We start from the raw sequence: 114,873 nt of genomic DNA, 5'->3' as shown, positions 1-114,873 counted from the left end.
GGACACCTCGGCGTGACCGGCCACGTCCGGCCCAGGTCCCGGCACCCTCGATCGGCCACCCGTGACATGCCGACGGAGGAAATCCGGGTCACACCTGGGATCGCATTCATCCCCGTGGTCCAATGAGGTCACGCAGTGCAACGTCCGGCGCGGCTCGCCCGGACCCGGCCGGTGAACGTCTCACCGAGGCGTGACGAAGGGCTCCACCGGTGGATCTGGGCATCCTGTCCCTCAGCGACCTCCAGGTCGACCCGGTCACCGGGCGACGCCAGGACCCCGGCCGCCGGGTCCAGGACATCGTGTCGTACGGCATCCTCGCCGACCGGCTCGGCCTGGACGTCGTCGCGCTCGGCGAGCACCACACGCTCGACTTCGCGGTGTCCTCGCCGGCTGTCACCCTCGCCGCCATCGCCCAGGGCACCCGCCGGATCCGGCTGAGCAGCGGGGTGTCGGTGATCAGCGCACTGGACCCGGTCCGGTTGCACGAGGACTTCGCCGGGCTCGACCTGCTGAGCGGCGGCCGGGCCGAGATCATCGCCGGGCGCAGCGCTTTCGTGGAGCCCTTCGACCTCTTCGACGTCGACCTGCAGCACTACGACGAGATCTTCGCCGAGAAGCTGGACCTGCTGCTGCAACTCCGTCGCTCGGAGCGCGTGACCTGGTCCGGTGCCTACCGGCCGGCGCTGCGCGACGCCCAGATCGCACCCCGCCCGGCGCAGGACGAGCTGCCGGTGTGGGTCGGTGTCGGCGGGTCCCCGCAGTCCGCCATGCGGGCCGGCCGCCTGGGTCTGCCGATGATGCTCGGGCTGATCGGCGGCGACGTCCGTGGCGCCCGGGCGATCACCGATCTCTACCGGCGCACCGCGGCGAAGGCGGGCGCACCGGCCGCCGGCACCAGGCTCGGCGTGACCAGTCACCTCTACATCGCCGAGACCTCGCAGCAGGCGATCGACACGTTCTTCCCGTACTACCGGCAGTACAGCAGACCGCGGGGTCGGGACCGGAGCTGGGCGATCGACCGCGACGGCTTCGACACCCTGGCCGGGCCGCACGGCGCGATGGCCGTCGGCAGCCCGGCGCAGGTGATCGACAAGCTGCTGCTGGCGCACGACACCCTGGACCTGGACCGGTTCCTCGGCCAGGTGGACCTCGGCGGACTGCCGTCCTCCCTGGTGCGCCGTTCGATCGAACTGTTCGCCACCGAGGTGGCACCGGCGGTCAGGTCGGCACTCGCCACCCGGACCACCTACCGCGCGCGCGAGCGGGAGACCTTCCGGCTGCTCCCATGACAACGTTGCCGGTGAGATCGTTGCCGGGCCGGGCGACCCTCAGACCTTGACGAGTTTGCGGTGGCGCACGGTGTAGCCGGCGGGAAGGGTGCCCTCCGCGAGAGCACGCAGCGGGCAACGGCCGCAGCGGGGCTTGTCGACGCAGCACTCCTTCTTCGGGAGCTTCACCTTCCCGGGATTGTTCTTCCCGGACCCGTTCGCCTTCTTGGACTTCCCGGCCTTGGTGCCCGACTTGCCCACAGCTCGTCCCCGCCTGTCCTGGTCCACCGCACCCGGGCCCGGACGATCAGATCCGGCCCGCCTTCGGGAAGGCTAGCCTACGCACGCAGGGGCCGTCCGACCGGAGTTGTCGGACGGCCCCTGCGCAGTACGTGGATCAGTGGTGGCGGACCGCCCGGCGACGGCCGGCCAACAGCAGACCCGCTCCGGCCAGCGCCATCAGCGCGCCGATCGGCAGCAGGACGCCGGCATCGGTCCCGGTGGAGGCCAGCTGCGGGTCGACGTACCCGCCGCCGGAGTACCCGGCCGGCTGGGAGGCATCAGGCGTGCCGGCCGTGGTTCCCGCGGCGCCGGCCGAGGCCAGGTCGGTGCCGGTGGCCGCCACCGGGACCGCGGTCACCGGGAATCCGCCGGCGGCGGTGGATCCGGTCGGAGCGGCAGGCGCAATGGGCACCGTGGTCACAGTGGTCACAGAGGGCACCGTGGTCACGGTGGTGGTGACCGGTGCGGATGCGGACAGCACCTGCACCACGGTCTGCGAGGTGATCCCCGAGGTCAGGCCGGTCAGGGTGAGGGTGTACTGCCCGGCCGGCATCCCCGCGGGGACGGTGAAGGTGGCGGCCACATCACCGTTCTCGTCGGCGATGAGGGTGCCCAGCGACCCCGGTGTTCCGTCCATCGCCAGCGACACCTCCTCGCCCGGCTCGAAGAAGAAGCCGACCACGTCGTAGGTCAGACCCGGGCGGACCTGCGGGACCGCACCGGCCGCGAAGCCGGGCAGGTACATCTCCGCGGGCCCGCTCTCGAAGGTCAGCTTCACCGGCTCGTACTCGAAGCTCGAGTTGTAGCCGCTGCAGAGCGCGCCGATGGTGAACACCACACCGGCGACCGTCTCGCCCGGCGGGTACGTCACGGCCCAGGTGCCGTCGGGCTGCACGTCGACCACGTCGATGATGGTCTCGTCCGCCGGGGCGGACCCGCGGACCTCGGCCACGGTCGACGGCACCGGATCGGTCGGCTCGGCCCGGCTCGTGGCGATCACCTGGTCCGTCGGGGCCGACGTGCCCTTGGTGGTCCGCACGGGGACCACCGGTTCGCCGTTGACCGCCAGGATGTAGAGCAGCACCTGCGGATCCGGCTCGCCGAGCTCCATCGGCAGGCAGCCGGTGCCGGCGAAGGTGAAACCGCCGCCCGGTGCGACCGTGTCCGGGGTGACGGTGAACTCCCCCAGCGGGGCCGCCACCGCCGAACCGGCCGTCCCGACCAGTACGCCCGCCGTGAGCACCGCTGCCGCCAGCGCTCCGCCTGCCAGTCCCCGCCACCGCGTTGCGGTCATCGTCGTCCTCCCGTAATTCGTCGCCGGTTTGCGGTCCATCACCTGTTCGGACGCAGCCAGATGTTCACACGGACCCGACATGTGACACCAGGGCACACAATGGTATTCACTCGAACTCGCCCATCACGCTTTCAGCACAGTCACGTTGGGTGCTGTTGATCGCCTGGACGAGTGAGGCGCCGAAGGATGCGCAGCCGTCGCACAGACCACCGGTGAGAAGCCTCACCGCTCGATCTCCCGTCGCTCACCGTCATCCGTGCTCCCCTGGAATGACAGGACATGCACCCGGAAGGAGACCACCCGACGATGATCCCCACCCCCGGCACCCAGCTGGCCGCCGAGCCCGACGGCCTGGTCGCGGACGCCGAGAGCCTGTTCCGCGCAACGGGTCTGCCCATCCTGATCACGCTGGCCGCGGCGACCGCAGGCTTCCTGCTGGCCGGCGTCCTCGCCCGTACGGCCCTCCGGCTCACCCGTCGCTGGTCGACCGTGGCCGCCTCCGCCGGCGCCGCCCGACGACCGCTGCGCTGGACCCTGTCGCTGGTCGGCGCGCAGATCGGCGCGCACGCGACGACGGCACCGGCCCGGTGGCGGGAGATCACCGACCGGGTGTTCACCCTGGCGTTGATCGCCGGGATCACCTGGCTGCTCGCGGTCGCCGTCATCGTCGCCACCGAGCTGCTGCTCACCCGGTTCGACATGTCCCGCGAGGGCAACCGGCAGATCCGGCGCATCCGCACCCAGATCACCCTGGTGCGGCGGATCGTGGTGGCGGCACTGGTGGTGCTCGGGCTCGGCGCCGCCCTGCTCACCTTCCCCGGCGCCCGCATCGCCGGGGCCGGCGTGCTGACCTCGGCCGGCCTGATCTCCATCGTCGCCGGCCTGGCCGCGCAGAGCGCCCTGGCCAACGTCTTCGCCGGGATCCAACTGGCCTTCACCGACGCGATCCGGGTGGACGACGTGGTCGTGGTGGAGGGGCGTTTCGGCAACATCGACGAGATCACGCTGACCTACGTGGTGGTCCGGGTGTGGGACGAACGCAGCCTGATCCTGCCGTCCACCTACTTCACCACCACCCCGTTCGAGAACCTGACCCGGCAGCAGGCGGGCATGCTCGGCACCGTCGAGCTCGACCTCGACTGGACGGTGCCGGTCGACGACGTCCGCGCGCGGCTGCGTGAGCACCTGGCCGGCAACAGCCGGTGGGACGAGCGGGTCGGGATCGTCCAGGTCACCGACGCGGTGTCCTCCTACGTCCGGGTGCGGATCCTGGTGTCGGCCGCGGACAGCCCGAACCTGTTCGACCTGCGCTGCGACATCCGGGAGGACCTGGTGCTGTTCCTGCAGCAGCACCACCCGGCCGCGCTGCCGCGGCTGCGTGTCGTCCCCGGTGTGCCGCCGCTGCCCGGCACGGTCCCGGCGCAGCAGGCCTCACCCGTCACGGTGGGCTGATCGCGCTGCCGCGATGACCAGGGTCAACTGGTCCTGCGAACGGTGGTGGGCGGAGAACACGTCGAAGCCGTAGCGGTCCCGCCGCTCCGCCAGCACCTGCACCGCGGCCTCCGGGGATCCGGCCAGCAGCAGGAACGGCGACTCACGGACCTGCGCCGGGCTCATCGCGCCGTCCAGCTGGGCGGCGAACCCCGCCGCCGCCTCGTCCGGGTCGCGGTCGACCGAGACCAGTTGCAGCAGCACCTCGGAGGCGTAGGGCCGGTCGCCGTGCGCCCGCCGGATCCGGCGCACCTCCGCCACCCGTTCGTCGGTCTCGGCCGGCGTCACGAACCCGAACTCGCCGAGCCGGCGCCCACGCAGCTGCCGCAACCCGGCGAACGCGACGACATCGGCCTTGCGGGCCGCGATGTCGAGTCCGGCCGCGGACATGGCACCCACCATGACCGGTATCGGCCGCTGTACCGGCGGCGGGTCGTGGTCCGGTCGGTCCAGGTGCGCCGCGGTGCCGTCGATCAGCTGCTCCAGCAGGGCGATCCGCTCCGGGAACGCGAACCAGGGCAGCCCGGCCAGGTCGTGCTCGGCCTTCATGTGCCCGGCGCCGACGCCGAGCTCCACCCGGCCGCCGCTGAGCACGTCGACCGTGGCCAGCTCCCGGGCGAGCATCGCCGGGTTCCACCAGGTGGCGTCCAGCACCGAGGTCCGCAGCCGGACCGTCCGTGTCGCCATCGCGGCGGCGGCCAGCATGGCGAAGGGTGACGGGGCACCGAGATGGTCGGGCATCGCAAGGATGTCGAACCCGGCGTCCTCGACTCCGCGCACCTGCGCCGCCAACGCGTCCGCCGGCAGCGCGCTGCGCAGGTTGACCCCGAATCTCACGTCGTCCATCCCGGCATGCTGGCACCGACCCGCCGCAACCGCAGGCCTGTCCGCCCACGGCAGACGACTGCCGGACGATCAGCGGACCATCAGGCCAGGCGCAGCACCACCGCGCCGGCGGCGATCAGCACCGCGCCGGCGATCCGGTAGCGGTCCACCTTCTCGTGCAGCAGGACCGCGCCGACGACCGCGGCGACGATGATCGACGTCTCGCGCAGGGCGGCCACCGCCGCCACCGGCGCCAGGGTCATCGCCCACAGCACCAGCCCGTACGCGCCGACGTTCCCGGCGCCGCCGGCCAGCCCCACCCACCACCGGCCGCGCAGCGCCGGCAGCAGCCGGCCGCGGTGTTGCACCGCGCCCATCACCAGCATCGGGACGGCGGTGAGCAGGAAGATCCAGGCCGTGTAGGTCGCCGGGGAACCGGACGCCCGGGACCCGGCACCGTCGATCAGCGTGTAGGTGGCGATCACCCCGGCGTTCACCAGTGCCAGCAGCACGCCGCGCGCCGAACTCCGGCCCGGGCCCCGGTGCAGGATCGCCCCGCCGCCCACCGCCCAGATCCCCAGGCAGATCACGCCGATGCCGATCCACTGTGCGGCGCCGAGGATCTCGCCCAGCAGCGGCGCACTGACCGCCGCGACGAGCAGCGGCGCGGTGCCGCGCATGATCGGGTAGGCGACGGTCATGTCACCGGCCCGGTAGGCCGCGGCGACCAGCGGATAGTAGATCGACTGCGCGACCACCGAGCCTGCCACGTTGGGCCAGGCGGCCGGCGCGATCGGCGGCAGGAAGGGCAACGCCACCGCACAGATCAGCGCACCCCCGGCGGCGATCACCACCGTGGCCAGGAATCCGTCGGACTCCCGCTTGACCAGGGTGTTCCAGAAGACGTGCAGCACGGCCGCGAGCAGCACCACCAGCACCACACCAGTCGACACAGCGGTCAGTATCGCGGCGAACGCGGCACGAACGGACCATTGACACCCCATGACCTCCCGGATTAGATAGGGAAACTTCCCTAACCAATCCCCCCGGCGATCCTCCCGCCGGGAGAAGCGAAGGAGCATCGATGATTTCTGCGCGACCGGCGCGCACCATCGGCACGGCGATCGCCGCGATCGCCCTGCTCGCCACCGCCGCCTGCGGCTCCTCCACCGACAGTGCGAGCACCAGCACCGCGGGCACCACCGCCGCCGCGACGAGCACTGCCGCCTCCAGTGCGGCGGACACCGGATCCGCGGCCCCGACCAGCGACGCCACCGGATCAGTTGAACCCACGTCTGAGCCCACTGTGTCCGAGCCGGCCACCCTGCACGTCTGGATGCAGGGCGACACCCTCAAGGACATCGACATCCAGGCGCTGAACGGCGAGTTCGAGGCCGCGCACCCCGGGGTCACCGTCGACCTGCAGGAGCAGACCTGGACCGACTACACCACCAAGGTCACCACCGGCCTGGCCGACACCTCCGGCAGCGGGCCGGACGTGCTGGAGCTGGGCAACACCCAGGTCGCGCAGTTCGCCGGCGCCGGCGCGCTGATGGAGCTGGACGCCGCCGACTTCGACAACTCCGACACCTGGCTGGAAGGCCTGAAGGAGTCGGCGACCTACGACGGGAAGCTCATCGCGGTGCCCTACTACGCGGGCGTCCGGGTCGGCATCTACCGCACCGACCTGGCCGAGACCGCAGGTGTGAAGCCGCCTTTCAACAGCATCGACGATCTGCAGGCGGCCGCGGTCAAGCTGATGGAGGGCAAGGACGACAGCTACTCCGGGCTCTACTTCCCCAGTCAGTACTGGTACGAGGGTGTCTCCTTCGTCTGGGACGCCGGCGGTGAGATCGCCACCCAGGCCGCCGACGGCACCTGGACCGGCGCGCTCGACTCCGACGCCGCCAAGGCCGGCCTGACCCGGCTGAAGGCGTTCGTGGACGCCACCTCCCGCGGCGGCGAGGGCCAGAACGAGGCCGACGACGCGCTCGTCATGGCCCAGGACCAGGCCGCGATGTTCATCGACGCCTCCTGGAAGCCCGCCGTGGTCAGTGACCCGACCAGCGGCAACCCGGATCTGAAGGACAAGGTCGGCATCTTCGTGGTGCCCGGCACGAAGCCCGGCACCGTGATGCCGCAGTTCCTCGGCGGCTCCGACATCGCCATCAGCGCCAAGTCGCCGAACGCGGACCTGGCCAAGGAGTACACGAAGATGCTGACCGGCCAGAAGTACCAGGCCGTGCTGGCGGGCAAGGGCTACATCGCCAACTCCACCTCCTTCGAGCCGAAGGCCGGCGACGCCAACGCCGAGGTCGTGGTGCAGGCCGCGTCCACCGGGCGCTTCGTGCCGAACTCGAAGAACTGGACGAAGGTCGAGGACGGGCAGATCCTGCAGAACATGTTCGACGAGATCCTGACCGGCTCCTCCTCCATCGACGACGCCACCGCGAAGGCCAGCCAGGAGATCACCGAGATCCTGAACAGCTGATCGCACCGGCCGGGGGCGACCGCACCGCAACCCACAGCGGTCGTCCCCGGCACCGGCACGTCGTTCCCAGGAAGGTTTCACCCATGACCGTCAGCGCCCCACCGGCCCCGCCCGCCGCACAGCGGACACCACCGGCACCGGCCGCACCCCGCCGCCGCCGGCCGATCGCCCCCTACCTGATGGTCGCGCCGCTGGTGCTGGTGCTGGCCGGCGTGCTGCTCGTCCCGCTGGTCCGGCTGATCGTCGTGTCGTTCCAGAAGTACGGGCTGGACCAGCTCGTCGGCGGCCGGCCGAGCGAGTGGGTCGGCCTGGACAACTACGGCGAGGTGCTGGCCGCCGAGGAGTTCTGGAGCTCGCTCTGGCACACCGTGCGGTTCCTGGTGATCGCCGTCGGCCTGACCATCGGCCTCGGTCTGCTGCTGGCCCATCTGCTGGCGAAGGTCTCCCGCTCGGTGCGGGTGATCATGCTGCTGGCCATGGTGATGGTCTGGGCGATGCCGCCGATCATCGCCATGCCGATGTGGCGCTGGCTGATCGACCAACGCTTCGGCGTGCTGAACTACACGCTCTTCCACGCCGGGGTGCTGCCCACCCGCAGCTTCAACTGGTTCTCCTCCCCCGTCACCGGCTGGACGGTCATCTGCGCGATCGTCGTCTGGGGCGCCCTGCCGTTCGTGGTCATCTCGCTGCACGCGGCGCTGACGGCCGTCCCCGGCGAGCTGGTGGAGGCGGCCCGGCTGGACGGCGCCGGCGCCTGGCGGGTGTTCACCGCCGTCACCTTCCCCGCCATCAAGCCGACGGTGCTGATCATCACCGTGCTGTCGATCATCTGGGACTACCGGGTGTTCGCGCAGATCTGGCTGCTCCGCGACATCGGCGCGAACAAGGACACCTACTACACGATCGGCATCTGGTCCTACGTGGAATCCTTCTCCAACAAGAACTTCGGGCTCGGCGCCGCCATCTCCCTGATCAGCGTCGTGCTGCTGGGCGCCTTCTCGATCTTCGCAGTCCGCTCGGTGCTGCGTACCGCCCAGGCCGCCGACGCCGAGGCGGACGCCCGATGACCGCCACCACGACCCTCGCGCCGCAGACAGCTGTGCTGCCCGCCGCCCGGCCGCCGCGCGGCCGCCGGCTGCGCCGGGGCGGCTCCCGCACCCTGTGGAACCTGCTCGGGCTGGCCATCGCGCTGGTGATGGTCTTCCCCGTGTACTGGATGGTCTCGAGCTCGTTCAAGACCGGCATCAACCTGCGCCGGGTGGAGCCGCAGTGGTTCCCCTCACCGTTCACCCTCGACTCCTACCGCCGCGCCTTCGAGCAGCCGCGGTTCGTCGGCAGCCTGGTGAACAGCCTGGTGGTGGTCACTGCCACCGCCCTCGCCGCCCTGGTCATCGGGTTCCTGGCCGCCCTGGCGCTGGCCCGGTTGAAGTTCACCGGCCGGAAGATCCTGATCATCATGGTGATCACCATCCAGATGGTGCCGGTCGAGGGCCTGATCATCCCGATGTACCTGATGCTGAACCAGGCCGGCCTCACCGACTCCGCACTGGGTCTGACCCTGGCCTACCTGTCCTTCGTGCTGCCGTTCACCGTCTGGATGCTGCGCGGCTTCATCGCCTCGGTGCCGAGGGACCTGGAGGAGGCGGCGTGGGTCGACGGGGCGTCCCGCGCACAGGCCTTCCGCCGCATCATCCTGCCGCTGGCGGCGCCGGGACTTGTTGCCACCACGGTGTTCTCGGTCATCCAGGCATGGAACGAGTACCTGTTCGCCTACGTCCTGCTCAAGCAGAACGACAAGCAGACGGTCACCGTCTGGCTCGACACCTTCATCACCACCAAGGGTGTCGACTGGGGCGCGCTGACCGCCGCCTCGACGGTGGTGGCGCTGCCGATCGTGATCCTGTTCGCGATCATCCAGCGCAAGGTGGCCGCCGGGATCACCGCCGGGGCGGTGAAGGGGTGACCCGCAGCACCATCGGCACCCTGCAGTCGCTGGCCCACGCCGTGCTGCTGCCCGGGTTCGACGGCCTCACCGCGCCGGACTGGCTGCGCCGCCGGCTGGACGAATCCCTCGGCGGGGTCTGCCTGTTCGCCCGCAACGTCGCCGACCTCGACCAGCTCCGCACCCTCACCGACGACCTGCGGTCCGGCCGGCCCGATCTCGTCGTCTCCATCGACGAGGAGGCCGGGGACGTCACACGTCTGGACGCCGCCGCCGGTTCCCGCTTCCCGGGCAACTTCGCCCTGGGCCGGGTCGACGACGTCGCCGCCACCGAGGCGATCGCCGCGGACGTCGGCCGGCTGCTGGTCCGGGCCGGCGTGACGCTCAACCTGGCACCGTGCGCGGACGTGGCACTGGACCCGGCCAACCCGGTGATCGGCACCCGGTCGTTCGGCCGCTCCCCCGATCTGGTCGCCCGGCACACCGCGGCCTTCGTCCGCGGGCAGCAGTCCGTCGGCGTCGCCGCCTGCGTCAAGCACTTCCCCGGTCACGGCGACACCGGGACGGACACTCATCTCGGCCTGGCCACCCTCGACGAGTCCTGGGACGAACTGGAACTCACCGCGCTGCCGCCGTTCCGGGCCGCGCTGGACGCCGGCGTGGCCGCGGTGATGGCCGGTCACCTGCTGGTGCCCGCGGTGGACGCCCTGCCGGCCACCGTCTCCCACCGCTGGCTCACCGGGATCCTGCGCGGGGACATGGGTTTCACCGGTGCCGTGGTCACCGACGCGCTGGAGATGGCGGCCATCGCCGCGCAGTACGGCATCGTCGACGGTGCCGTCCGGGCGCTGGCGGCCGGCGCCGACCTGCTCTGCTTCGGCGGCGAGGACGCGGGCGAGGACCTGGTCGACGCCGTGGCCACCGCACTGGTGGAGGCGGTGCGGCAGGGCCGGATCAGCGACGAGCGGTTGTACGAGGCGGCGTCCCGGGCCCGCGCGCTGGGCCGGCCGGCCCCGGACGCCGGGGATCAGGCCGCGCCCGCCCTCGCCGACGAGATCGCCGACCGCGCACTGCTGGTCAACGGGCCGCTACCGGCGCTCCCGGGCGCCGGCGGGACGCTGGTGCTGCGCTGCCAGCCGCAGCGCAACATCGCGGTCGGCCGGGTGCCCTGGGGTCCCGCCCGGCCGGAGGCCGGACTGCCCGGCCCCGTCACCGAACACCTGGTGCTGCCCGGGGCCGCGCTGCCGGCCACGGAGATCGCTGCGGCCCGGTCGGTCCTGCTGATCACCCGGGACCGGCACCGGCACCCGTTCATGGACGAGACAGCCACTGCGTTGCGCCGCCTGCGTCCCGACGCGGTGCTGGTCGAGATGGGTACCGCCGCACCGGATTCCGCACCGGCCATCGCCAGCGCCGGTGCCACCCTGGCCAACAGCCGGGCCGTCGTGCGGGCCCTGCTCCGGGTGCGGGCCGGGACAGGGACAGAATGATCCGCATGTCCGGACCCGACCCCGCCGGTGACCGCCGCGGCGCCGACTCGCCGCGCCTGCTGCGGGAGATCAACGACCAGGTGGTGCTGCACCTGCTGCTGGAGCACGGGCCGTCCACCCGGGGCCGGATCGGCGAGCTCACCGGGCTGTCCAAGCCGACGGTGTCCTCGCTGCTGGCCCGCCTGGAGGGCAAGGGGCTGGTGACCACCACCGGCGTGGTGGCCGGCGGGCCCGGCCCGAACGCCCGCATCTACGCCGTCGACCCGGGCGCCGCCTACGTGATCGGCGTGCACATCGAGCAGGAAGGTGCCGTCGCCGGCCTGGCCACCCTCACCGGCGAACTGATCGCCACCCACCAGGTGCCGGTCGCCGCCCGCCGCGAGTCCAGCCCGGTGGGCGAGATCGAGCTGGCCGTCGGCGGTCTGCTCGACGGCGCCGCCCCGGACCGCTCCCGGGTCCGCCGGCTGGTGGTCGCCACCCCGGGCGTCATCGACCCGGTCACCGGGCACCTGCGGCACGCCCGGCACATCCGCGGCTGGGAGGCGCCGGGTCTCATCGACACCATCACCGACGCGGTCGGCATCCCGGTCGCGCACGGCAACGACGTCAACCTGGCCGCGGTCGCCGAGGGCGCGCACGGTGCGGCCAAGGGCTGCGAGGACTACGCCCTGCTCTGGCTGGACCGAGGTGTGGGCCTGGGTCTGGTGCTGGACGGAGTACTGCGCACCGGCGCCCACGGCGGCGCCGGCGAGATCGGCTACCTCGGCGTGCCGGGGATCGAACCGCCGCGCGCCGACCGCGGCGGCACCGGCGCCTTCCAGTCGCTGGTCGGCGGGCAGGGGCTGCGGGCACTGGCCCGCCGGTTCGGCCTGCGGGCCGGGGAGCCGGCGGCGATCGTCACCGCCGCGCTGACCGCCGGGCCCGCCGGGGACGAACTGCTCACCGAACTGGCCGCCGGCATCGCCGTCGGTGCTGCCGCGGTGACCACCCTGCTGGACCCGTCACTGCTGGTGCTGGGCGGACCGGTGGCCGTGGCCGGCGGCGAGGCGCTGCGCGAGCGGGTGGTCGAGCGGCTGGGCCAGCTCTCCTTCGTGCGCACCCGCGTCGCCACCTCCACGCTGTCCGGCGACGGCGTGCTGCAAGGGGCGGTGGAGACCGCCCTGCGCAGTGTGCGGTCCGAGCTCTTCGGCCCGGTCGGCCTGTCCGGACCGGTCAACGGCCGCGCCGGCTGACCCCTCCTCCCATCGGCAGCGGCTCGGGTCGCGCCCCTCCTCCCATCGGCAGCGGCTCTGGTCGCGCCGGCTTGACATCGTTGTCATACTCCTTCTGACAACGGTGTCAGAGCCGTCATACCCGGAAGGAAGCCCTACCCATGACCCAGTTCGACGGACGCACGATCCTGGTCACCGGTGCCAGCGGTGGCATCGGCGGCGCCACCGTTCGCAAGCTGGTGGCCGCGGGCGCCACCGTGCTCGCCTCCGGCCGCAACGAGGAGAAGCTGGCCGCCATCTGTGGCGAGACCGGCGCCACCGCACTGCCTTTCGACCTCACCTCCGAGGACAGCATCCGGACCGCCATCGAGGGCCTGACCGAGCTGTACGGCGTGGTCAACTGCGGCGGTGACGGCGGCGAGATCGCCACGCCGCAGGACACCGACATCGACGTGTTCGACCGGGTCATCAGCATCAACGCCCGCGGCTCGCTGCTGGTCACCAAGTACGCCGCCCGGCTGATGATCGCCGGCGGCAAGGGCGGTTCCATCGTCAACGTCTCCAGCCAGGCCTCGCTGGTCGCACTGACCGGGCACATCTCCTACGGCTCCTCGAAGGCCGCCCTGGACAACATCACCCGGGTCAGCGCGCTCGAGCTCGGGCAGTACGGGATCCGGGTGAACAGCGTGAACCCGACCGTCGTGATGACGCCGATGTCGGCCTGGTACTGGGGCCGCCCGGACATCGAGGGCCCGTTCCTGGAGGCCATGCCGCTGCACAAGTGGGCCACCGAGGACGACATCGCCGGTCCCATCGTCTTCCTGCTCGGTGACGAGGCCGGGATGATCACCGGTGTCAGCCTGCCGATCGACGGCGGCTACTCCAGCCGCTGACCCTTGCCGGCGGGGGTGGCGCGGGCCCGGATCAGTGGGCCTGCGCCGCCACCAGGTCGGCGTGATGGATCGCGGCGACGTCCGGGTGTGCCCGCAGCCGGCTCTTCAGCGCGTTGGCGCCGTAGGTGTCGAAGATCGGGTTGTCCGGGTCGGCGGTGACCCCGGCCGCCTCCGCGGCCAGCTCCGGCGGCAGCGTCAGCAACGGGATCCGGGCGGCCAGCGCCGGGTTGAAGAAGTACGGCACGGAGATGCGGTCGCTGCCCACCGGCGGCGACTCCACCCGGTGCACGGTGGCCTTGAGGTAGCCCCCGGTCGCGACCTCCAGCAGCTCGCCGATGTTGACCACGAACGCACCGGGCACCGGCGGGGCGTCGATCCAGCCGCCGTCGTGCTCCACCTGCAGACCGCCCTTGCCCGGCTCCACCAGCAGCAGGGTGAGCACCCCGCCGTCCTTGTGTGCGCCGACGCCCTGCTTCGCCTCCGGCTCGGGCCGGGCCGGATAGCGGACGATCTTGATCAGTGTCGAGGGCCTGTCCGCGAACGCGGCGTCGAAGACGTCGGCCGGCTGACCGAGCGAGACCGCCCACGCCGCCAGCAGTGTCCGGCCGAGATCGGCCAGCGTCGCGTCCCAGCGTTCCATCACCTGCTGCAGCTCGGGCAGCGCGGCCGGCCACTGGTTCGGCCCCTCCAGCACCTCGAAGTCCGGCACCCCCGGGCCGGCCGGGACCGCGGGCCGCTCCGGGCCGATGTCGATCTGCTCGCGCCAGTCGGTGCGGCCCTGGGTGCGCTCGCCGCCGACCCGGGTGTAGCCGCGGAAGTGCGGGCTGCGCAGGTTCTCGATGGCCAGCTTGTCGGCCTCGGGCAGCGCGAAGAACCGCCGGGAGACATCCATCAGTTCGGCGATCCGGTCGTCCGGGATGCCGTGGCCGACCAGGTAGAAGAACCCGATCCGGTGGGTGGCGTCGCGCAGACCGTCCAGGAACGCGACGGATCGCTCGCTGTCCGGCACCGCCGGATCCCACTGCGACAGATCGACCACCGGCAGCGATGTGACCGGATCCGCTGACGTCCTGGCGTGCGTTGACATGGCATCCATCATGCTCCCGGGCGGGGCGGGTCAGACCGGCAGGGCCCGCAGCACCTGCTTGACCTCCGGGATCCGGGCCGGCGCGACCGACAGCTCGTGCACCCCACGGGCCACCAGACCCGGTACCTGGTCCACCATCCCGGCGATCTCGCCGCAGACGGCGATCGGCGTGCCGGCGGCGTTCGCCTGCGCGCAGAGCTGGTCCAGCAGCCGCTGCAGGGCGGTGCCGTGCGGGTCCAGCAGGTCGGCGACCTCCGGGTTGGTGCGGTCGGCGGCCATCAGGTAGCCGGTGAGATCGTTGGAGCCCACGGAGACGAAATCGGCCACCGCGCAGATCTCGTCGGCCGCCAGCGCCGCCGCCGGCACCTCGATCATCACCCCGACCTGCTCCGGCGCGGCGAACGCGACGCCCTCGGCATCGAGCGACGCCACCGCCCGGTCCACCGCGGCCCGCAGCGCGTGCACCTCCGCGGCCACCGACACCATCGGCGCCATCACCGACACCCGGTGCCCGACCGACGCACGCAGCACGGCGCGCAGCTGCAACTGCAGCAGATCCGGGTGGGCGAGCAGGTACCGCAGCCCGCGGACACCCAGGAAGCCGTGCTGCACCGGATCGAGAGCCAGTGCGGTGACCGGCTTGTCGCCGCCGGCGTCGAGCAGCCGGACCACCACCGGCCGGTCGCCGAGCACCTCGAGGATCGCCCGCACATCGGCGCAGTGGGTGTCCTCGTCCGGGAAGGTGTCCCGGTCCAGCAGCAGCAGCTCGGTGCGCAGCAGGCCCACCCCGTCGGCGCCGTTCGCCACCGCGGCCCGGGCGTCGGCCAGCGACCCGACGTTGGCCACCACGGCGATCTCCCGGCCGTCCGGCAGCACCACCGGTGCCGCCGCCAGTGCGGTGAGCGCGGCGCGTTCGTCGGCCAGCGCGGTGATCCGGGCCCGGGCCGCATCGGCCACCTCCGCCGACGGATCCACCTGGACGGTGCCGACGGCGCCGTCCAGCACCAGCACCGTGCCGGCCGGTCGACGGGCCAGCAGGTCGCCGGCCCGCAGCACCATCGGCAGGCCCAGCCCGCGGGCGACGATCACCGCGTGCGCGGTGATCGAGCTGCGGGCCAGCACCACACCGGCCGCGCCGCGTTCCACCAGCACCGGCACCTCGCCCGGCCCGAGGTCGTCGGCGACGATGATCGCCCCGTCCAGGCTCGCCGGGATGCGGTCGACGTCCAGGCCGAGCTCGGTGAGCACGGCGGCGCCGGCCTCCCGGACATCGGCGCCGCGGGAGGCGACCAGTTCGTCCGGGTCGGCGGCGAGTTCCTCCGCCCGCGCCGCGATCACCGACCACCAGGCCGCCGCGGCGTCCAGGTGGTCCTCGGTGATCCGGCGGCCGGCCGCGGCGGACAACTCCGGGTCGGCCAGCAATGCGGCGTGCGCGACCTGGAACTGGTTGCCGGCGGCCAGTTTCCGGCCGGCCGCGGCGATCGCAGCGGCCAGCAGCGTGATCGCCTCGGCCGCGGCGTCCGCATCGGTGCCGCGACCGGCGGCACCGGTCACCTGCACCGGCGCCCGGTCCAGCCGGACGAGCCGGCCGACGGCCAGCCCCGGCGAGCCGGGGACCGCGGTGAGCACCCCGTCGTCGATCCGGGCGGCGACCGCGGGCCGGTTGGCCGGCGCCGCACCCAGCCGGGCCGGCGCCGCGCCCATCGACGACGGCACCAGCCGCACCCCGGTGCCGACCTCGCCGAATCCGCCGGTGATCAGCCCGGCCAGCACGTCCAGCACCGGGACCGCGTCCGGACCGGTGGCGGCCAGGTCGACCGTCTCCCCGCCGCGCAGGGCCAGCGCCACCACCCGCAGCACCGCGTGCAGGTCCACCGGGGTGCCGCCGGGCCGCGCCACGGTGACCACCGCGTCCCAGCCGTCCAGCGCCCGCACCAGTGCGGCCACCGGCCGGGCGTGCAGGCCGAGCGGGTTGACCACCAGCACCGACCGTCCGGCCTGCGGGCCGTCGCCCACCGCGACCTGCGCCGGCTCCACGGTCGCCCAGGAACCGCCGGACCGCCCGGCCGCCTCGGCGACCCCGTCCAGCCCGGCCCCCGACTCCGCCGCCACCGCCGCCGCCACGGCCCCCTCCACCAACGGCGCGTCCACGATCCGGATACGCTCCGCGGCCTCGGGATCGCTGAACTCCAGTGCGGTCTCGGCGGTGAGCAGGGCACTGCCCAGGTCGTAGAGCAGCACCGCACCGTCGCCGGAGTCGGCGGTCGCGATGGCCGCCATGATCGCGTCGAAGGACGTGCCGATCGACCCGTCCTCCGTGCCGCCGGCCTCGGCGATGGTCACCGACGGCGCCATCTGCCGGGCCAGTGCGGCCGTGCCCTCCGCCAGCGCCCGGCTGTGCGAGACGACGATCAGGCCGACGGACATCAGCCGGCCGGATCCTGGTCGTGGTCCTGGTCGGTCGCGGCCGCCCGCTCCGCGGCGCGGCGGGCCAGCGACTCCAGCAGGAACGCGGTGCTCCGGGCCCCGGGATCCACGTGGCCGACCGACCGCTCCCCCAGGTACGACGCCCGGCCCTTGCGGGCCTGCAGCGGTGAGGTGGCCGCGGCGCCGGCGGTCGCCGCCTCGGAAGCGGCGGCCAGCACCCCGACCAGGTCGGCACCGCCGTCGGCCGCGGCCCGGGCGGCGGCGGCGGCCGGCGCCAGCGCGTCCACCATCGTCTTGTCGCCCGGTTCGGCCTTGCCGCGGGCGACCACGCCGTCGCGGGCGGCCTCCAGCGCGGTCGCCACCATCGGCCCGTCGATCTCGGTGGCGCCGCCGAGCGAGGAACCGGCCCGCAGGAACGCGGTGCCGAGCAGCGGTCCGGACGCACCACCCACGGTCGAGATCAGCGTGGTCGCCACGAGTTGCAGCACCGCACCGGGCGTGGCCGGCTCGGTGCCGGCCAGCTTCGCCAGCACCGCGTGGAAACCGCGGGCCAGGTTCTCGCCGTGGTCGCCGTCGCCGATCTCCCGGTCCAGCCGGGTCAGCTCGGCCTTGTGCCCGGCGGTGGTCGCCGCCATCGCCTGGACCGCCCTGACCACCGATGCGGTGTCGACCGCCACCCTCACACGCCCTTTCGCAGTGCCGCGGTCCGCACGGGCGCGTCCCACAGCTCGATCATCTCGTCGTCCAACTTCAGCACGGTCAGCGACATCCCCTGCATCTCCAGCGCGGTGATGTAGTTGCCGACCAGGGACCGCTCGACGGTGATCCCCTTGTCCTGCAGGCTGTTCCGCGCCGTGTTGTAGGCCAGGTACAGCTCGGACAATGGGGTGCCGCCCATGCCGTTGACGAACAGCAGCACCCGGTCACCGGAGGAGAACGGCAGGTCGGCCACGATCGGGTCGAGCAGCAGGCCGACCAGCACATCGGCCTTGGCGATCTTCCGCCGCTCGCGGCCCGGCTCGCCGTGGATGCCCACCCCGAGCTCGATCTCGTCGTCGCCCAGGACAAAGGACGGTTCACCGGCGTGCGGCACGGTGCAGGCCGACAGCGCCAGGCCCATCGACCGCACCTGCGCGTTGACCTTCGACGCCAGCGCCGTGACCGCGTCCAGGTCGTCACCGCGCTCGGCGGCCGCGCCGACGATCTTCTCCAGCAGCACCGTGCCACCGACGCCCCGCCGGCCGGCCGTCCAGGTCGAGTCCTGCACCGCGACGTCGTCGTCCACCACCACCGTGGTCACCCGGGTGCCCTCGGCACCGGCCAGCTCGGCGGCCATCTCGAAGTTGAGCACGTCGCCGGTGTAGTTCTTCACGATGTGCAGCACGCCGGCGCCGGAATCGACGGCCCGGGTCGCCGCCACGATGGGGTCCGGGGTCGGCGAGGTGAACATGGCCCCCGGCACCGCCGCGTCCAGCATCCCGGCGCCGACATAGCCCGCGTGCAGCGGCTCGTGCCCGCTGCCGCCGCCGGACACCAGGCCGACCTTCCCGGCGACCGGGGCGTCCACCCGCACCACGTACAGCGGGTCGTCCACCACCCGCACGATGTCGGAGTGCGCGGCGCCGAACCCGGCGAGCGACTCGGTGACCACGTCGGTGGGGTCGTTGATGATCTTCTTCACTGCGTCGTCCTGTCCTGTGTCGCCGGGACCGTGCCGGCCTCCGCGACCCCGGCCGGCGGCACCCGCAGCCGGACGGAGAGGCAGGTCACGCAGCCCTCGAGCTTCTCGAACTCCTGGATGTCCACCGGGACCGGTGTGTAGCCCAGATCGGCCAGCAGCTCCGCCGATCGGGGCGCCGATGCGGCGACGAGCAGGCGCCCGCCGCCGAGATCGACGACGTGGGCACCGGCCTCCTCGGGCACCGGCCGGAAATGCGGGAAGAACGCCGGGTCGTCGACCAGCGGCGGGTAGCCGACGATCGTGCCGTCGGGCAGCGCGGTGACCGCCGACTTCAGGTGCAGCACCTTGCTGATCGGGACGGCGACGACCCGCCGGCCCAGCGGTTCGACCAGTCGGCGGAACTCGGCGACGCCGGCCGCATCGGTGCGGCCGCCGCGGCCGACGTAGACCACGTCGCCGACCTTGAGCACGTCGCCGCCGTCGAGCCGGCCGGAGGCCATCCGCCGCACCGGATGTCCGAGTGCGGCCAGGGTGTCCGCGGTGGCGTCGGGCTCGCCGGCCCGCTCCGGTGCGCCGGGCCTGGTGAGCACCGCGACCTCACCGACCATCACCACGGTGTCCTCGACGAACGCCGAGTCGGCGAACTCCGGGGCCGCGGCCACCTCGACGGTGCTCCAGCCGGCACCGGTGAGCGCGTCCACGTAGCCCTGCCACTGGACCAGGGCGGCGGCCGTGTCCACCGGGGTGCGGGTGATGTGGGTGATCAGCCCGTCCGCGAGGTGCGGCGAGGGCCGCCGGACGAGCGCCGAGGGTGCGCTGGACATGCTTCCTTCCCGCCGTACCGGTGTCGGGAACGACCCTAGCGCCGCCCGGTGTCTACTGCCCGCCGGTGCTCCCCTGACTGCCGGCCCGGGACCCGTCGCGCTGGTAGACATCCGGGATGCCGTCGTGGTCTTCGTCCACCTGCTCCTCGGCGCAGATCCGCCGGTAGTGCCGGTCCCGGATGCGCAGCAGCACGGTGGCCAGCAGGGCGGCGATCAGCGAGCCGACCAGCACCCCGACCTTGACGTGGTCGTCACGGACCGTCCCGGCCCCGAACGCCAGCTCACCGATCAGCAGCGACACGGTGAACCCGATCCCGGCCAGCATCGCCAGGCCGAGCAGGTCCCACCAGCTCATCCCGTCGGCCATCCGGATGCCGAGGACCTTCGAGGCGATCGCGGTGCCGGCCAGCACGCCGATCGTCTTGCCGGCCACCAGGCCGACGACGATGCCCAGCGCGACGGTGTCGCCCAGCGAGTCGGTGAGCCCGGACCAGCCGCCGAAGGCGACTCCGGCGGCGAAGAAGGCGAACACCGGCACGGCGAACCCGGCGGACAGCGGCCGGATCCGGTGCTCGAAGTGCTCGGCCAGACCCGGCCCGGCCTCCGGCCCGCCGGCCGCCTCACTGCGCACCACCGGCACGGTGAAGGCCAGCAGCACCCCGGCCACGGTGGCGTGCACCCCGGAGGCGTGCATGAACGCCCAGGTGAGCACGGCGAGCGGCAGCAGCAGGTACCAGGAGCGCACCCGGCGCTGGACCAGGAAACCGAACAGCGCGAGCGGCACCAGCGCGAGCGCGAGCCAGAGCGGCTGCAGCGAGCTGGTGTAGAAGCAGGCGATGATCACGATCGCCAGCAGGTCGTCGACCACCGCCAGGGTCAGCAGGAAGGTCCGCAGCGAGGTCGGCAGCGAGGTCGAGATGACAGCGAGAACAGCCAGGGCGAAGGCGATGTCGGTGGCCGTCGGGATGGCCCAGCCACCCAGGGCGCCGTCGCCGGAATTGAGGTTGAACAGCACGAACAGCAGTGCCGGGACGGCCATCCCGCCGACCGCGGCCGCCACCGGGACGGCCGCACGGCGCGGGTCGCGCAGGTCGCCTGCGACGAATTCGCGCTTGAGTTCCAGTCCGGCGACGAAGAAGAAGATCGCCAGCAGTCCGTCGGCGGCCCATTGGGCCAGCGTGAGGTCCAGGTGCAGCGCGGCCGGCCCGACCCTCACCTGCCCGAGCCCGGTGTAGGCATCGCCCCACGGCGAGTTCACCCAGACCAGCGCCACGACCGTGCCGATCAGCAGCAGCACACCGCCGACCGTCTCCCTGCGGAGCAATCCGGCGATCCGGCTGGCCTCCGGCCAACTACCCCGGCCGAGCAGGGTGAAAGGGGTGAGCGCACGGCGCACTGGCGGAACCTCCCGGGTTCGAGGGTCGATCGATTGCCCGCCGACCAGACTTCCCGGCACACCTGACAGTCATTTTACCGCACAGCCGCGTGCCGGGCGCCTACGCTCGATCGGGTGGAGGAACTCCCGAGCCGCAGCCGCCGGCTGGACCTCACCGGGATCCCGCCCGGTGCGGTGCGGCGGGCGCTGGTCTGGTCGTCGAGCGCCTCCGGCATCGTGCACCGCGGATTGCCCTCGCCATGGATCACCGTGGTCGTCCCGTTCGGCGAGACCGTGGTCCCGGTCGGCATTCCCGACACCGGCGGGCACCGGGTGCAGGAATTCCGGACCCTCGTGGGCGGGCTGCACGACCGGTCGGTGCTGCTCCCCCAGGACCGTCCGCAGGCCGGACTGCAGCTCGACCTGCACCCGTTGGCCGCGCGCGCCCTGCTCGGCCTACCGGCCGGCGAGATCCACGGCAGGGTCCTCGCTCTCACCGATCTCGACTGGCCGGAGCTGGCCCCGGAGCTGATCGCCGGCCTACCGGCGGACGTGGTCCGCGATCAGATACTGGCCGGTGTCCGCGCCAGACTCGTTGCCGCGCAGGCCCCGTCACCGGAATTGACCGAGGCGTTCCGGTTGGTGGTGGCCGGACACGGCCGGCTCCGCATGCCGCAGGTGGCGGACCTCGTGGGGTGGTCCCGGCGCCGGCTCACCGAACGCATGCGGTTCGAGACCGGGCTCGGTGCGAAGGAGCTGTCCCGGATCGCCCGGTTCACCGCCGCAGTGGCCGATGCGCGGACCGGTCGTGCGCTGGCCGACATCGCCCACCGGCGTGGGTACGCGGACCAGGCTCACCTGTCGCGCGACTGGCGGGACCTGGCCGGCTGCTCGCCGCGGGAGTGGCTCGGCGCGGAGGCGCCGCTGTTTTCTTCAAGACCTGAGCCGGTCGACGGGTCCAGACTGACGGCATGACAGACACGGAGCACCTGACCGGCACGGAACGCATCGGCACCTGGCCCGCCCTCATCTACGCCGACGCGGAGGCGGCCCTGACCTACCTGGTGGAGGTCGTCGGCTTCACCGAGTCCATGGTGGTCCGCGGCGACGGTGACCGGCCGATCATGCATGCAGAGTTGCGCTGGCCGGGCGGGGGTGGGGTGATGTTCGGCTCCACCGAGCGCGGCAACGACTGGACCGGCCGGTCCCGGGTGGGCGACAGCAGCCTGTACCTGGTCATCGACGACCCGGCGGTGGTGGCCGAGCGGGTGCTCGCCGCAGGCTGGCAGGTGGTGCGGCCGCTGCAGGAGACCGACTACGGCAGCAAGGAGTTCGGCTTCCTGGACCCTGAGGGCAACGCCTTCAGCATCGGCACCTACGCCGGGGCCCACGCCACGGGGTGAACCTCAGTGGCGGAGCAGCGTCAGCACCGCCCGCTCCACCGTCGGCGCCCCGGCGACCAACGACAGCACCTCGCCGGCCGATTCCTCGTCGACCACGTCGGGCAACGTGTCGGCGAGGGTGCGGGTGGCCCGGCGGACTGCGGAGCCGACGGTGCGCCGCTCCTCGAACGCCGAGATCACCCGCGGGTCGATGTAGGAGGCCCGGCAGACCGCCGGGGTGTTGCCCAGCCGCTGCGAGACCGCCTTCACCGCCTGCCGGACCGCCCGGTCGACCGCACGGCGGGACCACTGCTTCCCGGCGGGGTTGTCCTCGGTGAGCTGGGCCAGGGCGACCGCACCGAGCACGGTGCCGTGCCAGGTGCGGAAGTCCTTGGCCGAGATGTCCGGCGCCAGCACGTCCTTCAGATAGGCGTTGATGTCGGCACTGCCGATGTGCTTCCACTGCCTGCCGTCCCGGTAGGCGAGCAGTTCGTCGGGGCCGCTGCGCCGCAGCTTCATCGCGCCGATCACGTCCAGCAGGTCGGGGTCGGTGATCCGCTCGATCCGGTGCAGGCCGGACTTGGCGGTGTAGTCGAAGACCAGCGTCTTCCCCTCGCGCCGCACGTGCTCCTGCCGCAGCGTCGACAGCCCGAAACTGCCGTTGGACTCGGCGTATACCTCGCCGCCGATCCGGAAGTGCCCGCGGTCCAGCAGCCGGAAGGCGCAGGCGAGTGCCTTCTCCCGCGGCATGCCGTCCTCGTGCAGGTGGGTGGTCACGGCACGCCGTGCGATCGGCAGCCGGCGGCCGAAACCGACGACCCGCTCGAACTTCTGGTGGTGCCGGCCGGATTCCCAGTCGGCGTGGTAGCGGTACTGGCGGCGCCCCGCGACATCGGTGCCCACCGCCTGCAGGTGACCGTTCGGCCACCGGCAGATCCACACGTCGGTCCAGGCCGGTGGGATCACCAGAGCGGCCAGCCGGTGCCGGATCTCCGGGTCCGTGATGGCGGTGCCGTGCTCGTCGAGGTACTCCCAGCCGCGCCCGCGCCGCCGGCGACCGTAGCCCGGCTGCCCGGGATGACTGCGCCGCAAGCGTGCCACCGTTGCTCCCGTCCTCCCGCGGAGCCCAGCCTGCCCTGTGCTCCTGGTGACCGCTGTTCCCCCGTCGCGCGAGGTCAATCCGGACAGCGGACGCACAGCCTCTGACCTGCGGGTAAGGCAGTACTACCTTGCTGGCGCAGGCTGTTTCGGGGGTCTAGCGTCGAGATCGACGGCCTGCCGCTCCGCCGCGCGGCAGGCCGTCGGGACACGCCGGACCAACCGGTCGGGCACCGACCCCAGGAGGTACCGATGACCGCCGCCGTCGACATGCCGAAGATCTCCGAGTGCACCGTCTCCGGGTGCTCGTACAACGACCACTCGTCCTGCCACGCCTTCGCCGTCACCATCGGCGGGGCGAACGGTGACGCCGAGTGCGCCACCTTCATCCCGCTCGCCGACAAGGGCGGTCTGCCCACGGTGACCGGCCAGGTGGGCGCCTGTCAGCGCGCCGACTGCGTACACAACGAATCGCTCGAGTGCACCGCGGGCACGGTGAAGATCGGTGCCGGTCACGATCTCGCCGACTGTCTGACCTACGAGAAGGGCTGACCCGCAGCTGTTCTCCACAGTGATTCTCCTGATCGATCAGGAGACGGCGGTGCCGAAGAGCCGGCCGATGGCGTAGGTCACGACCAGCGCGACGGCACCGCCGATCACCACCCGGATCACCGCCTTCCGCGGTCGGGCGCCGCCCAGCCGCGCGCTGATCACCCCGGTGAGCGCCAGCGCCAGCAGGACGGCGACGGCCGTCACCGGAACCCGCCAGGACCCGTTCGGCAGCAGGATCGCCACCAGCGGCAGCAGCGCACCCACGGTGAACGACAGCGCCGACGCGCCGGCGGCCTGCCAGGGTTTCGCCAGTTCCTCCGGGTCCAGGTGCAGCTCGGCGTCCAGGTGGGCGGCCAGCGCGTCGTGCGCGGTCAGTTCCTGTGCGACCTGTCGGGCCGTCGCCGGCCGCAATCCCTTGGCCTCGTAGATCCCGACCAACTCGTCGAACTCCGCCTCGGGATCCTCGGCCAGCTCCCGCTTCTCCAACGACAGCAGCGCCTTCTCCGAGTCCCGCTGGCTGCTCACCGACACGTACTCGCCCAGCGCCATCGAGACCGCGCCGGCCACCAGTCCGGCGAAACCCGCGGTGAAGATGACCCCGCGGTCCGCCGTCGCACCGGCCACGCCCACGACAAGTCCGGCGGTGGAAACGATCCCGTCGTTCGCCCCGAGCACACCGGCACGCAGCCAGTTCAGCCGGGAGGTGTCGTGGTGCGGTTCGCCGGGGTGGCCGCCGGGCGGGTCGGTGTCGGTGCTCACCCTGTGAGACAACCATTCTCGCGACGGAAATCCAAACGGACCCACCGGTGTCACGGACGCACGGCAGGCCGGCCGACCGCCGTCACCCCGACCTCCACCTGCGGACTGCCGAACAGCTCGCCGAACACGACCGGCGCGAGCCGGGCGCACTGCACCGTCGCAGCCCCGGCCGACACCGAGACCTGCACCCGGACATCGGCATCGCGGGTCGAGAGGTAACGCAGGGCTGCGGCCGCCGCGGCGGTGGCCGGCCTGGGTCCCGGGCCACCCGTCTCCGACGGGCGCACGGTGTCACCCGCGGCAGCCGCGGCCCCGTCGCAGAGCGCCTGCAGCTGTTGCCGTTGCAGGAACGCCGACCCGGCAGCCGTGACCGCATAGCCGAGCACCAGCAGCACCAGCGCCATGCCGATCACCAACGGCGCCACCGATCCCCGGTCACCGACAGGCCCGCGCCCGCTCACCGGCCCTCCCGCAGCTCGCCGACATGCCAGGTGAGCACTCCGGTCGCGGTGTTGGCGGTCCCGGACAGCATCGAGGGCACGCCGGGCAGGGTCACCGTCGCCCGCACGCAGACGTCGTAGACGGCGCCCGGCCGCAGCGAGGGAACCACCGGCGGCGCAGCGCATCCCGCACCGACCGGCACCACCGACACGACCATCCCGTCGGTCCCGATGCCCTGGTCCTGCAGCGCGACGCCGGCGACCAGCCGGGCCCGCTCCATGCCGATGCCCACCGACGGCGCCGCATCCAGCGCCCGTACCGCCTGTCGTACCGCCTGGTCCACGCCCAGCGATGCGGCCTGCAGCCGGAGCAGTGACAGCAGGATCCAGGTGACCGGCAGCAACACCAGCACAGCCAGTACCAGCACCTCGATGACCGCGCGGCCGCCGTCGGTGTTCTCGGCTGTCAGGGGCGTTCGCGCAGGGCGTGGCCGGTCACGGTGATCTCCGGCAGCGCCCCGTCCAGCGGTGAGATCAGTCCGGGTGCGGTCATCGTGCAGCTGACCCGCACCAGCAGCCCCTCGTCGACCGATTCGCAGCGCAGCGTGCCGGAGGTGGAGGCGAGCAGGCCGTCGCCGAGGGCGGCCCGGACCCGCTCGGTGGCGGCCGCCACCGGCACACCCTCGGCGGCCGCCCATCTCGCCGCATCGGTCACCGCAGAGGTCAGCATCACCCGGACCCACGCCCACAGTCCGACCGACAGCAGCGCCAGGAACAGCGTCAGCAGCAGGACCAGCACCATCGAGAACTCGGCGACGGAGGACCCCCGGTCCCGGCGGCCGGCACCGCCGCGCCGGTCGATCAGTCGCCACCCTGCCGGACCTTGTCGAACGCCTCGGTGACCGCCTCGGTCACCTGGTCCCGGAACACCACCAGCAGCGCGACCACGGTGATGGCGGTCATCACCGTGATCATCACCCACCCCGGCACGTCCCCGCGGTCCCGCTCCCCTGTCCCCGACCCGCGCACGTGACCGGCGACCTGCGTGAACAGCGCCCACCATCCGATCACCAGCGCCGTCACGACCCGGCTGATCCGCCATCGCCCCGCACCTGATTCCCCCACGAACTCTTCCCCTCTGCCGTTGCTGTTGACATAGCAGGGCGGACCGCGGGCACCGCCCCCCGAACGCGACGCGGTGCACCCCCGACCCCGAGCGCGTGGCGGTCCCCCGACCGCCCGCGATCCACCCCTGCCGCGAAGGGTAACCACCCGATCGACGGCACGGCAACACATTCCGACCAGCACGAAGGGGTGAAATCCTCACCGACCGTCACGCACGGGCGTGCCCGCCAGGCATCCGGATGGCGAAGTGTCCGGTCGGTGTTGCCGAGAGTCACCGAACCGCGGACGTCGGTACGGCCAGGCCGTCGATCCGTGGGCGAGAGTAGAGGTCCCGGTGGTCGTCGGCACTGTGGGACGAACGACGAACACTGTGGGACGAATCGGACATGACGGTAGGGTGCCGTGACGATCGAGATGGGGTGATGGGCCTGACCACCGTGGACGCCCTCACCGACGGTGCCGACAGCGCCGGCGGCCCCGTCCCGGACCCGGCGGAGAATCCGCTGCCGGTCCTCACCCCGGACGCCTTCAAGCTGGTGTTCGACGAGTCCCCGGTCGGTATCGGCCTGGCCGACGGACAGGGCCGTTTCCTCGCGGTCAACGCCGCGCTGTGCCGGCTGTTCGGCCGCCCGCAGTCGGAGCTGCTGGGCCGCAACAGCATGCCGTGGACCCACCCCGACGACCGCGCCGCGCACGGCAGCGCCACCGTGCTGGTCGAGAACGCCTCGGACGGGGTGGCGAAGGTCGAGAAGCGCTACGTCCGACCGGACGGCAGCATCCGTTGGGCCTGGCTGTCGTTCAACCATGTCCCCGGCCCGGACGGCGAGACCTGGACGCTGGCGCACATGCAGGACGTCACCGAGCGGAAGGCCGCCGAGCAGGCGCTGCGCGAGTCGGAGTCCAATCTCCGGCTGGTGGCTGCCGTCATGCGGCGGATCGGCGCCGGCGACGACGTCCGGCCGGCGATCGTCCGGGCCGCTCGCGAACTGGTGGGCGCGGACCGCGCCGAACTGGTCGAGAGTTCCACCGGGAGCAGTGATCTGGAGGTTACGGCGGAGGTCTGCGATCCGGCCGGTTCCGACGACGCCACCCCGATCTCGACGCCGAAGGCACTCGAGCACGTCCGACGCACCGCGAACCCGCTGTTCCTGGACGAGCTCAGCGGCCGGGACATGTTCCTGCCGCAGGTGGACCGGCGGTTCCGCGGCGCCCTGCTGGTCCCGGTCTGCGCGGACGGCCAGGTGGTCGCGGTCCTGCAGGTGGGCTGGCGGGAACTTCCCGGGCTGTCCGCGAGCAAGGCCACCGAGGCGCTGGCCGTGCTGGCCGACCAGGCCGGCATCGCGCTGCACCAGGCCAGGATGGTCGCCGAACTGGAGCTGCTGGCCGGGACCGACGAGCTCAGCGGCCTGCCCAACCGGCGTGTCTGGGACCGTCGGCTGCCCGAGCTGATGGCGCAGGCCGTCCGGACGGGATCCCGTCTCACCGTGGCGATGTCGGACTTCGACCACTTCAAGGAGTTCAACGACCGGCACGGTCACCTGTCCGGCGACCACCTGATCCAGGCGTTCGCCGCGAACACCCGGAGCCGGTTCGGCGACGACGCGCTGGTGGTGCGCTGGGGCGGCGAGGAGTTCGCGCTGGCGGTCCTGCACGCCGCCGGGGCCGACGTGCACGCCGTCGTCGAACGGTTCCGCACAGCGGTCCCCGGCCCGGGCACGGCGAGCGCCGGCTACGCCACCTGGGACGGTGCGGAGAACCCGACCGCGCTCATCGGCCGGGTGGACGAGGCGCTCTACCGGGCGAAACGGGCCGGCCGGAACCGGTCCGAGGGACTGTCCGCCTGACCCGCCGGCCCGCGCCGGGCCTATCATGAACCGGTGTCCGGGAACCGGGGTGTGCGCCGTCGTCCTGCGCTGACCTCCCGACGCCACATCGACCTGCTCCGGGTCTGCAGCAGCGCCTGTCGCTGATCTCCCTGCGCTGAATCCCCAGTGCTGAATCCCCTGCGCTGAATCCCCAGTGCTGAATCCGCGCCTGCCCTGTTAGCCCTGATCTTCCCGGAGCCCTGATGTCCGCCCTGTTCAGCTTCCCCAACCCCGTCAACGAGAAGGCCGCCCGCAGCGTGGCCGGCCTGGTCGTCGTGCTGGCGACCGTCACCCTGGTGCTGCGCAGCGAGGTGCTGGTGGTGCTGCTGGCCGCCGGGTTCCTCGCCCGGGTGCTCACCGGCCCGACCCTGTCCCCGTTCGGCCAACTGGCCACCCGGGTGATCGCCCCGCGGCTCGGCCCGCCGAAGCTCGTCCCCGGCCCGCCGAAGCGCTTCGCGCAGGGCATGGGCCTGGTGATGACCGGCACCGCGGCCGTGCTGGCGCTCGTCGGCGTCGGGGTGGTGCCGTGGGTGCTGGTCGGTCTGGTGATCGTGGCCGCTCTGCTGGAGTCGGCCTTCGCGATCTGCCTCGGCTGCATCGTGTTCGGCCGGCTGCAGCGGCTCGGCCTGATCCCGGCGTCGGTCTGCGAGGAGTGCGCGAACGTCGGGCAGCGCTGGTCCGCGACAGCACCCGCGGCGTGAACCTGCAGGAACACTCCGGCGCATGATGGAGCGCACCGTGTGTCATCACGATCCGTCACCACCCGCCCGGTGCCACCTGCGCGGGTGAGACCCGCCGGACAGTGGCACGGCAGGCTCCGCCGACTGTCACCGACAGTGACGAGCGGTCCCTCCGACGAGCCCGGCGCCCATGATCGATTCACTCATACTGGGTGAGTCGTGCTCCACCGGAGGGGATCTGGGCACGACGCCTTCTGGCCGTGATCCTCACCGGGAGTGACCTGACATGCGTGCCGTCCCGCGCCGCACCCGCCGACTGGTCCGGCTGTTGCTGCCCCTGCTGCTGGTCCTCGGCGGCCTGGTCGGGATCTCGTCCGCGTCGTCGGCCGCCGCGGCCGCCCGCACCCTCTACGTCTCTCCCGCCGGCAGCGGCACCGAGTGCACCCCCGCCCGTCCCTGCGCGCTGACCACCGCCGTGTCCGCCGCCACCGCCGGGAGTGTCGTGCAACTGGCCGGCGGTTCCTACGGCAACGTCGACGTCCGCGGCGGCAAGGCCACCACCACCGCCCCGGTCACCGTCCGCCCCGCCACCGGCGCCACCGCCACCTTCGGCCGCCTGGGCACCTACGCCCCCAACCTGGTGTGGAAGAACGTCACCGTCACCATCACCTTCTATATCTACTCCACCGCCACCGGCACCACCGTCGACGGCGCCCTGCTCGACGGCGGCGGCATGTTCCTGCGCTCCAACAACGTCACCGTCCGCAACTCCGAGTTCCGCGACGGCTCCTCACTCGACGGCATCCAGATCTCCCGCGCCACCAACGTGCTCGTCGAGAACAACTACGTCCACGACTACAACCAGACCAAGGGCGGCTCCACCGGCTACCACGCCGACTGCATCCAGATCTACGACGCCAACAAGATCACCCTGCGCGGCAACACCCTGGCCAACTGCTACAACGCCGGCATCATCTTCTCCCCCGGATCCGGCTGGGGCGTCAACGACGTCCTCGTCGAGTCCAACTTCGTCCAGGGCTGCCTGGTCAAGTCCGCCGCCTGCAACGGCGGCACCAGCATCGACCTGCGCTACACCAAAATGACCGGCATCACCGTCCGCAACAACACCTTCCTCGACGGCGCCGCCCGCATCACCACCCCCGGCGCCGTCTTCGACCGCAACATCGTCGACTACCTCTCCGACTGCGGCGCCGTCATGACCAACACCGTCGTCGCCCGCTGGAACCTCGGCCTCTGCCGCGTTCCGTCTGCACTGGGGAACAACGGGAACCGTTACGGTGTCGTCGATGTGGTCAACCGGACCAGGCACGACCTGCGGCCGGTCGATCCGGCGCAGACGGTGATCAGCCCGGTCGGCGCGAGGAAGAGCGCGGCGCTGGACCGGAAGGGGACCGCGCTCGCCGGCACGACGGCCGGTGCGACGGCCGGTGCGGTGGTGGAGGTCTCGGCCACCTCGTCGCGGACGGACGGCGCGGACGGACGGGCACCGGACGTCCGGGTCACCTCCCCCACCCGCGGCTCGAGCGCGTCCGCCACCCGGTCGGCCACCTTCACCGCGTCGGCGACGGACGACAAGTCCGGCGTGCGTTCGGTCCAGATCCTCGTGGACACCGTGCCTTTCGGTGCCGCGACGCTGTCCGGCGGGCAGTGGAAGCTGCCGGTGAACACCCTGGCGCTGACCAAGGGACGGACCTATCACGTCGTCGCCCGGGCCACCGACGCCGCCGGCAACACGGCCGACAGCGTGGCTGTGCCGTTCAGCGTGCGCTGACCTCCGGCACCGGGCGGGGTCCCAGCAGGGCCAGCCCGTCGGCGAGCCGGCGCAGGGCGCGCCGGACGGCCGGCCGCACCGACGGGTCCAGGTGGTCCAGCGACTCCGCGACATCACCGGCCGGACCGCCGTTCTCGTCCGCCCGGACGTCGACCAGTGCCGGGACGTCGGCCAACCGCCGCGCCTCGGTCGCCAAGGTGCGGGCGGCCTCCGCCAGCTCCGGGCGCGCGGTACCCGGCGTGCCGGTCGCCACGGCCAGGGTCCGGGCCGCTGCCGCGCAGCTGCTCAGCACCGACACCCGGTGCCGGGTGGCGACCCGGTCACCGCCGAAGAGCCGACCCCGGGTGAGTCCGCGGCGCAACCGGATCAGCTGCCGGGCCGCAGCATCCAGGCCGACCACCCCGCCGATCAGGTCGTTCTCCGGTGTCCGTCCGTCGAGCGTGTCCGCGACCCCGTCCAGCAGACCGCCGAGCTGGTCCAGGAAGTCCTTTCGCGCCACCCTCAGGGTGGCCCGACTGTGCGTGGGCAGCACCAGCAACGAGACCAGGATGCCGATGACGGCACCGGCGACGGTCTCCTCGAGGCGGAGTTCCAGCAGCTGGCTCGAGAAGGTGCCGAGCAGCGTGTAGAGCTGGCCCAGCAGCACGGTGACGAAGAAGATCATCGCGGTGTACGACACCGGCTGCAGGAAGAACGCCCCGAAGATGCAGACCGCGATCACCACCAGTGCGGGCACCGTGCGGCCGTCCACCAGTTCGGCGACCCAGACCGACGCGACCAGCCCGACCAGGGTGCCGGAGATGCGGGCCACCCCCTTGGACAGCGTCTCGCCGGAGGTCGCGGTACCGGCGAAGGCGATGAATGCGGCGATCACCGCCCAGAAGTAGCGCTGCGGCGAGATCGCCTCCCCCACCACGATGGCCAGCGCGGCGGCGAGCCCGGCCTGCACCGCCTGCCGGGTGGTCAGCCGCAACCGGGAGGGGCCGAACCGCGGGGCGCCGTCGCGGTCCAGGGTGCGCTCGGCGAGGGCCGCGGATCCGGGCAGGTTGCCGCCGACCAGGGTGATGACCGGCTCGAAGTCACCGTCGTCCAGGCGGTCCCCCGGGTCACCGCGCAGTACCTCGCCGGAATCCCACTGCTGCACCGCGTCCAGCAGGAACCCGGCAGCGCCGGACAGCCGCCGCACGGCCGGGGTCTCCTGGAACGGGTCGAGCAGGCGCAGGGCGTCGCGGGCCTGCTCCGGACCGTCCCAGCCGAGTGCGGTCAGCGCCCGGCGGACGGCGTCGAGGAGCTCCGGCCCGAGCACCGCACTGCCGTCGGCGATGTCGACCGCGGCCGAGCAGAGCTCGTCCATACCGATCTCAATGTCGACGGTCCACCGGCGCATGCCGCCGGGCGAGGCGCCCTCGGGCAGCGACCGTTCGTCGGCCAGCTGGCCGTCCAGCAGCAGCGCCACCTCACGCAGCTGGATCAGCTGTTTGCGCAGCGCCAGCACCTTGCGCCGGTCCCCCGGGTCGTCGATGACCTCCAGGGCGGCAGCGACACCCGTCCGCGCCCGGGCCCGTAGCGCTGCGACCACCCGGCGCAGCTTGGCCTCCGGATCCTCGTGCAGGACGGTCAGCAGCAGGGCACCCACCCAGACGCAGGCCAGCAGCACGGCGAGCAGCAGGAACGGCAGCTCCTGCACGGGCGGATCGAGGAACAGCGCGAAGAAGAAGCTCTGCCAGGTCAGGAAGCCGAGGGTGAACCACCGCGGGCCGAACCGGCGGACCCACACGGCCGCGAAGGACACCAGCACGAAGGTGACGAGCCCGAGCAGGTGCACCTCCGCGGTCAGCACACCGAGGGCCACGCCGCCGACTGCGGCCACCGGGCAGCAGAGCACGGTGACCAGCGCCGCTCGGCGGCGGCCCTCCTTGACCCCCGAGGCCATCAGCACCGCGACGACGGAACCGATGAGCATCGGCAGCATCGCCGGTCGGCCGAGCAGCGCGGCGAGGCCGGCCTCCAGGGCGATGGTGCTGGCGAGCGCGACCAGGGCGCGCAGCCCCTGCCGGAGCCGGGCCGCGCCGGGATCGGAGGCGATGAAGCGGTCACGGGTGTCCCGCAGTTCCTGCCGGATGCGGTCGGAGCCGCTGTCGAGCAGGTCGGAGGCCCTGGCCACCGCCGAGGTCATCGGCCCGTCTCCGGCTGCATCACCGGATTCTCTCAGCCGCGCACACGACCGCGGCGCCACCCCTGGGCGGGGCGCCGCCGCGGCGGAGTGAGCTCACCCCTCGGGAGCTCCGGCACGGCCGTCAGGCCGTGGAGACCAGGGTCGCGTAGGCCACGATGTTGCTCTCGTAGGACCCGGCGTCGGAGTCGAAGACCCCGCCGCAGGTGATCAGCCGCAGGCCGGCGTGGTCGAGGTTGCCGTAGACCGACAGGGTCGGGAAGTCGTCCTTGGGGTAGGACACCACCCGGTCGACCTTGAACACGGCGGTGGTCCCGTCCTTGCGGGCGATGTCGATCTGTGCCCCTGGCTGGAGGTTGCCCAGTTCGTAGAAGACACCGGGGCCGTACTTCTTGGAGTCGACGTGGCCCAGCACGATCGACGGACCGAGACTGCCTGGCGCGGGCGACTTGTCGTACCAGCCGGCCTTGGAGTCCGGATCGTCGAGCGAGGGCACCTCGATGGTGCCGTCGGCGTTCTGCCCCAGGTCCAGCAGCGAGGACTGCACCCCGATCGACGGGATGGAGATCGACGTCGGCGCCGATGCCGGCAGGGTCAACGGTGCTGCTGCGGTGGTCTTCGGCGGCGCGGTCGTCTTCGGCGGCGCCGTGGTCTTCGGCGGTGCGGTCGTCTTCGGCGGCGCACTGGTCTTCGAAGGCGCGGTCGTCTTCGGCGGCGCGGTCGTCTTCGGCGGCGCCGTGCTCTTCGGCGCTGTCGTGGCGGTCGCGCTCGGCGCGGACGTGACGCTTCCGGCGGTCGCGCTGCTCACCCCCGCGGCCTGGGCCGCGTTCGGCTGCGGCGGGCCGGACTGCGAGGAACAGGAGGCGACCACGAGCAGCACGACACCGACCACTGCGAGCAGTGCTGCGAGAAAGCCTGCACGCCTGCGCCTTCCGGCGGAGGAGGCGTCCAGATCGTCCGGCATCGGTTCGGAGCTCATGACCGTCCTTCGTGTTGCTGCCCGTGGAGAGAGGACCGGGTCCGGGTCGCCTCGGGAATGGCGACCCGGACCCGGCGTCTCATGTGCGGATCGACCCGATCAGGAGTGGTCGGATCCCGCGGTGCTGTCGGCCCGGCGGCGGCCGGCGTAGACCGCGGCGCCGGCGGCACCGAGCAGCGCCGCCCCACCCAGGACGAACAGTCCGGTCTCGTCCTTCTCCGCGGTCGCACCACCACCGGTGTCCACCGAACCCGTGGGCACGGAGCCCATCTGGTCCATCAGGAACGGCGCGACCGCGGCCAGGACATCGGCCTCGGCCATCGGGGTCTCGAACGCGCCCTGGTAGACGCCGCCCTCGGCGGGCTGTCCCAGCAGGTTCGCCACGACGGCGGCGTGCCGCGCCTCGACACCGAAGATGCCGGCCGCGGCCTGCAGGATGGCCTTGTCCTTGATGTACCCGGCGGCTCCGAGATACGCACCCACGCCGACGTTCTCGAATGTCACGCTGGTGGTCAGGTACGAATCACGCGAGGCGAACGCGTCACCGAAAGACACACCCGGCTTCTCCACCGGGGTGCCGCCCAGCTGCTGGATGGTCTGGGTCAATGCGGTGACATGTGCCTCCTCGTCGGTCTGGATGGTGCCGACGTACTCGGCCTCCGTCCCCGACAGCAGACCAGCGGCGTTGCCCTGCTGGTAGAACGCCGCCTCCAGGTACTCCAGGGTGAGGGCGTAGTTCAGGACGTCGATGTCGTCCTTGAAGTCACCCCGTGAGGCCAGTGCCCACCGGTTGTTGAGCGCGGTGAGCGCCTGCTGCGGGCTGATCTGGGTCAGTTGACCACGGACGAAATCTGCTCTTTGCGACATGTTCTTCTCCCTCTCAGCCGATCAGCGGCTGGACGACGGCGAGAACCTCGTCCATGGTTGCGTGGGCCTCGACCGGTGCCGGGAACGGCTTCCCGCCGGTGAGCGTGGCGATGACGGCCGCGTGGCGGGACTCCACACCGGCGATCGACGCCGCCGCCGCCAACACATCACCGCTGGAGATGAGCGGCACCTGGCCGTGGTAGGCGGTGACACCCAGCTCCTCGAACACCGAGGCGTTCTTCAGGAACGACTCCTTGGAGTCGAAAGTGCCTGCGGGGTAGGTGATCTTCGGCTTCTCGGCCGGCGTCCCACCGAGCGAGGTCACCGCGGCCGTGACCGCCGTGACGTGCTCCTTCTCGTGGTCACCGATCGGGGTGATGAGCTCCAGCTCCCGCCCGGACAGGAAACCCTTCGCGATGCCCTGGGCGTAGAAGTCCGCCTCCAGGTACTCCAGGACCAGCGCGTAGTTGAGGATGTCGACATCCCCACCCGCGGCGCTGGCCTTCTTGATGTCGGCCGCCTCCGCTGCCGACGGCACGGCCAGCATGCCTCCGCCGGCAAGAGTGGCGCCCACTCCCACCAGCCCCGCGAACTTCAGGAAACTCCGGCGATCGGTGTTGCTGCGGAACTGCAGCACCGACCTCCCACCGAAGAGTTGTCGATCGCCCATCATTCGTTCCTTCCCTGGGAAGTACCCGTCCGGGTACTGGGATGCGCACCGGCGCACGCCTGTCACGGGCGCCGTGTACGTACAGCTGTGCTTCGTTGCGGTGCTGCGCGTCGGTCACCGGTCGCACCCGGCAGCCCGACCCCGTGCGAGGGACTCCGGCGCGCTGTTCGGCCGGTTGGGACATCTGTGCTTCGGCCCCGGTCCGTACCCGGATGGGCCGGACGGCGGAGAAATTCCCCAGCAGATCCACAGGAAAACGTTCCTGCTCTATGCGTTTCAGGTTCCGTCGATCGGGAACCGTGTCACACCAATGCCCAGGATCCTCTACACCAGGCCGGAACTTGGTTGCGCTCAGAACCCGACGAAGGTGCCGACGATCAGCGCCACGTTGAGCGCCGATATCGCCAGGCCGATGAGCAGTCCGAGCCGGCGCACTGCGGCGGAGTTGGTATACGCCCCCATCAGCGCCTTGTCCGACGTGAGCCGGATCAGCGGGAAGATCACGAACGGCAGCCCGAAGGACAGCACCACCTGGGAGATCACCAGCACGTCGGTCGGATCCGCGCCGACGGTGAGCAGGACCAGCGCCGGCAGCAGGGTGATCAGGCGGCGCAGCACCAGGCTGATGCGGGTGCGCAGCAGGCCGGCCATGATGACACTGCCTGCGTAGCAGCCGACCGAGGTCGAGGCCAGCCCGGAGACGAGCAGACCCACGCCGAACAGCACACCGATCACCGGGCCGAGGTCGGCCGACACCGCGGCCTGCGCCCCCTCGAGGGTGTCCACGTCGCTGCGACCGGAGAGCGCCGATGCGGCCAGCAGCAGCATGGAGATGTTGACCGCGCCGGCGAACAGCATCGCCGCGACCACGTCGGTCCGGGTGCTGCGCAACAGGGACACCTTGGCCTCGGGCAGCAGGTCCGCACCGAACCGGTCACGTGCCAGTGCGGAGTGCAGGTAGACCACGTGCGGCATGACCGTGGCGCCCAGCATCGCGGTGGCCAGCAGCACCGCACCGGAATCCGTGAACCCGGGGACCAGGCCGGAGAGGATCCCCGAAGGGCTGGGCGGTGCGACGAACAGGCCGGCGACGAAGCCGATCGCGATGATCATCAGCAGCGCGATGATCACCCGCTCGAACGGCCGTTGGCCGCGGCGGTCCTGCACCACCAGCAGCACCATGGAGACCAGGCCGCAGATGAGACCGCCGAGCGGGAGCGGGATGTCGAACAGGATGGCCAGGGCTACCGCGCCGCCGACCACCTCGGCGAGATCGGTCGCCACGGCCACGCTCTCCGCCTGCAGCCAGTAGGCGAGCCGCCCGCGCCGCCCGAGACGTTCGCCCACCAGTTCCGGCAGCGACCGGCCGGTGACCAGGCCGAGCTTGGCGGAGAGGAACTGCACCACGCCGGCGGCCGCGGTGGCGAGCACGAGGATCCAGACCAGCGAGTAGCCGTAGCCGGCGCCGGCGGACACGTTCGCGGCAACGTTGCCGGGATCCACATAGGCCACGGCCGCCACGAAGGCGGGTCCCAGCAGAGCCAGTCGGTTGCTCCGCCGAGGGTTGGTCCGACGGTTGCTGCGCTGTCGGCGTGGTGTCGCTTCGATGGTCATCGCCGCCTCTTCCCGACCCAGGTCGTCCCTGGGTGTCCGTCGGTCCGTCGTCGGATCGGCGACGGGAGTTCGGAGCACCGGAACCTGCGGTTGGGTGGGAACGAAGTCGCCATCGGTGGCGGGTTCGCAGAGGCTGCTGGGGCCGGGCACACCGTCAGGTGGCCCGGTGATCGAACGGATACGGAAAGTAGTCACTGAACACAAGGAGCTACCATCACACCGAAGGCCTACCCACCCGTGGAGTAACGGGATGATGATCTTCGCTCGGGCGAGTGGATGCGTCTGACTTCAGTGCGCTCGGAGCGACGCCGTTCACCGGATGGTGCCGCAGAACCACACTATTCGGCCCATTGTGCTGCAAGCGTTCCACCCGGATGATCGAAGAAACCGGAGACACCGGTTCACCCAGCTGGACCAGCAGGAGCAGACACCATGAGCACCATCGCACTGCAGGTCGTCCATCGGCCTGCCGGCGACGTCGAGAACGTCCGGGTGTTCACCCCTCCCCTCTGGGCCGGTCCGGACCACGCCTACATCAGCGGTCCCGGCGAGCTGAACTCCGTCTGCGGTTCCTGCGGCCGCACCCTGCTCCGGGGTCTGCGGGACATGCATCACATCCCCGGCCTGCTCTTCGTCTGCCCCGAGTGCCGCGCCTGCAACGCCATCCCCGGCCGTCCCCCGACCCGCCGCCACCGCTGACACCCTTTTGGGTGCCCACCGCCGTCCGATCCTCGGACTGGCTGCCGCGGATACCACTGTCCCGCATGGAACGAACGGCCGATCCTTCCGGCGTGGCGATCCTTCGGTGTAAGGACCCTTCCGGCCTCGTGCCCGACGACTCTTCGTTGCCGTCCCCGCGATGACGTCGAAGTCGGAGAAGAGGCTCCCGCCCGGGTCGCGCTCCCTTACACAGAAGATGGGCCGAAGGCTGCTCCGGGAGTTTTCCCCGGAGCTTCGCCGCCCGTGAGCACCGGTCGGAGGGCGGCACCGTCGGTCAGGGCGCGCCGTCGCGGGTCAGCGGGCGACTCGGCAGGTGGCGGTGCCCTGCTGCAGCACAGTCGCCCGGGCGGCACAGTTGCCCGAGCGGCGAACTCGTGACGAGCCGGCCTCGCAGAACTCTCCGGAGGAGCTGCACCGAGCTCGGGGTACTACCGGACCTCGGCGACAGCCGGCCTCCACCAGCCACCTCGGCCGGGACTACTCCACGAGCCCGGATGCAGCCGGGCCGCGAACACCCACCTGCCACAGCAGACCCTGGGACGGCTGTCGAGAGCCCCCTGGGCTGCAGGGAGTGCGGAGCCCGCAGCGAGTATCCCGAGACAGACTCCCGCCCGCCGGCCCGGCCGGCCCCACGGGGCAGGACCCGGGATGGAGCAGCGAGGTTCGACAGTCGACCGGACGATCTGGTCGCGTGCTTCGGCAGCGACAGTCGTAGCAACGTCACCATCGTGCGGTCCCATGCGGCGCGACACCGGAATCACCTCGGCCACGCCGTCACGATGGCGATCTGTCCTCCCAGGTGATCGATCGGCGACCTCTGGCAGCGCGAACGGACCGCCACGACGCCAAAGGCTCACCTCGAATTCGTGGCACCCCATCGCGACGATCGACGGGACGCTCCCGGGTGATTGTCGGTGGCATCGGTCATGCTTGTCGGGAAGTCAGGACTGTGCGACGGCCGGAATCTTCGAACGCTCGGACAGCGGCCATCGCAGGCCTTGTCGGCGCCACGATGGCCGCTGCCCATTGACGGACACCATCCGTTGACATCTGGTTGCAGAGCGAAGTAGTCACGAACAGATGTTCCAAACTGGTTGTCCTGCTGCTACTCTGAGACCAGTGACCTCCGGGGGGAGGTGGACACAGCAGGTCTCGCACGTCAGGGCGATGGAAGCGGAACGGGGTGGGAACCATGACAGCAACGTCGGAGACGGCGCCGGCAGCACGCCGCGCCGAGGACGCCCTGCACGCGCTGTCCACCCTTGATCCTGCCGAGCTGTCCGGCCGGAAGGTGATCGACGGGATCGCCGCGGGGTACCAGGCGATCTCGTACCTGCAGGCCGTGATGCAGGGCTGGATGGCCCGTCTCGCCGAGCCCGGCGTGATCCCCTCCGCCGAGGACCTCCTCAAGCACCCGGCCAAGGGCAGTTCGGCAGGACAGGGCAGTTCCGCAGAACAGGACACCGCCGAGGGTAGCGGCACGGCAGCGGGCAAGGACTCAGCCGCGTACGAGAACGCCTCTGCGCGTGAGAACGCCTGCGCAAGTGAGGGCGTCGCCGCTGGTCAGGACACTGTATCGGATGAGAACACCGCGACAGGCGAGGGCAACGTACCGGGCGAGGACACCGGCGAGGATGACAACACCGATGCGGGTAGCACCTCGACAGGTGAGGATGCTTCCGCGGGCGAGGGCCTCACCGCCGACGAGAACACCACCGCCGGTCAGGACCACACCGGCGGTGACGGCAATGCGTCGGAGCGGATCTACGATCTGCGGGCGTCGAACCCGGATTCGACGGCCGAGTTCTTCGACCTGATGGACACGCTGGAGAAGGCGAAGGCCCGGCGGGACATGGTGGGTGGGGAGCTCGCGGCGGCGCTGGTGCTCTCGCCCAAGTCCGGGTCGATCTATGTGCAGCGGGCCATCGACCTGGTCGAGGAACTGCCCGACACCCTGGCACTGCTCCGCGAAGGCGTGTTGGACCAGACCCGCGCGTCGATGATCCACAAGTACTCCTGCAAGCTGCGCGACCAGACCCTGCTGTGCGAGTACGAGCGCCGCGCCTTGAAAGTCGCACCCGGGCGGGCGCCGGCGAAGCTGGAGCCCCTGCTCGAGCGGATCATCACCGACCTCGAGCCCGAAGACGCCGCCGCGGCGGAGAAGCGGGCCTTCAACGACCGGCGCACCGGCCGGTACGACCTCGAAGGGGCGATGGCCCGGTTCTATGCCGACCTCACCGCGGAGAACGCCCAGCTGGTGCAGCAGCTGGTGGACCAGATCGCCCGCACCATGGGCAACGCGGGCGGACGGACCCTGGAGCAGTGCCGCGCCGATGCGTTCGCCGCGATCTTCGAACAGCTCCACGCCCACGGCACCATCGACCTGCGCGAGATCCTCGCCGCCGCCGCCCACGTCGCCGCCGGCGGCGACATGCCCGACGACGACGATGAAGTCGAGGCCTTCGACGAGGGAACAGACGACGAGGAAACAGACGGCAAGGGAACCGACAGCGATACCCACGATCTCGCCGATGAGGACGACGCCGACGAAGGAGCAGGCGGCGTGCCGGACGACCGTATCTCCGATGCCGGCGGTGACACCGAGGCCCCGGCCGCCGAGCCCGCCGCGGACACCGATCAGAGTGCCGAGCACCACACAGACGACGAACCCTCCGGAACCACCGGTGCCGAAGCCGATTCCACCGGCACAGGTACAGAGACCGATCCCGCCGACCCTTCCGCGACCGATGACTCCGCAACCTGCGACTCCGACGGCGCGGACACCGAAGTTGATGCTGACGAGGCGGTCGACAACGGTCCGGTGGGTGACGGCTGCGACACCACAGGAGCTACCGACCACACCGAACCCTCCGACACCACCGAGCACCTCGCCCGCACGGACACCGAAGCTGATGCTGACGAGGCGGTCGACAACGGTCCGGTGGGTGACGGCTGCGACACCACAGGAGCTACCGACCACACCGAACCCTCCGACACCACCGAGCACCTCGCCCGCACGGACACCGAAGCTGATGCTGAAGAGGCGGTCGACAACGGTCCGGTGGGTGACGGCTGCGACACCACAGGAGCTGCCGATCATCCGGTCGACCTGATTGCCGACAGGCACGGCGACGCCGCCGAGGCCACGAACTCGCGGCTCGCGGGTGTCAATGCCCCAGCAGGCTCGGAGCCCGAGAACCGTTCCGATTCTGAACATCCGCTGGCCCAGGGAGGCAGCGGATGTTCAGAATCCGAGCCGCCCGACACCGATCCGGCCGGCAACCCAGAGCGCGGCACCGGCGACGGTGGCGCAGATTCCGACGACCCGCCGCCGTTCGATCCCTTCCGGCTCGACGACCCCGACGCACCTCGCCCGTCCGCGCCGAAGTGGAGAGCTCCGGTCTGGCAGGACCGCGCGGTCAACCCGGCGCTGCCCTGGAACGGCGTCATCACCATCTCCCTCCAAGCCCTCGCCGGCCTCGCCGACCACCCCGGGGACATGTCCGGGTTCGGCTGCATCTCACCCGACCTCGCCCGACAACTCCTCAAGGCAGCCAACTCCATCACCCTGCTCGTCATCGACCCCGAGACCGGAGCGCCCGTCGGAGTGTCCGACCGCGTGTACGTGCCACCCGGGAGTCTGCGCCGCAAAGTCATGCTCCTCACCCAGACCTGCTCCTGGGTCGGCTGCAACCGCAAAGCCGAACGCTGCGACGTCGACCACGGCGAACCCTTCGACCACAACAACCCCGCCGCCGGCGGCAAGACAACCCTGCGCAACCTCCGACCATTGTGCCGGTTCCACCACCGCCTGAAGACCTTCACGGCGTGGACCACCACCGAACACGCAGACCGCACCGCCACCCTGGTCAGTGCCCTCGGCCGCACCACCCGAAGACCCCCACCCGCCGTCACCGACCCCGGCGAGTGGGAACCCGCCTGGCAGACCGAGGACGTCGACGACGACACCCCGCCGTTCTGACCGGGAGCGCCGGTCAGCTTCGCGTCAGCGCCTCGATCCCCGCTACCTCGACGATCCCCGCGCCGAGATCCCGCAGCACCGGATCATCGGTGATCAGTGCATCGGCCTGCAGCTTGGCCACGGCGAGATACTCAGCCGCGTCGAGGGTCTCCCAGCCGTTGTCCCGCGCGAGCCGCCAAGCGGTCCCGCGCGACACCCGGTCGCCGAGCAGCCTGATCTTCAGCTCGGTCATCCGCTCGTGCAGTCGCAGCGCGGACTTCTCGTCGAGCTCCCCGGCCTGCACCGCCGCGTACAGCAACCCCAATGCCTGCGAACGCAGCACATTCGGCGCGACCAGGGAGTGGCCGTCCGCGATCTCGACCTCCTCGGTCACGATCCTGACGAGCACCGGGGCATCGATCACGAACCGTGTCATGCCGCACGACTGTACTCAGCCCGCCACCGCTCAGCCCGCAACCACCGTGATCGTCACCAGCCCCGGGTACACGGCAAAGAGGATGGTGATCGGCAGGACCAAGAACACCACAGGCAGCATCATCGCGATTTCTTTGCGCCCGCCGGCCTCGAGCAGTTCCCGCTTCCCCAGCTCCCGCACATCGGCCGCCTGCGCCCGGAGCACATCGGCCAGCGGCGTGCCGCGCTCCACCGCCACCGCCATCCCGTCCAGGAACCGGGCGAACGGCGCCAGCCGGGTCCGGTCCCGGAGTGCGGTCAACGCGGTCAGCAACGGGGTTCCGGCGCGTACATCCGCCAGCAACGACGAGAACTGGTCGACAAGATGCCCCGACGCCAACCGGGTGATCCGCTCGATCGCGCCCAATGGGCCCTCCCCCGCCGTCACCGCCAGTGCCAGCATCTCCGCGATCACCGGGAACTCGGCGAGGATCTCGGAATCCCGGCGGTCCGCCGACCTGGTCAGTGCCCAGTCCCGCGCCAGCACTCCGCCGATCGCGCAGGCCAGCACCAGCACCGCAATGCCCACGACGTTCGACCCGCCGAACAGCACGGCCGGCACCCCGATCCCCATGCCGACGGCCGCCGCGCCAGCACCCCAGATCACCTGCTCCGTCCGGAACTCCTCCACCGTCGTCCCGCCGCCGAGCACTTCCAGCCGCCGGCGCACCGACGCCTGCCCACCGACGAGCGAATCCAGCCGACGGACCAGTTCCTGCAGCACCGGCGCCAGGAGCGCCACCGGCGCCGACACCCGCCGGGAATGCCCGGACGCCAACAACTTCGACGGCAGCACGGCATCCGACAGGTACGGGGCGACCCGGTCGGCGAGCGTCCGCCGCCGCAGCGGCGGCGAGGACAGCACCATCAGCAGCAGCCCCGCCGCGACGCCACCACCGACCACCACACCCCACAGCACGGCGGTCATCGCAGCACCCGGCGGTCCTCGGGCAGCCGGCCGATGCGCACCATCAGTCGGTAGGCCGCCACCGACAGCACCGCACCGATCAGCAGGATCATCGTTCCGGTCGGAGAGTCGTAGGCCGCCAGGGTCTCCCGCTGCGTGGCCAGCAGGACGAGCACCAGCCACGGCGCCGCCACCGCCATCCGCGCCGCGTTCACCGACCACGACTGCCGGGCGAGCAGCTCGGCCCGAGTCCTGGCGTCCTCCCGCAGGAAGCCGGAGAGCGTCAGCAGCAGCCGCCCGAGATCGGTCCCGCCGACCTCCCGCGCCACCCTCAGGGACTCGCACACCCGATCGCCCACCGGGTCGGCCAGTGCCGCCTTCAGCCGGTTCAGGCTGTCGTCGAACTTCCCGCTCGTCCGGTAGTCGGAACCGAAGCGGCGGAACGGTTCCCGCAACTGCTCCGGCCCGCGCACACCGACGGCCGACAGTGCTTCCGGCAGGGACAGACCGGCCCGCACCCCGGAGGTCAGGTTGTCCACCACCTCCGGCCACAGCTCGCGGCGGTCCGACATCCGGCGGTTCCGCAACCGGGCGACGATCAGCCGCGGCCCGGCCGCACCGAACACGGCGAAGATCCCCGACACCGACACCGAGCCGGTCACCACCAGGGAGAGCAACAGCACCACCACAGCGGACCCGGCCTGCAGCATCCCCAGCTGCAGCGGCGACACCGACGTCAACCCCGCCTGCAGCAACATCTCCCGCATCCGCTCGGTCCGCACCCGCGGACGCGGTGCCGCGCGCGACCCCCGCGCACCGGACCAGACCAGCAGCAGACCCACGCCGAACAACGCGCCGATGACAGCACCCATCCCCCACACACCCCTACCCCGTGAACCGCGAACTGCTCCCCACGGCCGATGGTGCCACAGAACACGCCGGTGCGGCAGCTGTTACGGTCAGCACGAGCCCTGAACGGGCAGACCCTCCGGAGGTGGCCGCCGCACACAGGCGCATCGGCACGTGCCGTGCCGTGGACCCACCGGGCCCGGGACCCCCGCGCGGACAGCGCATCCCGCGGCCTTCCCACCCGACCGGAAGGACACCCATGACCATCACGTTCAACCACACCATCATCGCCGCGATCGACCGGCACGCCTCCGCGACCTTCTACCGCGAGGTGCTGGAGGCCCGCGACGCCCCCTCCTGGGGGCCGTTCCTCAACGTGCAGCTGGACGAGGGGGTGCTGTTGCAGTTCGCCGAGCCGTCGGTGGAGATCCAGATGCAGCATTACGCGTTCCTCGTCGACGACGACCACTTCGACCGCGCGTTGGCCCGCATCCGCGAGCGCGGCATCACCCACTGGGCGGACCCGCAGATGCAGCGACCAGGCGAGACCAACACCGAGCACGGCGGCCGCGGGGTCTATTTCAAGGACCCGGCCGGGCACGGGCTGGAGCTGATCACCCGTCCCTACCTGTGACGATCGCCGTTCCGCAGCTCCCCCGGGGTGCTGCCGAGGTGCCGCCGGAACGCGTCGATGTAGCTGCCGGGTGAGGCATAGCCGACCCGCGCGGCCACGGCGGTGACCGGCAGGTCGGTCATCAGCAGCGGCATCGAGGCGAACAGCCGGGCCATTGTCCGCCAGGTCCCGAAGGTCATCCCGCACTGGTCGAGAAATGCCCGGGCAACGGTCTTCTCGCTGCCGAACACGGACGCCGCCCAGGCGGCAAGGGTGCGCGGGTCGGCCGGATCGGCCAGCAGGCCGCGGGCGATCGCCAATGCCCGTTCCTCGGTGGGCATGGGCAGGTCGGTCCCGGCGTCGGGCAGTACCTCGAGTTCGGACAGCAACAGGCCGACCATCGCACCCGCGCCGGCGTCCGCGAGGCCCGACCGGCCGAGGGCGAGCAGCAGCTCGCGGGCGAGCGGGGACACGGCGAACAGGGTCGGCACCGCCGGATCGAACTGCGGACGTCCTGCGGCGAACTGCAGGCAGAAGCCGGTGGAGGCCACGTTGGGCACCACCTCGGACGGGACCCCGGCCGGGATCCACAGGGCCCGGCCCGGGGTGAGCGCCCACCGCCGGCTGCCGATGTGGGCGGTCATCATCCCGGAGTCGATCCAGATGAGCTCCCGGGGCCGACCGGGGAGCTCCGCGTACTCGTAGTCGAACCCCCACGGCTCGTCGAAGACCGATCGGTAGACGGCGAACTCGGACCGGCCGGTGCCGTACATCCGGGCGTGCACCAGCCCGCCGGCCTCGCCCACCAACTCCACGGTCACCAGCTCCTCGCACCCGGACGGTTGTCCGGGAACCGTCACGGCCAGTCCGTCAGCCGGAATGATCATCATCGGACCACCGGCTATGTTAGGCCAGCCTATCCATTCAGGGGTGCCGACCTCCGTGAGAACCAGGAGCGTTTCCCCCGCCGTGACCACCCCGATCCGTGAGACGACCAGAACGACCGTGGGGGTCGTGCTGGCCACCGGTGTCGCGTTGCTCTGCGCGGTCGCGGTCCTCGGCGTCGTCGTGGGGTCGACGCCGATCGGTCCGGGCACCGCGATCGGCGCACTGCTCTCCTTCGACCCCGCGGACCACGACCAGCTGATCGCCCGGTACTCGCGGTGGCCCCGGGTGCTCGGTGCCATCGCCGTCGGGGCGAGCACCGGTGCCGCCGGAGCCGTCATGCAGGCGGTGACCCGCAACCCGCTCGCCGATCCGGGGATCCTGGGCGTCAATGCCGGTGCCTCGCTGTTCGTGGTGGCCGGCATCCAGCTCCTCGGCATCGGCGGTATCTCGGGGTATCTCCCGCTGGCCTTCGCCGGTGCGGCGGTGGCCTCGGTCGCGGTCTACCTGATCGGAGCCGCCGGGCGGGACGGCCCCACCCCGGTCACCCTCACCCTGGCCGGCGCCGCCTTCGCCCTGTTGCTCGGTTCGTTGACCTCGGCCCTGCTGCTGATCGACCAGGACACCCGGTACAGCTTCCTGTTCTGGACCGTCGGCAGTGTCGCCCAGCCCACCTTCGACCCGCTGCTCACCGTGCTGCCGTTCCTCGTGGCCGGGCTGCTGCTGGCGCTGGCCCTGGGTGGGCCGCTGAACGTGATGGCACTCGGCGAACAACTGGCCTCGGCGCTCGGGTTGCACACCGGCGTCGTCCGGGCGCTGGCCGCGATCGCCGTTGTCCTGCTCTGCGGCGGTGCGACCGCACTGGCCGGGCCGATCGGGTTCGTCGGGCTCATCGTCCCGTTCGTCGCCCGGTTGTTCACCGGCCCGGACCACCGCTGGATCGTCCCGCTCTCGGCGGTGCTCGGCGGCATCCTGGTGGTGCTGGCAGACCTGCTGGGGCGCACCCTGTTCGCCCCCGCGGAGCTGCGCGTCGGAGTCGTCACCGCGCTCATCGGCGCGCCGGTGTTCATCCTGCTCGCGCGGCGGCGGCGGGTGGCGGCACTGTGACCGCCGTCCTGACCCGGCCCGGAGCGCAGTCCGAGGTGCAGCAGGTCCGCACGGCACAGCGGGCGCTGCACCGGCGGCACCGGATCGCCGTCGGCTGTCTGGGCACCGTCCTGCTCGCGCTGCTGATCGCGGCGATGTTCGTGGGCTCGCTCCCGCTCGGACCGGCGGCGGTCTGGTCCGGGCTCACCGGTACCGCCGACGAGAACACCGTCTACTCGGTCCGGTCGCTCCGGGTGCCCCGTGCACTGACCGCAGTCCTCGTCGGGATCGCGCTCGGTGCCTCGGGTGTCATCTTCCAGAGCCTGGCCCGCAACGTCCTGGCCAGCCCGGACATCCTCGGCATCACCGCGGGTGGATCCCTGGGCGCGGTGCTCGTGCTGGTGTACACGACCGGCTCCACCGTGCTCATCGCCTGCGGCGCGCTCGGCGGCGCGGCCGTCGTCGCGCTGCTGGTGGTCGCCCTCTCCGCGCGGCGGGGGCTCTCGCCCTACCGGTTGGTGCTGGTCGGCATCGGCGTCCAGGTGCTCTGCGACGCCGCACTGACCCTGGTGCTGACCAGCCGCCGGATGGAGGAGGTCGAGAACCTCTCCCGTTGGCTCGTCGGCAGTCTCAACGTGCGGAACTGGACCCACGTGCTCTGGGCGGTGGTCGCCCTGGCCGTGCTGCTGCCGGTACTCGCCGGGACCGCCCGCACCCTGGCCGTGCTGCAGCTGGGCGACGCCATGGCGTCCGGGCTGGGCGCGGCGACCGGACGTGCCCGGCTCGTGCTGGTGATGGTCGGCGCCGCCCTCGCCGCCACCGCGGTCGCCGTCGCCGGCCCGATCTCCATGCTCGCCTTCGTCGCACCGCCGCTGGCCAGATGGCTGACCGGCCGTCCGCTGCCGATCCTGGCGAGCGCGCTCACCGGCGCCGTCCTGCTGCTGGCCGCCGACCTCGCCGGGCGTGTGCTCTTCGGCGAACTGGTGCTGCCGGTCGGGGTGACCACCGGCCTGATCGGCGGGCCCTACCTGATCCTGCTGCTGGTCCGGGCGAACAGGGTGGGCAGCGGTGGCTGATCGACAATCCCCGGGGATCGAGATCACCGGCCTCACCGTGGGTTACGGCGAGCGGCCGGTGATCGACGGCCTCGACCTGACCGTCCCCGCGGGCCGGATCACCACGATCGTCGGGCCGAACGCCTCCGGGAAGTCCACCCTGCTCGGCGCCGTCGCCCGGACCATCCCGATCACCGCCGGCAGCGTCCGGCTGGACGGCCAGGACGTCGCCCGATGGGGCCGGCGGGCACTGGCCCGCCGGATGGGACTGCTCCCCCAGACCCCCATCGCGCCGGAGGGGATCACCGTCGTCGACCTGGTGTCCCGCGCCCGGTACCCCTACCGGAACTTCTTCGGCGGCGGTGACACGGCGGACGCCGATGATGCGGTGGCGGAGGCACTCTCGGTGACCGGCACGCTGCCGCTGGCGTCGCGGTTGCTGGAGGAGCTGTCCGGCGGGCAGCGGCAACGGGTCTGGCTGGCGCTCGCGATCGCCCAGCGCACCCCGCTGATGCTGCTCGACGAGCCCGGCACCTACCTCGATCTCACCGCCCAGATCGAGGTGCTCGACATCCTGGTCGACCTGCGCGACCACGCCGGCCGGACCATCGTGCTGGTGCTGCACGACCTCAACCACGCGGCCCGCTACGCCGACCATGTGGTGGCGCTCGCCGACGGCCGGGTGGCCGCGACCGGCAGCCCCGCCGAGGTGTTCACCGAGGAAAGACTTCTCGAGGTCTTCGGCCTCCGCAGCCGGGTGGTCGACGACCCGGTCACCGGCACCCCGATGATCGTCCCGATCGGCCGGCACAGCCGACCGGAGCACGAGACCACCCGTCCTGCCGTCATTCTCACCCCCGCCCACGATCAGAAGAAGGTCCGATGAGAACCACCCTCCGCCCCTTCGCCGGCGACCTCGCCGGCATGGCCCTGCTGCTGTCGGCCTGCTCCGGCGGGTCGACCGCCGCGTCGACCTCAAGTTCCGCCGTGACGTCGGGTTCTGCGGCGACCTCGAGTTCCGCGGTGGCCTCCAGCTCCGCGACTCCGTCCAGCTCCGCGGCACCGTCGAGTTCAGCGGCTCCGTCGGGTTCCAGCAGTGCGGTGGAGCGGACCGTCACCATCACCGACCAGTACGGGGAGGTCGAGATCGTCGGCACCCCGGAGCGTGTCGCCACCCCGGGCAACTACGAGACCGACATCGCGCTCGAACTCGGTGTGGTGCCGGTGGCGCAGGGCGAGTTCACCAGGTTCGAGAACGGCATCCCCACCTGGCGGCTGCCGCTGCTGGACGGCGCCGATGTGCCCGTCATCTCCTACAACCCGGACGGCTACGACATCGAGGAGACCCTCGGATTCGACCCCGACCTGGTGATCAACCAGTGGCTGGTCGCCGAGGAGTACGACGCGCTGTCGAAGGTGGTGCCGACCATCGCACCCGCCTACGAGACCTCGATGCGTGACCTGATCACGTTGATGGGCACGGCGCTGGACAAGGAGGACGAGGCGACCGCGCTGATCGCCGACTACGACGCCATGATCGCCGCGGCGAAGGCGCAGTACCCGCAGCTGGAGGGTGCCACCGTCGCCGTGGCCTGGGCCCAGGACGCATCGACCCTGATGAACTACACCGACGAAGGCACCCTGTCGTTCCTGTCCGAGTTCGGCGTCGTACCGGCACCGGGCACCGCCGCCGTCGAACCGTTCGACACCGTCGGCTCCGAGCAGTTCTCGGTCTTCGACGCCGACCTGTTGATCGTCGCCTCCTCGTCGCCCGACGTGCTGGCCGAGCTCGAGGCCAACCCGCTCTTCCAGGCCATCCCGGCCGTGGCCCAGGACCGCTGGTTCGCCTCCGCGGGCAGCAACGACTTCGACATGCTGCGGTCCGGGTCGCCGGCCCAGGCCGAGTACGCGATCGAGACCGTGCTGCCGAAGCTCCCGCTCGCCGGATGACGTCCACCCGGGCCGGACGCGACGTCCTCGCCGACTGCTTCCGGTGGGGTCGGCGCGGCCTGCTCGGCGCCGCGGTCTGCGGGGTGATCGCGGAGCTCGCGGTGGTGGCGATGCCGATGGCGGTCGGGCGCGCGGTCGAACAGCTACCGGGCGACGGGTCCGTCGGTGTCCTGCTCTGGCCCACGGCCCTGGTGCTGCTCGGCGTCGCCGCGGCCGTCCTCACCCGCGTCGAGCAGCGCGGCAGCTGGCTGACCGGTGCCCGGGTGGTGGGCCGGCTGCGGTGCGAGATCGGTGTCGCCGTCCTGGATCCCGGACCGGTCCGGGATCCGGGCGAGGTGGCCTCCCGCATCCAGCGCGACGGCGACCACCTGTGGGACTGGATGGGCGGACTGGTCGGCACGACCCGGGCACTGGCCGGGCTCGCCGGCATCCTCGTCGCCGCACTGCTCCTGGACCCGGTGCTCGGGACCATCGCCGTGATCGCGACGGTGGCATCGGTCGGCGGCGGCGTCTGGTTCGCACCGCGCTACCAGGCCCGCAGCCTGCTGCTCGCCGAGGCGCACGGGCGTGCTGCCTCCCGGCTGCAGGAGCTGGTGGCCGGGCTGCCGGCCGCACGCGGTCTGGGCGTCACCCCGGAGCTGCTGCGGCGCAACCGTTCCGGTGGTGCGGACATCGCGGACCGCGCCGTCGCGGCTGCGGTGTACGCGGCGCGGTGGGACCTGGCGACCCGCGCGGTGCCGTTGCTCGGCATCGCGGCCGGGCTCGCCCTGCGGACCGACGGCGGGCCGGGTCCGGGCGGGCTGCTCGCCTGGATCACCTGGATGGTGCTGCTGTCGGCCACCTGCGGCCGGCTGGTCTCCCAGCAGGAGGTCCGCCGGACCGCCGCCGCGTCGGCCGACCGGCTGGCGGAGCTGTTGGCGGCCCCGGGGTCAGCGGCCCCGGCACACCTGCCGGAGCGGCCACAGCTGTTGTCCGGTTCCATCACCGAGAACATCGCCGTGGGAAGGGCTGTCAGCGTGGCGGAGATCCGGCTGGCCGCTGACCGGGCGGCGCTGCAGGAGGACGTCGAGCGGCTCCCGGACGGTTTCGACACAGTGGTCGGCGACGGCGGCCGGCTGCTGTCCGGCGGGCAGCGACAGCGGTTGGCGCTGGCCAGGGAACTGCTCGACGACCCGCCGGAGCTGGTGCTCGCCGGGGCCCTGGATGCCGTGGACGCCGTCACCGTCCGGCGGATCCTGGACCGCGCGGCGGCCGACGGACGCCGGTTGACCACCACGGAGGGCGCGGCGTGAACCCGCTCCGCCGCCTGCTGGGCCTGCTCGCCGACCACCGTCGGCAGGTCCTGCTCGCCCTGCTCTGCGCCGCCGGCTCGGCCGCGGCCCTGGCCCTGGTCGCACCGGCGGCCGGCGGCCTGGTCGGGACGGCCGGCGGCGGCGATGGCTCCCAGGACGGCGGCCTGGTGCAGGGCGCGGTCCTGCTCGCCGTGGCGGTACCTGCGCACCTGGTCCTGGAGTACCTCGCCGCCACCGTCCTCGCACGACTGGGCGCGGTGCTCGGCCGACGGCTGCGCGACGACCTGGCGGACGCGGTCGCCGGCGCGGATCTCGAGCAGGTGGAGAACGACCGCGGCAGCGACCTGGTCTCGCGCGGGACCACCGAGGTCGACCGGATCGCCGGGTTCGCCTCGTCCCAGCTGCCGGCACTGGTGATCGGCGCCGGGTACCTGGTGTTCTCCACCGGCGTGCTGCTGGTGGAATCGACCCTGCTGTGTCTCGTCCTGCTCGCGGTGCACGTCCCGGCCGCCGTGCTGCTGGCCCGCCGGTACTCCGCTGCCGCGGACAGCGCCTTCGCCGCGGAGGCGGTGACCGCCGCCGCGCTGGCAGGCACCGTCGCCGAAGGGGCGGCTGCGGGAGGCGCGTTGTGGCGGCCGGTGTCCCGCCGGTGGTGGGCGGCCCGGGTGCGGCAACGGGACGCCGAGCTGGTCGGCGCGATCCGGCGGACCATTCGGGCACTGAACCTGATCCCGTGGTTCACCGTCGTCGAGTCACTGGCACTCGCCGCCACCATCGGGCTCGGCGGCTGGTGGGTGAGCACCGGCGACCTGGACCTCGGCGTGCTGGCGGTCTTCGTCGTCGCCTCCGGCACGTTCTTCGCCACCTTCGGCGACATCGCCTCCGTGATCGGAGATCTCGGCGCGACCAAGGCACACGCCGTCCGCTACTTCGACGCACTCGACCGGCTGGTCCCCGCGACGCCGGCGGCCCTCTCCCCCGGGCCGCTGGCGGTCGACGGGCTGACCGTGGGATACCGAGTGGGACACCCGGTGCTGCAGGGTTTCTCCGCCGGGTTCCGGGACGGGGGGTGGACGGCGGTGGTCGGTCCGTCCGGTGCGGGCAAGTCCACCCTGGCGAAGACGCTGGCCGGTCTGTACCGGCCGTGGGCCGGTACGGTCACGGCGCCGGCCGCACCCGTGCTGCTCGCCCAGGAACCGATGTACCTGGCCGGGACGGTCCGGGAGAACCTGCTGCTGCCGGACGGCATCGGCGACGCCCGGGTCCTGCGGTGCGCGGCGACACTGGGCCTGCAGCAGCAGCTCTCGGGCCTCGGAGGGCTGGACGCCCGCATGCCCGGACCGCAGGACGCGGTGGCGCACCGGGTGGTCGGCCTGCTGCGCGTCGCCCTGCGCGACCCGCAGGTGCTCGTGCTGGACGAGTCCACCGCCGGGCTGGACGACGACAGCACCGCCCGGGTGCACGCCGGGATCCGTGCGCTCCGGCCGGACCGCACCGTGGTGGTCATCGCCCACCACCGGGCCGCACTGGCCGGAGTCGATCTCGTGATCACCGTCGACAACAGGAAGGTGCAGGCGTGAAGTACTACAGGGCGCAGGTCCTGCGGACGGCGTACGTCACCCCGAAGATGATCCGGGTGACGCTCGGCGGGGACGAGCTCGCCGGGTACGAGGCCGAAGGCCACCCCGACGACTACTGCAAGGTGCTGTTCCCGCACCCCGGCGAATCCGACGTGGTGGTGCCGGTGCTCGTCGACGGCATCGAGACGGCCCCCGACGGGCGTGCCCACGCGGAGCGGCGCAGCTACTCGATCCGCCGGTACGACCCGGTCGCCCGTGAGGTGGACATCGACTTCGCGGTGCACGACCACGGTCTCGCCACGAGGTGGGCGGCGGGTGCCCGCCCCGGCGACCCGCTGGCGCTGAGCGACGCCGGCGGCGGGTACCACCCGCCGGCGGGGACCACGGAGGTGCGGCTGGTCGGCGACAGCACCTCGCTGCCGGCCATCGGCCGCATCCTGGCGGAGGCACCGGCCGGCCTGCGGATCCTGGCAACGGTGGTGGTGCCGGATGCCGGGGAGGAGCAGGTCCTGCCGTCCGCGGCCGACGTGCACCTGGAGTGGGTGCACGTGCCCGACCCGCGGCAGGTCGGGGCCGCCATGGAGGCGGCGCTGCGGGCCCTGCCGGAGCCCGCCGGGGACAGCTACACCTGGGTCGCCGGGGAGAACACCGCCTGCCGGAAGGGCCGCGCCCACCTCCGCCGCGAACTCGGTCTGCCAGGCCGGCAGTACCACACGCTGGGCTACTGGCGGGTGGACGAAGAGACCTGGTCCGCCCGCTACGAGGAAGTGGGCGGTGTCGTCGAGGAGCGTATCGACGTGGCGGCAGAGCAGATCGCCGACGACGAGGAACTGGTCGACGAGATCGAGAGGATCTACGACGAGGCCGGCCTGGGCTGGTGACCGATGAGTTCCCCGCCGGTGCCCGGTCCACCTACCGGCGGGGACCGAACACACGCAGGAGGACGAGCAATGACGACATTCGGGCCGGTGGTGGTGTGCCTGCCGACGGAGGACCGGGGGCGGGCGCACGCGTTCTACGCCGGCGCGCTCGGGCTCGACACGATCGGCCCGATCGCCGAGGACGGCCTGCCGGAACCACTGCAGTTCGTGGTCAACGACGGGCTGCGGCTGATGCTGATCCCGACCGGGGGGTTCGGTTGGACCATCGGCGACCGGACGGTCGCCGGTCCAGGGGTCGCCGAGGTGCAGCTGTCACTGGCGCCGGCCACCTCCGCCGAGGTGGACGAGCTGCTGGCGAAGGCGCAGGCCGGTGGCGGCAGCGTGGTCACACCCCCGCAGCAGCAACCCTGGGGGTACTCCGGCAGCTTCGCCGACCCGGACGGTCACCTCTGGATGCTGGTCGTCGAGCCGTCCTGATCCGAGCCTTCCCGGGCACCGTCGCCGCGCCGGTGGGCGGCCCGCACCACCAGGTGCGCCGACACCGGCGCGGTGACGAACTGCAGCACCACCACCAGCACCAGCAGCCCGACCACCGCCCACGACCCGACCCGCAGTCCCACCCCGAGCATCAGCAGCATGATGCCGAGCACCTGCGGCTTGGTCGCGGCGTGGATCCGGCTCATGGTGTCCGGGAACCGCAGCACGGCGATCCCGGCCAGCGCCGACAGCAGCGCGCCCAGCACCAGCGCGATGCCGGAGACGACGTCGACCCATCCGGCGGTCACTGGCGCTCCCCCGGCAGCAGCTTGGCCAGCCCGGCCGAGCCGATGAAGCCGAGCAATGCGACCACCACCCCGATCACCAGGGTGGTGGCACTCCGCTCGATCGCGGCGATCAGCACGATCACCCCGGTCACCACCGCCAGCAGCACGTCCAGCGCCACCGCCCGGTCCAGCAGCGACGGCCCGCGCACCAGCCGCACCGCCGCGCCGATGGCCCCGACACCGAACAGCGCGGCCGCGATCACGAACACCACCGTCATGCCCGCTCCTCCGTCCCGTCGTCCTTGCGGGGTCCGTCGCCCAGCAGCACCGTGCTGCCGAGGGTGACCGCACCGCTGTGCATCGCCAGCTCGCCGTCGTCCTCGCCGATCATCACGGCGTCGATCTCGTCCTTGCTGCCCAGTGCCTGCAGGATCCGCTCCTCCTGGTCCAGCACCTGCCGGTGGAAGGCCGACAGGCCACCGGGTTTCACGTCGAGCACGTGGATCACCAGGGTCCGGTTCTCCGGGTCCGCCTCGATGATCAGGCTGCCCGGGACCAGCGACACGGCCAGCGAGACCAGCGTCTGCACCAGGTCGGAGGTCGACCGCAGCTGCACCGTGGTGATCGCACCGGCCGGCGGCCGGGGCCGCACCGCGAGCCAGGCCACCTGGGCACTGGCGACCAGGACGTCGTAGAAGAACCGGCCGATCAGCACGACGGTGCGCCACGGGTGCAGACCGAACGAGAACTCCACCACCGGCAGCGGGAACAGCAGCAGCAGGGCCGCCGAGGCGGCGATGCCGGCCAGTGCCAGCCACGGCGACACCGCGCCCCACAGCGCGAACCAGACCAGCAGCAGCCAGCCCATGGTGATGCACCAGGTACGCCAGCCGCCGGTGCGGTGGCGGACGGCGGACCGGACCCGGCTGCCCTTGCCGCGGATCACGGTCCCGCCCCCTCGGTGACCTGCAGCCCGCCGGTGCCGGAGGAGGCGTCCGCACCGAAGACCGCGGTGATGTACCCGTTCCGGTCGCCCAGGTTCTCCGCCGCCCGTTCCGCCACCCCGTAGATCGGGCCGCCGACCACCGTCAGCACCAGCGTCACCGCCACCACGAAGGTGGTGGCGACCAGCATGCCCAGCGGCAGCCGGGCCGCCGCGGTGCGCAGCGCCGTCCGCCGGGCCTGGGTGGCCGCGAACCACTTCTTGTCCTGACCGGGCCGGATCCTCTCCCCCGGCGCGCCGCCCTCCAGCACCTCCGGATCGGGCCGCCAGAACGCCCGGCCCCACACCCGCAGGATCGTGTAGAGCGTGAGCAGCGAGGTGAGCGCGCCCGCGCCGACCACGACATAGGCCACCGCAGAACCGTTCTCGACCCCGGCCTCGAACAGGCCGACCTTGCCGAGGAACCCGGAGAACGGCGGCACCCCGGCCAGGTTCATCGCGGGGACGAAGAACAGCACGGCCAGCAGCGGGGACGCCGCGGCCAGCCCGGACAACCGACTGAGCTGCGTCGTCCCGGCCACCCGTTCGATCAGGCCCGCGGCCAGGAACAGCGCGGTCTGCACCAGGATGTGGTGCATCACGTAGAAGATCGAAGCGGCCAGCCCGATCTCGTTGTGCGCCGCCACCCCGAACAGCATGTAGCCGATGTGCGAGACCAGGGTGAACGACAGCATCCTCTTGATGCCCGCCTGGGCGAGCGCGCCGAGGATGCCGATCACCATGGTGATCGCGGCGATGATCATCAGCAGGTCGTCGAAGTTGCCGCCCGGGAACAGCAGCGTCTGCACCCGGATGATCGCGTACACCCCGACCTTGGTGAGCAGGCCGGCGAACACCGCGGTCACCGGGGCCGGCGCCGTCGGGTACGAGTCCGGCAACCACTGCTGCATCGGCCAGATCGCGGCCTTCACCCCGAACGCGACCAGCAGCATCGCCTGCAGCACCAGCACGATCCCGACCGGCAGGGCGGCCATCTTGCCAGCCAGATCGGCGAGATTGACGGTGCCGGTGGCGGTGTACACCAGCGCGATGCCGGACAGGAAGATGATCGACGACAGCAGCGAGACCACCACGTACGGCGCCCCGTCACGCAGCCGCTCCATCGTGCCGCCACTGGTGATCAGCACATAGCTGGCGGTCAGCAGGATCTCGAACGAGACGAACAGGTTGAACAGGTCGCCGGCCAGGAACGCGTTGGACACACCCGTGGCCAGGATCAGGAACGCCGGGTGGAAGATCGTGACCGGGGTGTCCGTCTCCTCGCCGTCCGCGTGGTCGGCCGAGATCGCGTAGATCAGCACCGCCAGGGTGACCGTGGTGGACACCACCAACATCAGCGTCGCCAGCCGGTCGGCGACCAGGGTGATGCCGAACGGCGCCGACCAGCCGCCGACCTGGACGACCAGCGTGCCGTTCGCGTCGACCGCGAGCAGCATCGAGATCTCCACCACCAGCTGCAGGATCAGCACCGAGACGGACACGATCCGCTGCGCCTTCGGCCGCTTGCCGAGGATCAGGGTGAGCGCGGCACCGGCCATCGGCAGCATGACGGCGGTGGGCAGCAGTGCGGCGGCGGTCATTCGCCACCGCCCACGGTCTCGCCCCGGTGGGCCACTGCGGCATCGTCCGGATCGTCGGCGACCTCGGTCTCCCTGGTCAGTCGGTAGTTCCGGTACGCCATGGCCAGTAGGAAGGTCACCACGGCCAGGGTGATGACGATCGAGGTGAGGATCAGCGCCTGCGGCAGCGGGTCGGCGAGATCACCGTCGCTGCCGGCGATCGGCGCGATCCCACCGCGGCCGCTGGAGAGCAGCAAAAGGTTGGTGCCGTGCCCGACGAGCAGGAAGCCGAGCAGCACCCGGATCAGGTTCTTGCTCATCAGCAGGTAGACGCCGCAGGCGAAGCTGACGCCGATGATCACCGCGATGGTGACGTTGGAGTCAAGCGCGTTCGGGTTCACCGGGCCACCTCCCGGCGACGGGTCGACGGTGCGCGCACCGTGTCGAAGTGGTCGATGCGGTCGATGCCGGCACCGAGCGACCGGAGCACGTCCAGCACCATGCCGATCACCACCAGGTAGACACCGATGTCGAACAGCGACGAGGTGACGAACTTGAACTCGCCGAGCAGCGGCACGTCCGCCTTGAGGATCACGCTCTGCAGCACGTCCCCGCCGAAGAACAGCCCGCCGGCCGCCGTCCCGACCGCCAGCACGATGCCGGCACCCAGGATCGCGCCGACGTCCCACGGCGCGGCCTCGCCGAGTTCGAACGCCCCGCCGGCGATGTACCGCAGGGTGAGCGCGAGCCCGACGATCAACCCGCCGGCGAACCCACCGCCCGGCTGGTCGTGCCCGACGAACAACACGTAGACCGAGAAGATCACCACGGTGTGGAAGATCAGCCGGGTCACCACCTCCAGCAGCAGCGAGCGGCGCGGCACCCACGGCGAACGCAACCACGGCGTCGGGCTGTTCGGCTTCGGCAGGTTCCCGGCCTCCGCGGACGGCCGGCGCGGGGCGGCGCCGGTGCGGTTCTGCAGGAACACCAGCGAGGCGACACCGGTCGCCGCGGCCACCAGCACCAGGATCTCGCCGAAGGTGTCCCAGCCGCGGGTGTCCACCAGGATCACGTTGACCACGTTGCTGCCGCCGCCGTACTCCACCGCGAGGTTGGTGAGCTCGGTCGAGATCGGTGCCGTCACCCGGGATCCCGGCAGGATCAGCGCGACGGCGGTCATCAGCGCACCGACCCCGACGGCCAGCACCGCGCGGACCCGGTTGCCCGGGCGGGCCTCGTAGAGGGCGGTGTCCGGCAGCCGGCGCAGCACCAGCAGCGCCGCCACCAGGGTCACCGTCTCCACCAGGATCTGGGTCAGCGCCAGGTCCGGCGCACCGCGCAGCACGAACAACACGGCGACGGCGTAGCCGATGCCGCCGACCAGCAGCACCGCGGTCAGACCGCGCTTGCTCCGCAGGGTCATCACGGCCAGGACGATCACGATCAGCGCGATGACCGCCTCGGCCGGTTCCTCCCAGGCGATCACGTGGGCCGGCCCGGCACCGGAAGCGATCAGCATGCTGCCCGGGAACACGATGAGCACCAGCAGGATCGCGCCCATCGAGGACGGCAGCGACCCGCGGTGCGTCAGCCCGGTGAACCGGGCGGCGCCCTCCTCGAGCAGCCCGGTCAGCCACCGGTAGACGGTGCCGGGATCGTTGCCCGGGCGGGCCGGCGTACGGCGGCGCTCGGCGGCCCGCTGCCCGAGGTAGACCGCGGCACCGACCAGCCAGGCCAGCGCGGACAGGCCGAGGGCGAGGGTGAACCCGTGCCACAGCGCCAGCGCGTCGGTGTGCGTCTGTCCCGCCGTGCCGGCGTACGACTGCACGATGCCCTCGAGCACACCGGGGACGATGCCGGCGGCCAGCCCGAGCACGACGAGCAGCTGGGTCGGTGCGGTCATCAGCAGCGGTGTGGCGGCGATCCGGGTGGGGGCGACACCGCTCTTGGTGGCGAAGGCACCCCAGAGGAAACGGGCGCTGTAGGCGACGGTCAGCGCCGAGCCGACGACGATCACCACGGTCGCGACCGCGCCGGCGGTACCGGCACCGGTGGTGGCGGCGAGCGCGGCCTCCTTGGTCACGAAGCCGATCATCGGCGGGATGCCGGCCATCGACACCGCCGCCAGGACCGCAGTCACCAGCAGTACCGGGCGTTGCCGGCCGAGGCCGGACAACATGGTGAGATCCCTGGTGCCGGTACCGGTGTCGATGATCCCGACGACGAAGAACAGGGCCGCCTTGAACGAGGCGTGACCGATCAGCAGGGCCAGCCCGGCGAGCAGGGCGTCCGGGGTGCCGACGCCGAGCACCACCGTCATCAGGCCCAGCTGGGACACCGTGCCGTAGGCCAGCAGCAGCTTGAGGTCGCGTTGCCGGAGCGCCTGCACGGCGCCGTAGAGCATGGTGATCGCGCCCAGCCCGATCAGCACCGGCTGCCAGGCACCCAGGCCGGCGAATGCCGGGGCGAACCGGGCGAACAGGTAGATGCCCGCCTTCACCATGGTCGCGGCGTGCAGGTAGGCACTGGCCGGGGTCGGGGCCGCCATGGCGCCCGGCAGCCAGAACTGGAACGGGAAGATCGCCGACTTGCTCAGGCCGCCGACCAGCAGCAGCACCACCCCGGTGTGCACGATCGCACCGGTCGGCGGCGCGGCGAGGATCTCCGAGATCCGGTAGGTGCCGGCCTGGACGCCGATCATCACGGCGCCGATCAGCATCGCCAGTCCGCCGGCGGTGGTCACGATGAACGCCTGCGACGCCGCCTTCCGGGCCGACTGCTTGCCGGTCCGCAATGCGATGAGCAGGTAGGACAGCATGCCGGTCAGCTCCCAGCAGACCAGCAGCAGGAACAGGTTGTCCGCCAGGACCAGTCCGAGCATCGCGCCGGCGAAGGCCAGCAGCGCCCCGGTGTAGCGGCCGGCGCCGTCGTCCCCGGCCGGGAAGTACCGCGCCGAGTACAGCATCACCAGGGTGCCGATGCCGGCCACCACGAGCGTCAGCACCGCGGACAGCGCGTCCCAGCGCAGGTCCAGGGTCAGACCGAGGGTCGGGATCCAGCTGATCCGCAGCGCCCGGTGCCCGCCGTCCAGCGCGGCCGGCACCATGACCGCCGCCCAGACGGTGGTGGCGGCGGGGAGGAGCGCGAGCGCGATGATCGCCGATCGGTCGAACAGCCGGATCAGCCAGGGCGCCAGCACCGCGGCGACGAAGAACAGCAGCAGGACCGCACCGGCCCAGGAGAAGGGTCCGCCCGCCGTCACGGTGTCGGCCGGTCGGCGTGGGTGCGGCGCGGCGGCTGCGGACATTCGTCGGGCGTGCGTCGTTCGCACCACGCCGACGAGATCCTGCCTGCCGTTGCCACGCCCTGACTCCCCCTCGCCGCGACAGCGGCACTCGTCATTGGTCGTGCCCACGTCCTGCGCCGCGTCTGCGGACGGGTTCGGTGGGCACCTGCTCGGATTGCCGATGCGTCACCGGCAGCACCCAGTTTATCGGCCCGGACGGCCGGGAGCAGCATCGGCTCCCGGGACTGGTCGGAGCGCTCAGCTCCAGTAGCGGTGCAGCACGCCGTCGACCGGCACCCCGCCGTTGCTGGTGTAGACCGGTCGGACCTGGACGAACATGCCCACGGTCGGCGCCTCGAGCAGGTACGGCACCCCGTCGATCAGGCCCAGGTAGATCGCGACATGCCCGTCGTAGCCGATGATGTCGCCGGGCAGACCCTGCGACCACGGGATGTCGGTGCCGGCCGTGCGCTGGGCGCCGGAGTAGTCGGGGATACGGAAACCGGCCTGGGACAGCACGTACCCGGTCAGCCCGGAGCAGTCGAACCCGACCACACCCTGGCAGGAGTTGGACGCGCCGCCGGCCCGGGCACAACCCTGGTCCGCGGGACCGCCGTTGGTGCCGCCACCGTAGACGTACGGCAGGCCGATCGCGGCGAACCCGGCGGCGATGCCCTGTGCCACCCGGGCGTTCGGGGCCTTGATCACGGCACCGGCCGCACCGGCCGCCACCGTCGGCGCGTTCGGGATCGTCACGTCGACACCGTTGACCAGCACGTCGCGGGCCGCACCGCCGCCGGTCAGGCCGAACCACTTCTGGAAGAGGAAGAAGAAGTTGCGGTTGCCGTAGGTGCTGCAGGAGTCACCCACACCCGGGTAGCTCGCCAGCGAGGCGGCGTTCGGCTGGTAGGGCGTGTAGTTGTACAGCGACGCGGTGGCGGTGTTCCGGATGGTCACCGGGGAGCTGCCGCAGCCCGACTCGACGACGTTCCACAGGATGTCGACGGTCTCGCCGGCCTGATAGTTGTACTTCTGCGGATCGACCCGGTACCGCGACCACTGCTTCGCCATCCCGGCGGCCTGGTTGAAGAAGCCGGCGTACTCCGGGTCGCAGTTCGCGGTGCCGCCGGGCCCGGTGTCCGGGCAGTGCCAGCCGTAGGCGGCGGCGTAGCTGGAGGCCGAGACGGAGGTCCGGGTCAGCAGCGCCGACTCCTTCTGCAGCGTCACCAGCATCACCTGGGGATTGATCCCGCAGGCCACCGACAGACCCGCCAGGATCGTGGCGACGTCCTGGTCCGGCCCGCCGCGGTAGGCCTCGCAGTACTGGTCCGCCGCGCGCGACGGGGTGTCGACGGTGAGGTTGCGGAGGCAGTAGGCACCCAGGCAGTTCGCACCCTCGCGGTCGATGAAGTCCCGGATCTGCTGCACCGTCATCGATGTCGAGTCGTAGAACACCTCGTCGGAGATGATCATGCCGGGGTCGAAGGTGGTGGAGCCGCCGATGCCCGGGATGCAGTCCAGCGGGTCCGGGGTGCTGCCGTCGTCGTTCGAGCCGTAGCCGTCGGTGCCGTAGTCGCCGCTGGAGTCGGGCACCGGGTCCGACCCGACATCCGGGTCGTCGTCCGTGCCGGTCGGGATCACCGGGATGTCCGTGTCCACCACCGGCGGGGCGTCCTCGGTCCGCACCGGCTCCGGGTCGGAGCTCGCCACTGGCGCCTGGTTCCCGGTGGTGGGCTTCGCGGGCGTGGTCGGCGTGGTGGTGGTCGGCTTCGCTGTGGTGGTCGGCGTGGTGGTGGGCTTCGCGGTGGTGGTCGGCGTGGTGGTGGGCTTCGCTGTCGTGGACGGCTTCGGCGTGGTGGACGGCTTCGGTGTGGTGCTGGGCTTCGGGGTGGTGCTGGGCTTCGGAGTGGTGGTCGGCGTCGCCGTGGTGGTCGTGCTTGTGGTGGTCGTGCTCGTGGTGGTCGTGCTCGTGGTGGTGGCGCTCGTCGCACTGGTGCTCGTGCTGCCGGTCTCCGACGAGCTCGTGCTGGTGCTCGGGTCGGTGGTCTCGGTGGTGCTCGCGGCGGTGTCGCTGACACTCGGCGCGGTGGCGGTGGTCGGCGCGGCAGTGGTCGACGCAGTAGTGGTCGACATGGTGGTGGTCGACGTAGCGGTGGTCGTGGCATCAGTCGCCGCTGTGTCGGTGGTCGCCGCCGTGGTCGTGGTCACCGACGCGCTCGTGGTGTCGGGGGCATCGCCGAGGACCAGCTGGACCAGCGGGACGACCAGCCCGTCGCCGGATTCCTCGGTGGCGGGCGCATCGTCGGTGGTGGCGTCGGCGGGTCCGCGGAGGGCCGGGACCGGGGCGGCGGCACCGCGCGGGGCCGGGCCGGCCAGCGCGGCCAGCTCCGCGGCATCCGCGGTGGCCAGCGTCTCGGCGGCGGAGCCGGCCAGCACCGCCGGGGCGGAGGGATCCATCGCCCGGACCGCACCGGCACCGACCTTCAGGAACGGGTTGTACGCGTCGTTGAGCGCGTTGGCCACGCCGTACCACTGCAGGGCGTCGCGGCCGATCCGGCCGTCGGTCGCCGCCTCGCCGAGCTCCCAGTCCGCGCGGGGGTCGGTGTCGTAGTCCGGGACTGCGCGCTGCAGCGCGCCGAAGAAGGACCGGGACGACTCGTCGGCGGAGCTCGCGGCGGTGAGGCTGTCCGACGGATTGCTCTGGGGATTGCGCAGTCCGAGGACCGGGCCGACCGCGGGTTCCAGGAAGAGGCCGGCGCCCACCGCGTCGGCTGCGGCCGGATCCAGGTCGGAAGCCTGCAGCGCCACGGCGATGGCCACCCGGACGCCCCGGCGGCTGATGCCCATCTGCTGGCCGGCGTCGATGACCGACTTCGCCGCGGCCACCTGGCCGACCGTGAGCCGGACGCCGTCGAAGGACCCGCCGGCAGCGGTGACCTCGGTGCCGGCCTGTGCCGCCGGGTCGACCGATGCCGTCGCCGGGTCGCCGAGGTCGACCGCGGGCGGGGGGTCGGCGACCGCGGGGTCGCCGAGGTCGATCGCCGGGTCGGGTGCGCCGGCGTCGTAGGACACGCCGTCGACGGAGGTGGTCCAGCAGTCGACGGAGGCCCCTGAGCCCGCCGACGACTCCGTCGACGCGCTCGGAGCCGGCTCGTCGGCAGGGAGCGCGAGGGCGCCGGGGACACCGACACCGAGGGTGAGCACGACCGCCAACGGAAGGGCCAGCAGTCCACGGATCGAGTGCCGGGAGAGCGTCCGGACGGGAGAGGACGGCGTCGATCGCGGCGTCGCGGACACCCTGCCGAATACCTTCACGCCTGCCCTACCCCAATGACCACGAACCGGCACGTCACCAGCACCCTGCTACTCCGAATGGGCGCATGGAGAGCGTACGTCGGATCAGCGCTCCTCGCAGTGCTTTCCACCCGATCGTTTCACCGGAGTTTCCGTACCGTCATTCGTGGTGACACGATGTGATCGCCAATCCGGACGAACGCGGCGTGACGGCCGTGCCGGGCACGCCGATGCGCAGGCGCCGCGCTCGGTTCCGCGCTCGGTTCCGGGCGGGCGCTGGACGGGCACTGGACGGGCTCGGACGGGCACTGGACGGGCTCAGCCCCGGTACCGGCGGTACGGTGCGGCCATGGGCATCTTCGGTTCACTGCGCCGGGGGTCCGGCGGCGGGAAGGCCGGTCCGGAGGAACCGCTGCGCGGTGACGAGCCCACGGCCACCTGGTTCCGGCCGCGGATGGACGGCAGCTACGTCGCCCCGTCCGGCGAGCGGCTGCGTTTCGTGTCGTGGAGCCGGGTCGAACTGGTGCCCGCCGACGGATCGGCCCCGGCCACCGGCGAGTACACCGGCGCCGGGCGATTCACCGTCCAGGCCCGGTTCGAGCGGCCGGTCATCTTCGCGGTCGCGGAACCGGATCCGGGGCCGGAGACCGAGGCGGGGACCGGGACACCCGGCGTCGCCGACCTGCCGCCGCCCGACCACTTCGTGGCCCGGCGGACCGACGGCCGGGACCGCAGCACCGCGGACGTCCGGTACGACTTCCGCCCGGCGGGATCCTGACCGGTACCGACGGGAGCACCGGAGCACCCCGACCGGCCGCGTAGGCTGGTCCGTTGTGAATCCCGACGTCGCCGCCCAGCTCAAAGAGCTCGATACCACCATGTCCAGCATCGAGGCCGTGGTCGACATCGACCGCCTGAAGGCGTCCATCGAGGACCTGTCCGAGCAGGCCAGCGCGCCGGACCTGTGGAACGACCAGGAGCAGGCGCAGAAGGTCACCTCGCAGCTGTCGCACGCCCAGGCCGAGCTCAAGCGGGTGCAGGACCTGCGGCAACGACTCGAGGACCTCGAGGTGCTGTTCGAGCTGGCCGAGGAGGACCCGGACACCCTGGTCGAGGCCGAGGCCGAGCTCACCTCCGTCTCCAAGGACATCGAGGCGATCGAGGTCCGGACCCTGCTGTCCGGCGAGTACGACGCCCGCGAGGCGCTGGTCACCATCCGGTCCGAGGCCGGCGGCGTGGACGCCGCGGACTTCGCCGAGATGCTGCTGCGCATGTACGTCCGCTGGGCGGAGCGGCACGGGTACTCCACCGAGGTCTACGACACCTCCTACGCGGAGGAGGCCGGCATCAAGTCGGCCACCTTCCAGGTCAAGGTGCCCTACGCCTACGGCACCCTGTCCGTCGAGCAGGGCACGCACCGGCTGGTGCGCATCTCCCCCTTCGACAACCAGGGGCGCCGGCAGACCTCGTTCGCCGGTGTCGAGGTGGTCCCGGTGGTCGAGACCAGCGACCACGTGGAGATCGACGAGAAGGACCTGCGGGTCGACGTCTACCGGTCCTCCGGCCCCGGCGGGCAGGGCGTCAACACCACCGACTCGGCGGTCCGGATCACCCACCTGCCCACCGGCATCGTGGTCTCCTGCCAGAACGAGCGCTCGCAGATCCAGAACCGCGCCTCGGCGATGACCGTCCTCCAGGCCAAGCTGCTGGTCCGCCGGCGCGAGGAGGAGAAGGCGGCGATGGACGCGCTCAAGGACGCCGGAAACTCCTGGGGCAACCAGATGCGGTCCTACGTGCTGCACCCGTACCAGATGGTCAAGGACCTGCGGACGAACTTCGAGGTCGGCAACCCCACCGCCGTTTTCGACGGCGACATCGACGGCTTCATCGAGGCCGGGATCCGCTGGCGGCGCTCGTCGGAGTCCGAGAACTGAGCCCCGGCCGCCGGATCCCGTGCACCACGTGCTCCGGCGGGTCGATCGGGTTGTCCGGCTCCAGTGGGCCCCATGCGATCTCGCGGAAACCGGCACGCAGCAGGGCCCGCCGGGAGGCGTGGTTGCCGGCCGCGACCGGGACGATGACGTCGTCGCTGCCGGGATGCCCGGCCCAGCCGTCGGACACCCCCGCCCGGATCATCTCCGCGCCGAGACCCATTCCACGGCAGGAACTCTCGCCGATCAGGTAGTCGATGGACAGCGCACCTGCCGGCACCGAGAGCAGCGGCCCCAGCTCCACCCCGTACTCCGGGTAGGAGTCGAACCGGTAGTGCTGCAGCAGCCCGAAGGGCATCCCCTCCAGGGAGTCCACGTGCGCGAGCAGCAGCCGGGTCGGGTCGGTGCCGTCGACGGCCGCCCCGAAGTCCTTCTCCAGCGACTCCTCGTCGTAGGCGTGGTTCCACCACCGGGCCACCTGCGGTTCGGCGAGCCAACGTGCCAGCAGCGGGAAGTCGTCCCGCTGCAGGTCCCGGAAGACAACGGTCCGTCCCATCAGGAGACGGTAGCCCAGGGCCGTGTCCGGTTCGACGGGTTTTCCCGGACCGGTAACGTCGCCGGTACCAACCCACCCCGGAGTACACCCTGGAGCGAGCAGTGACCGTCCGTTTCGCCGCCCGGGTCGACCGGGTCCGCCCCTCGGCCATCCGCGAGTTGTTGCGACTCGGCGAGGATCCCGAGGTCGTCTCCTTCGGCGGCGGCTACCCGGACCCGGCACTGTTCCCGGTCGACGAGCTGCGCGCGATCTTCGACGACCTGTTGACCCCGGCCAACTCCCGGGTCCTGCAGTACGCCGGCTCGACCGGGCTGCTGCGGCTGCGCGAGCAGGTGGCCGACCGGCTGACCGCCGACGGGACCGCCTGCACCGCAGAGGATCTGCTGATCACCAGCGGTGGCCAGCAGGGCCTGGACCTGGTCGCGAAGCTGGTGCTGGACCCGGGCGACACGGTGATCACCGAGGACCCGACCTTCCTCGGCGCACTGATCGCCTTCAACCCGATGGAGCCGACCTACGCCCCGGTCCGGATCGACGGGAACGGCATGGACACCGAGGATCTCGAGCGGGTGCTGGCCGACTCGCCGCGGGCCCGGATGATCTACACCGTCCCGGACTTCCAGAACCCGACCGGCGTCACCATGAGCCTGCCGCGGCGCCGCCGGCTGATCGAGCTGGCGAACGAGCACGACCTGCTGGTGGTCGAGGACACCCCCTACCGGTCGCTGCGGTTCGAGGGTGACCACCTGCCGACGCTGAGGAGCCTGGACACCCAGGGCCGGGTGGTCCACCTGGGCAGCTTCTCCAAGATCCTGGCGCCGGGGTTCCGGCTGGGTTGGCTGCTCGCCGACGGGGAGGTGCTGCAGAAGTTGTCCCTGCTGAAGCTGGCCGGGGACACCCAGTGCAGCACGCTCACCATGGCGGCCGCCTCGGCCTACCTGGACCGGTACGACATCGACGCGCACATCGCGACCATCGTCGCCGCGTACCGGCGCAAACGGGACCTGGCCCTGTCCGTGCTGGACGAGCGGATGCCGGCCGGCGTCCGGCACACCGCACCGGAGGGTGGCCTGTTCACCTGGCTCACCTTCCCGGACGGCGTGGACACCGCCGCCCTCATGCAGGACGTGCTGCTCCCGCAGGGCAAGGTGGCGTACGTCCCCGGTGCCACGTTCTTCCCGGTCGCCGGTCCGGCCTCCCACGCCCGGGTCAACTTCTCCGGGCTGCCCGACGACGTCCTGGTGGCCGGCCTGACCCGCATGTCGGAGCTGGTCGGCGCGCACCTGTCGGGATCCGGCCCGTCGAACAAGTAGACTCGGGCGCTGCACCGCCGGTGTACCCGGCGGTCGGACCACCACCAGCGGGTCCGTCGGTCGGCTCCGGTCGGCCGGTCCTGCCGACCGAACCACGAAGGTGCCAGAGCGATGAAACTCCTCGTGCAGATCCCTTGCCTCAACGAGGAGCAGACCCTCCCGGACGTGATCCGCTCGATCCCGACGTCCATCCCGGGCATCGACGTCATCGAGATCCTGGTCATCGACGACGGCTCGACCGACCGCACCGTCGAGGTCGCCCAGTCGCTCGGCGTCAAGCACATCGTCCGGCACACCCGGAACATGGGCCTGGCCCGGTCGTTCCGGGACGGCATCGACTACGCCATGGCGCAGGGCGCCGACATCGTGGTCAACACCGACGGCGACAACCAGTACCCGCAGGAGCGGATCACCGATCTGGTGCAGCCGATCGTCAACGGGACCGCCGACATCGTGATCGGCGACCGGCAGACGGCCACCATCGCGCACTTCTCCCCGTTCAAGAAGAAGATGCAGTCGTTCGGCAGCGGCGTGGTCAACCGCGCCGCCGGCACCAAGCTGCCGGACGCGGCCAGCGGCTTCCGCGCCTATTCGCGCGCCTCGCTGTTCCGGCTGAACATCATCACGCAGTTCAGCTACTGCATGGAGACCATCATCCAGGCCGGCAACCGCCGGCTGCGGATCGCCAGCGTGCCGATCGAGACGAACGCCAAGACCCGTGAGTCCCGGCTGTTCAAGAACATCTGGCACCACATGTTCAAGTCGGGCGCCGCCATCGTCCGCAGCTACCTGATGTTCCGGCCGTACGCGATCCTGGCCACCCTGGGCTCCGTGCTGCTGGTCCTCGGCCTGATCCCGTTCATCCGGTTCGGCATCCTGTTCTTCCTGGACGACTCCAACGGCCACATCCAGTCGCTGATCCTGGGCAGCTCGCTGCTGGTGGCCTCGTTGTTCTGCTTCGCACTGCTGGTGATCGTGGATCTGCAGCGCACCAACCGGATCCTGCTCGAGGAGTCGCTGGAGCGGATCAAGCACATGCAGTACCCGACGCTCACCCCGCAGCACGGCTTCGACCCGATGGAACTGCACGCCGAGCAGGGCGCCGAGCGCGTGCCCGAGCAGGTCGGCCGGCTGCGCAGCCAGGCGGGCTGACCCGCCTCAGGCCTGCCGCGGCGCGTACATGATGACCGCCACGCCGACCAGGCAGACCACCGCACCGATGACGTCCCAGCGGTCCGGGCGGAACCTGTCGACGACCATCGCCCAGGCCAGCGACCCGGCCACGAAGATCCCGCCGTACGCGGCGAGGATCCGGCCGAAGTTGGCGTCCGGCTGCAGAGTCGCCACGAAACCGTAGAGACCCAGCGCGATCACCCCGCCGCCGATCCACAGCAGACCCTTGTGCTCGCGCACGCCCTGCCAGATCAGCCAGGCGCCGCCGATCTCGGCCACCGCGGCCACCAGGAACAGGACGATCGAGCGCAGGGTGTTCATGCGGACGATCCTAGGAAGCCCCTGCCTCCGGGCGGAGTGCCGGATCGCTCTCCAAACCGGCGATCAGCAGGTCGACGGTGAAGCGCAGGTAGGACGCGACCCGGCCGCGCAGATCCGGGTCGGTCGCGAACCGGACCGAGTAGTCCTGCAGCTCCTGGGTGCCGGCGGGCAGCGGCCCGGCCTTGGCGATCGAGCGCAGCGCCGCCGCGGTGAGGTCGGGTGCCTCGTTCCCCCGGTCCTCGTTGATGGCGCCGACCAGCAGGGTGCTGTTGAACAGCACCGAGAAGATCTCCGGCGACCGGTCGGCGAACCCGCCGCGGCGCAGCACCGTGATCCCGTCGTCGACCAGCCGGATGCCGGACGCGGTGGCCGGGCCGTTGAGCGACAGGAACCGGACCGTGCCCGGATGGTGCGACAGGTGGGTGACCAGGTCCGGCATGGTGGTACGGAACCACTGCTGCCACGGCAGGTCGGTGCCCGCGCGGGGGAAGGTCGACAGCACCCGCTCGACCACCGCCCACATGATGTCGGGGCGGCCCGGGAGGTGGTGGTAGATCACGGACGGGGAGACGCCGAGACGGCGGGCCAGGTCGCGGATCGTCCAGGAGGTCAGGGCGGACTCGGCGGTCAGCTCGACGGCGGCGTCCACCACCGCCTCCGCACCGAGTCCGGCGTGGTACGGCTTGACCGGGCGGGACGGCGCCGGCAACGGGGGTGCAGTCACACCCCTGTCTTCGGAGCCCCCCTGGCTCGCGGACGGCATTCCGGCACTCCGTTCCAGGAAACTGAGTGACCATCATGCATCAGCGTGCCGCGTGGCGGACGTTCGCCGCGGCTGTGCGGTTGCTCAGGCGGCGGGCACCTCGGCGGTCACCTCCGTGGACAGCGTGGAGATGGCCTTCGAGAGGATCCGGCTGACCTGCATCTGGCTGACCCCGATGACCTCGCCGATCGCCGCCTGGCTCATGTCGTCCCAGTAGTGCAGCGCGATCACCTTCCGCTCCCGGACCGTGAGCCGGGCCCACGCGCCGGCCAGGTCACGGCGGAGCTCGACCCGGTCCAGCCCGTCGTCGCGGACCGGGGCGACCCCGTCCGGGTCGGGCACGCCGTCCAGGGACCCGGGATTGCAGATCACCGCGGACCGTTGCCACTCGCGGATCTCGCTCAGCGGCATCCCGGTGATGTCCGCCAGTTCCTGCGCCGACGGTTCGCGGCCGGTCGTGTGCGCCAGCTCCTCGCGGGCGGTGCGGATCACCGGCGCGGCCTCCTGCAGCGACCGCGGCCGTCGGATGGTGGTCAGGCTGTCCCGGAACCACCGCTTGATCGAGCCGTCCATGGTGGGCGCCGCGAACGCCATGAAGCTCGGCGCCCGGCCCGGCTGCCACCGCCGCACCGCCTGCACCAGGCCGAGCCGCGCCTGCTGCTCCAGGTCGTCCATGGAGGCGCCGCGGCCGCTGTAGCGCCGGGCGATCCGTCGCGCCCGGGGCAGGTGATGGGTGATGACGGCGGTCTCGGCCCTGGTGATCAGTCGCTCGTCGCCGGCCGCGCGGGCGGCGACGAGTTCCTGGAGCAGGACGTCGGCCTGCGGATCGCCGCTCCCGTCGGGATCGTCAAGGGCGGTGCCGGTCTGCGATGCGGAGAGGTGCTGCTGGGTCACGCGGTACTCCTGTGGTCCTCGCCGCCGGTCGGCCGTGGTCTCGACCTCCGTCGGCTCCCACCGTCTGCGCCGTTGCCGGGGCAGGTGGGTCGGGTCCGATCCTGACCTGCACCTGCCCCGGACAGAACAGCGATTGGATCATCACGGCGTCACCGAGACCGGATCGAGATCTGATCATTCCGACCACGACCGCCGGTTGTCCGCCGTGATCGTTCCGTGACCTTCGGCCGGGGCGCGCGTCCGGGACGGGACGGGGCGGTGCCCGGCAGAATGCTGCTCGATCACCACACGGCAGGAGCACGGATGGCGCGCTGGACCCCACCTGCGGTGTTCGACAACCGGTCCCGGCACGTCGACCGGTTCGGCACGCTGCTCGCACTCACCGCCACCTCGGTGGTCTGCCTGTCGTTGTTCGGCGTCGACTCGCTGTCCGACGGCCTGCTGCCGCGGCTCGGCGGCCTGGCGGTGACGGTGTCCGTGGGCGCGACCCTGTTGCTATCGCTGCGCGCGGCGGGTGTCGCACTCGTCTGGATCAGGATCGCGGACGTGGTGGTCGGGCTGTCCGTCGCCCTGTCCCTCACCCTGGTGGTGCTGGGGCTGGTGCACACGGCGTCGCCCGCCGATGCGAACCCGACGGCGGCGCCGGTGGTCTGGTTGGTGCTGTCGCTCGCCGCCACCGTCGTCGTGGTGGCCCGGCTGCTGCGGCACCGGGAGGTCACGCTGCGGACGGTGCAGGGTGCGATCAGTGCGTACCTGCTGATCTCGGTCAGCTACTACTACCTGTTCCGCACGGTGCACGACCTGCAGGACGGCTTCTTCCGGACGCCGGCCAACCCGCCGGAGTTCATGTACTTCAGCCTGAGCAACCTGGCAACGCTGGGCATCGGCGACCTGGTCCCCCGCAGCCGGCTGGCACGGTTGCTCACGGTGTCCGAGGCGGTCGTCGGGCAGGTGTTCCTGGTCACGTTCGTGGCCCTGATCGTCGGACTGCTCGCCGAGCGGTGGCGGCGCCGCGGTGACATCGCCCCCTGATTCCCGGGCGGTGCGCCCCGGATCGTCCGCAGATGCGGATCCGTTGGCGGGACACGGTTCTCGCCACTACCGTGGAGGTCTCACACCCGATCCGGAGGAGTTCCCGTGCGCCTGTCCACCCGCAACCAGCTCAGCGGCACCGTCACCGAGGTGACCGTCGGCGCGGTCATGGCCACCGTCAAGGTGCGCCTGGACGGTGGTGAGCAGGTGATCACCGCGTCGATCACCAAGGAGGCCGTCGAGGAGCTCGGACTGGAGCCCGGCAAGCCGGCCACGGTGCTGGTGAAGTCGACCGAGGTGATGATCGGCGTCGAGTAGTTACCGGTCAGGGCGCGGTGGCGGCGGTGACCAGGCCGGCGAGGATGCCGCGCCAGCCGTGGTCGCCGCCGAACACCGCCCGCATCGACTCGCCGGCCGGCCCCATCCGTTCCAGATGCCGGTGCTCGAGGTCGAGGGTGCTGCCGCCGGCACCGTCGGCGGTGATGACCACCTCGACCTCGGTGACCAGATCCTCGCGGTAGTGCCAGGTGTCGTCGATCTGCCAGGCCAGCACGATGCGGTGCGGCGGTTCCCAGACGAGCACGCTCCCCCAGGTGCACTCGCTGCCGTCCTCCCCGACCTCGTACCAACGGCCACCGGGCCCGGGCTCCACGACGAGATCGGCCATCGGCGCGGCACCGATGCTGTAGGCCCGGGGCCAGAAGGCGCCCATCCTGACGGCGAAGAGGTCGAAGGCGCGCTGCGGTGGCAGCGGCACCGTGACGCTGCGCCGCACGGAGATGCCTGGTTCGGTGGCGGTCATGAGGGCTCCTCGGGCACTGGGCCGCCCCGGGCCTCCGAGGCAGCGAGATCGGCGAAGGCGGCAAGGGTGTCGCCCCACAGGCTGTCCGCCCACTCCCTGACCCGCTGCAGTCCGCGGGCGTCGAGCCGGTACTCGTGGCGGGTGCCGACCACCGTCTCCTGCACCAGGTCCGCCTCGCGCAGCACCCGGAGGTGCTGCGAGACAGCAGGTCTGGAGATCGGCAGCCGCTCGGCCAGCACGCCGACAGGTAGCGGCCCACCGCGCAACGACTCGAGGATCAACCGCCGGGACGGATGACCCAGCGCATCGAGGACAGCGGCGGCGTCGGACACATGGTAAGTGTGCACGAACCGTTCGTGAAGAGCAACCCTTGTTCGCTACCTGTCGGCGAGCACCTCGACGCCCGGTCCCGCGAGCAACGGCCGGGCATCCGGGCGGCCGAGCATGCCCCGGGCCACCGCCAGGGCGGTGCCGCTGACCGGTGCCCCCGACCCGTGGGACCAGCCGGCGTCGGTGACCGTCCAGCGCAGCCCGGCCAGCCGGCCCCGCGGGACGAACCCGAGACGGGCCCGCGGCGAGACCAGGAAGTCGAGCCCGGGCAGGATCCGCGCCGGGTCACCGTGATCGACCCGCTCGTCGCCCAGCCCCCATCGGATGTCCGCGCTGTGCACGACGATGTCGATGAGCGGTGCCGTCGGCGGAAGTCCCGGCGGCCGGAACCGCGTCCCTGCGTTGCTCCGCAGCGCGTCGACCAGGTCGTCCCACGGCCGCGCGGCGAGTTCCCGCGCCGCGCCGTCCATGGCGGCCGAGATGCCGCGGTACCGCAGCATCTTGCGCCCCATGGCCGGCGCGCTCACCAGGAACGGCGTGACCAGGTGACCGAGCACCTGCCGTACTGTCCACCGACCGCACAGGCTCGGCATCGACCACTGCTCCGGTGGCAGCCCCGCCAGCCGGTCCGCCAGTGCCAACCGTTCCGCCCGGACGACGTCGTCAGTCATGTCCGGAAAGTACCGGTTCAGCGATACCGCGTGAAGGTCCCGGCGTGCAGGGCAGCGATGTCCTTCGCCCCGAGCGCGACACCGAACAGCCGGAAGTCGTCGACGGCGCCGTGCAGGTAGGGGTGTTTGCGGTTCTGCGACCGACCCAGGTAATTGTGCTGGGTCGCGCCGATCAGCAACGGTGACATCTGTAGAGCCGGGTTGCTGCCGGACAGCACACCGTCGACGTAGAACTTCCCGCCGTCCTTGCCGAGGGTCACCGCCACGTGCGTCCACGCTCCCTGCGGCAGCGCCACCGCCGCGTCGATGAAGTCCTCCGCCTCCATCCCGCTGAGCTTGAGCGCGGCCCGGGCCTTGTTCAGCCCGGTCCGCGGGGTGAGGAAGAAGTAGCTGTTGACGTTGAAGCCGAGATCGAAGACCCGCGCACTGTTGGCGATGGTGTCCACCCGCGCCCACACCGAGACGGTCAGCTCGGACAGACCTTTCGGCAGCCCGGCCGGCAGCTCCACGTGACCGGCGACGCCGTCCATCACCACCGCGCGACCGCCGCTCCGGCCCGCGGTGCGGGTGGCGCCGGGCCGCAGGATCGCGGCACCGGCCCGCCCCTTCGCCTCCTTCGCCGGGCCGTCCGCCTCGTCGAACCCGTAGGCGGCCACCACCTTCGGCGCCGACGATCGCGGCGGGACACACCAGTAGACCTGGTAGTTCTCGTGGTGCACGTCCATGAACGGGGACAGCCGCACGCTGCGTCCCGCCACCGACAGCGTGAAGTCGTTGCCGGATGCCCGGCGCAGGCTGGTGGGTGCGACGACCGGGATCGCCGGGGTCGGGTTGTCACCGAACCGGCCGGCCAGCACCAGCGGTCCGTAGGCGACGGCCTGGACGGCGGCGTTGTCCGGCGCCGGCAGCCACGCGATGTCCATCGGCAGGTCGAGCCCGATGCGGTCGCCGGAGCGCCACTGCCGGTCCACGGTGGCATAGCTGCCGGGCGTGACCCGGATCCCCGTCGACCGGCCGTTGACCGTGAGCCCGACGGATCGCTTGCGCGAGACCCACGCCGGGATGCGCACCTTCACCGCGAACCGGCCGGACCCGGTGACCGTCACGGTGATCCGGCCGTTGGTCGGGAAGGCCGTGTCGACACGCAGCCGCACGCCCTGCTCCGTCCAGTCGAACTCGCTGGGCACGAACAGGTTCAGCCAGGCGATGCCGGGCTGGGTGAACCACACCGAGTCGGCGAACTTGGAGTGCGTCTCCATCGCCGTGCCGTGGTCGCAGGAGAAGTTGTCGTAGTCGCTGCTGTAGGACCCGGGCGCCGCCTCCAGCCCTTCCTTGACCTTGCGCCGCGCGGTGGAGGCCAGACCGGTGTAGTACGTGACGAACCCGTGCGCCGAGTCCGGGTCCTGCTCCCCCAACATCTGGTTGAGCAACGACCACTCGATGTAGTCCACGTACTCGGTGCGCGACGGGTCCATCAGGAACAGCCGCCGGGACAGCTTGATCATGTTGTAGGTGTTGCAGTTCTCGCAGGAGTTCTCGCCCAGGAAGCTGGCCACCTGGTCCGGCTCGCCGAAGAACTCGGCGTTGGAGTTGCCGCCGATCACGTAGCTGTGGTGGCGTACCACCTGGTCCCAGAAGTAGGTGGCGATGGTGCGGTACCGCGCCTCGCCGGTCATCTCCCACTCGGCCGCGGCCCCAACGATCTTCGCCAGGTCGGTGTTGGCGTGCCGGCCGGCCAGGGTGTCGGTGCGGGCGGCCAGCGGGTCGAACAGCACGTCCTCGTCGAACCGCTGCGCCAGTGTCAGATGCAGCGGATCCGCGGTGATCGCGTACAGATCGGCCAGGGACTCGTTCATCCCGCCGAACTCGATCTTGAGCATCGTCTGCAGCTGCGGGCGGGGCAGCACCGAGGTGCGGGCGTCGACCCAGGAGGCGATGCCGCGCGCCACCTCCAGGGCCTGCTCGTTGCCGAGATGCAGGTACTGGTCGATCATCCCGGCCAGGATCTTGTGGATCGTGTAGTACGGCGCCCAGACGTTCCGGCCGTTCTCGATGTCGACGAAGGCCTGCTCGCCGAACGCGGACAGATAGCCGGGTGTGAACCCGGCGGCCGGCGACGCCGCCTGGCACTCGGCGAGCGAGGACACCAGGTACCGGCTCTTCGCGATCAGCGCGGCGTCACCGGTGTTCCCCGCGGACAGTGCCAGCCCGGACAGCAGGTGCCCCATCGAGTGACCGCGCAGCTGGACGTCCGGCGCCTCCCAGCCACCGCACGGTTCCGCGGTGCTGGGCAGACCCACGTTGGTGCGGAAGGTGTGCAGCATCCGGTCCGGGTCGACGAAGGCGAGGTACGCCGCGGTGCGACGCATGTTCTGCCGGTACCGGCTGTCCAGCAGCTGGACGTCCTTCAGTGCCCGCGCCGACAGTTTCGGGGCGGCCCGGCCGGCCGCCGCCGGAGCTCCGGGCGCCGTCGGGGCCGGGACGGGTGTGGTCGGGACGGGTGTGGTCGCGGCGCCGGCGGCGGTGGGCACCAGCGGCAGCACCGCACCACCGGCGGCGAGCGCGGCACCGGCCTGCAGGAAACGGCGACGGGCCACCGTCCCCTCCGGCCGGGGGTGCACGAAGGGATGATTCGGGGATGCGGGCACGGGAGCTCCTTCGTCGTCGAAGTCGTCGTGGCTCCGGGGTGTCGACGGCCGTAGGAACGGGACCGGATCCGGACGCCTCACTCGGAGGTGAGCGTTAACATACGCAGTCGGACACGGATCGGGCAATACCCCGGGTCGCACGAGATCGTTCGAGATCCGTTGACCGGCAATCGGCTTCGCAAGTCCGCGAAATTCGTTCGTGTGCACTCGGAGAAATCGGACAATGTCGGGCGTTGTGTGCTTTCCGATCGCCGGTGAACCACGAACGGACTATTGACGACTCTTTCCGGCGCCGGTCATGCTGGCGATGTTAGCGTTCACATCGTCGGGTGCTCTGCCGGCCCGCCCCAGGGACAAAGGGGTTCCCCATGCTCTCGCGACGCTCCCTCCGACCACTGCGCACCGGCGTGTCCACCGCGCTCGCCGCTCTGCTGATCGCCGGCCTGGCACCCGGGCTCGTCTCCGCCCAGGCACCACCAGGAGCGGCTGCCGCACCGGCCGCACCGACGCCACCCGGCCTGGATGCGCGCAGCCTGCCGTTCGCCATGCCCGGCTTCAAGGAGCAGGAGTTCAACGGCGCCCTGCTCGTCGGCCAGGGCCAGAGCCGGTTCTCGCTGTCCTTCGACCTGCTCACCAAGGACGGCAAGGTGATCGACGAGAACATGGTGCCCAGCATCGAGAAGTTCGGCCCGGTCACTCCGGACGGTTCCTACTACGAGATCCAGGTGACCACCGGCGACCGGGTGATCACCCAGGCGAAACTCGACGCACTGCAGACCACCATCGACCACCCGGAGGACTGGTCGGCCGAGGAGGTCGCCGCGGCGACCGCGCAGCTGCCCGGGTTCCGGGCCACCTACGAGGCCAAGCAGCGGGACAAGCGCACGGTCCGGATCCGCTACTCCGTCACCGGCGCCGGCGAGATCGTCGGCGCAGCCACCGCTCTCACCGACGACACCACGGTCTTCCTGCAGGCGAGCCCGCCCTGGGCGGAGCCGAGCAGCTACCTCCCGGATGGTGACCGGTCGATCGTCGGCACCTCGGCCGGCGTGCGGGATGCCGCGGTCACCGGGCACTTCCGGCTGGACACCACCCAACTGCCGGACGCCACCGCAGGGTATGCGGGAGTGCCGGACATGCTGGCCGGGATGGTCGGCAAGCCCGCCAACGCCGGGACCGGGGCCTTCACCCAGCGCTTCGAACTGACCAAGGGCGAGACCGTCACCTTCCGGGCGCAGGTCGGCGACTCCCCGACACCGGCGCGCCGGCTCGGCCAGGCGGAGATCCTGCGGATCCTCGACAAGGCCCGGGCCGCCGCGGACACCGGCACGCTGCACGGGTCCGGACCCACCGGCCAGGCGGCGACCTACCTGCGGGATGCCATGTCGCTCAACGAGAACTGGGACGAGAAGTACGACAGGTCCTTCATCATGTGGGGTCTGGGCGGCGGCGGCGACGACATCTTCCTCGGCTGGGACTCCGGCTGGGACGCGATCACCGCGACCAACGTCGACCCGGCCACCGCGCTGGACCACATCCGCGACTTCTACGACCAGGGCGGGCCCCGCTACGACCAGTTGAACGCCGGTCCCATGCACGCCTACGCCGCCTGGCGCGCCTACACCCGCACCGGTGACCGCAGCATCCTGGATCTCGTCTACCCGAAGATGGCGGCCTACATCGCCCGGATGCCCGAGTTCGACACCGACAAGGACGGCCTGCTGGAGAGTCCGTGGGTGGAGGACCGGCCCGGCGGCCGCGGCAACCACCTGGGTCTGGACGACAGTCCCCAGTACTACGGTTATGTCGAGATCCCGAAGGTCGGCGGGACGGACACCCGGCAGAACACGAACCTGACCGACGTCGCGCTCAACTCCTACTACGGCCTGTTCGCCGACACCCTGGCCCGGATGGCCACCGAGCTGGGCCGGCCGGCCGAGGCCGCCTCCTACCAGGCGCTGCACGCACAACTGGCCGAGCGGATGAACAGCCGGCTGTGGAATGCCGACCGCGGTCTCTACCTCAACCGGTACCTGGACGGCAGCTGGGAGCCGACGGTCACCCCGACGGTGTTCTACCCGCTGTTCGGCGGGCTGGCGACGCCGGCCCGGGCGGCCACCCTGGTCAAGGATCACCTGCAGAACCCGGCCGAGTTCGGTGGCGAGTACGTGATCCCGAGCGTGGCCCGGAACGATCCGGCCTTCTGCGCCGCCGGCGACGTGCACGAGTCCAGTGACGCCTTCCGGTACTTCCAGAGCTGGAACGAGGAGGACGCCTGCGAGGAGTGGCAGGGTGCCGCCTGGCCGCCCATGAACGCCACCGTCTACGACGGCCTCAAGCGGTACGGGTTCGACGCCGAGGCTGCGACGCTGGCGTCGAAGTCGACCGCGATGTGGCTCACCACCTGGAAGGAACTCGGCTGGTTCCCGGAGTACTTCGACGCCGAGCCCGGCCAGCTCATCAATTCCGCCGCGACCGACACCACGTGGCGCACCTACTCGTGGTCCAACCTGATGCCGCTGATGAGCACCTCGGAGCTGATCGGTGACGAACCTTGGGGCTCCGTCAAGGGTTTCCGGTTCGGCACCCTGGGCCTGCCGGGACGGAACACCGTGGAGAACGTGCCGCTCAAGGGTCACCTGTGGTCGGTGTCCGCGGACGCCCGCAGCACCCTGCTGCGGCAGGACGGTCGGATCGTGGTCTCCGCAATCGGCGGTCGGATCGTCGCCCGGGACGCGGTGATCGGCCGGACCGGCGGCTTCACCGTCAAGGCCACCGCACCGACGGTGATCATCGTGACGCCGCCCGGGGCGCTGCCGCGGACGTTCCTGGTCCGGAAGGGCACGACCACCGTCCGCTGGTAGGGGTGCCGAGAAGACCGTCGGCGCTACTGTCGCTGCATGGCAGTAGCGCCGGCGGCCGTCGAGCTCACCCGCGACGACGCGCGCCGCATCGCCGTGCAGGCCCAGTTGCTCACCCGGGACCGGCCCACCGACCTGCTCGAAATGGTTCACCACCTCACCCATCTCACGCTCGACCGCACCAACGCGGTGGCGCACAGCGCCGACCTGATCGCCTGGAGCCGGATGGGTGCCACCTACTCCCCCGCGGAGCTGGCCGCCGCGCTGGCCGACCACCGGCTGGTCGAGTACCGCGGGCTGGCCCGGCCGGCGGAGGACATGGCGTTGTACCGGGCGGAGATGGAGCACTGGCGGACCGGCGAGGGCCTGGTCGGCTGGGAGATCAACACCCGGCAGTGGGTGCTGGACAACGACCGGTGCCGGCGCAGCATCATGGTCCGGCTGTCCACCGACGGCCCGCTGACCGCGCGGGAGATCCCGGACGAGTGCGACCGGCCGTGGGCCTCCAGCGGCTGGAACAACAACCGCAACGTGCTGCAGTTGCTGGCCTGCATGGTGCGCCGCGGCGAGGTGGCGGTCGCCGGGCACGAAGGACAGGACAAGCTCTGGGATCTCGCCGAGCGGGTGTTCCCGGACACCGAGGTGGTCCCGGAGCCGGAGGCCGCGCTCGAGCGGGACCGTCGGCGACTGCGATCGCTCGGCATCGCCCGCGGCAAAGGGCCGGAGGCCATGGTCGAGCCGGTGGTCGTCGCGGCGGCCGGGATCCCTGCGACCGTCGAGGGCGTGCGCGGCGCCTGGCGGGTGGACCCGGAGGCGCTGGAGGCCGCCCGCGGCAGCTTCCGCGGGCGGACCGCGCTGCTGTCCCCCTTCGACCGGCTGGTCTCCGACCGGGCGCGGATGGAGGCGCTCTTCGGCTTCGACTACCAGCTCGAGATGTACAAGCCGGCGGCGAAGCGGCGTTGGGGCTACTTCGCCCTGCCGGTGCTGCACGACGACTGGCTCGTCGGCAAGGCCGATCTCGCCGCCGAGCGCAAGGACGGCCTGCTCCGGGTGAACGCCGTGCACGAGGACGTCCCGTTCGGTGCCCGCACCCGGGCCGCCGTCGACCGCGAGATCCGCTCCCTGGCGGACATGCTGGGTCTCGAGGTGGTGTACGGGCGGAAGGAGTGAGCGATCGGGGTGGCGTGGGATACTGCACGCCCATGCAGTGAGGCCGGGCCGCCGCTCCGGCCGGGAGGAGTACGGGCCGATGGAGCAGCACGGGACCGACCGGAACGGCACGTCCGGGGACACCGGCGACGCCGCGGTGGACACCTACGTCGGATCCGGCCTGCTGCCGCCCCGGCACCACCACGTCTCCCGCAACCGCGGCACCTCCGGTCTGGACAGCATCGAATTCGCGGTCGCGGAGATCGCCGACGGCCGGCCGGTCGTGGTCGTCGACGACGAGGACCGGGAGAACGAAGGCGACATCATCTTCGCCGCGGAGCTCGCGACCGCCGGCACCATCGCCTTCACCGTCCGCTACTCCTCCGGGTACATCTGCGCCCCGGTCACTGAGGCGGAGGCCGACCGGCTCGCGCTGCCGCCGATGTCCCGGGTCAACCAGGACCCGCGCGGCACGGCGTACACCGTGACCGTCGACGCCGTCGGCGTGGTCACCGGCATCTCGGCCGCCGATCGGGCGCTGACGATCCGCCGGCTGGCCGATCCGGCAGCCGTGCCGGAGGACTTCCACCGTCCCGGCCACGTGGTCCCGTTGCGCGCCCGCGACGGCGGCGTACTGGTCCGCCCCGGGCACACCGAGGCCGCGATCGACCTGGCCACCATGGCCGGCCTCTCCCCCGCCGGTGTGCTCTGCGAGATCGTCAGCGAGAAGGACCCGCTGGAGATGGCCCGCACCGAGGAGCTGCGGGTCTTCTGCGACGACCACGACCTGGCGCTGATCTCGATCGCCCAGATGGTGTCCTACCGGATGGCCCGCGAGGTGCAGATCGAGAAGGTCGCGGTGGCGAACCTGCCCATCGAGGCCGGGCGGTTCACCGTGCACGGCTACCGGTCCAGGATCACCGGACGGGAGTTCGTGGCGCTGGTCCTCGGCGACATCGGGGACGGCGAGAACGTGCTCACCCGAGTGCATTCCGAGTGCGTGACCGGTGACGTGTTCGGATCCCGGCGCTGCGCCTGCGGCCGGCTGCTGAACGCCTCGCTGGCGGCGATCGCCGCCGAGGGACGCGGCGTGCTGCTGTACATCCGCGGCGCCGAGGGCCGGGGTGTGCCGCTGCTGGAGAAGCTGCGCGCCTACGAGCTGCAGGACACCGGCGTCGACCTGCCGTTGCCCGAGCTCGACGAGCCTGCGGACAGCCGGGAGTACGGCACCGGCGCGCAGGTGCTGGCCGACCTCGGTGTCCGCTCGCTGCGCCTGCTCACCAACCACCCGCAGCGCCGGGCCGGGCACGAGGGCTATGGCATCCACATCGTGGAGCACGTCCCGGTCCCGATCGACTGAGACGGTGACATTGCGAGCTGGCGCTCGCGGGTCGCTCGTCCTTGATGGGATCCCGCGTCCTGCGCTTCTCGCTCGTCCCTCGCTGCGATGCTCGACCGCACGATTCCGACGAGCGACCGGACGTGGCGAGCCGGCGCTCGCGGGTCGGACGTGCCGAGCCGGCGCTCCGGACTCCTTGCTCCTGTTGACTTCTGATCCAGTACGCCTAAACTTTGACTGTCGAGTCCGCTTCGAATAGTTATTCATCTCTCGTTCCCGAAAGATGCCAGAAGCGGGCCCGGTCAGTCATCGTCGACCGAGAAGGGCAGCAGTCTGGTGAGCAGCGAGCAGAAGTTCGGCGCCGGGATCTGGCATTTCGCCACCTACGTGGATCGTTACGCCACGGACGGCTACGGAGCCCCGCGGACGGTGGTGGACGCGATCGAGCTCGCCGGCCAGGTGCCGGACCTGTCCGTCGTCGACCTCAACTACCCGTTCTTCGGCGGCGACTTCACCCGGGAGGACATCAAGGCGGCCCTGGACGCCCAGGGCCTGGAGGTCATCGGCATCACCCCCGAGATCTACACCCGCGTCTTCGCGAAGGGGTCGTTCACCAACCCGGACCCGGGCGTCAGGGAGCTCGCCCACGAGCTGATCACCGAGGCCGCCGACGTGGTGCGCTATTTCGGCGCCGACTACGTGAAACTGTGGCCGGGTCAGGACGGGTGGGACTACCCGTTCCAGGTGGACCACGGTGCGCTGTGGAAGAACTCCATCGACGGCGTCGGCCGGCTGGCCGCGGAGAACCCGGATCTCAAGTTCGTCATCGAGTACAAGCCGCGCGAGCCGCGGGTGCACATGTCCTACAGCTCCGTCGCCCGCACCCTGCTGGGCATCGAGAAGATCGGCCTGCCCAACGTCGGCATCCTGCTCGACTTCGGCCATGCCCTGTTCGGCGGTGAGTCCCCCGCCGACTCGGCCCAGCTGGCCATCGATCACGGCCGGCTGTTCGGCATGGACGTCAACGACAACCTGCGCGGCTGGGACGACGACATGGTCGCCGGCACGGTGCATCCCATCGAGCTGTTCGAGTTCTTCTACACCCTGGAGAAGAACAACTGGAAGGGCGTCTGGCAGCTCGACCAGTTCCCGTTCCGCGAGGACTCGGTCGCCGCCGCCACCAGCGCCATCGACTTCCTCAAGGCCGTCCAGCGGGCGCTGGCCAAGCTCGACTTCGCCGCCGTCCAGGAGGCCCAGGACAACCACGACGCGATCACCGCACTGCGTCTCGCCCAGCAGGCGCTGTTCACGTCCTACTGAGCCCGCAACCGGCCGGCTGCCGGTCCGGACGGGCGCGTCCGGACCGGCAGCTCACCCGTCGAGGCGGGCGCGGTGCTCCAGCACCTCGTCCATGTGCTGCTGCGCCCACTCGCGCAGACCGCCGCACAGCACGTGCAGCGAACGCCCCAGGTCGGTCAGACCGTAGGAGACGGTGACCGGGACCGTCGGCACGACGGTCCGGGTCACCAGCCCGTCACGTTCCAGGGAGCGGAGCGTCTGGGTGAGCATCTTCTGGCTGACCCCGGCCACGGTGCGGGCGATCTCGGAGTAGCGCAACGTACCTCCTGAACCATTGTCGGCACCGCCCAGCGCGCACAGCACCAGCACCACCCATTTGTCCGAGATCCGGTCCAGCAGCTGCCGACTCGGGCAGACCGCGAGGAAGGCGTTGTACTGCGCCGCGGCCTGAGCCTTTCGTTGTGTCGCGGTCCTGGTCGCCATTGCTGCTCCTCCGGATTGTTACGCACCTGCAGGTGCCTACTTCCCGTAGGAGAGTAACCCCAGCACGATGGTCCCGTGGGCCGGCGAGCGCCGGTCCGCAGGAGAGGACCGACATCGTGCACACCCCGACCACCCTTCCCGGCGGCACCTACCAGCTGGGCGACGTTCCCGTCAGCCGGTTCGGCTATGGCGCCATGCAACTCGCCGGCCCATGGGTGATGGGCCCGCCCGCCGACCCCGACGGCGCGATCGCCGTGCTGCGCACTGCCGTCGGACTGGGGATCACCCATGTCGACACCAGCGACGCCTACGGCCCGCACCACACCAACGAGGTGATCCGCCGGGCGCTCGCGCCGTACCCGGACGACCTGCTGATCGCCACCAAGGTCGGCGCGACCCGCGACGAGCAGGGCGGCTGGCCGGTCGCCCGCACACCGGCAGACCTCCGCCGGCAGGTGCACGACAACCTGCGCACCCTCGGCATCGACCGACTGGACCTGGTCAACCTGCGGCTCGGCGATGCGACCGGCCCGCTGCCCGGCTCCCTCGCCGATTCCCTCGGCGCCCTGGTGGAGCTGCAGAAGGACGGCCTGATCAGGCATCTCGGGGTCAGCAACGCCACGACCGAACAGGTCGACGAGGCGATCAGCCTGGCACCGATCGTCTGCGTGCAGAACATGTACAACCTGGCGCACCGCGCGGACGATGCGCTGAACGACCGGCTGGACGGACAGGGCATCGCCTACGTGCCCTTCTTCCCACTCGGCGGGTTCAGCCCGCTGCAGTCGGCGGCCCTGTCGGCGGTCGCGGCCCGGCACGGTGCCTCACCCATGTCGGTGGCACTGTCCTGGCTGCTGCAGCGGTCGCCGAACATCCTGCTGATCCCCGGGACCTCGCGGGTCACCCATCTCCGGGACAACGTTGGAGGCGCGGCGCTGCAGCTCACCTCCGAGGATCTCGACGAGTTGGATCGCATCGGCCGGTGAGGGCGTGATCTCAGGCCTTCGGCCCGAGGCACCGGTCGAGCAGTGTCGCGAAGTCCCGGAGGTACTCGACCCGCCACTGGCTCACCGACTTCGCGCCCTGCCACAGGCCCTCGGCGTAGATCGGGTCCTGGTCGTCGGCGAACCAGCGGGGGTGGGTCCGTGACGGCACGGTCCACCGACCCGCGGGCGGCGCGGTCGCGGTGAAAGCGCCCTGCAGACCGTTCAGATCAGGGTGGGTGCTCTCCACCCTGATCGGCATCGTCCGCGGATCACGCGGCGAGTAGCGGAATCTCAGGCGATTTCCGTCGAGCACACCGTCAGGAAAAGGCCCGCCCGTCCGGTTGTCGACCACGAACCTGGTGGAGTCCTTCGAGGAGTAGCCGCGGGGCGCCCGCAGCGTCCACTCGATCACCCCGTAGGCCTCGACGAGGTCGTCCTCGGTGGTCAGCCGGTCGAAGGCCGACTTACGGCCGTCCCAGATCGGCACATAGCGGCCACCCCAGCTCGGGTAGAGCGGATTGCCGTTGCCGTTGAAGAGCCGGACCACCGACGGTGTGTCCCCCATCTTCACGCCGCCGAGCTGGGTGGCGAAGAAGGCACCCAACGCCCCGTGCCCGGCGACGTGGGTGGTGATGAAGGAGTCGTTCGCCCATTCTCCGGTCTGGTCACCTCCGGTGAAGAACCCGCGATACGCGGAATTCGATTCGATCATCCACAGACGTGGGTGCTTCGTTTCCACGTAGTTGTAGGCGTTCACGCTCCACAGCTTGTTCGGACCGCCGATGTAGAAGACCTTGATCCGGTCGACGATGTCCGGTGCGTCGTGCAGGGCCTGGGCCAGGTCCTCGATGCCGCCCCACACCAGGACGTGCAGCGGACGCCGGTCCCGGGACCGAGCACACCGGACGATCCACTTGGAGCCTTCGGTGGGGCGCCCCAGACCGGTAGGCCCCGTGGCCAGATCGAGGGCACCCTGCTTGGTGATCGCACGGAGTGCGGCCGGCGTCGGGTACTCGGGGGAATAGGTGCGGAGGTTCGGGAAATCCTTCTCGTACTCGGCGATCACGGTCAGGATGTCCGAGGCTCGCCCGGCTCCCCATGGTGAGGACACCAGCCCTTCGAGGTCGAGACGGTGGGCCGACAGCAGAAGGTGGACCATCGACTGGAAGTCGTCCGGGTCGGATCCGCCGATGTCGGTCGACACCAGTACGCGAGGCCGAGCACTCGCATGCGCCGGCCCGGAGGCGTCGGCCGGTGCCGCCTCGGGGACCACCGCGGCGGCCGTGCCGCCGACCGCTGCCAGGGCGCCGGCGCCGGTCACGGCGGCCGCTCCGCGCAGGAAATCACGCCGTCGGAATGTCATGTCGGGCTCCGTTTCGCTCTGGTACCGCTCTTCGATGGGCGGCCTCAAAGGAAAGGTATTACCCAAGGGGGACGACAACAATGAAACCGGCCACCTTGAATATCGAACAGCGCATTGTTCATTCGGATTCCGTAGCGACAGAATTTCTATTCCGACAAATGACCCGGACTGACCGCAGTGCATCCGGAACGCGCCGTGGCCCCGGTCCCCTGCACAGGGCAACGGGGCCACGGGCGGTGCGGTGTGGATCAAGCAGTGTGGATCGAGCACTGTGGATCAAGCACTGCGGATCAAGCACTGCGGCTCAAGCAGCGGGTCAGGACGCGACAGCGAAGTCCTTGACGTCGGCGGCGTTGTCGGCGTTGACCAGGACGCAGTCGATGGACTGCTTCTCCGGCTGGCCGGTGGAGCCGGTCCGGATGAACTGGTCGGCCTGCTGGACCGCCATCTCGGAGATGAGGCTGGCCGGCTGCAGGACGGTGGCCTTGATCTCGTCCTTCAGGATGGAGGCGACGACGTCGGGGCTGCCGTCGAACCCGACCACGATCACGTCGGTCTTGCCCGCGGCGGTGAGGGCTGCCTGCGCACCCAGCGCCATGGTGTCGTTGCCGGCGATGATGCCCTTGATGTCCGGGTGGGCCTGCAGGATCGTCTGGGTGATGGTCAGCGCCTCGGCCTGGTCCCAGTTGGCGGCCTGCTGGGCCACCATCTCCATGTCGGTGTACTGGTCGAGAATGCTGTGGTAGCCCTGGGAACGGACGCCCGCGTTGGTGTCGGTCGGCTTGCCGAGCAGCTCGGCGTACTTGCCGGCGCCGCCCATCAGGGTGGCGAACTCCTGGCCGCCGAGCGCGGCACCCTGCGCGTTGTTGGAGACGATCTGGGCGGCCGCGACGCCGGTCTTGTTGATCTCGCGGTCGATCAGGAACGACGGGATCCCGGCGTCCTTGGCGCGCTGCACGGCGGCGACGGTGGCGTCGGCGCCGGCGTTGTCCAGGATGATCGCCTTGGCGTTGCGGGAGATCGCCGTGTCGATCGCCTGGCTCTGCTTGGTCGGGTCGTCGTCGTGGCTGACGACGAGGGTTTCGTAGCCCAGCTTCTCGGCCTCGGCCTTGGCCGCGTCCTGCTCGGCCTTGAAGAAGATGTTGTCCGGCGACGGGGTGATGATGACGATCAGGCCACCGGCCTCACCGCCACCGGTCGCCGAGCTGGTGGACTCCGCGGAGCTGGTCGACGCCTCGGTGGAGCTGGTCGGCGCCTCGCTGGTGGCCGTGCTGCTGGGCGCCGCGCTGGCCGAGGTGCTCGGCGCGGCCGTGGTGGGAGCGGCGGTGCTCGAGGAGCCGCCGCCGGTGTCGCTTCCGCAAGCGGTGGCGATGGTCAGCAGGGTGACCGCACCGGCGGAGAACAGGACCTTCCGCCATGTGGTCGTCGTTGACGTGATCATGTGGGCGTTGACCCTTTCCGGTCGTGGGGTGCTGCGAGGGGCGACCGGCGGTCGCCGGGCGCAGGGACTGCGGTGAACTCGGGGAACAGCGCTGCTCCGGGAAGCGTTGCTGCTCAGGCGGTCCGGGCGGACAGCCGGGTCTGCAGGCGCACCTGCGCCTGCTCGGTGATGACGGCAAGGATGATGACCGCGCCCTTGACGACGGACTGCCAGAAGGTGGACACGCCGACCAGCACCAGGCCGTCGGTGAGGAAGCCGATGACGAACGCACCCATGACGGTGCCGATGATGGTGCCGCGGCCGCCGGCCAGCGAGGTGCCGCCGAGCACCGCCGCCGCGATCGCGTTGAGCTCGTAGGTGGTCGCCGTGTCCGGGTAGGCGGCGCCGAGTTCCGAGGTGAGCAGCAGGCCGGCCAGCGCCGCGCAGGCACCGGAGATCACGTAGACGGCGATCTTGACCCGGTTGGTGCGGATGCCGGACAGCACCGCGGCCCGCTCGTTGCCGCCGACCGCGAAGACGCGGCGACCGAAGGGCGTGCGGGTGGTCACCAGGATCGCCACCGCGGCGACGACCACCATGATCCACACCGACACCGGGATCCCGATCCAGGAGTCCACGCCGATGATGTGGAACCCCTGGTTGCCGCGCTCCGGGGTGCCGGCCAGATCCGGGAAGGTGCCGCCGTCGCTGCGCAGTTGGGCGAAACCTCTGGCCACGTACAGCATGCCGAGGGTGGTGATGAACGGCGCCACCCCGAACTTCGTGATGATGCCGCCGTTGACGGCGCCGACCAGGGCCCCGACGACGATGCCGATCAGGATGACCAGGGCGGCGGAGAAGAAGATCTCGCCGCCGCCGACGGACAGGCCGTTGTAGAGCAACCCGCCGGCGATCATGCTGGAGAACCCGGCGATGGAACCGACCGAGAGGTCGATGCCGCCGGTGAGGATGACGAAGGTGACACCGATGGCCAGGATCGCGTTGACCGACACGTGTTTGGTCATCGTGATCAGGTTCGACTGGCTGAGGTAGTCGGGCGAGATGATCCCGAAGATCACGATCAGCAGGATCAGCACCACCAGTGTGCGGCCGCGCAGCAGCAGCAGCGCCGCCTGCGCACCGGAGAACGACCGCCGCGCCTTCCTCGGTGCCGGTGGCGGGCCGTCCCCGCCGCCGGTGGTGCGGTCGACGTCGGAATCGACGCTCATCGGATCTCCTCCAGCACACGGTCGGACGCCGATGCGGCGACCAACTTCTCCTCGGTGACGTTCTCTGCGGTGAAGCGGGCGGTGATCCGGCCCTTGGCCATCACGAGCACCCGGTCGGCCATCGCGATGACCTCGGCGAGCTCGGACGAGATGAAGAGCACGCCGAACCCGGACCGGGCGAGATCGGCCATGATGCCGGCGATCTGGGACTTGGCGCCGATGTCGATGCCGCGGGTGGGCTCGTCGAGCAGCAGCACGACCGGCTCGGTGAGCAGCGCCCTGGCGAGCACCACCTTCTGCTGGTTGCCGCCGGACAGCGAGGTCACCTGGGCGCCCAGGCCCGGGATCTTGATCGTCAGGTCCTTGACCTTGGCCTCGGCGGTCCGCTGCACCTCGCCCTGGGACAGCACCCCGGCGCGCTTGAGCTTGGACAGCACGGCCAGCACCACGTTGTCCCGCACCGACATCGGCTGCACCAGGCCGTCCCGCTGCCGGTCCTCGGGGACCAGGGCGAGGCCGGCGTCGAGCCGGCTCTGCACGGTGCCGGTGGTCTCCGGCTCCCCCTTGATCAGCACCTCGCCGGCGCTGACCTCGCGGGTGCCCATCAGGCATTCCATGAGCTCGGTGCGCCCGGCGCCCATCAGACCGTAGATGCCGACCACCTCCCCGGCCGCGACCGAGAACGTGACGTCGTCGACCAGCGGACGCACCGGGCCGGGCGAGGTGAGACCGCGCACCTCGAGCAGGGTCTCCCCCGGGGTGACCCCGCTGCGGGAGAACAGGCTGTTCGGGTCCCGGCCGACCATCTGCCGCACGATCCAGCCGGTGTCGGTCCGGGTCATCGACTCGGTGGAGACCAGCGCCCCGTCCCGGAAGACGGTGACGTAGTCGCCGATCCGGCGGAACTCGTCGAGCTTGTGCGAGATGTAGATGATCGTGACGTCCTGCTTGCGCAGCTCCTCCATCACCTCGAACAGCACGTCGACCTCGTGGTTGGACAGCGCCGAGGTGGGCTCGTCCATGATCAGGATCCGGACGTCCTCCAGCAGCACCCGGCCGATCTCCACCAGCTGCTGCTGGCCGATCGGCAGCTCGGAGACCAACCGGCGCGGATCCAGGTGGCTCTGCCCGAGCCGGGCGAGGACCTCGGCGGCACGGCGCTTCTCGTGACCGAAGTCGACGAAACGTCGCCCCTTGCGCGGCTCCCGGCCGGCGAACATGTTCTCCGCGATGGACATGTTCGGGAACAGGCTCAGCTCCTGATGGATGATGCCGATGCCCAGTTCCTGCGCCGCCCGCGGGCTCGGCAGTGTGACCGGCTCGCCGGCCAGCAGGATCTCGCCGCTGGTCGGCTCGGCCGACCCGGACAGGATCTTCATCAGCGTCGACTTGCCGGCTCCGTTCTCACCGACCAGCACGTTCACCTTGCCGCGATAGGCGCGGAAGGTGACGTCCCGCAGCGCCTTCACCCCGCCGTAGGACTTGGAGATGTTGCGCGCCAGGATGATCGGCTCGTCGCCGAACTCCGCGCCGACGTCGCCGGTACCAGCGGGAACCACATCCAGAGGGGGTACCGAGGCCATCAGGACACCGTCAGCTTCGTCGGGACCACCTGGATCGAGGTCGGCGAGAGCAGGGTGAAGGCTCCCTCGAAGGTCAGCGTCTTCCCGGTGAGGTCCTGGTCCTTCACCGCCGGGACCACCTCGGTCTTGACCTTGTTGTTCAGCTGGGTCCCGACGTTCTGGTAGTCGATCTGGTTCACGAAGTCGCTGAAGTTGATGAAGCCGACGGCATCCCGCAGTGCCGTGCCGATGATGACCGGACCGGTGACCACCTGCAGCTCCGTATCGCCGATCTTCACGGTGATCGGGCCGTTCGGGTTCTCGGTGTCGACGCCGGTCACCGGTCCGCTGCCCTTGACCAGGAACGACGGCGAGCCGCCGGTCGCGGCCGACTTCACCCCGTACTGCTCGACCGCCGCGTCCTTGTCGGCGACCAAGGCCGGCAGCAGAACAGCGGCGTCGACGGCCTTCTCGGACACGGTGGGCAACACCTTGTCCGCCCAGATCCCGTCCACATAGGCGGCGGCGTCGAACGCACCGGTACCGCCGGCACCGGTTCCGGAACCCTCCGCCTCGTAGTGCCACAGCCCGGGCACGCTGCATCCGGTCAGCGCGACGAGGGCGAGCAGGAGGATCGCGGCCACCCGCCGCGGGGAGTGAATAGCTAATCGACACTGATTGAACACTCGGCAATCATGCAACGCAGGTGTGACCCAGTCAATAGGTTCCCGGGGACCAGGTTCGCCGCACCCCGGGCCGGCGATCTCCTGATGTCACCCGAGACCCTTTGTTGCATGCAGGATTCCCGCGCGAACGCGGATCGGACGCGCGTTGACAGCACCGGCCGGCGGCATTACTGTCTGACTAGAGAGTCGAGCATGAATCGCTATTCAACAACGGTGACGCCGGATCGGCGGTTCGCGGACGACCTCCTCAGGGCCCACCCGCTGCACCCAGGGCCCGGCCCCGGACCACATGGATCGAGCACGAGCACCCGCGGACGTGGCGACAACCGCCCCGGGCGGAGCGCGTGGACGGAAGGAACCCGATGAGCACGTTGACGGCGGACCCGGTCCCGGCCGGGGCCTACAACTCCGCCCGCAGGGAACGGGCGGCCGCCGACCCCGCATCCCTGGTGCCGGCCCTGCAGGAGCTGGCCCGCAAGGTCCGGACCAGCGACATCCGGATGATCAACCGGGCCCAGCTCGGCCACATCGGCGGCGACTTCTCGGTCACCGACATCCTGGCGACGCTCTACGGCGCCGTGCTGTCCGTCGACCCGCTGGACCCGGCCGCACCCGAGCGGGACCGCTTCATCCTGTCCAAGGGCCACAGTGCGGGCGCGCTGTACTCCACGCTGGCGCATTGCGGCTTCTTCCCGCTCTCCGAGCTGAACACCTTCGCCCAGCCGCTGTCGGCCCTCAACGGCCACCCGAACCGGGTCAAGGTGCCGGGGGTGGAGACCAACACCGGTCCGCTCGGCCACGGCTTCCCGGTCGCCGTCGGACACGCCCTCGCCGCGAAGCTGCAGGGCTCCTCCCGACGTACCTTCGTGGTGATGGGCGACGGTGAGCTGCAGGAGGGCTCGAACTGGGAGGCAGCGATGACCGCGAGCCACTACGCGCTTGAGAACCTGACCGCCGTCGTGGACCGCAACCGCCTGCAGCAGGGCGCCCGCACCGAGGACACCAAGCAGCTGGAGCCGCTCGCCGACAAGTGGGCCGCCTTCGGGTTCGAGGTGCGCACGGTCGACGGGCACGACATCACGCAACTGCTGCAGGCGTTCTCCGGGTCGACCACCGGCAAGCCGGTCGCGGTCATCGCGGACACGATCAAGGGCAAGGGCGTCTCCTTCATCGAGGACCGCGTCGAATGGCACCACAAGGTCCCGACCGCGCAGCAGGTCGAGGACGCGCTGAAGGAGCTGAACCAGTGACCACCGCCGCCGTGAAGGTGCCCACCTTCGACTGCCGCAAGGCGTTCGCCGAGGAACTCATCGCCCTCGCCCGCGAGGATGACCGGATCGTCGCGGTCTGCAACGACTCCGTCGGATCCTCGAACCTGACCGGGTTCCGCGACGAGTTCCCGGACCGGCTGATCAACGTCGGGATCGCCGAGCAGGACCTGGTCGGCGTCGGTGCCGGTCTGGCCAACGGCGGGATGATCCCTTTCGTCTCGGCGGCCTCGCCGTTCCTCACCGGGCGGGCGCTGGAGCAGATCAAGGCCGACGTCGCCTACAGCCGGGCCAAGGTGGTGCTCTGCGGCCAGAGCCCGGGCATGGCCTACGGGGAGCTCGGCCCGACCCACCACTCGATCGAGGACCTGTCCTGGATGCGCGCGGTCGCGGACCTGCCCATCGTGGTGCCCGCCGACCCGGCACAGACCCGCGCCGCCGTCCGCTGGGCCGCGGCCAACGACGGTCCCAGCTTCCTGCGGATCGGCCGACATCCGGTGCCCGCCGTCCACCCGGAAGGAACGGAGTTCGTGCCGGGCAAGGCGATCCGGCTGACCGATGGTGACGACCTCGCCGTCGTCGCCACCGGCACCATGGTCTCCCGGGCGCTGGAGGCCGCCGAGATCCTGCGGGCCGAGGGCATCGGCCTGCGGGTGCTGAACGTCGCCTACGTCGAGCCGCTGGACACCGACGCCGTGCTGCAGGCCGCGAGCGGGACCCGCGGGGTGATCACGGCCGAGGAGGCCACCACCACCGGCGGTCTCGGTGCTGCGGTGGCCACGCTGCTGGCGGAGAATGCGCCCACCCGGATGCGGATCCTGGGCATCCACCGCGAGTTCGCACCGACCGGCAGTACCGACTTCCTGCTCGACCACTTCGGGCTCAGCACCGCAGGCATCGTTGCGGCGGCGAGGGAGCTGGCCTGATCATGCCCACCGCCGACCTTGTGCTCGCCGTCGACCAGGGTTCGAGTTCCACGAAGGCGCTGCTGGTCTCGGCCGGCGGCGCCGTCGTGGCGTCGGCATCCGTGCCGCTGGCCGCCAGGTTCCCCCGGCCCGGCTGGGTCGAGCAGTCACCGGTGGAGATCCTGGACAGCGTCCGGGCCGCGGTGGCGCAGGTGCTGGCGGGCCTGGACCCGTTGCGGGTGGTGGGTGTCGGGCTGAGCACACAACGGGAGTCACTGGCGCTGTGGGACCGGCGCACCGGGGAGCCGGTGGGCCCCCTGGTCACCTGGCAGGACCAGCGCGGCACGGAACTGTGCGACCGGCTGACCGCCGCCGGGTACGCCGACGCCGTCCGCGAACGGTCGGGACTGCCGCTGGACCCGATGTTCTCGGCCACCAAGGCGGCCTGGCTGCTGGACACCTTCGACCCGGACCGCACCCGCAGCCGGGCCGGCGAACTCTGTCTCGGTACCGTCGACGCCTGGCTGCTGCACCGGCTCACCGGCCGCCACCTCACCGAGGTCGGGAACGCCTCCCGCACCCAGCTGATGAACATCGGCACCCGGCAGTGGGACCAGGACCTGCTCGACCTGTTCGGCGTGCCCGCGGGCGCGCTCGGCGAGATCGCGCCCTCCGCCGGGCCTTTCCCGTCGATCCGCGGGTTGCCGCCACTCGCCGGGGGCACTCCCGTCGCCGCGGTCATGGGTGACTCGCACGCCGCGCTGTTCGCACACGCCGGCTGGCGGCCCGGCACCGTGAAGGCCACCTACGGCACCGGCTCGTCGGTGATGGGCCTGTGCCCGGACGGCATCTCGCCCGAGGCGGCCGGTGCCGGGCTCTGCCTGACCGTCGCCTGGGACGACGGCACCGGCGCCAGGTACGCCGCCGAGGGCAACATCCGGTCCTCCGGCTCGACCCTCACCTGGCTGGCCCGCACCCACGGCACCACCCCGGCCGACCTCGCCGATCTGGCCCGGACCACGGCTGCCGACGGCGTGCACATCGTGCCCGCCTTCAACGGTCTCGGCGCCCCGTACTGGGACCGCGAGGCCGTCGGCATCATCAGCGGTCTCACCATGGGCAGCGGGCTGCCGCAGCTGGCCCGCGCCGCCCTGGAGTCGATCGCCTACCAGATCGAGGACGTCGTCGCGGCGTTCGCCGGCACGGTCGCCGACGTGCACACCCTGCACGCCGACGGCGGTGCGTCGTCCAACCCGGACCTCATGCAGCTGCAGGCCGACATCAGCGGACGGTTGGTGCAGCAGGCCGCGGACACCGACCTCTCCCCGCTCGGCGCCGCCCACCTGGCGGGCCTCCGCACCGGACTGTGGACGCAGGCCGACATCGAGGCGATGCCGCGCGACCGCACCACCTTCACCCCCACCTCCGACGCCGGGCAGCGGGAACGCCTGCTGACCGGCTGGCGGGACGCCGTCGCCCGCGCCCGGCTGCTGCCGGCGCCGGCCGTCGTCCGCTGACCCGGCGATGCCCGGTTGGATCGTGCCGAGTTGAATAGATAGTCAGCATCGGGTAGAAAAGGGGCGCGGACCGTGGCACGCGACCGGATCCGGACCGGGCAGGACGCGGCGTGGCGACAGGAGCGGATGAGATCGATGGCGGGGACACCGACGTCGCGTCCGAGGGCGGGCCGGGAACCGGAGCGGGACCAGCTCCGACTGCTGGGCAAGGTGGCCCGGATGTACTACGAGCGCGGGATCCGGCAGCCGCAGATCGCGGCCGAGCTGAGCCTGTCCCAGCCCCGGGTGTCGAGGCTGTTGCGCCAGGCCACCGAGGTCGGCATCGTGCGCACCGTCGTCACCATGCCACCGGGCACCCACACCGACCTCGAGGACCGCATCCAGGAGCGCTACGGCATGCGCGACGTGGTGGTGGTGGACACCGAGGGCGCCGGGGAGGACGTCCTGCTCGCGCTCGGCTCGGCCACCGCCGAGTACCTGGACGTGACCCTCACCGGTGGCCACGTGATCGGCGTGTCCTCGTGGAGCGAGACGCTGATCGCCGCCGTGGACATGATGCGGCCCAAGAACATCACCGTCGCCGAGCAGGTGGTCCAGATCGTCGGCGGGCTCGGGGATCCCGCCGTGCAGATGCAGGCCACCCGGCTCACCGGCCGGCTCGCCGACCTCACCGGGGCCAGCCCGGTGTTCCTGTCCGCGCCGGGCCTGGTCGGCTCCACCACCATCCGCAAGGCCCTGATGAGCGACCCGTCGGTGCGCGAGGTCGCGGCGCTCTGGAGCCAGATCGACGTGGCCCTGGTCGGCATCGGCAGTCTCGAGCCCTCTCCCCTGCTCCGGCGCAGCGGCAACGCGCTGGCCGAGGGCGAGCAGGAGGAGCTCCGTTCGCTCGGCGCCGTCGGCGACGTGTGCTTCCGCTACTTCGATGCCGACGGGCGGCCGGTGGCCTCGAACCTGGACCAGCGGCTCGTCGGCATCACCCCCACCGAGCTCATGCGCATCCCGCGCCGGGTCGGCGTGGCCGGCGGCAGCCGGAAGTTCTCCGCCATCCGCGCCGCCCTGGCCGGCGGCTGGATCAACGTGCTGATCACCGATCTGGAGATGGCCCGGCGCCTCGCCGACGACTGAGATCCGGGTTCCTCGCGGGCTCGGGTGATGCCGGGATCCGTGATCGAGGCACGGATCCCGGCACCACGTCTCGTTCGCCGGTCAGCCGCCGGCGATGATGTCCCGGGCGGTGGTGACGGCACCGTCGATCGGCACGGCGAAGCCGATCCCGATGTTGCCGCCGCCGCGGGACAGGGTGGCGATCGAGGTGTTGACCCCGATCACCCGGCCGTCCAGGTCGACCAACGGGCCGCCGGAGTTCCCGGGGTTGATGGAGGCGTCGGTCTGCACCAACCCGCCGCCGGATCCCCGGTCGGTGGCGCTGATGATCCCGGCGGTGACGGTGCCGGACAGCCCCAGCGGCGATCCGATCGCGAGCACCGACTGGCCGATCCGCAGGCTCACGGACGACCCCAGCTCCACCGGCCGCAGCCCGGCAGGATCGGCGCGCAGCACGGCGATGTCGGTCTCCGGGTCGGACCCGACGATCTCCGCCGCCACCCGGCTGCCGTCCGGCAGCCGCAGGCTCACCGACCCGGCGCCGTCGATCACGTGGTGGTTGGTGACCACGTGCCCGGCGGCGTCCAGGACGAAGCCGGACCCGCTGCCGCTGCCGGTCCGCACCTCCACCACGCTGGGCAGCACCCGGGCCGCGGCGGTCTCGGTGGCCTCCTGGCCGGCGACCACGGAACCACCGGACGGGGCCGGCGCCGACGGTGCACCGGTCGCTGCGGCCACCAGCGGGGCCGGATCGTCCTGCTGCAGGTAGGTGGCCACGCCGGCGCCGCCGAGGCCGCCGGCCAGCACCGCGACCAGCAGGACCGCCGGCAGCCGCGCACCCCGTCGCCGCGGGGGCTCCGGGACACGCTGCGGCACAGGCCCGTCGGATCCCGGCGGCGGCCCGGTCGTGGCGAAGAGTGTGCGGACCGGTGGCGGTGGGGACGGCGCGGGCGTCCGGGGCCATCCGCTCGCGTTCCCACCGGCGGGCGGGGGTGTGTCGGTGAAGCGCGGGCCGGCCGGGCTGCCGAGCCCGTTCCACGATGCGGTCATCCTCGTTCCTCCTGTTCGTTGCCGTGGTGTCTCACGGCATCCGCGCGAACCAGCGCATGGAGAAGGCTGCGGCCAACAGTCCGGTGCCCAGCGCGACGGCGACGGCGTAGCGGGTCAGATCGACCTGTTCGGTGCGGTAGCCGATGGAACTGCCGATGTCCGCGTACACCTGGGACAGTTGGTCGCTGCTCTCCGCGGTGTACGGGATGCCGCCGCTGGACTCGGCGAGCGCGGCCAGGGTCGCCCGGTCCACCGGCGTACCGACACGTGATCCCTGGGTGGTGATCTCGCCCTCGTCGGTGCCGTAGGCAATGGTGGACACCGGAACTCCCGCCTCCGTCGCGGCGATCGCCGCCGCACCGGTGGTCCGGCCGCTGGTGTTGCTGCCGTCCGACAGCAGCACGATGCGGGCGGGTACCGACTCCTGGCCGGCCAGCCGGGCGTGCACCGCCACCTGGTCGAGTGCGGTGAAAACGGCCTCGCCGATCGCGGTGGAGTTCGACAGCCGGACCGAACCCAGTGACAGCGCTGCGCTCTCGTGGTCGGTGGTCGGTGCGGCGATCACCGTCGCGGTGCCGGAGAACGCGATCACCCCGACGTTGAACTCCTCCGGCAGCGACCGGATGAAGGCGGCGGCCGCGGTGGTGGCCGCCTCCAGCCGGTTCGGCTGCACGTCGGTGGCCCCCATGGACGGGGACACGTCGACGGCCACGATCACCGTGGCCTGTTCGCGCGGGACCTGGGCGGAGACCTGCGGACCGGCGGCGGCCAGGCCGAGCACGGTGAAGGCGGCGACCAGGGCCGCGGCCGGCACGTGCCGGCGCCATCCTGGCTGCTTCGGGACCAGCCGTTCAAGCATGGGCAGCGCCGCGAAACGCACCGCGTACCGGCTGCGCCGGCGGAGCCGGACCAGGTACGCGACGACCAGCAGCAGCACCGGCACCAGCAGCAGCAGCCACCAGGGCGAGGTGAAGGTCATGTGGGTCTCCTCGGGGTGGGGACGGTGGGCGCGGACCGACCGCGCCGGGTGACGTGCCGGGCCAGGTCGCGGACCCAGTCGCGGTCGGTGTGCAGGACGACGTGGGCCGAGCCGGACCCGCGCACCGCAGCCGCGATGGCTTTGCGGTGCGCGGCCGCCAGCCGGGCGTAGTCCTCCCGGAGTCGCCGGGATGAGGTCCAGAACTCCTGCCGGGCACCGGATTCCGGGTCCTGCAGCACCAGCGCACCGACGTCGGGCAGGGTCAGCTCACGCGGGTCCAGCACCTCCGCCACCAGCACGTCGTGCCGGGCGGCCAGCCGGCGCAGCGGTGACTCCCAGTCGAACGGGCGCTCGGTGCGGCCGTCCGGCGGCAGGAAGTCCGACACCACCACGCGCAGCCCGGGCGCGCGGCGCCGCCGGTCGAGCAGCCGGATCGCGGCCGCCAGGTCCGCAGCCGGCTCCGCGCGCTGCCGGCCGCGCTCCGGCCGGCCCGACAGCAGCTGCGCCGCAGCGGTTCTGCTGGTGCGCGGCCGCCCCCACCGGAGGTCCGCCCCGGTGAACCGGGCCACCCCGGTCAGATTGCCCGGCTGGTCGGTGAGCAGCCCGACAGCCGCACCGACACCGGTGGCCAACTCGGCCTTGTCGATCTCGACGGTGCCGAAGGACATGCTGGCGGAGGTGTCGAGCAGCACCCAGGTCTCCAGCTCGTGATCGGCCCGGGTGCGCCAGACGTGGGTGTCGCCGCTGCGGGCGGTGACGTTCCAGTCGATGCGGCGGACGTCGTCCTCTCCGGGCCGGTACCGCGCCACCTCCTCCGGGTCCGAACCGGGGCCGAGCGTCGACCCGGTCTGCAGCCCGGTGCCGCGGCCGCGGACCAGCCGGCGGACCCGCAGGTCCAGCCCGGCCAGCGCGCCCGGGCGGGCGCCGGCGGCCGGAGCCGGTGTCGCTGCCGGCGGCGCGTCCGGGCGCCGTGGGGTTCTCACGCCGCTCCCGGGACGCCGTCGGCGGTGTCCTCGTGCGGCGCCACCCGCGGCCGGGGCACCGCGAGCAGCAGCCGGTCCACGACCTCCCGCGGGCCGATGCCGTCGGCGGTGGCGTCGAAGGTCAGCACCAGCCGGTGGCACAGCACGTCCCCGGCCACGTCGGCGACGTCGATCGGCAGCACGTAGTCGCGGCCGCGCAGCAGGGCCAGTCCGCGGGCTGCGGCGACCAGGCCGAGCGTGGCCCGCGGCGAGACGCCGTACTCGACGACCTCGCGCCAGCCGAACAGGTCGAACCGCTCCGGCTCGCGCGTGGCCATCACCAGGTCGACGGCGAACCGGGCCACCGCGTGGTGCACGAACACCCGGTCCGCGGCCTGCTGCAGGGCCACGATCCCGGCGGCATCCAGCACCGCGCCGGCAGCCGGCGGGTCGACGCTCATCCGCTGCAGGATCGTCATCTCCTCCAGGTCGGAGGGGTAGCCGACGTCGACCTTCATCAGGAACCGGTCGCGCTGCGCCTCCGGCAGCACGTGCACGCCCTCGGACTCGACCGGGTTCTGGGTGGCCAGCACCAGGAACGGGTCGGGCAGCCGGTAGGTGCGGCCACCGATGCTGACCTGCCGTTCGGCCATCGCCTCCAGCAGCGCGGACTGCACCTTCGCCGGCGCCCGGTTGATCTCGTCGGCCAACACCAGGTGGGCGAACACCGGCCCGAGCTCGACGTCGAAGGACTCGGTCGACGGCCGCCACACCCGGGTGCCGACGATGTCGCCCGGCATCAGGTCCGGGGTGAACTGCAGCCGGTGGAAGGTGCCGCCGGTGGCGGCGGCGAGGGTGCGCACGGCGAGCGTCTTGGCCACGCCCGGCACGCCCTCGAGCAGCAGGTGGCCGCGGGCGACCAGGGCCACCAGCATCCGCTCGACCATCAGGTCCTGCCCCACCACCACCCGCTTGACCTCGAAGAGCACCCGCTCCAGCACAGCGGACGGTGAGACCTGGAGATGCTGGGAGTCGGCACGGGAGGCGTGCTGGCCGGGAGCGGTGGCCGGAGTGCCGGCGGGGTGGGCGTCGTGCGGTGGGATCGGCAGGCTCATCGGGTGGGTCCTCTCGTCCTGGGGATCGGTCTCGTGATGCGTGCGGTCGCCGTGGGGCGATGCGGCCAGTGGACCGATGGACGGCGAAAACCACCGGAAGCCGGACCGAAAGGCGGGCGAAAGGGGACGCGCCAGGGCCTGCCTCCGGCGCCGTGGTTCCCCTACCGTCGTGTCATGCGGCTACTGGTGGTGGAGGACGAGGAGGGCCTGGCCTCGGCCCTGCAGGTGGGGCTGGCCCGCGAGGGGTACGCGGTGGACGTCGCCGGTACCCACCGCGCCGCCGCCGAGAAGGTGCAGCTGGTCGAGTACGACCTGCTGCTGCTGGACGCCAACCTGCCGGACGGGGACGGCTTCGACCTGGCCGACGCCGTGCGCACCGGCCGGATCACCGCCCGGTCCGGGCCGGGGGTGCGGATCCTGGTGCTGACCGCCCGCTCGGCGCTCCGCGACCGGGTGCTCGGCCTGGACTCCGGTGCCGACGACTACCTGGTCAAGCCGTTCGCCCTCGCCGAGCTGACCGCGCGGATCCGGGCGTTGCTGCGGCGCGAGGTCCGGGCGGCGTCGTCGGTCGTGGCGGTCGGCGACATCACCATGGACACCGCCCGCCAGCTGGTGCACCGCGGCGACCGCGAACTGCAGCTCACGCTCAAGGAGTTCGCGGTGCTGCGCTACCTGCTGACGCTGCCCGGTCACGTGGTGTCCGCGGAGGAGTTGCTGCGGCACGTGTGGGACGAGAACGCCGACCCGTTCACCCAGACCGTCCGGGTCACCGTGGGCACGCTGCGCCGCAAACTCTCCGTCGACGACGAGCCGCAGCTGCTGGAAACGGTGGTCGGCCGCGGCTACCGGCTCCGGGACGGCGCCCCGGTCCGGCCGATCGCCCCGGTCCCGGCGCCGTGAGGCCGGCGCTCCCGGCCTGGACCCGCACGGTCCGGGCCCGGCTGGCGTTCACCTACTCCGGGCTGGTGTTCGGCATCGCTGCAGTGGTGCTGATCGTCGTGTACCTGGGGCTCGCCGCCGGGCTGGAGGCCGAACCGCTGGACTCGGTCGCGCTGCAGAAGTTCAAGGTCTCCGACGACGGCTGGGTGAAGTTCCTCGACGGCGCCTCCGCCGCCAACGGCAGCCTGGTCAGCGCCGCCGACCTGGACATCGTGCAGCGGGCGGTGAACGAGCGCACCCTGCAGTCGCTCCGGGTCTGGACGTCGATCTCGCTCGGCGGGCTGTTCCTGTTCAGCCTGCTGGTCGGCTGGTGGGTGTCCGGCCGGGTGCTCCGCCCGCTCGGCGCGATCACCACCACCACCCGGGAGATCACCGCCACCGACCTGTCCCGACGGATCGGCAGCGGTGGCCCGCCGGACCGGCCGCACCGCCCGGAGGACGAGCTGACCACGCTGGCCCGGACGATCGACGAGATGCTGGACCGGCTCGAGGGGGCGTTCGACGCCCAGCGCGCCCTGCTCGACGACGTGTCGCACGAGCTGCGCAACCCGGTCGCGGTGATCCGCACGAACGTCGACGCGGTGCTCTCCGACGAGGGGGCCTCCCCCGCCGACCGGCGCCGGGCGACCACCGTGGTGTCCCGGGCGGCGGACGAGATGGCCGTGCTGATCGAGGATCTGCTGGCCACCGCCCGACGGAGGTCCGGCGCGTTCGACGAGACCGACCTTGCGCTGCCGTCGCTGGCCGGGACCGTCGCCGACGAGTACGGCCCGATGCTGCAGGACCGCGGCCTGGTGCTGCACCGGCGACTGGCCGACGGCCCGGTGGTCTACGGCGACCGCAGCACGCTGGTCCGGGCGATCCGCAACCTGCTGGCCAATGCCATCCGCTTCACCCCGGACGGCGGGAGCCTGGACATCGTGACCGGTTCCGTCCGCGGCTGGGCGTTCGTCGCGGTGCGGGACAGCGGTCCGGGCATTCCCGAGGACCGGCGCGGCCGGGTCTTCGACCGTTACTTCAGCGCCCCCGCCGAGCAGAACGGGCAGCCTGCGCGGGAGCGGAACGGCAACGGCGGCACCGGGATCGGCCTGGCCATCGCCCGGCAGGTGGTGGAGGCGCACGGCGGCACACTCGCCGTGCACAGCTCGCCGGGCGCGGGCGCGACCTTCGTGATCTGGCTGCCGGACCGTGCCGTACGGCGCAGCACCGACCGCGACACCCTGCCGCCGGACACCGACCCGCTGGCCTGACGGCCCTGGCCGGGAACTCCTACCCCGGCGGCGGGCCGGTGGTCCCGCGGACGACCAGCGCCGGTTCGAGCAGCACGTCCGGGCCCGGCGGTGTGCCGTCCTCCACCCGGCCGACCAGCGATCCGACGGCCCGCCGGGCCAGCTCCGGCGCATCCTGGGCCACCGTGGTCAGATCGACGTGCGCCATCCGGGCCAGCCGGGAGTCGTCGTAGCCGACCACCGAGACCCGCTGCGGAACATCGACTCCCGCCCGGAGCAGGGTGTCGAGAACGCCCGTGGCGCAGCGGTCGTTGCCGCCGAACACCGCGGTGACCGGGTGGGCGTCGCCGTCCCGCAGCTCACCCAGCAGCTGCTGCGCGGCGCGGATCCCGGACTCCTCGGTGTGGTCGCCGGGCACCACGTCCGGTTCCGCCCCGGCCCGGCGCATCGCGGCCAGGTAGCCGCGCCGGCGCGGGACCGCGCCCGGCCGGCGTCCCCCGTCGACGAACCGGATCCGGCGGTGCCCGAGCCCCAGCAGGTGGTCGGTGGCCAGTGCCGCGCCCTTCTCGTCGGCGCCCAGCACCGCCCCGGTCCCGGTCCCACGACCGGACCGGGAGATCAGGGTGACCGGCACCCGCTCCGCCAGCTGCCGCAGGGCGGTCGCGCTGCTCTCGCTGCCGAGCAGGATCAGCCCCTCGCACCGGGACCGCAGCAGACTGTCCACCGCACGCTTCTCGCCGCGTCCGGGCAGCCGGGCGCCGAGCACCACGTCGAAGCCGCGTTCCTCCGCCGCCGGGTGGATCGCCTCCAGCAGGTCGGCGTGGAACGGGTCGCCGGGATCGAGCACGACGCCGAGCAGGCGTGACCGCTGTTCGCGCAGCGCCTTGGCGGCAAGATCGGGCTGGTAGCCCAGCTCGGCGACAGCCAGCAGGACCGCTTCCCGGGAGGCCGCGCTCGCCCCGGGAGCGTTCCGGATCACCAGGGACGCCAGTGACTTGGACACGCCGGCCCGCCGCGCCACGTCGATGATGGTGACCCGGCGCCCCGGTCCCGCGGTGGACGTCACGCTGTGATGGTGACACGAACCGCCGCCGAATGGAACGTTCCAGCGACACCGGTTGACGCGCACCGGGGGTGGTCCCATACTGAGCCCGCCTGGAACGTTCCAGGCTCGTCGGTACGACCGTCGACCTGGTTCTCGCTGCAAGGGAGCGGCTCGTGGTAGCTCTGGGTGTCATCGGCTGCGGTCGTATCGGTCGGGTGCACGCCGACTCGATCACCGTTCATCCGCGGGCCGACCTGGTGAAGGTCTTCGACCCGATCGAGGCGGCGGCGAAGGAGGTCGGTGAGAAGTTCGGCACCGAGTGGGTCACCGACGCCGACCAGATCCTGCTCGACCCGGCGATCGACGGGGTGGTGGTGGGCTCCCCCACCCCGACCCACGTCGACTTCCTGACCCGCGCGGTCCGCGCCGGCAAGGCCGTGCTGTGCGAGAAGCCGATCGACCTCGACCTGGCGAAGGTGGACGAGTGCCGCTCCGTCATCGGTGATCTCGCGGACCGAGTGATGGTCGGCTTCAACCGGCGCTTCGACCCGACCTTCGCCGACATCCACGCGCAGGTCGGCGCCGGCCGGATCGGGGCGCTGGAGCAGCTGATCATCATCAGCCGCGATCCGGCCCCGCCGCCGGCCGCCTACGTCCGCACCTCGGGCGGTCTTCTCCGGGACATGACGATCCACGACTTCGACATGGCCCGGTTCTTCCTGGGCGACGTCGTCGAGGTGACCGCGGCCGGCTCGAACCTGGTGTCGCCGGAGATCGCCGAGGCCGGCGACATCGACGGTGCCGTCGTGGTCCTGCGGAACTCGGCCGGGGTGCTCTGCACCATCACCAACAGCCGGCGCTGCTCCTTCGGGTACGACCAGCGGATCGAGGCGTTCGGTGAGCTGGGCATGCTGACCGCCGCCAACCAACTGCCGACCAGCACCCGCTTCTCCGGCGCCGATGCCACCGAGGTGGCCGCGCCGTACCTGAACTTCTTCCTCGATCGGTACACCCCGGCCTACCGCGCCGAGATGGACCACTTCGTCACCGGTATCGAGAACGGCACGCCGTTCAGCCCCGGGTTCGACGACGGCCGCGCCGCGCTGGCGCTGGCCGATGCCGGGGTGGAGAGCCTGCGCACCGGCGCCACTGTCCGCGTGGCCGGGGCCTGAGATGCAGATCGGACTGCTCACCGACAGCCTGTCCGGGCTGACCCGCACCGCCGCGCTGGATCTCGCCGCGGAACTGGGCGTGGAGACCGTCGAGGTCGGCCTGGGCGGGACGCACGGCGGCTGGTCGCCGGCGCCGCACGCGGACCTGGCCGACCTGCTGGCCGATGCCGGCGCCCGGTCGGGGCTGCGGTCCGACATCGAGTCCAGGGGACTGCGCCTCGAGGCGTTGAACGCCTCCGGGAACCCGCTGCACCCGGTGCACGGGAAGCGGGACGCGGCGGTGTTGCGCGGAGCGCTGCAGCTCGCCGAGGAGTTCGGCATCGATACGGTGGTGACGATGTCGGGCCTGCCCGCGAAGCCCGGCGACACCTTCCCGGCCTGGATCACCACGGTCTGGCCGCCGGAGAACCTGGAGCTGCTGGAACACCAGTGGACAGTGGCGGAGGACTTCTGGGGCGGGATCGCCGCCGAGGCCGCCCGCCGCGGTGTGCGGATCGCGGTGGAGATGCACGCGAACCAGTTGGTGTACAACGTGCCGGCGTTGTTGCGGCTGCGCCGGGCGGTGGGCGACGTCGTCGGCGTGAACTTCGATCCCAGTCACCTGTGGTGGATGGGCGCCGACCCGATCGCCGCCATCGGTGCGTTGGGCGGCGCGATCCACCACGTGCACGCCAAGGACACCCGGATCGAGGCGGCCGCTGCCGTCACCTCGCACCTGGAGACCATCCCGAACGAGCGCACCGGTGAGCGGGCGTGGAACTACGTGGCCGTCGGTACCGGGCACCCCGACGGCGTGGTCTTCTGGTCCGCGTTCGTCGACGCGCTCGCCGCGGCCGGGTACGACGGTCCGCTGTCGATCGAGAACGAGGACTACACCCTGGGCCAGAGCGAGTCGGTGACCCTGGCGGTCCGCACCCTGCAGGAGGCGATGGCCGCCCGGGTCGGCTGAGGCATCGGTCGTCCGGCGGATCAGGTGGTGACCACGATCTTCCCGCCGGTGCCCTGCTCGAGAACGGCGTGCGCTTCCCGGATGTGGGCGATGTCGAAGACGCGACCCATCCCGCCCATCAGAAGCGGGCGGACGGCGCACCGGGTCGTCTGCTCGGCGCGGACACCGGCCCGGACCCGCTGACCCGCGACCTGCAGCTGCTGCACACCGCGATGCGGGCGGCGACCGCGCCGGAACGGTAACGGCGTCGTCGACGAGGACGACATCTCCATCGGCATCGCGGCCGACCCGGTCCGGTGCCGTCGGCCGGTGGACGGTCCGCCGGTGTCGTCCGGGAGGTGACCCGATGCGTCGTGCGCTGCTGTGCATCATCGTCCTGCTGGTTCCGCTGTTGACCGCGTTCCCGGCCGCGGGTGCCGTCGCCGCCGCGACTGCCACCGGGACGGTGTCCGGCCCGTCGCAGTACCTGGGCGACCGGGTGGGCACGCCTCGGTACGTCGACATCCGGAACACCGGAAGCGTTGCCATCACGTCGGTCTCGATCGCTGCACCCACCGGATGGCCGTTGAGGGCGTGTGTGGGCGCCCCGGCCGGCTGGACCCGGTCGGCCGCCGCGCAGACCTGCCGGTTCACCACGTCCTCGACCGGATTGGCGGCCGGCGCGGTCGGCCGGTTCCGGTTGGACTTCGGCAGCCCGACCGGTTCCCGGGACCTGCTGGGCGGCCTGTACACGCTGGTGCGCAACGGGTCCGGGCCGTGGACCGTGGTCACGCCCGCCGGCTCCGGCCTGACGACGAGGGCCTACTCCCTCCAGATCAGCAGCGTCGGAGTGGCCGTCGGTGGATCCCCGGGGAAGTCCTGCCCACCGTCGACACGGTCGGCGCACGCGGGGCGCAGCGCCACCGTATTGGTGTGCGGGATCAACCACGCCACGGTCCCGGTGACCGCGCTGCGCGGCCACTCCACGCTGGGCGGGACCTTCGCCACCAGAGGCGGTTTCGCTCCGTCGACCGTGCCGGCCGGTCCCGGTGTGGTGGTGCTGGGGAAGTTCGCCGACGTGACTGTCGTTCCGCGGGTGGCGGCCGGTCTGACGGCCGTGGTGCGCATCGCGAGTCAGGACTTCCAGAGCTCCCCGACCGTGACCGCCGGCGGGTTCACCGCGACGAACAGTGCGCCGGTGGCCCGGCAGGTGTCGGCGACCGTGGTGCGCGGTGGCACGGTGGACCTCTCGCTGGTCGCCACCGACGCCGATCACGATGCGCTGTCGTTCTGGATCCGGCCCGGTCAGGGCACGATCACAACCAGCCAGGACCCCTACGACCGCAGCGACGGCACCACCTACTGGAAGGACGTCACCTACCGCGCCCCTGCCGATGCCCCGGGCACCGTCGTCTGGTTCTACCGCGCCTACGACGGTCTGCAGTTCTCCGACCTGCAACGGGTCGTCCTCTCGGTCACCGGTCCCTGAGACCCGTTCAGGACCGGCTCAGGATTCGGGGTTCCAGGTCCGCAACTTCTCCGGGTTGAGCACCAACCAGATGTCCGCCACCCGCTCGCCGACGACGTGGAAGCTTCCGACCCCGACCACCATGTCGCCGCGTCGGATGACGAGTTGTGGTTCCGCACCGTCGTTCTCGAGCTCCGCGACGAGGTCGTCCGACTTGCCGAGGGCACCGAGGAGGAACCTGGCGACGCGGTCCGCGCCGGCGACCACCCGCAGTGCCGCCCGCACGTGACCACCACCGTCGCTGGTCGCGGTCGCGTGGGGATCGAGCAGCCCGACCAGGGCCGCCAGGTCGCCGGAGCGGGCAGCAGCCCAGAACGATCCGACGACCCGGCGTTGCTGCTCGGGATCGGCGTCGCCGGACCGGCGGTCGGCGATGTGCCGCCGGGCGGAGGAGGCGAGGGTGCGGCAGGCCTGGGTGGTGCGACCGACGATGCCGGCGATCTCGTCGAACGGCAGCCGGAAGACGTCGTGCAGCACGAACACCACGCGCTCGGCGGGGGTCAGCGACTCCAGGACGACCATCAGCGCCATCGACACCTCGTCGTCGAGGGTGACCCGGTCGGCCGGATCCACGGGACCGGGGGCGCCGGCGACCGTGCCCGGTCCGGCGCCGCGGGCGGCCGTCGGTTCCGGCAGCCACTGACCCACGTACTGCTCGCGCCGGTGGCGGGCGGACCCGAGCATGTTCAGCGACACCCGGCCCAACGCGGTGGTCAACCAGGCCGCCGGTACCCGGACCGCAGCGCGCTCCTCGTCGGTCATCCGGTACCAGCGCGCGTAGGTGTCCTGCACCGCGTCCTCCGCGTCCGCCCGACTGCCGAGGATGCGGAAGGCCATCGCCAGCAACCTGGATCGTTCGTCGAACAGGTCGGACAGCGACTCGTCCTGCAGGTCGTCGGGCATCGCTGCATCCTCCTGCCGGGTCATGCGGTGCGGTCGGCCGGGTCGGGCAGCGAGTGCAGCGCAGCGCTCACCGAGGCGGCCGGCCAGGGTTCTCCGGCGTGGACGAAGCCGTGGCGGGGGTGCTGCACCGCTTCCAGCGACGCCGTGTCCCGACCGAGCAGCAACGCGGTCAGCCAACCGGCCGCGACCCGGATCTTGCGCTCCCAGCCGGGCACCGCGAGCACGTGGTAGCCGCGGTGCATCAGCCAGGCCGGGAAGCCCTTCACCACCAGCGGGCCCCATTGGAAGACGCCACGTCCCAACCCGAGGGTGGCCACTGCTCCCAGACTGCGGTGGCGGTAGTCCTGCAGCGGGTGGCCACGCAACGAACGGATGATGTTTCCCGCCAGCAGTCGGCCCTGACGGACGGCGTGCTGCGCATTCGGCACCGTGAAGGTACCGGCCCCGCGCGCCAGGTCCGGGACCGCGGCGTCGTCCCCGGCGGCCCACGCACCGTCGACCGGCTCGCCTGCCGTTCCCACCCGCAGATCGGGCCGGACCACGACCAGGCCGCGACCGTCGAGCGGGAGATCGGTGTGCCGGGCGATCACCGGGTTGGCCGCCAGCCCTGCGGTCCAGAGCAGCAGTCCGCTGTCGTACTCCTGTCCGTCGGACAGCACGATGTGACCATCGACCGCGGAGGTCACGGTGGTCCGGAGGTGGATCCGCCCGCCGCGACCCTGCAGCTCGCGGACCACCCAGCGGCCGGTGCGCTCCCCCACCTCGGGCAGGACCCGGCCGGATGCCTCCACCAGGTGCAGCTCGATCTCTCCCGGGTCCAGTTCGGGGTACCGGAGTGCCTGGTCGGTCAACAGCGAGAGCGCCTCGCCGAACGCCTCGACCCCGGCGAATCCGCCGCCGACGACCGTCACCGTCAGCAGCCGGCGCCGCTCCGGACCGGGCGGCAGTGCCGCAGCCCGGTCCAGGCTGCCGAGCAGGTGGTCCCGGACGGCGACCGCTTCTTCCACGTACTTGAGTCCGATCGCCTGCTCCGGCACGCCCGGCACCGGGAACGACCGGGTGATCGCGCCGGCGGTCACCACCACGTCGTCGTAGGGAAGCTCGGTGGACGTCCCGTCGGGCAACCGGACGGTGAGCAGCCGCCGGGCGTGGTCGATCCGGGTCACGTAGCCGGCGAGCAACCGGGTGCGCCGCAGATGTCGGCGCAGCGGGACGACGGCGTGTCTGGCCTCGACCGAACCGGCCAGCACCTCGGGCAGGAACGGCTGATAGGTCATGTAGGGCAACGGGTCCACGACGGTGACCCGGGCCTCGCCGCGCCGCAACCGGCGCTCCAGCCCCCATGCCGTGTAGAAGCCGGCATAGCCGCCACCGACGATCACGATCTCCCGCATCGTTCGCACCTCCGGTCCAGCGCCGACCGGGTCGTTCCCGGCCGCCACCCCTCCGACCGGACACCGGTCGCCGGTGTGAGGGCGACGGGCTGTGACCCGCGATACGTCGATGCCGGCCGGGGTCAGAGATCGAGCCAGCGCAGCGGTCCGTCACCGCACACGGCCAGTCGCGCCCCCGGGGCCGCAGCGGCCCGGAGTCGGTCGAGGGCTGCCGTGCCCGCCTGCGGATGCCGTCCGTCGAGCACGCCGACCCGGATCGCGAAGGCCAGCTCGAACGGCCGGTCCGCGGGCTCCGGGACGAACTCCTCCACCGCCGCCATTCGCACCTCGAGCAGGCCGTCCGAGATCACGTCCGCCCCGGTCCGCCGGGCGATCGCCAACGACTTCTCCGACCGGTCGATCATCAGAACACGTCCGCCTGGCGCCACCCGGCGCGCGACCGCGCAGGCCGCAGCGCCGGTGCCGCCGCCGATCTCCAGCACCTTGAGCCCCGGGCGCAACGGGAGTTGGTCGACGATCGCCAGCAGCCGTGGCGACAGTCGGCGCGTGTCCGTCATCTGCCCAGCCTGCCGGTTCCCGGTACGCCGCGCACCACCCTCTTGTGGTCGGACCACAGCTGCTACCCTGTGGTCCGACCACAGCCGGCCGGGTGCGCGCGGGGCCGGTGCGGTCGGCACGGCGCCGCCGTGCCCAGCTGCCGCGCGGCACCGACGACCGGAGACGTCACCCATGTCGAACGTGAAGCGGCAGATGCCCAAGCCGTCGGACTTCGCCGAGCTGCTGTCGTTCAAGAAGCCCGAGCTCAACGGCACGAAGCGCCGGCTGGCAGCGGCGCTCACCATCGAGGACCTGCGGCGGATCGCCAAGCGCCGGACCCCGCGCGCAGCGTTCGACTACACCGACGGCGCCGCCGACGGCGAGCTGTCACTGGCCCGGGCACGCCAGGCGTTCGAGGACGTGGAGTTCCACCCGTCGATCCTGCGCGACGTGTCCAAGGTGGACACCTCCACCACCGTGTTCGGCGGCCCGTCGGCGCTGCCCTTCGGCATCGCGCCGACGGGTTTCACCCGGCTGATGCACACCGAGGGCGAGATCGCCGGCGCGGGCGCAGCGGCCGCCGCCGGCATCCCGTTCACCCTCTCCACCCTGGGCACCACGTCCATCGAGGACGTCAAGGCAGCGAACCCGCTGGGGCGCAACTGGTTCCAGCTGTACGTCATGCGCCAGCGGGAGATCTCGTTCGGTCTGGTCGAGCGGGCCGCGAAGGCAGGTTTCGACACCCTGTTCTTCACCGTCGACACCCCGGTGGCCGGCGCCCGGCTGCGGGACAAGCGGAACGGCTTCTCCATCCCGCCGCAGCTGACCGCGCGCACCATCGTCAACGCGATCCCGCGGCCCTGGTGGTGGTGGGACTTCCTGACCACTCCGAAGCTCGAGTTCGCGTCGCTGTCCTCGACCGGCGGCACCGTCGGCGAGCTGCTCAACTCGGCGATGGACCCGACGATCTCCTTCGACGACCTCGACGTGATCCGATCGATCTGGCCCGGCAAGCTGGTGGTCAAGGGCGTGCAGAACGTCGAGGACTCCCGCCGGCTGGCCGATCTCGGTGTCGACGGCATCGTGCTGTCCAACCACGGCGGACGTCAGCTCGACCGGGCACCGGTCCCCTTCCACCTGCTGCCCTCGGTGGTCCGCGAGGTCGGGGCCGATGTCGAGGTGGTGGTCGACACCGGGATCATGAACGGCGCCGACGTCGTGGCGAGCATCGCGCTGGGCGCGAAGTTCACCCTCATCGGGCGGGCGTACCTGTACGGCCTGATGGCCGGTGGCCGCGCCGGGGTCGACCGGACCATCCAGATACTCACCGACCAGGTCATCCGCACCATGCAGCTGCTGCAGGTGTCGGAGGTCGCGGAGCTGACACCGGCTCACGTCACCCAGCTGCACCGGCTGGGTCGCTTCGAGGCGCCTGCGGAGGACCTCCCCCGCTAGCTCCATGCGCCGGCGCTCCCGAACCCTTCCCCGCTCACGCAGGAAGCAGTCCGATTCCTACGGGCCGGAGGTCCGGGAGACGAATTCCCCACCCGGCCCCACGGATCGGGGACCGAAACCGTCGCCACGCAATGGTTTCGGTCCATTCTGCGTGGCGGCGTACCCAGGTGCGCGACACAGCTCGGCAGGCCGGGTCGGCGGCCGAGTGTGACTCCGACAACTGCACGACAGATCCCGGACCCCTTCCCGCTCACGCGGGAAAGAGTCCGATCTGGCACTGCACCGGCCGTGCGGTACCCACCTCGGCGCACCACACGAACGGATTCGGGAGCGCGGGGCGCTCAGCCCTTGGCCAGCGCCGCCGCGATCTCGCCGCCCAGCCCGACGTTGCCGCGGTAGACGTCGACGTTCACGTCGAGGCTGCGGCCGCCGGTGACCCGCTGGATGTGGTCGAGCAGGTAGGGCGTGGTGGCGTTGCCGGTGATGCCGGCCGCCTCCGCACCGGCGATCGCCTGGGCCAGCACCTCGGCGTGCACCTGCGGGTCGAGCTGCAGCTCCTCGGAGATCGGGTTGGCGACGAGCACCGCCGAGTCCAGCCCGAGCTCGTCACGGGCGGACGCGACCGCAGCCACCTCGGCGGGATCGTCGACCCGGAAACCGATCTCGAAGCCGGAGTCGCGCACGTAGAAGCCGGGGAAGGTGGTGGTGCGGTAGCCGAGCACGGTGATGTTCAGCGTCTCCAGACGCTCCAGGGTCGCGCCGACGTCGAGGATGGACTTCACCCCGGCGCTCACCACGACGATCGGGGTCACCGACAGCGCCACGAGATCCGCGGACTCGTCGAAGGTCTCGGAGGCACCGCGGTGCACACCGCCCAGCCCGCCGGTGGAGAACACCTTCACCCCGGCGCGGTGGGCCAACAGGGCGGTGGCGGCCACCGTGGTGCCGCCGCTGCGGCCGGTCGCCCGGGCCACCGGCAGGTCACGGATGCTGATCTTGAGGTTGTCCGGGGCCGCTGCCAGCCGGACGATCTCGTCGGTGGACAGCCCCACGACCGGGACCCCGTCGACAACGCCGATGGTGGCCGGTTCGACGCCGGCGGACCGGAGCTGGTCCTCCGCCTCCAGCGCCACCTCGAGGTTGCGCGGCTGCGGCAGGCCGTGGGTGAAGATCGTCGACTCGAGCGCGACGACCGGGCGGTTCTCCGCCAGGGCAGCGGCAACCGGATCGGAGATCAACAGGGTGGGGGGCAACGTCGTTCGCCTTCGTTCGGTCCGCCCGGACGGGCGGAAGGTGATCCGTGGAACCGGGCCGGTTCCGGGATGTGGGTCAGCCGGGAGTGCCGACCGTGTGCAGCAGCGGCAGTCCGCGCGCATGCCGGTCGAGCTGGTCGCGGACCAGGTCGGCGTACCGCTCCCGCCAGTCGATCGCGCCGCCGCCGGTGTGCGGGGTGATCAGCACCTGCGGGCAGGTCCACAGCGGATGGCCGGCCGGCAGTGGTTCGGGGTCGGTGACGTCGAGATAGGCCGAGACCCGCCCGGCGCTGACATGTGCGGCGAGCGCATCGGTGTCGACCACGGCCCCGCGCGCGACGTTGGCCACGACGGCGCCGGCCGGCAGCGCGGCCAGCACCCGGGCATCGACCAGCCCCCTGGTGCTGTCGTCCAGCGGGACCGCCAGCACCAGCACATCCGTGGTCCGGGCCAACTCCGGCAGGTCCGTCGACGGGGCCACACCGTCCCGCGCGCTGCGGCCGACGGTGGTGACCGGGCAGCCCAGCGCCTCCAGCACGGTGCGCAGCCGGCGGCCGATGTCGCCGGCACCCACCACCGTGACCCGGCGACCGCCGAGTACGTTGACATCCAACGGGTCCCAGATCTGGCGCTGCTGCTGCGCGACGGCGTCCGGAATGCGGCGCAGCAGCGACAGCACCCCGGCCAGCGCCGCCTCGGCCGTCGACGCGCCGTGCAGGCCGCGACCGGTGCTCAACCCGACCGTGGCCGGCAGGTCCCGCACCCAGCCCTCGTACCCGGAGGAGCACAGTTGGACGTGGGTCAGGCCCGGCATCCGGGCGTAGAGCTCCGGGCCCGGACCGGCGACGCTGAAGTCCGAGACCAGCAGCTCGATGTCGGCGATCCGGTCGGGCGCCGGCGCGGTGCGCCAGTCCCACGGGATGAGTGTCGTACCGGCGGGTGATCCGGCAGCGATCCTCTCGAGCATGGCGATGTCCGGCACCGCGACGAGTGTCGGGCTCAGATCGAACCACCGGCGGCGGCCGGGCCCTTGCCCTTCGCGACGACGCCGGACACCACCAGGATGGTGATCACGTACGGCGCCGTGAGCATCAGGGCCGGCGGAATGTCGACCTTCAGCAGGCCGAACACGCCCGAGATCGACGTGGCGAAACCGAAGAGCAGCGCCGACGCGGCCGCCTGCGGCACCCGCCAGGACCCGAGGATGACCGCGGCCAGTGCGACGAACCCGAGCCCCGAGCTCATGCCCGCCACGAACTGACCGGCCGAGCCGACGGTGAAGGCGGCCCCGCCGACGCCACCGATGGCACCGGAGGCGGCGGTGGCCCAGAACCGGATCCGGCGCGGCTGTACGCCGGAACTCTCGACGGCGGCCGGGTTCTCGCCGACCGCACGGATGCGCAGCCCGGTCCGGGTCCGGTACAGCACGATCTGGGTGACGACGGCGATGAGCACCGCGACGTAGAACAGCGGGCTCTGCCGGAACAGCGCCGGCCCGATCACCGGGATGTCCGACAACAGCGGGATGGTCAGCGTGCCCAGGGTCTCCGGGGAGTTGAAGGTCGCCAGGTCCGGCACCATCACCTGCTCGGTGAGGAACGCGGTGAGCCCGGCGGCGAGACCGACCAGCACGAACCCGGCGACCACCTGCGACACGGCGTACCGGATGGTCAGGACGCCGAGCAGGCATCCCCAGGCGAGACCGCCGAGAATCGCGGTGGCCACGCCGATCCAGGCGCTGCCGGTGATCGAGGACACCAGGGCCGACAGGAAGGCGCCGATCAGCATCTGACCTTCGATGGCGATGTTGAACGTGCCGGCCCGCTCGGCCAGCACGCCGGAGGTCGAGCCCAGGATGATCGGGATCGAGGCGGTGACACTGAGGGCGAGGATGCCGCTGAGCGAGGCCTGTTCGCCGCGGGCGGCCCAGGCCACCACGCCGACGATCGCGGCGAACACGGACAGGGCCAGCAGCCCACCGCGCAGCCGCCCGGCGCGACGGCCTCCGGTGCCGTCCTGGCGGAAGACCACCACGGCCGAGACCAGGCAGACCAGCCCGGCGACCACCCCGAACACCCAGACCGGCGCACCGATCGGCAGCGAGTTGACCGACCCGTTGCCGACGGCGAGCCGGGTGGACAGCCCTCCTGCGGTGAAACCCAGGACCAGCACGCCGATCCCGAGCACCGCACAGAACCAGGCGGTCTTGCGCCGGGACTGCCGGTCCAGCCGGGCGGTCAGCGACCGGGCGGCGACGTCCCGGTCCGCTTCGTCGGAGGTCCCGACGTGTCCGTCGTCGATCGCGGTCATCGAACACCTCCGAGAAAGCTGGTGCGCAGTCGCAGCCGGTAGATCGCGGCGATCAGCGCCGGCGCGGTCACGAACATGACGATGAGTGCCTGCATCACGCCGGTCAGCTGGTAGCTGACGCCGGAGGCGAGCTGGGCGGAGATGCCACCTGCCTGCAGCGCGCCGTAGAGCAGGGCCGCGGCCGCGGCACCCCAGGGTGAGATGTTGCCGACGAACGCGACAAGGATGGCGATGGTGCCGATGTCGGTGCCGAAGCCGATGGCCAGCTGGTGCGAGACGCCCAGCACCTGGACACCGCCGGCCAGGCCGATCACGGCCCCGGAGATCACGAACGCGGACACGAACACCGCCTTGCCCTTGATGCCGGCCACCGTCGCCGCCCGGGTGCCCGCACCGGCGATCTGCATCTCGAAGCCGAGCCGGCTGCGGGACAGCAGCAGACTCGCGAAGATCACCACCAGCAGCGCCACCACCAGCCCGGCGTTCACCGGGAAGGCGGGGAACATCGACGTCAGCGACGCGGACTCGACAGTCGTCTTGCCGATGGGGTTGTCGATGCCGCGACCCTCCACCTTGAAGAAGGTCGAGGACAGCAGGAAGATCAGGAAGTTGGCCAGGACGTAGTTCAGCATGATCGTGACGATCACCTCGCTGGCGCCGGTCCAGGCCTTCAGCAGACCCGGGATCAGGCCGCAGATCGCGCCGCCGATCGCGGCCGCCAGGAAGGCAAGTAGCACGTGCGGCAACCAGGGCATGTCCGGCCAGCTGAACCCGACCCAGCTGGCACCGATGCCACCACCGACGATCTGCGCGTGCGACCCGATGTTGAAGGCGCCGGCCCGGTAGCAGATGGACAGCCCCACACCGGCGATCGCCAGCGGTACGGCAGCGGTGATCGTGTTCGCGAACGGAGTCAGCGCCTTGCGCCAGTTCGCCGTGCTGGGGTCGGAGAAGGCGGCGCCCAGCGCGGTGGGATCGACGATCGACCCCTTGAACAGGCCGGAATAGAAGGAGCCGAGCTGATCTCCGGTCTTCGACAGGGCGTTGCCCGGGTAGCGGAAGAACCCGCCCCAGGCCACCCGCAACGGCTCGGAGGTGAGGATCACCAGCACCGAGGAGATCACCAGACCGGTGATCACCGACAGCAGCACGATGACCGGCAGCTGCCGCGTGCCGAACCAGGCGAACACCGCCCGGCCGGCCCGGCCGACCGGGTTCTCCTTCGGCGCCGGAGCACCGGTGCCGCCCTCGCCCGCGGGCGAAGGCTTCGTCAGCGAGGCCGCGCCCGTGGCGGCATCGGGAGTGGTTCCTGTGCTCACTTCTCGCCTCCCATCAGCATGCCGATGACGTCCCGGTCGAACGGCGCCTGCACGAACCCGGTGAACCGACCGCCGACGACGACGCCGATGCGGTCGGACACGGCCATGGCCTCGTCGATGTCCGAGGTCACCACCACCACCGCGGCGCCGGAGCCGGCGAGCTCCAGCAGCCGGCGGTGCACGAACTCGATCGATCCGACGTCGAGCCCGCGGACCGGGTTGGCGGCGATCATCACCGAGATGTCCCGCTCCATCTCCCGGGCGATGACCACCTTCTGCTGGTTGCCACCGGACAGGCTGGACGCGGGCTGTTCGGCCGACTGCGTGCGGATGTCGTACTTCTCGATCATCGCCCGGGCGTTCTCCCGGATCGCCTTGGTGCGCAGGAAGAATCCGCCGCGGCCGACGAACCTC

107 protein-coding genes (1 of these 107 only partly in view) are annotated in these 114,873 nt (G+C 71.5%); 47 read left to right on the top strand and 60 right to left on the bottom strand.

Annotated elements, in window-relative coordinates; genetic code table 11:
* Positions 1–209 precede the first annotated feature (209 nt).
* Positions 210–1,289 (top strand): LLM class flavin-dependent oxidoreductase, encoded by a 1,080-nt coding sequence (locus tag GIS00_RS05065; protein ID WP_322097524.1) that lies wholly within the window; start codon positions 210–212, stop codon positions 1,287–1,289.
* 39 nt (positions 1,290–1,328) lie between these two features.
* On the opposite strand, the gene GIS00_RS05060 is transcribed toward GIS00_RS05065, so the two are convergent.
* On the bottom strand, positions 1,329–1,529 hold the full coding sequence (locus GIS00_RS05060; protein WP_154767201.1) for a hypothetical protein: 201 nt from the start codon (positions 1,527–1,529) through the stop codon (positions 1,329–1,331).
* 136 nt (positions 1,530–1,665) lie between these two features.
* Positions 1,666–2,844 (bottom strand): LPXTG cell wall anchor domain-containing protein, encoded by a 1,179-nt coding sequence (locus GIS00_RS05055; protein WP_196073122.1) that lies wholly within the window; start codon positions 2,842–2,844, stop codon positions 1,666–1,668.
* Positions 2,845–3,150: 306 nt separating this feature from the next.
* Between GIS00_RS05055 and GIS00_RS05050 the strand changes: the two genes are divergently transcribed.
* Positions 3,151–4,296: a mechanosensitive ion channel family protein gene (locus GIS00_RS05050; RefSeq protein WP_230312787.1), complete on the top strand. Its 1,146-nt coding sequence runs from the start codon at positions 3,151–3,153 to the stop codon at positions 4,294–4,296.
* Here GIS00_RS05050 and GIS00_RS05045 read toward each other — a convergent pair.
* Both GIS00_RS05045 and GIS00_RS27265 read right to left on the bottom strand, forming a co-directional pair.
* Positions 4,276–5,181 (bottom strand): TIGR03621 family F420-dependent LLM class oxidoreductase, encoded by a 906-nt coding sequence (locus tag GIS00_RS05045; RefSeq protein ID WP_154767199.1) that lies wholly within the window; start codon positions 5,179–5,181, stop codon positions 4,276–4,278. The genes GIS00_RS05050 and GIS00_RS05045 overlap by 21 nt on opposite strands.
* 80 nt (positions 5,182–5,261) lie before the next feature.
* A complete protein-coding gene (locus GIS00_RS27265) occupies positions 5,262–6,113 on the bottom strand; it encodes a DMT family transporter (RefSeq protein ID WP_322097523.1) in 852 nt (283 codons plus the stop codon).
* 131 nt (positions 6,114–6,244) lie between these two features.
* Here GIS00_RS27265 and GIS00_RS05035 point away from each other — a divergent pair, with 131 nt between their 5' ends.
* The 6 genes from GIS00_RS05035 (at position 6,245) to GIS00_RS05010 (ending at position 13,187) form a co-directional block, all read left to right on the top strand.
* A complete protein-coding gene (locus GIS00_RS05035; protein ID WP_154767197.1) occupies positions 6,245–7,651 on the top strand; it encodes an extracellular solute-binding protein in 1,407 nt (468 codons plus the stop codon).
* 83 nt (positions 7,652–7,734) lie between these two features.
* Positions 7,735–8,718: a carbohydrate ABC transporter permease gene (locus GIS00_RS05030; RefSeq protein ID WP_154767196.1), complete on the top strand. Its 984-nt coding sequence runs from the start codon at positions 7,735–7,737 to the stop codon at positions 8,716–8,718.
* Complete coding sequence (locus GIS00_RS05025; protein ID WP_154767195.1) at positions 8,715–9,614, top strand: carbohydrate ABC transporter permease; 900 nt, start codon at positions 8,715–8,717, stop codon at positions 9,612–9,614. Before GIS00_RS05030 ends, GIS00_RS05025 begins: the two co-directional genes overlap by 4 nt.
* Positions 9,611–11,083 (top strand): glycoside hydrolase family 3 protein, encoded by a 1,473-nt coding sequence (locus GIS00_RS05020; protein ID WP_322097520.1) that lies wholly within the window; start codon positions 9,611–9,613, stop codon positions 11,081–11,083. The genes GIS00_RS05025 and GIS00_RS05020 overlap by 4 nt, the downstream gene beginning before the upstream one ends.
* Before the next feature lie 5 nt (positions 11,084–11,088).
* A complete protein-coding gene (locus GIS00_RS05015) occupies positions 11,089–12,315 on the top strand; it encodes an ROK family transcriptional regulator (RefSeq protein ID WP_196073121.1) in 1,227 nt (408 codons plus the stop codon).
* A 140-nt stretch (positions 12,316–12,455) separates the two neighbouring features.
* Positions 12,456–13,187: an SDR family oxidoreductase gene (locus GIS00_RS05010; RefSeq protein WP_154767193.1), complete on the top strand. Its 732-nt coding sequence runs from the start codon at positions 12,456–12,458 to the stop codon at positions 13,185–13,187.
* 31 nt (positions 13,188–13,218) lie between these two features.
* On the opposite strand, the gene GIS00_RS05005 is transcribed toward GIS00_RS05010, so the two are convergent.
* Genes GIS00_RS05005 through nhaA form a run of 6 tightly spaced genes read right to left on the bottom strand, consistent with a single transcriptional unit; the run spans position 13,219 to position 20,602 of the window.
* Positions 13,219–14,274, bottom strand: coding sequence for an isopenicillin N synthase family dioxygenase (locus GIS00_RS05005; protein WP_196073120.1), 1,056 nt, complete (start codon positions 14,272–14,274; stop codon positions 13,219–13,221).
* 30 nt (positions 14,275–14,304) lie between these two features.
* The gene (gene dhaM, locus GIS00_RS05000; protein ID WP_154767191.1) at positions 14,305–16,701 is read right to left on the bottom strand and encodes a dihydroxyacetone kinase phosphoryl donor subunit DhaM; all 2,397 of its coding nucleotides are present in this window, start codon (positions 16,699–16,701) and stop codon (positions 14,305–14,307) included.
* A complete protein-coding gene (gene dhaL, locus GIS00_RS04995; RefSeq protein WP_322097517.1) occupies positions 16,701–17,378 on the bottom strand; it encodes a dihydroxyacetone kinase subunit DhaL in 678 nt (225 codons plus the stop codon). The genes dhaM and dhaL overlap by 1 nt, the downstream gene beginning before the upstream one ends.
* Before the next feature lie 2 nt (positions 17,379–17,380).
* The gene (gene dhaK / locus GIS00_RS04990) at positions 17,381–18,382 is read right to left on the bottom strand and encodes a dihydroxyacetone kinase subunit DhaK (RefSeq protein ID WP_322097516.1); all 1,002 of its coding nucleotides are present in this window, start codon (positions 18,380–18,382) and stop codon (positions 17,381–17,383) included.
* On the bottom strand, positions 18,379–19,206 hold the full coding sequence (gene ddaH, locus GIS00_RS04985) for a dimethylargininase (RefSeq protein ID WP_154767189.1): 828 nt from the start codon (positions 19,204–19,206) through the stop codon (positions 18,379–18,381). Before ddaH ends, dhaK begins: the two co-directional genes overlap by 4 nt.
* Positions 19,207–19,258: 52 nt before the next feature.
* Positions 19,259–20,602 (bottom strand): Na+/H+ antiporter NhaA, encoded by a 1,344-nt coding sequence (gene nhaA, locus GIS00_RS04980; protein ID WP_322097515.1) that lies wholly within the window; start codon positions 20,600–20,602, stop codon positions 19,259–19,261.
* Between the two features lie 114 nt (positions 20,603–20,716).
* Here nhaA and GIS00_RS28820 point away from each other — a divergent pair, with 114 nt between their 5' ends.
* Positions 20,717–21,556: a helix-turn-helix domain-containing protein gene (locus tag GIS00_RS28820; RefSeq protein WP_154767188.1), complete on the top strand. Its 840-nt coding sequence runs from the start codon at positions 20,717–20,719 to the stop codon at positions 21,554–21,556.
* On the top strand, positions 21,553–21,984 hold the full coding sequence (locus GIS00_RS04970) for a VOC family protein (RefSeq protein ID WP_154767187.1): 432 nt from the start codon (positions 21,553–21,555) through the stop codon (positions 21,982–21,984). Before GIS00_RS28820 ends, GIS00_RS04970 begins: the two co-directional genes overlap by 4 nt.
* A gap of 3 nt (positions 21,985–21,987) precedes the next feature.
* On the opposite strand, the gene GIS00_RS04965 is transcribed toward GIS00_RS04970, so the two are convergent.
* Complete coding sequence (locus GIS00_RS04965; protein ID WP_322097514.1) at positions 21,988–23,064, bottom strand: DNA topoisomerase IB; 1,077 nt, start codon at positions 23,062–23,064, stop codon at positions 21,988–21,990.
* Positions 23,065–23,313: 249 nt separating this feature from the next.
* Between GIS00_RS04965 and GIS00_RS04960 the strand changes: the two genes are divergently transcribed.
* The gene (locus tag GIS00_RS04960) at positions 23,314–23,613 is read left to right on the top strand and encodes a DUF1540 domain-containing protein (protein ID WP_154767186.1); all 300 of its coding nucleotides are present in this window, start codon (positions 23,314–23,316) and stop codon (positions 23,611–23,613) included.
* A gap of 36 nt (positions 23,614–23,649) precedes the next feature.
* Here the strand turns inward: GIS00_RS04960 and GIS00_RS04955 are convergent, their stop codons facing one another.
* The 5 genes from GIS00_RS04955 to GIS00_RS04940 are packed head-to-tail and all read right to left on the bottom strand — an operon-like array spanning position 23,650 to position 25,895.
* A complete protein-coding gene (locus GIS00_RS04955) occupies positions 23,650–24,372 on the bottom strand; it encodes a VIT1/CCC1 transporter family protein (protein ID WP_322097513.1) in 723 nt (240 codons plus the stop codon).
* A gap of 50 nt (positions 24,373–24,422) precedes the next feature.
* Positions 24,423–24,833 carry a pilus assembly protein TadG-related protein gene (locus GIS00_RS04950; protein ID WP_196073119.1) on the bottom strand — a complete coding sequence of 137 codons (411 nt, stop codon included), beginning with the start codon at positions 24,831–24,833 and terminating at the stop codon, positions 24,423–24,425.
* Positions 24,830–25,240, bottom strand: coding sequence for a hypothetical protein (locus GIS00_RS26790; RefSeq protein WP_196073118.1), 411 nt, complete (start codon positions 25,238–25,240; stop codon positions 24,830–24,832). The genes GIS00_RS04950 and GIS00_RS26790 overlap by 4 nt, the downstream gene beginning before the upstream one ends.
* A gap of 38 nt (positions 25,241–25,278) precedes the next feature.
* A complete protein-coding gene (locus GIS00_RS04945) occupies positions 25,279–25,674 on the bottom strand; it encodes a TadE/TadG family type IV pilus assembly protein (protein ID WP_322097725.1) in 396 nt (131 codons plus the stop codon).
* Positions 25,674–25,895: a hypothetical protein gene (locus tag GIS00_RS04940; RefSeq protein WP_154767182.1), complete on the bottom strand. Its 222-nt coding sequence runs from the start codon at positions 25,893–25,895 to the stop codon at positions 25,674–25,676. The genes GIS00_RS04945 and GIS00_RS04940 overlap by 1 nt, the downstream gene beginning before the upstream one ends.
* A gap of 464 nt (positions 25,896–26,359) precedes the next feature.
* Here GIS00_RS04940 and GIS00_RS04935 point away from each other — a divergent pair, with 464 nt between their 5' ends.
* The 4 genes from GIS00_RS04935 to GIS00_RS04925 all read left to right on the top strand — a co-directional run bounded on the left by GIS00_RS04935 (position 26,360) and on the right by GIS00_RS04925 (position 30,274).
* Complete coding sequence (locus GIS00_RS04935) at positions 26,360–27,781, top strand: sensor domain-containing diguanylate cyclase (protein ID WP_196073117.1); 1,422 nt, start codon at positions 26,360–26,362, stop codon at positions 27,779–27,781.
* 33 nt (positions 27,782–27,814) lie between these two features.
* Positions 27,815–27,907, top strand: coding sequence for a putative leader peptide (locus GIS00_RS29255; protein WP_407666746.1), 93 nt, complete (start codon positions 27,815–27,817; stop codon positions 27,905–27,907).
* A 98-nt stretch (positions 27,908–28,005) separates the two neighbouring features.
* Positions 28,006–28,503: a DUF4395 domain-containing protein gene (locus GIS00_RS04930; protein WP_154767180.1), complete on the top strand. Its 498-nt coding sequence runs from the start codon at positions 28,006–28,008 to the stop codon at positions 28,501–28,503.
* Between the two features lie 265 nt (positions 28,504–28,768).
* The gene (locus tag GIS00_RS04925) at positions 28,769–30,274 is read left to right on the top strand and encodes a right-handed parallel beta-helix repeat-containing protein (protein WP_154767179.1); all 1,506 of its coding nucleotides are present in this window, start codon (positions 28,769–28,771) and stop codon (positions 30,272–30,274) included.
* Here the strand turns inward: GIS00_RS04925 and GIS00_RS04920 are convergent.
* From GIS00_RS04920 to GIS00_RS04900, 5 genes are all read right to left on the bottom strand, one after another.
* Positions 30,261–32,450, bottom strand: a complete 2,190-nt coding sequence (locus GIS00_RS04920) for an FUSC family protein (protein ID WP_154767178.1) — start codon at positions 32,448–32,450, stop codon at positions 30,261–30,263. The genes GIS00_RS04925 and GIS00_RS04920 overlap by 14 nt on opposite strands.
* A gap of 121 nt (positions 32,451–32,571) precedes the next feature.
* Complete coding sequence (locus GIS00_RS04915; RefSeq protein WP_154767177.1) at positions 32,572–33,426, bottom strand: class F sortase; 855 nt, start codon at positions 33,424–33,426, stop codon at positions 32,572–32,574.
* 99 nt (positions 33,427–33,525) lie between these two features.
* Complete coding sequence (locus GIS00_RS04910) at positions 33,526–34,293, bottom strand: ferritin-like domain-containing protein (RefSeq protein WP_154767176.1); 768 nt, start codon at positions 34,291–34,293, stop codon at positions 33,526–33,528.
* Positions 34,294–34,306: 13 nt separating this feature from the next.
* Positions 34,307–34,963: a ferritin-like domain-containing protein gene (locus GIS00_RS04905; RefSeq protein ID WP_154767175.1), complete on the bottom strand. Its 657-nt coding sequence runs from the start codon at positions 34,961–34,963 to the stop codon at positions 34,307–34,309.
* Between the two features lie 351 nt (positions 34,964–35,314).
* A complete protein-coding gene (locus GIS00_RS04900) occupies positions 35,315–36,577 on the bottom strand; it encodes an Nramp family divalent metal transporter (protein WP_154767174.1) in 1,263 nt (420 codons plus the stop codon).
* Between the two features lie 432 nt (positions 36,578–37,009).
* Here GIS00_RS04900 and GIS00_RS04895 point away from each other — a divergent pair, with 432 nt between their 5' ends.
* Together GIS00_RS04895 and GIS00_RS04890 are read left to right on the top strand one after the other, a co-directional pair.
* A complete protein-coding gene (locus tag GIS00_RS04895; protein WP_154767173.1) occupies positions 37,010–37,276 on the top strand; it encodes a hypothetical protein in 267 nt (88 codons plus the stop codon).
* A gap of 1,213 nt (positions 37,277–38,489) precedes the next feature.
* Complete coding sequence (locus tag GIS00_RS04890) at positions 38,490–41,279, top strand: HNH endonuclease signature motif containing protein (protein ID WP_154767172.1); 2,790 nt, start codon at positions 38,490–38,492, stop codon at positions 41,277–41,279.
* A 13-nt stretch (positions 41,280–41,292) separates the two neighbouring features.
* On the opposite strand, the gene GIS00_RS04885 is transcribed toward GIS00_RS04890, so the two are convergent.
* The 3 genes from GIS00_RS04885 to GIS00_RS04875 are packed head-to-tail and all read right to left on the bottom strand — an operon-like array spanning position 41,293 to position 43,511.
* Positions 41,293–41,694, bottom strand: a complete 402-nt coding sequence (locus tag GIS00_RS04885; RefSeq protein WP_154767171.1) for a type II toxin-antitoxin system VapC family toxin — start codon at positions 41,692–41,694, stop codon at positions 41,293–41,295.
* A 30-nt stretch (positions 41,695–41,724) separates the two neighbouring features.
* Positions 41,725–42,660 (bottom strand): type II secretion system F family protein, encoded by a 936-nt coding sequence (locus GIS00_RS04880; RefSeq protein WP_154767170.1) that lies wholly within the window; start codon positions 42,658–42,660, stop codon positions 41,725–41,727.
* The gene (locus GIS00_RS04875; RefSeq protein ID WP_154767169.1) at positions 42,657–43,511 is read right to left on the bottom strand and encodes a type II secretion system F family protein; all 855 of its coding nucleotides are present in this window, start codon (positions 43,509–43,511) and stop codon (positions 42,657–42,659) included. Before GIS00_RS04875 ends, GIS00_RS04880 begins: the two co-directional genes overlap by 4 nt.
* A gap of 236 nt (positions 43,512–43,747) precedes the next feature.
* Here GIS00_RS04875 and GIS00_RS04870 point away from each other — a divergent pair, with 236 nt between their 5' ends.
* Entirely contained in the window at positions 43,748–44,122 is a 375-nt protein-coding gene (locus GIS00_RS04870) for a VOC family protein (protein WP_154767168.1), read from the top strand.
* On the opposite strand, the gene GIS00_RS28815 is transcribed toward GIS00_RS04870, so the two are convergent.
* Positions 44,113–44,922, bottom strand: a complete 810-nt coding sequence (locus GIS00_RS28815; protein WP_196073116.1) for a helix-turn-helix transcriptional regulator — start codon at positions 44,920–44,922, stop codon at positions 44,113–44,115. The two genes, GIS00_RS04870 and GIS00_RS28815, sit on opposite strands and share 10 nt — an antisense overlap.
* 148 nt (positions 44,923–45,070) lie before the next feature.
* Between GIS00_RS28815 and GIS00_RS04860 the strand changes: the two genes are divergently transcribed.
* The 8 genes from GIS00_RS04860 (at position 45,071) to GIS00_RS04825 (ending at position 53,307) form a co-directional block, all read left to right on the top strand.
* Positions 45,071–46,093: a FecCD family ABC transporter permease gene (locus GIS00_RS04860; RefSeq protein ID WP_322097512.1), complete on the top strand. Its 1,023-nt coding sequence runs from the start codon at positions 45,071–45,073 to the stop codon at positions 46,091–46,093.
* Complete coding sequence (locus GIS00_RS04855; RefSeq protein ID WP_154767165.1) at positions 46,090–47,148, top strand: FecCD family ABC transporter permease; 1,059 nt, start codon at positions 46,090–46,092, stop codon at positions 47,146–47,148. Before GIS00_RS04860 ends, GIS00_RS04855 begins: the two co-directional genes overlap by 4 nt.
* Positions 47,141–48,013 carry an ABC transporter ATP-binding protein gene (locus GIS00_RS04850; protein ID WP_322097511.1) on the top strand — a complete coding sequence of 291 codons (873 nt, stop codon included), beginning with the start codon at positions 47,141–47,143 and terminating at the stop codon, positions 48,011–48,013. The genes GIS00_RS04855 and GIS00_RS04850 overlap by 8 nt, the downstream gene beginning before the upstream one ends.
* Complete coding sequence (locus GIS00_RS04845) at positions 48,010–49,077, top strand: ABC transporter substrate-binding protein (protein ID WP_154767164.1); 1,068 nt, start codon at positions 48,010–48,012, stop codon at positions 49,075–49,077. Before GIS00_RS04850 ends, GIS00_RS04845 begins: the two co-directional genes overlap by 4 nt.
* The gene (locus GIS00_RS04840) at positions 49,074–50,369 is read left to right on the top strand and encodes an ABC transporter transmembrane domain-containing protein (protein ID WP_154767163.1); all 1,296 of its coding nucleotides are present in this window, start codon (positions 49,074–49,076) and stop codon (positions 50,367–50,369) included. The genes GIS00_RS04845 and GIS00_RS04840 overlap by 4 nt, the downstream gene beginning before the upstream one ends.
* The gene (locus GIS00_RS04835) at positions 50,366–51,949 is read left to right on the top strand and encodes an ATP-binding cassette domain-containing protein (RefSeq protein WP_154767162.1); all 1,584 of its coding nucleotides are present in this window, start codon (positions 50,366–50,368) and stop codon (positions 51,947–51,949) included. The genes GIS00_RS04840 and GIS00_RS04835 overlap by 4 nt, the downstream gene beginning before the upstream one ends.
* Complete coding sequence (locus GIS00_RS04830; RefSeq protein ID WP_154767161.1) at positions 51,946–52,830, top strand: siderophore-interacting protein; 885 nt, start codon at positions 51,946–51,948, stop codon at positions 52,828–52,830. Before GIS00_RS04835 ends, GIS00_RS04830 begins: the two co-directional genes overlap by 4 nt.
* Positions 52,831–52,899: 69 nt before the next feature.
* A complete protein-coding gene (locus tag GIS00_RS04825; protein ID WP_154767160.1) occupies positions 52,900–53,307 on the top strand; it encodes a VOC family protein in 408 nt (135 codons plus the stop codon).
* Here the strand turns inward: GIS00_RS04825 and mnhG are convergent.
* From mnhG to GIS00_RS28810, 7 genes are all read right to left on the bottom strand, one after another.
* Positions 53,274–53,615 (bottom strand): monovalent cation/H(+) antiporter subunit G, encoded by a 342-nt coding sequence (gene mnhG / locus GIS00_RS04820; RefSeq protein WP_154767159.1) that lies wholly within the window; start codon positions 53,613–53,615, stop codon positions 53,274–53,276. The two genes, GIS00_RS04825 and mnhG, sit on opposite strands and share 34 nt — an antisense overlap.
* Entirely contained in the window at positions 53,612–53,872 is a 261-nt protein-coding gene (locus GIS00_RS04815; RefSeq protein WP_154767158.1) for a monovalent cation/H+ antiporter complex subunit F, read from the bottom strand. Before GIS00_RS04815 ends, mnhG begins: the two co-directional genes overlap by 4 nt.
* The gene (locus tag GIS00_RS04810) at positions 53,869–54,540 is read right to left on the bottom strand and encodes a Na+/H+ antiporter subunit E (RefSeq protein ID WP_154767157.1); all 672 of its coding nucleotides are present in this window, start codon (positions 54,538–54,540) and stop codon (positions 53,869–53,871) included. Before GIS00_RS04810 ends, GIS00_RS04815 begins: the two co-directional genes overlap by 4 nt.
* The gene (locus GIS00_RS04805) at positions 54,537–56,177 is read right to left on the bottom strand and encodes a Na+/H+ antiporter subunit D (protein WP_154767156.1); all 1,641 of its coding nucleotides are present in this window, start codon (positions 56,175–56,177) and stop codon (positions 54,537–54,539) included. The genes GIS00_RS04810 and GIS00_RS04805 overlap by 4 nt, the downstream gene beginning before the upstream one ends.
* A complete protein-coding gene (locus tag GIS00_RS04800) occupies positions 56,174–56,557 on the bottom strand; it encodes a sodium:proton antiporter (RefSeq protein WP_154767155.1) in 384 nt (127 codons plus the stop codon). Before GIS00_RS04800 ends, GIS00_RS04805 begins: the two co-directional genes overlap by 4 nt.
* The gene (locus tag GIS00_RS04795; RefSeq protein WP_154767154.1) at positions 56,554–59,463 is read right to left on the bottom strand and encodes a Na+/H+ antiporter subunit A; all 2,910 of its coding nucleotides are present in this window, start codon (positions 59,461–59,463) and stop codon (positions 56,554–56,556) included. The genes GIS00_RS04800 and GIS00_RS04795 overlap by 4 nt, the downstream gene beginning before the upstream one ends.
* A 237-nt stretch (positions 59,464–59,700) precedes the next feature.
* Positions 59,701–62,739 (bottom strand): NlpC/P60 family protein, encoded by a 3,039-nt coding sequence (locus GIS00_RS28810; RefSeq protein WP_154767153.1) that lies wholly within the window; start codon positions 62,737–62,739, stop codon positions 59,701–59,703.
* A gap of 346 nt (positions 62,740–63,085) precedes the next feature.
* Between GIS00_RS28810 and GIS00_RS04785 the strand changes: the two genes are divergently transcribed.
* A complete protein-coding gene (locus GIS00_RS04785) occupies positions 63,086–63,514 on the top strand; it encodes a hypothetical protein (RefSeq protein WP_154767152.1) in 429 nt (142 codons plus the stop codon).
* Positions 63,515–63,614: 100 nt separating this feature from the next.
* Positions 63,615–64,670, top strand: a complete 1,056-nt coding sequence (gene prfB, locus GIS00_RS04780; RefSeq protein WP_154767151.1) for a peptide chain release factor 2 — start codon at positions 63,615–63,617, stop codon at positions 64,668–64,670.
* Here the strand turns inward: prfB and GIS00_RS04775 are convergent.
* Positions 64,621–65,223, bottom strand: coding sequence for a GNAT family N-acetyltransferase (locus GIS00_RS04775; RefSeq protein ID WP_154767150.1), 603 nt, complete (start codon positions 65,221–65,223; stop codon positions 64,621–64,623). The two genes, prfB and GIS00_RS04775, sit on opposite strands and share 50 nt — an antisense overlap.
* A gap of 101 nt (positions 65,224–65,324) precedes the next feature.
* Here GIS00_RS04775 and GIS00_RS04770 point away from each other — a divergent pair, with 101 nt between their 5' ends.
* The gene (locus GIS00_RS04770) at positions 65,325–66,536 is read left to right on the top strand and encodes an aminotransferase-like domain-containing protein (RefSeq protein ID WP_322097509.1); all 1,212 of its coding nucleotides are present in this window, start codon (positions 65,325–65,327) and stop codon (positions 66,534–66,536) included.
* 111 nt (positions 66,537–66,647) lie between these two features.
* On the top strand, positions 66,648–67,688 hold the full coding sequence (locus GIS00_RS04765) for a glycosyltransferase family 2 protein (protein ID WP_154767148.1): 1,041 nt from the start codon (positions 66,648–66,650) through the stop codon (positions 67,686–67,688).
* Positions 67,689–67,694: 6 nt separating this feature from the next.
* Here the strand turns inward: GIS00_RS04765 and GIS00_RS04760 are convergent, their stop codons facing one another.
* From GIS00_RS04760 to GIS00_RS04750, 3 genes are all read right to left on the bottom strand, one after another.
* On the bottom strand, positions 67,695–68,030 hold the full coding sequence (locus GIS00_RS04760; RefSeq protein WP_154767147.1) for a YnfA family protein: 336 nt from the start codon (positions 68,028–68,030) through the stop codon (positions 67,695–67,697).
* Positions 68,031–68,040: 10 nt separating this feature from the next.
* On the bottom strand, positions 68,041–68,754 hold the full coding sequence (locus GIS00_RS04755; RefSeq protein ID WP_196073115.1) for a TetR/AcrR family transcriptional regulator: 714 nt from the start codon (positions 68,752–68,754) through the stop codon (positions 68,041–68,043).
* A 123-nt stretch (positions 68,755–68,877) separates the two neighbouring features.
* The gene (locus tag GIS00_RS04750) at positions 68,878–69,687 is read right to left on the bottom strand and encodes a sigma-70 family RNA polymerase sigma factor (RefSeq protein WP_196073114.1); all 810 of its coding nucleotides are present in this window, start codon (positions 69,685–69,687) and stop codon (positions 68,878–68,880) included.
* A 303-nt stretch (positions 69,688–69,990) separates the two neighbouring features.
* Between GIS00_RS04750 and GIS00_RS04745 the strand changes: the two genes are divergently transcribed.
* Positions 69,991–70,719, top strand: a complete 729-nt coding sequence (locus GIS00_RS04745; protein WP_196073113.1) for an ion channel — start codon at positions 69,991–69,993, stop codon at positions 70,717–70,719.
* 105 nt (positions 70,720–70,824) lie between these two features.
* Positions 70,825–71,037, top strand: coding sequence for a TOBE domain-containing protein (locus tag GIS00_RS04740; protein WP_322097508.1), 213 nt, complete (start codon positions 70,825–70,827; stop codon positions 71,035–71,037).
* 7 nt (positions 71,038–71,044) lie between these two features.
* Here the strand turns inward: GIS00_RS04740 and GIS00_RS04735 are convergent, their stop codons facing one another.
* Genes GIS00_RS04735 through GIS00_RS04720 form a run of 4 tightly spaced genes read right to left on the bottom strand, consistent with a single transcriptional unit; the run spans position 71,045 to position 75,170 of the window.
* Entirely contained in the window at positions 71,045–71,521 is a 477-nt protein-coding gene (locus GIS00_RS04735; RefSeq protein ID WP_154767143.1) for an SRPBCC family protein, read from the bottom strand.
* Positions 71,518–71,853 (bottom strand): ArsR/SmtB family transcription factor, encoded by a 336-nt coding sequence (locus tag GIS00_RS04730; RefSeq protein WP_322097507.1) that lies wholly within the window; start codon positions 71,851–71,853, stop codon positions 71,518–71,520. The genes GIS00_RS04735 and GIS00_RS04730 overlap by 4 nt, the downstream gene beginning before the upstream one ends.
* A 45-nt stretch (positions 71,854–71,898) precedes the next feature.
* Positions 71,899–72,522, bottom strand: coding sequence for a maleylpyruvate isomerase family mycothiol-dependent enzyme (locus tag GIS00_RS04725; protein WP_154767142.1), 624 nt, complete (start codon positions 72,520–72,522; stop codon positions 71,899–71,901).
* 17 nt (positions 72,523–72,539) lie between these two features.
* Positions 72,540–75,170 carry a glycoside hydrolase family 127 protein gene (locus tag GIS00_RS04720; RefSeq protein WP_322097506.1) on the bottom strand — a complete coding sequence of 877 codons (2,631 nt, stop codon included), beginning with the start codon at positions 75,168–75,170 and terminating at the stop codon, positions 72,540–72,542.
* 368 nt (positions 75,171–75,538) lie between these two features.
* Between GIS00_RS04720 and GIS00_RS04715 the strand changes: the two genes are divergently transcribed.
* The 4 genes from GIS00_RS04715 to GIS00_RS04700 all read left to right on the top strand — a co-directional run bounded on the left by GIS00_RS04715 (position 75,539) and on the right by GIS00_RS04700 (position 81,839).
* Positions 75,539–78,034: an amylo-alpha-1,6-glucosidase gene (locus GIS00_RS04715; protein ID WP_154767141.1), complete on the top strand. Its 2,496-nt coding sequence runs from the start codon at positions 75,539–75,541 to the stop codon at positions 78,032–78,034.
* Positions 78,035–78,070: 36 nt separating this feature from the next.
* Positions 78,071–79,201, top strand: coding sequence for a DNA glycosylase AlkZ-like family protein (locus tag GIS00_RS04710; protein ID WP_154767140.1), 1,131 nt, complete (start codon positions 78,071–78,073; stop codon positions 79,199–79,201).
* A 79-nt stretch (positions 79,202–79,280) separates the two neighbouring features.
* Positions 79,281–80,540, top strand: coding sequence for a 3,4-dihydroxy-2-butanone-4-phosphate synthase (gene ribB, locus GIS00_RS04705; RefSeq protein ID WP_154767139.1), 1,260 nt, complete (start codon positions 79,281–79,283; stop codon positions 80,538–80,540).
* Between the two features lie 315 nt (positions 80,541–80,855).
* A complete protein-coding gene (locus tag GIS00_RS04700; RefSeq protein WP_322097505.1) occupies positions 80,856–81,839 on the top strand; it encodes a sugar phosphate isomerase/epimerase family protein in 984 nt (327 codons plus the stop codon).
* Positions 81,840–81,890: 51 nt separating this feature from the next.
* On the opposite strand, the gene GIS00_RS04695 is transcribed toward GIS00_RS04700, so the two are convergent.
* A complete protein-coding gene (locus GIS00_RS04695; RefSeq protein ID WP_154767137.1) occupies positions 81,891–82,301 on the bottom strand; it encodes a winged helix-turn-helix transcriptional regulator in 411 nt (136 codons plus the stop codon).
* A 116-nt stretch (positions 82,302–82,417) separates the two neighbouring features.
* On the opposite strand from GIS00_RS04695, the gene GIS00_RS04690 reads away from it, so the two are divergent.
* Complete coding sequence (locus tag GIS00_RS04690) at positions 82,418–83,287, top strand: oxidoreductase (protein ID WP_322097504.1); 870 nt, start codon at positions 82,418–82,420, stop codon at positions 83,285–83,287.
* Between the two features lie 10 nt (positions 83,288–83,297).
* Here GIS00_RS04690 and GIS00_RS04685 read toward each other — a convergent pair whose 3' ends face one another.
* The 5 genes from GIS00_RS04685 to GIS00_RS04665 form a co-directional block, all read right to left on the bottom strand.
* Positions 83,298–84,650, bottom strand: a complete 1,353-nt coding sequence (locus GIS00_RS04685; protein ID WP_154767136.1) for a DUF1593 domain-containing protein — start codon at positions 84,648–84,650, stop codon at positions 83,298–83,300.
* Between the two features lie 316 nt (positions 84,651–84,966).
* The gene (locus tag GIS00_RS04680) at positions 84,967–86,091 is read right to left on the bottom strand and encodes a D-ribose ABC transporter substrate-binding protein (RefSeq protein WP_230312785.1); all 1,125 of its coding nucleotides are present in this window, start codon (positions 86,089–86,091) and stop codon (positions 84,967–84,969) included.
* A gap of 113 nt (positions 86,092–86,204) precedes the next feature.
* Positions 86,205–87,299, bottom strand: coding sequence for an ABC transporter permease (locus GIS00_RS04675; protein ID WP_154767135.1), 1,095 nt, complete (start codon positions 87,297–87,299; stop codon positions 86,205–86,207).
* Entirely contained in the window at positions 87,296–88,882 is a 1,587-nt protein-coding gene (locus tag GIS00_RS04670) for a sugar ABC transporter ATP-binding protein (protein ID WP_154767134.1), read from the bottom strand. The genes GIS00_RS04675 and GIS00_RS04670 overlap by 4 nt, the downstream gene beginning before the upstream one ends.
* A complete protein-coding gene (locus GIS00_RS04665) occupies positions 88,882–89,505 on the bottom strand; it encodes a DUF2291 family protein (protein WP_196073112.1) in 624 nt (207 codons plus the stop codon). The genes GIS00_RS04670 and GIS00_RS04665 overlap by 1 nt, the downstream gene beginning before the upstream one ends.
* A 404-nt stretch (positions 89,506–89,909) precedes the next feature.
* Here GIS00_RS04665 and GIS00_RS04660 point away from each other — a divergent pair, with 404 nt between their 5' ends.
* From GIS00_RS04660 to GIS00_RS04645, 4 genes are all read left to right on the top strand, one after another.
* A complete protein-coding gene (locus tag GIS00_RS04660) occupies positions 89,910–90,797 on the top strand; it encodes a transketolase (RefSeq protein WP_154767132.1) in 888 nt (295 codons plus the stop codon).
* Positions 90,794–91,741, top strand: coding sequence for a transketolase family protein (locus tag GIS00_RS04655; RefSeq protein WP_322097502.1), 948 nt, complete (start codon positions 90,794–90,796; stop codon positions 91,739–91,741). The genes GIS00_RS04660 and GIS00_RS04655 overlap by 4 nt, the downstream gene beginning before the upstream one ends.
* A 2-nt stretch (positions 91,742–91,743) precedes the next feature.
* Positions 91,744–93,237, top strand: a complete 1,494-nt coding sequence (locus tag GIS00_RS04650; RefSeq protein ID WP_154767130.1) for an FGGY-family carbohydrate kinase — start codon at positions 91,744–91,746, stop codon at positions 93,235–93,237.
* 126 nt (positions 93,238–93,363) lie between these two features.
* Positions 93,364–94,362, top strand: coding sequence for a sugar-binding transcriptional regulator (locus tag GIS00_RS04645; RefSeq protein WP_230312783.1), 999 nt, complete (start codon positions 93,364–93,366; stop codon positions 94,360–94,362).
* An 81-nt stretch (positions 94,363–94,443) separates the two neighbouring features.
* Here the strand turns inward: GIS00_RS04645 and GIS00_RS04640 are convergent, their stop codons facing one another.
* From GIS00_RS04640 to GIS00_RS04625, 4 genes are read right to left on the bottom strand one after another with little or no spacing between them, the layout of a single operon-like run.
* Positions 94,444–95,391, bottom strand: a complete 948-nt coding sequence (locus GIS00_RS04640; RefSeq protein ID WP_154767129.1) for a S1C family serine protease — start codon at positions 95,389–95,391, stop codon at positions 94,444–94,446.
* 31 nt (positions 95,392–95,422) lie between these two features.
* Entirely contained in the window at positions 95,423–96,370 is a 948-nt protein-coding gene (locus GIS00_RS04635) for a VWA domain-containing protein (RefSeq protein WP_154767128.1), read from the bottom strand.
* On the bottom strand, positions 96,367–97,353 hold the full coding sequence (locus tag GIS00_RS04630) for a DUF58 domain-containing protein (protein ID WP_322097501.1): 987 nt from the start codon (positions 97,351–97,353) through the stop codon (positions 96,367–96,369). The genes GIS00_RS04635 and GIS00_RS04630 overlap by 4 nt, the downstream gene beginning before the upstream one ends.
* Positions 97,350–98,447, bottom strand: a complete 1,098-nt coding sequence (locus tag GIS00_RS04625; RefSeq protein ID WP_154767127.1) for an AAA family ATPase — start codon at positions 98,445–98,447, stop codon at positions 97,350–97,352. The genes GIS00_RS04630 and GIS00_RS04625 overlap by 4 nt, the downstream gene beginning before the upstream one ends.
* A gap of 174 nt (positions 98,448–98,621) precedes the next feature.
* On the opposite strand from GIS00_RS04625, the gene GIS00_RS04620 reads away from it, so the two are divergent.
* Both GIS00_RS04620 and GIS00_RS04615 read left to right on the top strand, forming a co-directional pair.
* Complete coding sequence (locus tag GIS00_RS04620; protein WP_154767126.1) at positions 98,622–99,347, top strand: winged helix-turn-helix domain-containing protein; 726 nt, start codon at positions 98,622–98,624, stop codon at positions 99,345–99,347.
* A complete protein-coding gene (locus GIS00_RS04615) occupies positions 99,344–100,636 on the top strand; it encodes a sensor histidine kinase (protein ID WP_322097500.1) in 1,293 nt (430 codons plus the stop codon). The genes GIS00_RS04620 and GIS00_RS04615 overlap by 4 nt, the downstream gene beginning before the upstream one ends.
* A gap of 19 nt (positions 100,637–100,655) precedes the next feature.
* On the opposite strand, the gene GIS00_RS04610 is transcribed toward GIS00_RS04615, so the two are convergent.
* A complete protein-coding gene (locus GIS00_RS04610; RefSeq protein WP_322097499.1) occupies positions 100,656–101,681 on the bottom strand; it encodes a LacI family DNA-binding transcriptional regulator in 1,026 nt (341 codons plus the stop codon).
* 152 nt (positions 101,682–101,833) lie between these two features.
* On the opposite strand from GIS00_RS04610, the gene iolG reads away from it, so the two are divergent.
* On the top strand, positions 101,834–102,832 hold the full coding sequence (iolG, locus tag GIS00_RS04605; RefSeq protein WP_322097498.1) for an inositol 2-dehydrogenase: 999 nt from the start codon (positions 101,834–101,836) through the stop codon (positions 102,830–102,832).
* 1 nt (position 102,833) lies between these two features.
* Complete coding sequence (locus GIS00_RS04600) at positions 102,834–103,781, top strand: sugar phosphate isomerase/epimerase family protein (protein WP_154767123.1); 948 nt, start codon at positions 102,834–102,836, stop codon at positions 103,779–103,781.
* 20 nt (positions 103,782–103,801) lie between these two features.
* On the opposite strand, the gene GIS00_RS04595 is transcribed toward GIS00_RS04600, so the two are convergent.
* A complete protein-coding gene (locus GIS00_RS04595; RefSeq protein WP_154767122.1) occupies positions 103,802–103,987 on the bottom strand; it encodes a hypothetical protein in 186 nt (61 codons plus the stop codon).
* Positions 103,988–104,127: 140 nt separating this feature from the next.
* Between GIS00_RS04595 and GIS00_RS04590 the strand changes: the two genes are divergently transcribed.
* A complete protein-coding gene (locus GIS00_RS04590) occupies positions 104,128–105,249 on the top strand; it encodes an Ig-like domain-containing protein (RefSeq protein ID WP_154767121.1) in 1,122 nt (373 codons plus the stop codon).
* Positions 105,250–105,267: 18 nt separating this feature from the next.
* Here GIS00_RS04590 and sigJ read toward each other — a convergent pair whose 3' ends face one another.
* From sigJ to GIS00_RS04575, 3 genes are all read right to left on the bottom strand, one after another.
* On the bottom strand, positions 105,268–106,191 hold the full coding sequence (sigJ, locus tag GIS00_RS04585; RefSeq protein WP_230312781.1) for an RNA polymerase sigma factor SigJ: 924 nt from the start codon (positions 106,189–106,191) through the stop codon (positions 105,268–105,270).
* A gap of 20 nt (positions 106,192–106,211) precedes the next feature.
* Complete coding sequence (locus tag GIS00_RS04580; protein WP_154767119.1) at positions 106,212–107,585, bottom strand: NAD(P)/FAD-dependent oxidoreductase; 1,374 nt, start codon at positions 107,583–107,585, stop codon at positions 106,212–106,214.
* A gap of 122 nt (positions 107,586–107,707) precedes the next feature.
* Entirely contained in the window at positions 107,708–108,142 is a 435-nt protein-coding gene (locus GIS00_RS04575) for a methyltransferase domain-containing protein (RefSeq protein ID WP_154767118.1), read from the bottom strand.
* A 172-nt stretch (positions 108,143–108,314) separates the two neighbouring features.
* Between GIS00_RS04575 and GIS00_RS04570 the strand changes: the two genes are divergently transcribed.
* Positions 108,315–109,577, top strand: a complete 1,263-nt coding sequence (locus GIS00_RS04570; protein WP_154767117.1) for an alpha-hydroxy acid oxidase — start codon at positions 108,315–108,317, stop codon at positions 109,575–109,577.
* 341 nt (positions 109,578–109,918) lie between these two features.
* Here GIS00_RS04570 and GIS00_RS04565 read toward each other — a convergent pair whose 3' ends face one another.
* From GIS00_RS04565 to GIS00_RS04545, 5 genes are all read right to left on the bottom strand, one after another.
* Positions 109,919–110,830 carry a pseudouridine-5'-phosphate glycosidase gene (locus GIS00_RS04565; RefSeq protein WP_154767116.1) on the bottom strand — a complete coding sequence of 304 codons (912 nt, stop codon included), beginning with the start codon at positions 110,828–110,830 and terminating at the stop codon, positions 109,919–109,921.
* A gap of 76 nt (positions 110,831–110,906) precedes the next feature.
* On the bottom strand, positions 110,907–111,812 hold the full coding sequence (locus GIS00_RS04560) for an NAD(P)-dependent oxidoreductase (RefSeq protein ID WP_154767115.1): 906 nt from the start codon (positions 111,810–111,812) through the stop codon (positions 110,907–110,909).
* A gap of 17 nt (positions 111,813–111,829) precedes the next feature.
* Positions 111,830–113,140 carry an ABC transporter permease gene (locus GIS00_RS04555; RefSeq protein WP_154767114.1) on the bottom strand — a complete coding sequence of 437 codons (1,311 nt, stop codon included), beginning with the start codon at positions 113,138–113,140 and terminating at the stop codon, positions 111,830–111,832.
* Entirely contained in the window at positions 113,137–114,459 is a 1,323-nt protein-coding gene (locus tag GIS00_RS04550) for an ABC transporter permease (RefSeq protein WP_154767113.1), read from the bottom strand. Before GIS00_RS04550 ends, GIS00_RS04555 begins: the two co-directional genes overlap by 4 nt.
* A protein-coding gene (locus GIS00_RS04545; protein WP_154767112.1) for an ABC transporter ATP-binding protein crosses the window boundary here: on the bottom strand, positions 114,456–114,873 show its 3' portion. It continues 1,160 nt past the right edge of the window; only the last 418 of its 1,578 coding nucleotides appear in the window; its start codon lies beyond the right edge, outside the window — the gene reads right to left on this strand; the stop codon is at positions 114,456–114,458. Before GIS00_RS04545 ends, GIS00_RS04550 begins: the two co-directional genes overlap by 4 nt.

Source organism: Nakamurella alba, from assembly GCF_009707545.1.
GTDB lineage: Bacteria > Actinomycetota > Actinomycetes > Mycobacteriales > Nakamurellaceae > Nakamurella > Nakamurella alba.
The sequence above is the reverse complement of the archived record's forward strand: the minus strand, read 5'-3'. Positions and strand labels throughout refer to the sequence as shown.

Coding starts and splice junctions, on each gene's coding strand:
- GIS00_RS04600 (WP_154767123.1), top strand. CDS start 102,834: ATGCAGATCGGACTGCTCACCGACAGCCTGTCCGGGCTGACCCGCACC.
- GIS00_RS05055 (WP_196073122.1), bottom strand. CDS start 2,844: ATGACCGCAACGCGGTGGCGGGGACTGGCAGGCGGAGCGCTGGCGGCA.
- GIS00_RS04555 (WP_154767114.1), bottom strand. CDS start 113,140: ATGACCGCGATCGACGACGGACACGTCGGGACCTCCGACGAAGCGGAC.
- GIS00_RS04645 (WP_230312783.1), top strand. CDS start 93,364: ATGAGATCGATGGCGGGGACACCGACGTCGCGTCCGAGGGCGGGCCGG.
- GIS00_RS04710 (WP_154767140.1), top strand. CDS start 78,071: ATGGCAGTAGCGCCGGCGGCCGTCGAGCTCACCCGCGACGACGCGCGC.
- GIS00_RS04590 (WP_154767121.1), top strand. CDS start 104,128: ATGCGTCGTGCGCTGCTGTGCATCATCGTCCTGCTGGTTCCGCTGTTG.
- GIS00_RS04895 (WP_154767173.1), top strand. CDS start 37,010: ATGAGCACCATCGCACTGCAGGTCGTCCATCGGCCTGCCGGCGACGTC.
- GIS00_RS04880 (WP_154767170.1), bottom strand. CDS start 42,660: ATGACCGCCGTGCTGTGGGGTGTGGTGGTCGGTGGTGGCGTCGCGGCG.
- GIS00_RS04635 (WP_154767128.1), bottom strand. CDS start 96,370: ATGACCTTCACCTCGCCCTGGTGGCTGCTGCTGCTGGTGCCGGTGCTG.
- GIS00_RS04570 (WP_154767117.1), top strand. CDS start 108,315: ATGTCGAACGTGAAGCGGCAGATGCCCAAGCCGTCGGACTTCGCCGAG.
- GIS00_RS04805 (WP_154767156.1), bottom strand. CDS start 56,177: ATGACCGCCGCCGCACTGCTGCCCACCGCCGTCATGCTGCCGATGGCC.
- dhaM (WP_154767191.1), bottom strand. CDS start 16,701: ATGTCCGTCGGCCTGATCGTCGTCTCGCACAGCCGGGCGCTGGCGGAG.
- GIS00_RS04580 (WP_154767119.1), bottom strand. CDS start 107,585: ATGCGGGAGATCGTGATCGTCGGTGGCGGCTATGCCGGCTTCTACACG.
- GIS00_RS04825 (WP_154767160.1), top strand. CDS start 52,900: ATGACGACATTCGGGCCGGTGGTGGTGTGCCTGCCGACGGAGGACCGG.
- GIS00_RS04695 (WP_154767137.1), bottom strand. CDS start 82,301: ATGGCGACCAGGACCGCGACACAACGAAAGGCTCAGGCCGCGGCGCAG.
- GIS00_RS04650 (WP_154767130.1), top strand. CDS start 91,744: ATGCCCACCGCCGACCTTGTGCTCGCCGTCGACCAGGGTTCGAGTTCC.
- GIS00_RS04875 (WP_154767169.1), bottom strand. CDS start 43,511: ATGGGTGCTGTCATCGGCGCGTTGTTCGGCGTGGGTCTGCTGCTGGTC.
- GIS00_RS04625 (WP_154767127.1), bottom strand. CDS start 98,447: ATGAGCCTGCCGATCCCACCGCACGACGCCCACCCCGCCGGCACTCCG.
- GIS00_RS04660 (WP_154767132.1), top strand. CDS start 89,910: ATGAGCACGTTGACGGCGGACCCGGTCCCGGCCGGGGCCTACAACTCC.
- GIS00_RS04890 (WP_154767172.1), top strand. CDS start 38,490: ATGACAGCAACGTCGGAGACGGCGCCGGCAGCACGCCGCGCCGAGGAC.
- GIS00_RS04620 (WP_154767126.1), top strand. CDS start 98,622: ATGCGGCTACTGGTGGTGGAGGACGAGGAGGGCCTGGCCTCGGCCCTG.
- GIS00_RS04870 (WP_154767168.1), top strand. CDS start 43,748: ATGACCATCACGTTCAACCACACCATCATCGCCGCGATCGACCGGCAC.
- GIS00_RS04785 (WP_154767152.1), top strand. CDS start 63,086: ATGGGCATCTTCGGTTCACTGCGCCGGGGGTCCGGCGGCGGGAAGGCC.
- GIS00_RS04840 (WP_154767163.1), top strand. CDS start 49,074: ATGACGTCCACCCGGGCCGGACGCGACGTCCTCGCCGACTGCTTCCGG.
- GIS00_RS04900 (WP_154767174.1), bottom strand. CDS start 36,577: ATGACCATCGAAGCGACACCACGCCGACAGCGCAGCAACCGTCGGACC.
- GIS00_RS04765 (WP_154767148.1), top strand. CDS start 66,648: ATGAAACTCCTCGTGCAGATCCCTTGCCTCAACGAGGAGCAGACCCTC.
- GIS00_RS05025 (WP_154767195.1), top strand. CDS start 8,715: ATGACCGCCACCACGACCCTCGCGCCGCAGACAGCTGTGCTGCCCGCC.
- GIS00_RS04920 (WP_154767178.1), bottom strand. CDS start 32,450: ATGACCTCGGCGGTGGCCAGGGCCTCCGACCTGCTCGACAGCGGCTCC.
- GIS00_RS04970 (WP_154767187.1), top strand. CDS start 21,553: ATGACAGACACGGAGCACCTGACCGGCACGGAACGCATCGGCACCTGG.
- GIS00_RS04670 (WP_154767134.1), bottom strand. CDS start 88,882: ATGGCCTCGGTACCCCCTCTGGATGTGGTTCCCGCTGGTACCGGCGAC.
- GIS00_RS04685 (WP_154767136.1), bottom strand. CDS start 84,650: ATGACATTCCGACGGCGTGATTTCCTGCGCGGAGCGGCCGCCGTGACC.
- sigJ (WP_230312781.1), bottom strand. CDS start 106,191: ATGCCCGACGACCTGCAGGACGAGTCGCTGTCCGACCTGTTCGACGAA.
- GIS00_RS04735 (WP_154767143.1), bottom strand. CDS start 71,521: ATGACCGCCACCGAACCAGGCATCTCCGTGCGGCGCAGCGTCACGGTG.
- GIS00_RS04725 (WP_154767142.1), bottom strand. CDS start 72,522: ATGACTGACGACGTCGTCCGGGCGGAACGGTTGGCACTGGCGGACCGG.
- GIS00_RS04760 (WP_154767147.1), bottom strand. CDS start 68,030: ATGAACACCCTGCGCTCGATCGTCCTGTTCCTGGTGGCCGCGGTGGCC.
- GIS00_RS05035 (WP_154767197.1), top strand. CDS start 6,245: ATGATTTCTGCGCGACCGGCGCGCACCATCGGCACGGCGATCGCCGCG.
- GIS00_RS05015 (WP_196073121.1), top strand. CDS start 11,089: ATGTCCGGACCCGACCCCGCCGGTGACCGCCGCGGCGCCGACTCGCCG.
- GIS00_RS04815 (WP_154767158.1), bottom strand. CDS start 53,872: ATGACGGTGGTGTTCGTGATCGCGGCCGCGCTGTTCGGTGTCGGGGCC.
- ddaH (WP_154767189.1), bottom strand. CDS start 19,206: ATGTCCAGCGCACCCTCGGCGCTCGTCCGGCGGCCCTCGCCGCACCTC.
- GIS00_RS04915 (WP_154767177.1), bottom strand. CDS start 33,426: ATGAGCTCCGAACCGATGCCGGACGATCTGGACGCCTCCTCCGCCGGA.
- GIS00_RS04905 (WP_154767175.1), bottom strand. CDS start 34,963: ATGGGCGATCGACAACTCTTCGGTGGGAGGTCGGTGCTGCAGTTCCGC.
- GIS00_RS04845 (WP_154767164.1), top strand. CDS start 48,010: ATGAGAACCACCCTCCGCCCCTTCGCCGGCGACCTCGCCGGCATGGCC.
- GIS00_RS04795 (WP_154767154.1), bottom strand. CDS start 59,463: ATGTCCGCAGCCGCCGCGCCGCACCCACGCCGACCGGCCGACACCGTG.
- GIS00_RS05005 (WP_196073120.1), bottom strand. CDS start 14,274: ATGTCAACGCACGCCAGGACGTCAGCGGATCCGGTCACATCGCTGCCG.
- GIS00_RS04575 (WP_154767118.1), bottom strand. CDS start 108,142: ATGACGGACACGCGCCGACTGTCGCCACGGCTGCTGGCGATCGTCGAC.
- GIS00_RS04715 (WP_154767141.1), top strand. CDS start 75,539: ATGCTCTCGCGACGCTCCCTCCGACCACTGCGCACCGGCGTGTCCACC.
- GIS00_RS04745 (WP_196073113.1), top strand. CDS start 69,991: ATGGCGCGCTGGACCCCACCTGCGGTGTTCGACAACCGGTCCCGGCAC.
- GIS00_RS04910 (WP_154767176.1), bottom strand. CDS start 34,293: ATGTCGCAAAGAGCAGATTTCGTCCGTGGTCAACTGACCCAGATCAGC.
- GIS00_RS05045 (WP_154767199.1), bottom strand. CDS start 5,181: ATGGACGACGTGAGATTCGGGGTCAACCTGCGCAGCGCGCTGCCGGCG.
- GIS00_RS05030 (WP_154767196.1), top strand. CDS start 7,735: ATGACCGTCAGCGCCCCACCGGCCCCGCCCGCCGCACAGCGGACACCA.
- GIS00_RS04775 (WP_154767150.1), bottom strand. CDS start 65,223: ATGGGACGGACCGTTGTCTTCCGGGACCTGCAGCGGGACGACTTCCCG.
- GIS00_RS04930 (WP_154767180.1), top strand. CDS start 28,006: ATGTCCGCCCTGTTCAGCTTCCCCAACCCCGTCAACGAGAAGGCCGCC.
- GIS00_RS04675 (WP_154767135.1), bottom strand. CDS start 87,299: ATGAGCGTCGATTCCGACGTCGACCGCACCACCGGCGGCGGGGACGGC.
- GIS00_RS04640 (WP_154767129.1), bottom strand. CDS start 95,391: ATGACCGCATCGTGGAACGGGCTCGGCAGCCCGGCCGGCCCGCGCTTC.
- GIS00_RS04925 (WP_154767179.1), top strand. CDS start 28,769: ATGCGTGCCGTCCCGCGCCGCACCCGCCGACTGGTCCGGCTGTTGCTG.
- GIS00_RS04935 (WP_196073117.1), top strand. CDS start 26,360: ATGGGCCTGACCACCGTGGACGCCCTCACCGACGGTGCCGACAGCGCC.
- GIS00_RS04680 (WP_230312785.1), bottom strand. CDS start 86,091: ATGATCACGTCAACGACGACCACATGGCGGAAGGTCCTGTTCTCCGCC.
- GIS00_RS05010 (WP_154767193.1), top strand. CDS start 12,456: ATGACCCAGTTCGACGGACGCACGATCCTGGTCACCGGTGCCAGCGGT.
- prfB (WP_154767151.1), top strand. CDS start 63,615: ATGTCCAGCATCGAGGCCGTGGTCGACATCGACCGCCTGAAGGCGTCC.
- ribB (WP_154767139.1), top strand. CDS start 79,281: ATGGAGCAGCACGGGACCGACCGGAACGGCACGTCCGGGGACACCGGC.
- GIS00_RS04885 (WP_154767171.1), bottom strand. CDS start 41,694: ATGACACGGTTCGTGATCGATGCCCCGGTGCTCGTCAGGATCGTGACC.
- GIS00_RS04960 (WP_154767186.1), top strand. CDS start 23,314: ATGACCGCCGCCGTCGACATGCCGAAGATCTCCGAGTGCACCGTCTCC.
- GIS00_RS05050 (WP_230312787.1), top strand. CDS start 3,151: ATGATCCCCACCCCCGGCACCCAGCTGGCCGCCGAGCCCGACGGCCTG.